Source organism: Nitratireductor arenosus (genome assembly GCF_009742725.1).
Taxonomy (GTDB): Bacteria; Pseudomonadota; Alphaproteobacteria; order Rhizobiales; family Rhizobiaceae; genus Mangrovimarina; species Mangrovimarina arenosa.
The window spans coordinates 55,169-169,492 of record NZ_WPHG01000006.1; the positions used below are offsets into that span (position 1 = coordinate 55,169).

Sequence of the window (114,324 nt, forward strand, 5' to 3'; positions counted from 1 at the left end):
TCCAGCGCCTCGCCCGGCTCGACGCCTCCGCCCGGGAATTGCCAACCTGGAACGTAGCTGTGCCGGACCAGCAGCACCGCGCGGTCCTGTTCACGAAAGACCATCGCGCGGGCGCCGAGCGTCATCGGCCGACCGAGCAGGAAAGCGACGTGCATCAGCCGGGTGCGCAGCCGCGACCAGCCTGCAGATGGCGCGCGGGAGGCGCTCACGGGCGCACCCATGCCGGCCGGGAAGCGAACACAGCCCGTTTCATTCGCGGCCGAACCGCTTTAGGTTCGGCCCCGTGTCAGCAGCCCCAGATCGAACCGCATGTTTCGCCTCGCGCATATTTCAGACATCCATCTCGGCCCCCTGCCCGATCTATCCTACCGGGAACTCGCATCCAAGCGCATCACCGGTTATGTGAACTGGAAACGCAATCGCAAGCATCTGCTGAACCCCGGCGTGACGGAGGCGCTGATGGCCGGTCTCGCCCAGGTCGACGCCGATCACATCGCGGTGACGGGTGACCTCGTCAATCTGGCGCTCGATGCCGAAATAGAGCTCGCGCGCGAATGGCTGACCGCGGTGGGTACCCCGGACGACGTCTCGGTCGTGCCGGGCAATCACGACGCCTATGTACCGGGCGCGCTCGCCAAGAGCTGCCGGGCCTGGCGCCCCTGGATCACCGGCGAGAAAACCGGGGTCGGGCTGTCCGAATACGGTTTTCCCTATTTGAGGGTGCGCGGCAACGTGGCGCTGATCGGCGTGTCGTCGGCCCGCGCCACCGGCCCCTTCATGGCGCTCGGCCATTTCGGCGCCAGTCAAGCCGCCCGCCTCGGCCATCTACTGCGCATCGCCGAACAGCGTGGCCTGTTCCGGGTCGTGATGATCCACCACCCACCCGTTCGCGGGGCCACCTCCGCCCACAAGCGACTCTACGGCATCGGCCTGTTCCAGCGCACGGTGCGCCGACACGGTGTCGAGCTCGTGCTGCACGGCCATACCCACCTGCCGACACTGCATCATATTCCCGCCCGCGACGGCCCGGCCCCGGTCGTCGGCGTCACCTCGGCCAGTCAGGGCATCGGCGGCAAGAAGCCGGCGGCCCAGTTCAACCTGTTCGAAATCGACGGTCGGCCCGGCGCATGGTCGCTCGGCCTGATGCGCAAGGGTGTCGCGGGCGCGACCCTGGCGCTGCGCGAGATCGAACGAACCGAACTGCTGGCGCCGCTTCAGCCGGCGGCGAAATAGGCTGCAAGGCGTTCCCAGTAGATCGCCGCGGCGACCGCGAAGGCGACAGCCGCGCCGGCTAGCACGACCACGAGCCCCGACAGGAACGCCTTGAGGCCTTGGCCGGCCTTGCGCGCACGCCCCGCATCGGCGGCAGCCGTCACCGAAGGTGGCGCCCCGCCGGTCCCGTCGTCACCGTCATCGCGGGCCTCCCGGCCAGAGGTTCCATCATCATCCGCTGCCTGTCGCAAGGGCTCGACCGCGCCGTCGAGCCAGCGCTGCCGCTCGATCATGCGCTCGGCGATATAGCGGGTAACCTGCTCGGCCACCGGCTTGATCTCGGTCGATTCGGCAAGCACGGTCCGTCCCAGCCGCGTATCGCGGACGAAACGATAGGTACGCCGGTCGCGTCCGAGCGCGACATGGGTAACGGCATCGATCCACAGCCTAGGCTGGACACCGGAGGAAATCGCGAAGTCGAACTGGATGTCCTCGGCCGGCACATCGGCGAAGACGGGCTCCAGTTCCTGGGCCAGTAGCTCGAGGCGCATACGCGCCGCCTCGCGCAGTTCCACGACCACGTCTTCACGGTCGGCCGAAGCCGTCCTGACCTCGCGCAGCGCCTGCGCGAGTTTGCCCTGCGACTGCTCCGTCGCGATTTTCTGTCCGTCGCTCATGACCGATACCTGCGCCGATCGTTTGGGGTTAACATTTCTTTAACACAGTGTTCGCCCCGGTCACAAAGAGTATTGGCCGGAATGCGGGACGCCTGCCGGCCTGAAATGCGTGTCTGCCTTTTGTAATCGCCGTTCGGTCGACTATGTGTGGGACAGAAGATTCGCGCGGGATGAACGACATGGCGGTTGCGGAACGGTTCGGATCGGCAGTGCGGAACCGCTCCCGGCGCAAGCCGACATCGTTCCCGGCCCTGCTCAACGAGACCTTCGACCGGCATGAGCGCGAGGGCCGCCGGCTGCAGCTGCGCGGACGCGTGGCCGCGCTGGTCGCGATCTACATCCTGGTCGCCGTCATCGCGCCATATCCGGAATCCTTCTATTATCAGTCCCTCGTCATCGTGTTCTTGCTGACAGGCTTCATCCCGGCGGCGATCGACCGGCTGGGCTGGCTCAGGAACTGGCATCTCTATGTATTCGTCACGCTCGATTTCGCACTGATGACGGTGATGATGCTTTATCCCAATCCGTTTTCGCCCACCGACTACCCGCCGCAGTTAGCGCTGCGGTTCGAGACCTTCGGCTATTTCTTCGTGCTGATCGCAGGCCTTGCCTTTTCCGACCAGCCCAGGCTCGTGCTTTGGGGCGGGTTCGTCGGCATCGTGAGCTGGGTCGTCGGCCTGACCTGGCTCGCCTCCCTGCCGGACAGTGTCATCTATTCACCGTTTGCACCGGGATCGTCGTCGCTGGACCTGTCCGAGCGGATCGCCCTGATCGCCAATCCAACCCTGATCGACCTGTCGGTCGAGGCCCAGTCGATCGTCGTGTTAGGCATCGTTGCGATGATTTTGGCGGGCGGCGTCGCGCGTTCGCGCCGGCTGGTATGGCGCCACGCGGCGATCGAGCGCCAGCGGCTCAATCTCGCGCGCTATTTTCCGCCGGCGACGGTGGACGAACTGGCGCGCGACGACGTTTCCCTCGCCGAGATCCGCGAACTCAACGCCGCCATTCTGTTTGCCGACGTGGTCGGCTTCACCCGATGGTCGGAGCGCCATTCACCGGTCGAGACCATCAGTCTTTTGCGCGAAGTGCATGGATTGCTGGAAGAGGCGATCTTCCGCCATGGCGGCACGCTCGACAAGTTCATCGGCGACGGGATCATGGCTACCTTCGGCACGCCCGAGCCGCTGCCGCAGGACCCTTTCAACGCCGTCGCCTGCGTCAACGCGATCCTTGAGGATGTCGCCGCGCTCAACGAGCGTCGTGTTGCGCGTGGCGCCGAGCCCGTCCAGATCGCCGTCGGCCTGCATTACGGCCCGGTCGTGGTCGGCAATATCGGCACCGAAAGGCGGCTGGAACTCGCCGTCATCGGCGACACAGTCAATGCGGCGAGCCGGTTGGAGGAGCTGACCCGCGTTGTGGGCCGCGCCGCCGCCGTGAGCGACGATGTGGTGGCCGATATCCGAGCCCGCGATCCCAACGCGGCCGACCGGCTGATGGCGGGTTTCGATTTTCTCGGCGACAACCATTTGGAGGGCCGCCGCCAAGGTATCGCGGTATGGGCGAGCCAGGTGTCTCTGACGGCGCATGAAAGCCGCCGCCCCAAGCGGCCGCTGCGGCCCTGAACGCGGGCCGCCGCCATCAACGGATGTTTTCGCGGATCAGATGGACAACATCCGCTGTGCACTCGTCGGCCAGCATGTGGCCGGCGCCGGAAAAGGCGTGCAGCGCCATGCGGGGCGGCAGCCCCTCGGTGTGGGAAAACGGCAGGATCGGGTCCTCGCGGCCCCACAGCACCTTGACCGGCATCGGCAGGCCGGCCCGCAGCTCGTAGGGAATCACACCCTGACGCTCGCCGCGAAACAATAACGCCGCGATCTCGACCAGCTTTTCCGTCTGGCCCGGCCGGGCGATCGCATCGGCATAGGGCGCAACCAGCGCCGGTGCGAGCGCAAAACCCGGCGCGTACATGGCACTCAGGCCGGCCGCGAGCTTTTCTTCCGTGTCGGCGGTGGCATAGCGACGAAGATGGGTCGCATCGATGGTCTCGCCAAAACCGCCCGGCGCCAGCGCGGTCAACGAGGCGACCCGTTCCGGCGCGCTGGCGGCGATCAAGGTCGCAATCGCGCCGCCCATCGAGTGGCCGACGAGGTGAAAACGGCTTACCCCGCGCGCGTCGAGATCGGAGAGCACGGCCCTGGCCGCGACCTTGGGCGGTCCCGACTCGGCAAAGGCCAGCGAACCGCCATGTCCTGGAAGGTCATAAGCGATCGTCGTCCGGGCCGCAGCGATCGCGGGCTGAATGTCGCGCCACACGAAATGACCGGCGCCGAAACCGTGCAGAAACACCACCGGCTCGCCGCCAGCGCCGACTTCATGGGCAAAAAGCCTATCCGACATACGACCTCCCCCGGTCCGGTCCTCAAAATCGGGTCACACAGCGGGACCGCGCTCATCCGCGGCAGACCGCGGATGAGTGTTGATCGAAGTCGCCTGCCGCCTCACCGCCGCAAAATGCGGTTGGCCGCCGACACCACCGCCTCGAGCGAGGCGGCGACGATGTTGGTATTGATGCCGACGCCGAACAGGCGTCCTTCTGGATATTCCACCTCGACATAGCTGATCGCCGCCGCGTTGGAGCCCCGCTGCAGGGAATGCTCGGAATAGTCGAGCACCGACAGCTCGACCCCGATATGGCGCGAGAGCGCGTCGACGAACCCGTCTATCGGCCCGGTGCCGGTGCCGCGGATCGACACTTCCTCACCCTTGTCGAGGATCACCGCCTCCACCACGCGCCGCCCCTTGGTCCCGCTGTCAGGATAGGTGTGGTGATCGACATATTTGACGCGCGCGCCCGGCTGATCGACATAAGTCTCCATGAAACTGTCGTGAATACGCTTCGACGGCAGCTCCTTGCCTTCGGCGTCGGTGATCTGCTGGACATGCCGGGAAAACTCGACCTGCAGGTTGCGCGGCAGGTTGATGCCGTAGTCGGCCTGCAAAACATAAGCGATACCGCCCTTGCCGGACTGCGAATTGATGCGGATGATCGCCTCGTAGGTGCGACCGACATCGGCCGGGTCGATCGGCAAATAAGGCACTTCCCACAATTCTTTGTTGGCCTTCTTGATCGCCTTCATGCCCTTGTTGATGGCGTCCTGATGCGAACCGGAAAAGGCGGTGTAGACCAGTTCGCCGACATAGGGATGGCGCTCCGGGATCGCCATCTGGTTCGAATATTCGAACACATCGCGCATGCGCGTGATGTCGGTGCAGTCGAGCATCGGATCGACGCCCTGCGTGTACATGTTGAGCGCCAGGGTGACGAGATCGACATTGCCGGTGCGCTCGCCATTGCCGAACAGGGTGCCCTCGACCCGGTCGGCGCCGGCCATCAGGCCGAGTTCGGTCGCCGCAATCCCGGTGCCGCGGTCGTTGTGGGGATGCAGCGAGACGATGACGCTGTCGCGCCGGTCGATATTGCGGCACATCCATTCGATCTGGTCGGCGTGGATATTGGGCGTCGACATCTCCACCGTCGCCGGCAGGTTGATGATCAACCGGTCCTGCGGCGTGGGATCGACGATCTCGATCACCGCGTTGCAGATTTCCAGCGCCACCTCGAGTTCGGTGCCGGTAAAGCTTTCCGGCGAATATTGGAAGCGGAAACCGCCACCGGCCTTGGCCGCCATGTCGGTGATCATCTTGGCCGCGTCGGTGGCGATGCGCTTGATGCCCGCGACATCCTTCTCGAACACGACCCGGCGCTGCAATTCGCTGGTCGAATTGTAAAAATGCACGATCGGCGTACGTGCGCCCTCGAGCGCCTCGAAGGTGCGGGCGATCAGCTCCGGCCGGCACTGCACCAGGACCTGCAGATCGACCGCGTCGGGCACGCCGCCTTCTTCGATCGCCCAGCGCGCGAAGTCGAAATCGGTCTGCGAGGCCGACGGAAAGCCGATCTCGATCTCCCTAAAACCCATGTCGAGCAGGAGTCGGAACATGCGCGCCTTACGTTCGTGCCCCATCGGGTCGACCAGCGCCTGGTTGCCGTCGCGCAGGTCGACGGAACACCAGATCGGCGCCCGTTCGATCCGCTTTTCGGGCCAGGTCCGGTCATGGAGGCCGACAGCCGGGTAAGGCTGGTATTTCTTCACCGCATCCGGCATGCCGGCCGGCGTGGTCTTGATGTGGGATCGTTCGTTCATCGTCATGTCTCCGGCGTCTCCACCAATCGAGCCAAGACCCGAAAAGGAGCGCAATCATCGCTATCATGGTGCTGGTTGTGCGAGGAGCAGCAGGCCCGGTCAGGCATATCGACCGCCGGGCGCTCCTTCAGCGGACCCGGCGATCGCCGATAAGACCGAGCAGAAGAAGGGTCGAGGAAAGCGCACGCAAGGTCGCCTGCGCGGTGAACGGGCGCATGGCTGAACGCATATTTGTGCGTGCTGTCGACATAAGCCGTCCTATACCGGCCTTGCCCCGCCCTGGCAAGCACCCTTCGCGCGGCGCGGCGATCTTCGAGGTCGCGCGCCGCGAATGGGCTTGCATTCGGCGCCCAAGAATCCGATTCAAGGCCAATTGATTGGTTGAAATGCGTGCAACATACTCGGTAGTATGTCGCCGAAATTGGAGAGGAGGCCGCATGACGTTCGTCCGTGCCAACGGCATCGTTCTGCACTATGAGGATCGGGGCGACCCGGCCAGGCCGGCGATGGTTTTCGCAAATTCGCTCGGCACCGATTTCCGCATCTGGGATGCGACGGTGGAGCGGTTGGGAGACGGCTTTCGCTTTATTCGCTACGACAAGCGCGGCCACGGCCTGTCCGAGGCGACGCCACCGCCCTACTGCATGGACGACCATGTCGGCGACCTCGAGGCGCTGCTTGCCCATTGCGGCGTGCAATCCTGCATCGTCGTCGGCCTGTCGGTCGGCGGCATGATTGCGCAAGCGCTCGCAACGAGGCGACCCGACCTCGTCAAAGCGCTGGTGTTGATGGACACCGCCCACAAGATCGGCACGGCCGAGATGTGGAACCAGCGCATCGAAGGCGTGACGAAAAACGGCATCGCCTCGCTCGCCGACGCGATCATGGAGCGCTGGTTCACCCCGGCCTATCGTAGCCCCGACAATCCCGACTATACCGGTTATGTCGCCATGCTCACGCGCACCCCGGCGCCGGGATACGTTGGTACCTGCGCGGCGCTGCGCGATAGCGACCTGACCACCAGCACCGCGGCGCTAACGCTGCCGACGCTGTGCGTGGTCGGCGACCAGGACGGCTCGACGCCGCCCGACCTCGTGCGTTCCACGGCAAAGTTGATCGCCGGCGCCCGCTTCGAGATCGTCAAGGATGCCGGACACCTTCCCTGTATCGAACAACCGGACGCGGTCGCCGCACTGCTTTCCGATTTCCTGAAACAGGCCCGCCTGCCATAATCACGCGATAGTGGTGCCGCGCGATCGGCGCCCGCCAAGGGAGAGACTTGATGACAGAAGCCGTGACCGTCACCCGCGACGGCGACATTGCGATCGTGACGCTCGACAACCCGCCGGTGAACGCGCTCAGCCTGCATTTGCGCAAGCCGTTGCACGAGGCGCTCATGGCGCTGCGCGACGACGAAGCCGTTCGCGGCCTGGTGCTGGCCTGCGCCGGCCGCACCTTCGTCTCCGGCGCCGACATCACCGAATTCGGCACGCCGAAGGCACTGGAGCGTCCCAGTCTTCCCGATCTGATCGCCGCGCTGGAATCCTTTTCCAAGCCGACCGTGGCCGCGATCCACGGCACCGCGCTGGGCGGCGGGCTGGAACTGGCGATGGGGTGTCACTTTCGTGTCGCCGACGCCGGCGCCAGATTCGGCCTGCCCGAGGTCAAGCTCGGCCTCCTGCCAGGAGCCGGCGGCACGCAGCGCCTGCCCCGGCTGATCGGTCCGATGCAGGCGCTGACGCTGATTGTGTCCGGCAACCCGATCGGCTCCGGGGACGCGCTCGCCGCCGGGCTGGTCGAGGCGGTCCATGACGAGGCGCTGCTGGCCAACGCCGTCGCCTTCGCACGCGCCAAGGCCGACAAGGGCGCGGCCCTGGTGCCGGTGAGCCGGCGCGAAGACAAGCTCGCGGAGGCCAAGAACGATCTCGGCGGCTTCGATGCCGCCGTGGCCGCCCTTTTGAAGAAGAAACGGGGCCTCGACGCGCCGGCGCGCTGCGCGCAATCGGTCCGCAATGGCCTGGTCATGCCATTTGAGGAAGCGCTCGCCACCGAACGTCAATATTTCGTCGAACTCGTCCAGGGCGAGCAGTCGCGCGCCCAACGACATCTGTTCTTCGCCGAGCGTGAGGCGGCCAAGGTCGACGGCGTCGGCAAGGACGTCGCCCCGCGCGCCGTCAAGCGCGTCGGCGTGATCGGGGCGGGCACGATGGGCGGCGGCATCGCCATGTCCTTCCTCAATGGCGGCGTTCCCGTCACCATTCTGGAGGTAAACCGCGAGGCGCTCGACCGCGGTATCGCCACCATCGCCAAGAATTACGACATTTCGGTCAAGCGCGGCTCGCTGACCGAAGGAGCCCGCGACAAGCGCCTGGGTCTTCTGACCGGTACCACCGATTATGCCGATCTCGCCGAATGCGACCTGATCATCGAGGCCGTCTTCGAGGAGATGGCGATCAAGAAGGAGGTGTTCGCCAAGATCGAGGCGGTCGCCCGGCCGGGCACCGTGCTCGCCTCCAACACCTCCTATCTCGACATTGACGAGATCGCCGCCTCCACCGGCCGCCCGCAGGACGTTGTCGGGCTGCATTTCTTCTCACCTGCCAACATCATGCGGCTCCTGGAGATCGTGCGCGGCGGCAAGACGGCCCCCGATGTGCTCGCCACCGCGCTGTCGCTGGCGCGCCGGATCGGCAAGGTGCCGGTCGTGGTCGGGGTCTGCCACGGCTTCGTCGGCAACCGCATGCTCGCCGCCCGTTCGGCCGAGCTCGAGGATCTGCTTCTCGAGGGCGCCGCCCCGCAACAGGTCGACAAGGTATTCACCGATTTCGGCTGGCCGATGGGACCGTTCGCGATGGGCGACCTTGCCGGCCTCGACATCGGCTGGCGCAACCGCAAGGCACTCGGCAAGACCGCCGCGATCGCCGACGCGCTGTGCGAACAGGGCCGCTTCGGCCAAAAGACCGGCAAGGGCTTTTATGTCTACGAAGCCGGATCGCGCACGCCCACGCCGGACACGGAAGTCGATACGCTGATCACTGAAAAAGCCGGTGAGCGCGGCATCGAGCGTCGAGACATCGCCGGCGACGAAATCACCGAACGCACGCTCTACCCGATGATCAACGAGGGCGCGAAGATCCTGCAGGAAGGCATCGCCGCCCGGGCCTCCGACATCGACATCGTCTGGGTCAACGGCTACGGCTTTCCGATCGGCAAAGGTGGGCCGATGTATTGGGCCGAGAGCGAGGGACTAGCCAAAATCGTCGAGCGCCTGGAATTCTGGCACGCGCGCACCGGCAAGGAGGTGTTCAAGCCTGCCGCCCTGCTGAAGGAGGCGGCGGCATCCGGCATCAGCCTGGCTGCGCTCCGCAAGGGCAAGGCCGCCTGACCATGGACCTCGCCTCCGCTCCCTGGAAGGCGATCTATCCGCCGGGCCTGTCGCCCGACACGACGCTCGAAGGCTGGCCCGTCCATGCTGTCGTCGACCGGGCCGCCAAACGGTGGCCCGGCAAGGAGGCGGTCCGCTTTCGCGATACCAGCCTCAGCTATGCGGGGCTGAAGCGCGAGGTCGACCGGACCGCCCAGGCATTCCTCGCGGCCGATGCCGGCCCGGGCGCCAAGGTGGCGCTGCTTCTACCCAACACGATCTACCACCTGCTCGCCTTTTTCGGCGCGCTCAGGGCCGGCGCCACGGTGGTGCATCTCAGCCCCCTCGACAGCCGGCGCGTTCTTTGCCACAAGCTCGCCGACTCGGGCGCGCGGCTGCTCGTGACCACCAATATCGGCGATCTGGCGACACGCACCGCCGAGCTTGTCGCAGACGGGCTGGTCGATCGCCTGATCGTCGGCGAGGACGAGAAATTCGGACCCTCCCCCCTTACCGGACCGCTGCCGGAAACCAGCGATTTCAAGACGTTCGACGCCTTTATTGAATCAGGTCGGCAAAAGGCTGACTCAAGTCGTGAAGGCGTTGAATCACTGCCTGAAGTCGGGCTCGCCGACCTGGCGCTGGTGCAGTATACCGGCGGCACGACGGGCATGCCCAAAGGCGCGCTCCTGACCCACGAAAATCTGTCGACAGCGGTGGAGAGTTACGACCTGTGGTTCGACGGCTGGGGACTGATGCGCCCAGCCCAGGAGCGGGTTCTCTTGTTCCTGCCGCTGTTCCACATCTATGCGCTGACGGCGGTGATGTTGCGCTGCGTGAAGAACGGCCACACCCTGCTCATCCATACCCGCTTCGACCCGCTGACCGCCCTCGACGAGATCGAGGCCGGCGCGACCAGCTTTCCCGGCGTGCCGACCATGTGGATCGCGATCTGCGCCACCCCCGGCTTCGAAAAGCGCGACTTCTCCTCGCTGCATTACTGCGCCTCCGGCGGCGCGCCGCTGCCCGTCGAAATCGCCAGGCGGCTGAAGGCGGCGACCGGGCACGACCTGCTCGGCGGCTGGGGCATGACCGAAACCGCACCGGCCGGCACCAATCTTCCCCTCGAGCGGCCCGACAAGATCGGCACGATCGGCGTGCCGCTGCCGGGCATCTGGATGGACGTGGTCGCGCTCGACGAGCCCGAACGCGCGCTGCCGCGCGGCGAGACCGGCGAGTTGCGCATCTTCGGGCCGAACGTGACCGCAGGCTACCTCAACCGCCCCGACGAGACGGCGGCCGCCTTCGCCGGCGGCGGCTTCCTGACCGGCGATATCGGTTTCATGGACGCGGAAGGTTTTTTCACCATCGTCGACCGCAAGAAGGACATGATCCTGTCGGGCGGCTACAATGTCTATCCGCAATTGATCGAGCAGATGATCTATGAGCACCCGGACGTCGAGGAGGTGCTGGTGATCGGCGTCGCGGACGCCTATCGCGGCGAGGCGGCCAAGGCCTTCGTCAAGCTGCGGCCCGACGCGCCCGCGCTGACGCTGGAGGAGTTGCGCGCCTTCCTCAAGAACCGGCTCGGTCCGCACGAAATGCCAAGCGCGCTCGAACTGCGCGACGCGCTGCCGCGCACGCCGGTCGGCAAGCTGTCAAAATTGGAACTCAAGCAGGAAGAGGCGGCGCGGCGCAAGGCCGCCCGCGCCTCGTAGGAACAGGTCCAAGGAGAACCGCCATGGCCGAAGCCGTCATCGTTTCCACCGCGCGCACGCCGATCGGCAAGGCCTATCGCGGCGCGCTCAACGACACGCCCGGCGCCACGCTCGGCGGCCACGCCATCGAGCACGCGCTCAAGCGCTCCGGGCTGGAGGGTGGCGAGATCGAGGACGTGGTGATGGGTTGCGCCATGCAGGAGGGCGCGACCGGCCTCAACGTTGCGCGGCGGGCGCTGTTGACGGCGGGCCTGCCGGTCACGGTCGCCGGCACCACGATCGACCGGCAATGCTCGTCCGGCCTGCAATCGATGGCGCTTCTGGCCAACGCTATCCGCAATGACGGGGTCAAAGCAGGGATCGCCGGCGGGCTCGAATCGATCAGCCTGGTGCAGAACGACCACCGCAACACGTTTCGGCTGATGGACGACAAGCTGATGGCGATCAAGCCAGAGGTCTACCTGCCGATGATCGACACCGCCGAGATCGTCGCCGAGCGATACGACATCTCGCGCGAACGCCAGGACGAATACGGCCTGCAATCGCAAAAGCGCGTCGCGGCGGCGCGCGCGGCCGGCCGCTTCGATGCCGAGATCGCGCCGATTGCCGTGCGCATGGCCGTCGTCGACAAGCAGACCAAGGAGGTCTCGCACAAACAGGTCACGCTGGAACATGACGAGGGGCCGCGCCCCGACACCTCCGCCGAGGGGCTGGCCGGGCTCAAGCCGGTGCGCGAGAACGGCGTCATCACCGCCGGCAACGCAAGCCAGCTTTCCGACGGCGCGGCGGCCTGCGTGATGATGGAAGCCAAAGAGGCCGAGCGGCGCGGACTTGCTCCGCTTGGCGTCTTCCGCGGCTTCGCGGTCGCCGGCTGCGAGCCCGACGAAATGGGCATCGGCCCAGTCTTCGCCGTGCCCCGCCTGCTCGAACGGCACGGGCTCAAGGTCGACGATATCGGCTTGTGGGAGCTGAACGAGGCGTTCGCCGTGCAGGTGATCTATTGCCGCGACAGGCTCGGCATCGATCCCGAAAAGCTCAATGTCGACGGCGGCGCGATCGCGGTCGGCCACCCCTATGGCATGTCGGGCACCCGGCTCGCCGGCCACGCCTTGATCGAGGGCAAGCGGCGTGGCGTGAAATACGCCGTTGTCACGATGTGCATCGGCGGCGGCATGGGTGCGGCGGGATTGCTGGAAATAAACTGAACAAGACCCGGCGCTCCAGCTCGCCTGGCGCGCCGCCTCTCCTGCGCGGGAAAGGCGGCTCGGGACGCGAACCGGAGCCCGGTCGGCGACCAGGGAGCTTCACATGGACCTTCGCTATACCGACGAGGAAATCGCCTTTCGCGAGGAGGTGCGCGCCTTCTTCCGCGACAAGCTGCCCGCCGACATCCGCGAAAAGATGGTCGACGCCGAACATGTCGGCAAGGACGATTTCGTGCGCTGGACCCGCGTCCTCAACGAAAAGGGTTGGGCGGTGCCGCACTGGCCGGTCGAGCACGGTGGTACCGGCTGGGGGCCGATGAAACAATATATCTATCTGGAGGAGTTGCAGAAATTCCCGGCGCCGCAGCCGCTCGCCTTCGGCGTCAACATGGTCGGCCCGGTGATCTACACCTTCGGTAACGACGATCAGAAGGACCGGTTCCTGCCGCGCATCGCCAATCTCGACGATTGGTGGTGCCAGGGTTTTTCCGAGCCGGGTTCCGGCTCCGACCTCGCCTCGCTCAAGACCCGCGCCGTGCGCGAGGCAGACCACTACATCGTCAACGGCCAGAAGACCTGGACGACGCTGGCTCAATATGCCGACTGGATTTTCTGTCTGGTGCGCACCGACCCGGCGGCGAAGAAGCAACAGGGCATCTCCTTCCTGCTGATCGACATGACGTCGCCCGGCATCGAGGTCCGCCCGATCGTCACCATCGACGGCGGCCGCGAGATCAACGAGGTGTTCCTGACCGACGTCAGGGTGCCGGTCGAAAATCTGGTCGGCGAGGAAAACAAGGGCTGGGACTACGCGAAATTCCTGCTCGGCAACGAGCGCACCAACATCGCGCGCATCGGGGTCTCCAAGCAGCGCGTGGCGCGCATCCGCGAACTGGCGGCCAAGGAGATGTCGTCGGGACGCCCGCTGATCGAGGACGAGCGCTTCCGCGAAAAGCTCGCCTCGATCGAGATCGACCTGAAGGCGCTGGAGATGACGCAACTGCGCGTGATCGCCGCCGACGCCAAACGCGGCGATACCGGTAGGCCCGACCCCGCCTCCTCGATCCTGAAAATCAAGGGGTCTGAGATCCAGCAGGCGACGACCCATTTGCTGATGGAGGTCATGGGGCCCTATGCCGCGCCCTACCTGCCCGAGGGCGACGACCGCTGGAACGAACCCTCCAACGTGCCCGACTACGCGCGGTTCGCCGCGCCGTCCTATTTCAACAACCGCAAGGTCTCGATCTATGGCGGCTCGAACGAGATCCAGAAAAACATCATCGCCAAGGCGGTGCTGGGGCTTTGAGAGCGGCCCGGATCGCACCCTGGGTGCGCGCGATTTCAGTCTCTCCCCTACCGGAGCAGCCAAAAAGTCCACTTTCGGCGGCGGTGCCAAACTGACAGGGATCAGGACAGACAATGGATTTTGACCTTTCCGAGGAACAATCGATCCTGAAGGATGCGCTCGACCGGCTTCTGGCCGACAAATACGGGTTCGAGGAGCGCAACCGCATCCTGAAATCGGACGCGGGCTGGAGCGCCGCCATATGGCGCCATTATGCCGAGATGGGCCTGATGGCCTTGCCTTTCGCCGAGGAGGACGGCGGCATCGGCGGCGGCGCCGTCGAGTCCATGATCGTGATGGAATCGCTTGGCCGGGTGCTGGCGCTGGAACCTTATTTCGCCACCGTGATCCTGGGCGGCGGCTTCCTGCGGCTCGGCGGCTCGACCGAGCAGCGCGCCGAATGGGTGCCGCAGATCGCCGAGGGAGCGCTCAAGCTCGCCTTCGCCCACACCGAGCGCGATGCCCGTTTCGACCTCAACCATGTCGAGACGACGGCCCGCAAGGACGGCGGCTCATACGTGCTGTCGGGGGCAAAGAGCGTCGTGCTGCACGGCGACTGCGCCGATCGCCTCGTGGTCACCGCCCGCACGGCCGGCGGTCCGCGCGAGGAAGGCGGCGTCGGCGTCTTCCTGGTCGACGCCAACGCCGACGGGGTCTCGCGGCGCGGCTACGCCACCCAGGACGGGCTGCGCGCGGCCGAAATCACGCTCGATGCGGTCGAGGTTCCGGCCGAGACCGTATTCGGCGACCCCGAAAACGGCCTGCCGCTGGTCCGCCATGTCGTCGACCAGGCGATCGCCGCCTTGTGCGCGGAGGCGGTCGGCGTGATGTCGGCGATGCATGCGCTCACCGTTGATTACATGAAGGTCAGAAAACAGTTCGGCGTGCCGATCGGCTCCTTCCAGGCGCTGCAGCACAAGGCCGTCGACATGTTCGTGGCGCTGGAACAGGCACGCTCGATGACCATGTTCGCCACCATGATGGCGGACGAAACCGACGCGGCCGAGCGCGCCCGCGCCATGCACGCGGCCAAGGCCGAGATCGGTCGCGGCGGACGCCTGACCGGCGAAAACGCCGTCCAGATTCATGGCGGCGTCGGCATGACGATGGAATATGCGGTCGGGCATTATTTCAAGCGCATGACCATGATCGATGTCGCCTTCGGCAATAGCGACCATCATCTGCGCCAGCTCGCGCGGGCGGGCGGGCTTTTTGCCGATACGGCGGCATAGGCACGATTCCGACGGACGGGGACCGGCATCCAGGGAAGTTCACGCCACCGCGAGAAGGTGGATCACGACGCGGCGGCAACCTCGCCGCGGGGCACGGTTTTCTGCACCGGATCGCAATAGAGGCGGTAAAGCGTCGCCAGCACTTCGGCGACCTCCGCCGACGCTACCCGGTAGTGGATTTCCCGCCCGACGCGGCGCGTGGCCACAAGGCGTTGCAGGCGCAGCTTGGCGAGTTGCTGGGAGAGCGCCGACTGGCTCATGCCGACGGCCTCGGCCAGGGGCTGCACCGCCATCTCGCCATTGAGCAGATTGCACAGAATCATGAGCCTGTTCTTGTTGGCGAGCGCCGACAGGAGCTCGGCCGCGCTTTCGGCGGATCGATCGAGCCGGTCGATATCCATGCGCATGTTTTTTCCTTGAACATATGAAGATATAGTCATATATAGCGAGAAACCAACAACCGCAACCCCAACCCATCCCTGGTGGCGTTCACATGACAGAATTCACACCCTATTTGTCCCTGTTCGGTGGCGTCCTGATTGGACTGTCCGCCATAGCGTTGATGGCCTTGCACGGCCGCGTGGCCGGCATGACCGGCATCCTGAGTGGCATCGTCCCCCCGGTTGCGGCCGACTGGGCCTGGCGGGCGGCGTTTCTGGCCGGCGCGATCATGGCCCCGATCGTCTTCATCGCGGCAGGCGGCGGCGTTGCCTTTTCGGTGCCTGTTTCGACGCTCGCGCTCGTCGTCGGTGGCTTCGTGGTCGGCATCGGCGTCACCTACGGCGCCGGCTGCACCAGCGGCCACGGCGTATGCGGAATGGCCCGGCTTTCCCCGCGCTCCATCGTCGCCACCGTGGTTTTCATGATCGCGGCCTTCGCGACCGTGTATGTTGTCCGTCATATGATCGGAGCCTGAAGATGAAGATCGTTTCCGCCTTTCTGATCGGTGGCCTGTTCGGGATCGGCATCGCCCTTTCGGGTATGGCCAACCCGGCCAAGGTTCTGAATTTCTTTGATGTCGCAGGCACTTGGGATCCCAGCCTGATCTTCGTGATGGGTGGGGCATTGATCACCACCGCGATCGGCTATCGGCTGATTTTCGGCGCGCGCCAGCGCCCGCTTTTCGACACGCGGTTCTCGCTGCCGACCGCGCGCGACATCGACATGCCGCTTGTCGGCGGCTCGGCCCTGTTCGGCATCGGCTGGGGCATTGCCGGTTTCTGTCCGGGCGGCGCGGTCCCCGCGCTCGGCCTCGGTCATCCGCAAACCCCGATCTTCCTCGCCGCAATGATCGCCGGCATCGTCGTGGCACGCTGGCTGAAGGCTCGCGCGGCCGACGCCGCAATCGCCTGAACCCACCCCTTTCGAACAAGGAGCGCAGACATGACGTCCCCCCTGCCCTTTACGCCCGACCTGTCGGTCAAGCCGGAAGTCGCGGCGTTTTTCGACGACGCCACCAACACCGTCTCCTATGTGGTCAAAGATCCGAGTTCCAAAGCCTGCGCGGTGGTCGATTCGGTGATGGATATCGACTATGCCGCCGGCCGCATCACCTATGACCATGCCGATCAGATCATCGACCATATCCGCAAGAACGGCCTGGCGGTGGAGTGGATCATCGAGACCCATGTCCATGCCGACCATCTGTCGGCCGCGCCCTATATTCAGGAAAAGCTCGGCGGCAAGCTCGGCATCGGCGACAAGATCACAGTCGTGCAGGACACGTTCGGCAAGGTCTTCAACGAAGGCACCGAGTTCCAGCGCGACGGCTCCCAGTTCGATCGGCTTTTCAGGGACGGCGACAGCTACACAATCGGCTCCATGACCGCCTATGCCATGCACACGCCCGGCCATACGCCTGCCTGCATGACGCATGTGATCGGCGACGCGGCCTTTGTCGGCGACACGCTGTTCATGCCCGATGGTGGCTCGGCGCGCGCGGACTTTCCAGGCGGCGACGCCCGCGAACTCTACCGCTCCATCAAGCGGGTGCTGGCACTACCCGGCGAGACGCGGCTGTTCATCTGCCACGATTACGGCCCGAACGGCCGCGATATCAAATGGGAAACGACGGTCGCGGAGGAACGCTCGCACAATATCCATGTCCGCGACGGCGTCTCGGAGGACGAGTTCGTCTCCATGCGCGAAGCGCGGGACGCGACGCTCGATATGCCGAAGCTGATCATTCCGTCACTGCAGGTCAATATGCGCGCCGGGCACTTGCCTCCCAAGGAGGAAGACGGCAAAACCTATCTCAAGGTGCCCGTAAACGGGCTTTGAAGCATCGACACGGCCACCTTCACCCCGCAGTTCCGCAAGAGGTTCAAGACATGGAAATCCGTCAGATCAACCAGGATTTCGCCGTGGCCGGCCAGATCGGTGCCGAGCACATTCAGGCCATCGCCGATGCGGGCTTCAAGAGCGTGGTCTGCAACCGGCCCGACACCGAGGACGGCGCCGTGCCGCATGCCGAGGTTGAGGCGGCGGTCCGCGCTGCGGGCCTGGAATTCCGCTTTATTCCGGTCGTGTCGGGCGCCGTGACCGAGGACAACGTATCGGAGATGTCGGCAGCCCTCGCCACGTTGCCCCGGCCCGTACTCGCCTATTGCCGCACCGGCGGGCGCTGCACGAACCTTTACGGTCTGGTGCAACAGACCGCGGGCTGAGGCGCACGGGCGGCGCAAGCCGCCCTCGACCCCGTAACCAAACAAGACCACGCGCCGGCGAACGCCGTCCGCGGCTGGCGGCGTGCGCGCCGAAGGAACCTGTGGCATGAACAAGACCCGCGCCGGTAAGATCGGCGCCCTGCGTCGATACCTGCCGGTCCTTGACTGGGGACGGGATTATGGCCGCGGTATGCTGACCGACGATCTGCTGGCGGCGGTGATCGTCACGATCATGCTGATCCCGCAATCACTCGCCTACGCGCTGTTGGCCGGCCTGCCGCCGGAGATGGGCCTTTACGCCTCGATCCTGCCGCTGCTCGCCTATGCCCTGTTCGGCACCAGCCGCGCCCTCGCAGTCGGCCCGGTCGCCGTCGTGTCCTTGATGACCGCGACCGCGGTCGGAAGGATCGCCGAACAGGGCAGCACCGACTATGTGACGGCGGCGATCGCGCTTGCCTTCATGTCGGGCGTTATCCTGCTGGCGATGGGCCTATTCAGGCTCGGCTTCCTCGCCAATCTGTTGTCGCACCCGATCGTGTCGGGCTTCATCACCGCGTCCGGTCTGCTGATTGCCGCCAGTCAGCTCAAACACGTGCTCGGCATCGACGCCGGCGGCCACAATCTTCCCGAAATCCTCGGATCGCTCGCGCGAAACCTTTCCGCAATCAACCCGATCACCGCCACCATCGGCGTCCTGTCGGCCGGCTTCCTGTTCTGGGTACGCAAAGGCCTGAAACCGCTTCTCATGCGGGCCGGGCTTGGCCCGCGACCGGCCGATGTCATCGCCAAGGCCGGGCCGGTCGCCGCCGTCGCCGCGACCACGGTCGCGGCCTGGGGCCTCGGGTTGAGCGAGGCCGGCGTCAAGCTCGTCGGGGCCGTGCCGCAGGGCCTGCCGCCGCTCACCATGCCCGCCCTCTCACTCGAGCTGTGGACAAGCCTGTTCGGCTCGGCGGCGCTGATCTCCATCATCGGCTTCGTGGAATCGGTCTCCGTGGCACAGACGTTGGCGGCCAAGAAACGCCAGCACATCGAGCCGGACCAGGAACTGATCGGGCTCGGCGCGGCCAATATCGCGGCAAGCGTCACCGGCGGTTATCCCGTCACCGGCGGCTTCGCCCGCTCGGTCGTCAATTTCGACGCCGGTGCCAGGACCCCGGCGGCCGGCGCCTTCGCAGCCGTCGGTTTGGCGCTCGCGACGCTGTTTTTAACGCCGCTGCTGTTCTTCCTGCCCCAAGCGACGCTCGCCGCGACCATCATCGTCGCCGTACTGTCGCTGGTCGACTTTTCGATCCTGCGCCGCGCCTGGACCTATTCCAAGGCGGATTTCGCCGCCGTCACCGTGACGATCCTCGCAACCCTGCTGGTCGGGGTCGAGGCCGGCATTTCGGCCGGCGTGGCGCTGTCGGTGCTGATCTATCTCTACAACACCTCCAAGCCGCATATGGCCGTAGTCGGCCGCGTACCCGGCACCGAGCATTTCCGCAATGTCAGTCGCCATGCGGTCGACACGCAGCCCGGCATCCTGTCATTGCGCGTCGACGAGAGCCTCTATTTCGCCAATACGCGCTACCTTGAGGACCGGGTCTACGATCTCGTCGCCCAGACGCCGGACATCCGTCACGTCATCTTGATGTGTCCGGCCGTCAACTATATCGACATGAGTGCGCTGGAATCGCTCGAGGCGATCAACGATCGCCTGGCCGACATGAACGTCACGCTGCACCTGTCGGAGGTCAAGGGGCCGGTGATGGACCGGCTCGAGTGCACCGACTTTCTCGATCATCTGACGGGAGAAGTCTTCCTGTCCCAGCACATGGCGATCGCCAAGCTGGCGCCCGCAGCGACGGCTCAGTAAAGCCAGCGCAGCAGGAACAACGAGATCGACGGGAACAGCACCAGGATCACCGTACGGGTCAGATCAGCGGCCACGAAGGGCGCGACGCCGCGATAGGTGTGGGAGATCGGCGTGTCCTTGGCCATCGAGTTGATGACGAACAGGTTCATGCCGACCGGCGGCGTGATCAGCCCCACCTCCACCACAATCAGCACCAGGATGCCGAACCAGATGGCGAACTCCTCCGCCGTCAGCCCATAATCGAGCGCCGTCACGATCGGAAAGAAGATCGGAATGGTGAGCAGGATCATCGACAGCGAATCCATCACGCAGCCGAGGATCAGATAAAGCAGCAGGATGAAGATAAGCACGATCCACGGATTGAAGCCCTGGCCCGAAATATAGGCCGCGATCTCCTGCGGCACCTGCGACAGCGCCAGAAAGCCGTTATAGATCGAGGCGCCAAACACGATGAAGAAGATCATTGCCGTGGCGGTCGCCGTCGCCAACACCGAATCGATGAAGGTCTTGCGCGTCAGCCCGCCATTGGCGAAGGCGATCAGGCCCGTGCCGGCCGCGCCGACCGCCGCGCCCTCCGTCGGCGTAAACCAGCCGAAATAGATGCCGCCGACCACGGCGAAGAACACCATCAGCACCGGCCATACGTCGAGCAGCGCGCGGAACCGTTCCTTATAAGGCGCGCGCGGACTGGCACCGGCGGAATCCGGGAACACGCGCACATAGATAGAAATCGCGATCATGTAGCCGATCGCCGCCAGGACGCCGGGCACGAAGGCCGACAAGAACAACTTGGCGATGTTCTGCTCGGCCAGGATGGCGTAGATCACCAGCACGATCGATGGCGGGATCAGGATGCCGAGCGTGCCGCCGGCGGCCAGCGTGCCGGTGGCCAGCGCACCGGAATAACCGTAGCGGCGCAGTTCCGGCAGCGCTACCTGGGCCATGGTCGCGGCCGTGGCCAGCGACGAGCCGCAGATCGCGCCGAACCCCGCGCAGGCCCCGATTGCCGCCATCGCCACCCCGCCGCGGCGATGGCCGAGCCAGGTCTCGGCCGACTTGAACAGGGCACGCGACATGCCGCCCAGGCCCGCGAACTGGCCCATCAGCAGGAACAGCGGGATGATGGACAAGGAATGGCTGGAAAAGGTCGAATAGGTTTCCAGTTTCAGCTTGCCCAGCATCGGCTTCCAGGTGCCGGTGACCAGATAGGTGCCCACGATGCCGCACAACAGCATCGACAGGCCGATCGGCAGCCGCAGGAAGATCATGAGCAGCAGGACCGGAAAGGACCAGACGCCGATTTCGAGATTGCTCAATGCCCGCCCCCATGGCGTTGCGTGAAAAGCGTCCTGCCCGTCGCCACTTCCCGCACCCGCATGGCCGTCATGTAGAGCGAGATGATCACGGCGACCACCGCCCCGACCATCGCGGCCGCAAAACCCCACCAGACCGGAAACTGCAGGATGAAGGTCGTCTCGCCATAGCGAAGCTTGTCGGCCATCCCGTAGGCCAGCCGCCAGGTCAACACGAGCAGCGTGAGCGTCATCAGAATTTCGGCGACCAGGTCGATCCATCGATTGGCGCCGGCCGAAAGATAGCTGGTGAACAAGTCCACCGTCGCATGGCCGCGGTTGAGCTGGCACCAGGGCAGGAAGGCGAAGACGGCAAACGCCGTTCCCGCCTCGACCAGTTCGAAATCGCCCGGCACAGGCGCCAGGCCGATCGGCACCAGCGAACGCCCGGTGACGCTGACGACCGTCAAGACCGTGATCGCGGCCAGCACGATGCCCCCGGCAATGGCCATCATCCGGGCCAGCGCGTAGATAATGCCGGAAATCGTTTCCATGATCCTCCCCGCTCGCAAACCCTTGGCTGCGACGGTCCCTCAATCGGCACGTTGTCTTTTTGCTATGCTCTATAACAATTAATTATGACCGACAAGCCTTGATGCCACGACATCGTTTGATGCGCAACGACCGAAGGCGCGGACGGCCGCAACACCCTGGCGCGGCAACGTATCCGTATGCCCGACATCGGCGGGAAGGGGATGCGGGGCGGACCTTTTGGCCCGCCCCGCATCCAGCGTACCGGATCACATATTGGTGTATTTGTCGATCAGCGTGCGGGCTTCGTCGATCAACGCCTGACCATCGATCCCCTTGGCCTTCATCTCCTCGACCCACTTGGCGTAGACCGGTTGGGCGGCCTCCTTCCAGCGGGCGACCTCTTCCTCGTCAAGCGTGATGATGTTGTTGCCGTGGTCGACGGCCGCCTGCTTGCTCGGCCCGTCAGCCGAAGCCTGGGTCCGTCCGGCAAAGGCGGAGAATTCGCGGCCCGAATTGTCGTCGATCACTTTCTTCAGATCGTCCGGCAGGCTTTCGTAGCGCTCCTTGTTCATCGCCAGCACGAAGGCGGTGGTGTAGAGGGCGTGGTCGCCGCCGAACTCCGTATGGTTGTTGACCAGCTCCGGCACTTTCAGCGCCGCGGTCACCTCCCAGGGAATGACCGCCCCGTCGATGACGCCTTTCGACAGCGCCTCGGTGACCGCGGGCACCGGCATGCCGACCGCTGTCGCGCCGAGTTCGCCGAGCAGGCCGGTGATGATGCGCGTCGGTGCGCGCAGCTTCAGACCCTTCATGTCGGCAAGGCCGTTGACCGGCTTGCTTGAGTGGATCATGCCCGGTCCGTGCACCCAGGTGCCGATGATGTGGACGTCCTTGAAGTCGGTGTCCTTCATCTCCTTGTCGAACAGGTCCCAATAAGCCCGCGACGTCGCGTCGGCATTGGTCATCATGAAGGGCAGTTCGAACACTTCCACACGCGGGAAGCGGCCGGGCGTATAACCGACCACGGTCCAGATCACGTCGACCGTGCCGTCGATCGCCTGGTCCATGAGCTGCGGCGGCGTTCCGCCGAGCTGCATCGACGGGTAATGCTCGACCTTGATGCGGCCGCCCGAGGCTTCCTCGACGTCCTTGGCCCACACATCGAGCACCAGCTTCGGTACATTCGCCTGCGCCGGCAGGAATTGATGCATCTTCAGCGTCACTTCCTGCGCGAAGGCGGCAACGCCTCCCGCCAGGAACGTCGATGCCATGACCGCGCCGGCGAGCGCGAGCGATTTCAAGGATTTCATTTTCATTCTGTTCCTCCCATTTGATCTTAAAGCCGGAGCCTGGCGACTATCGGCCACGACCAGCTTCCGGTCGAGGTCTATCCTTAGCCGAAAAAGTGTAACAATAAAGCGGGCAGCGGTGATTTTATCGTAACATTATTGCGTACATGCCGGAGTTTCGCCGCCTGGCGGCGACCGGCTTCACCGCACCGGCAGTCCGCCGGCCTCCTTGAGCGATTCAAGCACGATAGCCGTTTTTACATGCTGCACGGATTCGTGCGGCAGCAGCACGCCGTTGACAAATTCCGACAGCGATCGCAGGTCCGGCGTGACGACCTTGAGTATATAATCCATCTCGCCGGTCAGCGCGTGCGCTTCCTGCACTTCCGGCAACCGGGACAAAAGCTCGGCAAAGCGGCGGGCATTGTCGCGGTTGTGGGTGGCGAGCGTGACGGAAATGATGTTGACCAGCGAATAGCCGAGCTTCTCGCGGTCGAGAACCGCGCGATAGCCGCGAATATAGCCGTCCTCCTCGAGTCGTTGCCGACGCCTGGAACATTGCGACGGCGACAGATTCACCCGTTCGGCGATATCGTTGTTGGTCAGACGCGCATCTTCCTGCAAATGCGCCAGTATCTTGCGGTCGAATTGGTCAAGTTGCGCCACGTGTTCTGATACCCGTTATATCATGCACGGTTTGTGCGCAAAAAGACCATTTTGCCGCTCAGATTGCAAGCCTCGTGCGGCCCTGTCGCGCTACAATATCACAATCGCAAATACGCCCTTTTCCAGGCGAGCCGACACCGAGGAGGAGAATATGGGACCGTTCCCGCACGACGCGCCGCCCGCCGAAATCACCGAAAACAATCCGGCCGGAACCGACGGCTTCGAATTCGTCGAATTCGCCCATCCCGAACCGGAAAAACTCGCCGAACTGTTTACCCGGATGGGTTACAGTGCGGTCGCCCGGCACAAGACCAAGGCAATCACCGTCTGGCGCCAGGGCGACATCAACTACATCGTCAATGCCGAGCCGGGCTCGCACGCGATGCGCTTCGTCGACGAGCACGGCCCCTGCGCGCCCTCCATGGCCTGGCGGGTTGTCGACGCCGGCCACGCCTTCGAACACGCCGTGTCGAAAGGCGCCACGCCCTATGAGGGCGACGACAAGACACTCGACGTACCGGCGATCGTCGGCATCGGCGGGTCGCTGCTTTATTTCGTCGAAAAATACGGCGACAAGGGCTCAGTCTACGAGGCGGAATTCGATTGGGACGGAGCGCGCGACCCCAAGCCGGAAGGAGTCGGTTTTTATTACCTCGACCACCTCACCCATAATGTCTATCGCGGCAATATGGACAAATGGTGGGGTTTCTATCGCGAACTGTTCGGGTTTTCGCAGATCCATTTCTTCGACATTGACGGCCGCATCACCGGGCTGGTCAGCCGCGCCATCACCTCGCCCTGCGGCAAGATCCGCATCCCGCTGAACGAGTCCAAGGACGACACCAGCCAGATCGAGGAATATCTGAAGAAATACCGGGGTGAAGGCATCCAGCACATCGCCGTCGGCACGGACGGCATTTATGACGCCACCGACAGGCTGGCCGAAAACGGCCTGAAATTCATGCCCGCACCGCCGGAGACCTATTACGAGCGCAGCCACGAGCGCGTCAGCGGCCATGACGAACCGGTCGAGCGCATGAAGAAGCACGGCATCCTGATCGACGGCGAAGGCGTGGTGAATGGCGGCATGACCAAGATCCTTCTGCAGATCTTCTCCAAGACCGTGATCGGCCCGATCTTCTTCGAATTCATCCAGAGGAAGGGTGACGAAGGTTTTGGCGAGGGCAACTTCCGCGCCTTGTTCGAATCGATCGAGGAGGACCAGGTCCGTCGCGGCGTCATCGGCAATCAGGCCGCTGAATAGGCAACTGGCGAGGTGCGAAACGAAAAGCGGCGCTCACCCCGCCGCTTTTTTTTCGTCGCCGTTTTCCGCGTCTCCACGCCCAGCCGGCCCCGCCTATGCCGGCTGGTTGACGAGAACCCAGCCACCCATCAGCACGAAACCGACCGCGACCAGCCCTAGATAGGTGAGCATGCGCCGCCGCAGCGCCTGGGTCTCGGGATCGCGGGCAACCTTGTAATTGGTGACCGTGAACGGCATCGCCGCGTAGCGCGGCAGTCCGGTGCGGTTGCGCAAGCCCTCCGAGCGTTCCTCGATCCGGTAGCTGAAGCGGATCGCCTGGACAAACAGCGCCAGCACCGTCACGGCCCACAGGCTACTGACCATGAAAAACAGGCTACCCAATTCCCGTGCCCTCCCCGGCTAAAGCATATCTCCCGAAAGTGGGACCCGGTTCGGGATCAAGACATGCGCACAATCGAGGCCTGACGCGCACCGAGTGGCCCTGAAAGGTCGCGACACGCCTGCCGGCCGGCAAGATAACCGAAGCCGCCGACTTTACAATCTCTTGCCCGCCGCCGGGTTCAGGGCTGGTATTCCTCCACCGTCTGCTCGATCGCGCCGAAAATCGAATGACCTGCCTCGTCCTTCATCTCGATGCGCACCGTGTCGCCGAAGCGCATGAAGGGGGTTTTCGGAGCGCCGGTCTCGATCGTCTCGATCATGCGTATCTCCGCAATACAGGAATAGCCGACGCCGCCCGCCTCGACCGGCTTGCCCGGCCCGTCGTCGAGCTTGTTGGAGACAGTGCCCGAGCCGATGATCGCGCCGGCCGAAAGCGGCCTCGTCTTCGCCGCATGCGCGATCAGGGTCGGGAAGTCGAAGGTCATGTCGGTCCCGGCATCGGCGCGGCCAAACGGCTTGCCGTTGAGATCCACCCATAGCGGCAGCGAGACCTTGCCGCCGTCCCAGGCGGCGCCGAGTTCGTCCGGCGTGACCGCGACCGGCGAAAACGCCGAGGACGGCTTTGACTGGAAGAAACCGAACCCCTTGCCGAGCTCGGCCGGAATCAACCCGCGCAGCGACACGTCGTTGACGAGCATCACAAGCCGGATCGCCGCGCGCGCCTCATCCAGGCTTGCGCCCATCGCCACGTCGTCGACGATGACGGCGACCTCGCCTTCCATGTCGATGCCCCAGGCTTCGTCGGCCATCACGATCGGATCGCGCGGCGCCAGAAAAGCGTCGGAGCCGCCCTGATACATCAAGGGATCCGTCCAGAACGAGGCCGGCATCTCCGCGTTGCGCGCCTTGCGCACCAGTTCGACATGATTGACATAGGCCGAGCCGTCCGCCCACTGAAAGGCGCGCGGCAGCGGCGAAAGCGCGTCATGTTCGTGAAAGCGCTCCGCCGGCACTGACCCGTGCTCCAGGCTTTCGGCCAGCGCCTCCAAATGCGGCGCGATCCGCCTCCAGTCGTCGAGTGCGCCCTGCAATGTCGGCGCCAGGAACGAGGCGTCTGCATAGCGTGTCAGGTCGCGCGAAACGACCGCCAGCCTGCCGTCGCGGGTTCCGTCCTTCAGCGTCGCGAGTTTCAAGTCTGCCTGCTCCTTGCTGCGGGCGACACCCGGAGCGGCGGCGAACCACCGGCCGGGTTTGACCCTTTGCGGAATTTGTTGCACCCGTAACGACCCAAAGTGCAACTATCAACGATTCTTGCCATGCCCTCTTCCCGCCATGAGACCATGGATGCAGCCGCGCTGGAACTGGAAAACTTCCTGCCCTATCGCTTCAACCGGCTGGCCGACGCGGTCAGCCGCGACTTCGCCCGTATCTACAAGGACCGCCACGGCCTGACCCGGCCCGAATGGCGGCTGCTGGCCACCCTCGGCCAGTACGGAACCATGACGGCCACCGCCGTCGGACGCCATTCGGCCATGCACAAGACCAAGGTGTCGCGCGCGGTCACCGCGCTGGAAAGACGGCTCTGGCTGACCCGCCGGCCCGACGGGGAAGACCGGCGTGTGGACAATCTCGCGCTGACGAAAGCGGGCGCGCGCGTCTATCGCGAACTCGTCCCGATCGCTCGGAATTTCGAGAAAGAACTGCTCGGCAGCATCGATCCGAAAGACCGCGCCGCGCTGCTGGCGGGAATGCGCGCCCTCGAACGCAAACTGCTTTGAGCGCCGCCACGCGCCCAGCCTACCGACGGGACACACCCTACCAGTCCATCACCACCTTGCCGGCGCTGCCGTCGCGCATTGCCTCGAATCCGTCCCGGTAATCGTCGATCCCGATGCGGTGAGTGATCAACCCCGACACGTCGAGCGGCCCCTGCACCAAGGCGATCATCTTGTACCAGGTTTCGAACATTTCGCGGCCGTAGATGCCCTTCAGGGTCAGCATCTTGAAGATGACCTTGTTCCAGTCGATCTCGAAGGCCGTCGGCGCAATGCCCAAAATGGCGATCTTGCCGCCATTGTTCATCACCTCGATCATGTCGCGAAAGGCGATCGCCGAGCCCGACATTTCCAGCCCGACGTCGAAACCTTCCTTCATGTGCTCCTCGTCCATCACGTCGGCGAGCTTTTCCGCCGACGCATCGACCACGTGATGGACGCCGAGCTTGCGTGCGAGCGCGAGCCGCACCGGGTTGATGTCGGTGATGACGACCTTGCGCGCGCCGACCGCCTGGGCCACCAGCGCCCCCATAATGCCGATCGGCCCCGCCCCGGTGACCAGCACATCCTCACCCACCAGGTCGAAGGACAAGGCGGTGTGGACGGCATTGCCGAGCGGATCGAAGATCGCCGCGATCTCGTCGGGCACGTCGTCGGGGATGGCGACCACATTGTGCTGCGGCAGGCTGAGATATTCGGCGAAGCTGCCCGGCCGGTTGACGCCGACGCCGAGCGTGTTGCGGCACAGATGGCCGCGGCCGGCGCGACAGTTGCGGCAATGGCCGCACACGATATGCCCCTCGCCCGACACGCGCTGGCCGACCCGGTATTCGCTGACGGCCTGGCCGACATCGACGACCTCGCCGACGAATTCGTGCCCCGTCACCAGCGGCACCGGCACGGTTTTTTGCGCCCATTCGTCCCAAGTGTAGATATGGACGTCGGTGCCGCAGATCGCCGACTTTCTGACCTTGATCAAGACATCATTGGGGCCGATCTCGGGCACCGGCACCCGTTCCATCCAGATCCCCGGTTCGGCTTTTGCCTTCACCAGCGCGCGCATCATGTTGGACATGGCGTAATCCTCGGCAATACGGAACGGCTTTGGTCTGCAGATTGCATCACGATATCATGCCCAGTTCCCTGCCGACGGCGCCGAACGCGTCGACGGCCCGGTCGATGTCGGCCGGCGTGTGCGCCGCCGACATCTGGGTACGGATGCGCGCCTGGCCTTTGGGCACGACCGGGAAGGAAAAGCCGATCACGTAGATGCCGCGTTGCAGCAGCCTGTCGGCCATGGCGCTTGCCAGCGCGGCGTCGCCGATCATCACCGGGATGATCGGATGGTCTGCACCGGCGAGCGTAAACCCGAGCTTGCTCATTCCGGCGCGGAAGCGCGCCGCGTTGGCGTAAAGCCGCTCGCGCAGCGCGCCGCCGCCTTCGACCAGGTCGAACACTTTCAGCGACGCGCCGGCGATCGCCGGCATCAACGTGTTGGAAAACAAATAGGGTCGTGAGCGCTGACGCAACCAGTCAACCACCTCGCGCCGGCCGGCCGTATAGCCGCCAGACGCCCCTCCGAGCGCCTTGCCGAGCGTGCCGGTGATCAGGTCGACACGGCCTTCCACCCCGCAATGCTCGGGCGAACCGCGCCCGTTGGCGCCGACGAACCCGACCGCGTGGCTGTCATCGACCATCACCATGGCATCGTGTTTTTCGGCCAGGTCGCACACGCCCTCAAGATTGGCGATGATGCCGTCCATGGAAAACACGCCGTCGGTCGCGATCAGCCGGAACCGCGCGTCGGCCGCCTCCTTCAGACAGCGCTCGAGATCGGCCATATCGTTGTTGGCGTAGCGATGGCGCCTGGCCTTCGACAGTCGCACCCCGTCTATGATCGAGGCATGGTTGAGCGCGTCGGAGATGATCGCGTCTTCCTCCGACAGCAACGTCTCGAACAAGCCGGTATTGGCGTCGAAACACGAGGAATAAAGGATCGCGTCCTCCATGCCGAGGAACCCCGCGATCCGCGCTTCCAGTCGCTTGTGCTCCTCCTGGGTGCCGCAAATGAAACGCACCGATGCCATGCCGTAGCCATAGCGATCGAGCGCCCCCTTGGCGGCCCCGCGCAACGCTTCGCTGTCGGCGAGACCGAGATAATTGTTGGCGCAGAAATTGAGCACCGTCCCGCCGCCGGCAACCGCGATCTCGGCCGACTGGGTAGAGGTGATCACGCGCTCGGACTTGTAGAGCCCGGAACGCCGCAGCTCGGAGAGCTCGTTCTGCAGATGGGTAAGAAATGCCTTTGTCATCGACGACCTCCGCGGCTCTTGTCGCGCATTCGGCGGTCGCAAACAATGGTCGAGGCGATGCGCGCGGCTTTCGCCGTCGACCGCAGCGGCAAGGGGCGTCCGCTTCGCGAAAGCAAATATTAGGACTGCGACGCTAGCGTGCGAAGACCGCCGGAAGGAGGACCGTTGCCGTGATCGGAGAATTGGCCTGCAAAAACGAGCGGGACGTCATTCTGTCGATGCGGATGGACGCGATGCTGAATTCCTCGCCCGCATCGTTTCTCAGCGTTGTCGGAGCGCTGATCGCGGTCTATGTCTACTGGTCACCACCGGTCGCGATCGGCCTTGTTTTATGGCTGACCTGCATCGTGGCGGTTGCCGCCACCAACCTCCTTTCCACCATCCTCTACGCCCGCGGCCTCCCTTCGGGCTGGACGGCGCACTCCTGGGCGCGGTTCGTCTGCATCATGCATCTTTTGTCCGGCCTCGCCTGGGGCGTCGGCGGCGGCTGGATGCTCAGCTTCGCGGACGAACATCAAGCCCTTGTGACCCTGTCGATCGGCCTGGCCGCCGTCACGGTATCAATACCATCGGTTGTGTATCTGCCCGCCTACAACCTGTTCCACCTGCCGATCTTCTGGTCCTACGCGGTCGGATTGGTGATGAGCTCGTTGCAGTTCAATTGGCTGATCGCCATCGGCTTCTTCCTTCTCGGTGCCTTCGCGGTCGCGATCGGCCGGGTTCTCGGCCATCAGCTCTCGACCGCGCTGCGGCTGTCGATCGAGAACAAACGGCTGGCCCAGCATCTGGAGGAACGCAGCGCCGCGCTCGAGGTCGCCAACCGCGAACTCGAGATCGAAAGCCATACCGACCCCCTGACCGGCCTCGCCAACCGTCGCCGGCTGATCAATTTCAGCCGTGCCGTGCGTGGCCGTTGTGCCGTGATGATCGTCGATATCGATCACTTCAAATCCTACAATGACAGTTTCGGACATGTCGAAGGCGACGCCTGCCTGGTGACGGTGGCCAGAACCCTGGTACGCAGCGTCCGACCGAAGCACGACCTCGTCGCGCGTCTCGGCGGCGAGGAGTTCGCGGTCGTCCTGAGCGATGTGGGTCAGGAAGGGGCATTGGAGCGGGCCGAGGCGATCCGCGCCAACGTCCAGGCGCTGCAAAGATCGGGTCCGCAGCGCCTCCGGCGCCGAGTTACCGTCAGCATCGGCGTGTCGACGCGCGAGGCCGACCGGCCGAAATCCCTGTCCGATCTGATGGAGGAAGCCGACGCCGCCGTCTATCGCGCCAAGTCGGAGGGCCGCAACCAGGTCTGCTTCGACGACAGCCCGCAAGCCCAGGACGTGGCCTGACCGGGTTTTCCGACCAAACTCCGAGCGACCCCAACGTCGGGCAGGCATCGCGCGTGAGTCGGCAAACATGCATGCCGAACCCGGCTATCGAACAAACGCACCCAAGGATGAAACTAATCCGGCGCAGCCTCCGTGCCTACCGTGTGATCTCAACACAGGAGAATATTATGCGCCGATTTCCAACCGCCGCTCTCACCTTCGCCCTGTCGGGCTCCGCCGCGCTCGCGATGTCAAATGACGCGGTCATGGTCACCGATCAGGACGTTTCATCCGGCGTCGTGACCGCCGAAAAGATCACTGCGGAAGCCAATGGCTGGCTCGTCGTGCATCGCACCGATACGCAGATGAAACCTGGGCCTGTCATCGGCTATGCCCCGCTCAAGGCCGGGGACAACATGGATGTCAGCGCGATCCTCCAAACGGAGGTGAAATCGGGTGAAATGCTGATGCTTATGGTCCACGGCGAGGCCGGCGGCATGAAGACCGGCGTGTTTGAATACACGCTTGGCGCCAAGGAGGACGGTCCCGTCAGGGTTGACGACAAGCTCGTCATGACCGTGATTTCTGCGAAATAGACCAACCGAACCGGTCTTCGCGGCATTTGGAAAATGCGCCAAAAGGGGCGACGAACGGGCCTTCCCGCACTTCAGAGAAGGCCCGTCCCGTCAGAAAAACGCCTGTAGGCCGGTCTGGGCGCGGCCCAGGATCAGCGCGTGCACGTCGTGCGCGCCCTCATAGGTGTTGACCGTCTCCAGGTTCTGCGCGTGCCGCATGACATGGTATTCGATCTGGATACCGTTGCCGCCATGCATATCGCGAGCGAGCCGGGCGATGTCGAGCGCCTTGCCGCAATTGTTGCGCTTGACAATGGAAATCATTTCCGGCGCCATCCGACCCTCGTCCATCAGCCGGCCGACGCGCAGCGAGCCAAGCAGCCCGAGCGAAATGTCGGTTTGCATGTCGGCCAGCTTCTTCTGGTAAAGCTGCATGCCGGCGAGCGGCTTGCCGAACTGTTTGCGATCCAGCCCGTATTGCCGGGCGCGGAACCAGCAATCCTCGGCCGCTCCCATCGCACCCCAGGAAATGCCGTAGCGCGCCCGGTTGAGGCAGCCGAACGGCCCCTTCAGGCCGGATACGTTCGGCAACAGCGCGTCCTCGCCGACTTCGACGCCGTCCATGACGATTTCGCCGGTAATGGAGGCCCGCAGCGACAGCTTGCCGCCGATCTTCGGCGCCGACAGCCCCTTCATGCCCTTTTCCAGCACGAAACCGCGGATCTGGTTGTCGTGCGCGGCCGACTTGGCCCACACGACGAACACATCGGCGATCGGCGCGTTGGAGATCCACATCTTGGAGCCGGAAATCCGGTAGCCGCCGTCGATCTTGTCCGCCCGCGTCTTCATCCCGCCGGGATCGGATCCCGCATCGGGCTCGGTCAGGCCGAAGCAGCCGATATACTCGCCGGACGCCAGTTTGGGCAGGTATTTCTTGTGCTGCTCTGCCGTGCCGTAGGCGTGGATCGGATACATCACCAGCGAGGACTGCACGCTCATCATCGAGCGATAGCCCGAATCGACACGCTCGATCTCGCGCGCCACCAGCCCGTAGGTGACGTAATTGGCGCCGAGCCCGCCGAGGTCCTCGGGGATGGTGATGCCGAGCAGGCCGGCCTCGCCCATCTCGCGGAAGATCGCCGGATCGGTCTTTTCTTCCATATAGGCGTCCTGCACGCGCGGCGCGAGCTTGTCGGCGGCAAACGCGGCCGCCGCATCGCGCATCATGCGTTCGTCTTCGGTCAACTGGTCTTCAATCAGGAACGGATCGTTCCACACGAAGCTCGCCGGCTTTTGAGCGGACATATTCATAAAACCTCCCGGTGCATCCTGCTGGGTAGGGTCGCGACCCTGGATGCGGCGCGAACCCTGCAAACGAAAAAGCCGCCTTTCCAGCGGCATCGGCGCGCATTGTAGACCCTCCGGCGATTTTGCGCTAACAACTATTTCAAACCGGATGATGCGTTTTTTCGATAGATGGCGAGCATAAGATCCCGATGCGCCGCGCTTTTATCCCGACAGTTTCAGAGCTTCAGGCGTTTCGCGCCTGCGTTCGCTTCGGCACCACGATGCGCGCGGCCGATCATCTCGGATTGACGCAAAGCTCGGTCAGCCGCTCGGTCGGGCAGCTGGAAGACCGGCTCGGCGTCCATCTGTTCCACCGCGTGCGCCAGCGCCTGGTGCTGTCGGATGCCGGCCGGCGCTTCCTACGCGACGCCGACTCAATCCTCGACGAATTGCACGAGGCGGCAGTGCGCGTGATGGCCTTCGGCGGCCAGGCCGATGTGTTGAGCCTTGCAGTGCTGCCGACCTTCGCCGACCGCTGGCTGATCCCGCGTCTCGGCCGTTTCCATCGGCTCGCCCCGCACGTCACCATCGACATCGCCGTCCGCCTCGACCCGGTCGATCTGGAGGCCGAGCCCTTCGACGCGGTCATCCAGCGCGGGCCGGTCGACCAGGCGACGACCGGCATCGTGCCGCTGTTCGACGAGGAACTGATCGTGGTCGCCGCGCCCGCGCTGCTTGCCGGACGCCGGTTTCTCGACGACGCCGAACTCGCCGCCCTGCCGCTTTTGCAGCAGTCGACACGGCCGACGCTGTGGTTGGAATGGTTTCAGGCCGCCGGCATCGACCCGCGCACCACCTTGCGCGGCCACCGCTTCGAGCAGTTCTCCATGCTGATCGAGGCCGCCGCCGCCGGGCTCGGCGTGGCACTCGTACCGCGCCTGCTGGTCGGGCCGGAACTTCAAAGCGGCCGCCTGGCTCTTGCTTCGCAGAACGCGATCGCCGGCCAGCATCCCTACCGCCTCGCCTACCGGCCGGGCGGCGAGGAGCAGCCGGGCCTACGCGAGTTCCTGTCCTGGATCAAAACCGAGACGAGCTGACGCGGTTCAGATCCGCAACGCGTAGCGAATACCGTCATAGATCGCGGCATGAACATTGCGCGAGGCGACGGCGTCGCCGATCCGCGCCAGGTCGAACGGCGCCGCGGCGTCCTTGCACGGAAAGATCGCGCCGCCGCTGACAAGCCGTTCATAGTCGACAGCGCCGCGATTGCGCGACAGCGGCTTGAGCGCCAGATAAAGCTCGTCGAGCGGCGCGGTGCCGTGTTCGGCCACCACCTGGTCGACCAGCCGCTCCTCGCGCCAGTCCGGCGCGAAATCCGAGCCGAGTACGGCGGCAAGCTGGTTGCCCACGCGGCGCACGGCGAGAAGCCTGGTGTTGATCGTCACCAGCACGCCATGCCGGTGGAAGGCGCGCATATAGGGCACGTGGTTCATGCCGCCCATTTCCGGCGCGAAAAACCGTTCGGGCGAGACCAGTTCGACCGCCGCCCCCGAAGACGCGGCGATTTCGGCGGCACTCATGCCCTGGTGCCCGCCATTGTCGTCATAGACGAGCACCGAACCGGCCGGCTTGGCCGCGCCGGAAAGAATGTCCCAACTCGTCGTCACCAGCTCCGCGCCCGCCTCCAGCGGCGGCGGCTGCGGCAGGCCGCCGGTCGCAATCAGTACCATCTGCGGGCAAAGCGCCGTGACGTCGTCCTGCTCGGCCCAGCAATCGTAGCGGATGTCGACGCCAAGCCGCTCGAGTTCGGCAAGCCGCCAGTCGACGATGCCGATCAGTTCGCGCCGGCGCGGGTTCTGCGCGGCAAGCCGCACCTGTCCCCCGGCCAGCGGCGCGGCTTCGAGCACCGTTACCTTGTGGCCGCGTTCGGCCGCCACCCGCGCCGCCTCAAGCCCGGCCGGTCCGGCGCCGACCACCACGACCCGTTTCAACGGCCCGTCGCTGCGCGTAATCACATGCGGGATCGTCGCCTCGCGCCCGGTCGCCGCATTGTGGATGCACAACGCCTCCCCGCCCTCATAGATGCGGTCGAGGCAATAGGTGGCGCCGACACAGGGGCGGATACGGTCCTCCTCGCCCGCCAATATTTTCTGCACGATATGCGGATCGGCTATGTGCGGCCGGGTCATGCCGACCATATCGAGCTTGCCGGCGGCGATCGCGTGCCTGGCGGTGGCGACATCGGCGATGCGGGCGGCGTGGAAGACCGGGAATTTCGTGTCCGCCCTGACAGCGCCGGCGAAGTCGAGATGCGGTGCCGACGCCATGCCGCTGATCGGGATTACCCCGGTCAGCGCGGCATCGGTCTCGATATGGCCGCGGATGATGTTGAGGAAATCGACCTTGCCGCAGCCGGCGAGCCGGCGCGCGATCTCCATCCCCTCCTCGCGCGACAGCCCCTTTTGCCAGTCCTCGTCGGCGACCAGGCGCACGCCGACGACGAAATCCGGGCCGACGGCCGCGCGCACGGCCTCGATCACCTGAAAGGCGAAGCGCAGCCGGTTGTCGAGCGCCCCGCCGAACGCGTCCTCGCGCCGGTTCGTCGCCGGCGACCAGAACGAATCCATCAAATGGCCGTAGGCCTCGAACTCGATGCCGTCGAGCCCGGCCGCCTGCATCCTTTGCGCCGCCGCCGCGTAGTCGGCAACGATGCGTTCGATGTCCCAGTCCTCGGCCTGCTTGGGAAAGGCGCGATGGGCCGGCTCGCGCACCGGCGAAGCCGACAGGACCGGTAGCCAGTCGCCCGTGTTCCAGCCCGTGCGCCGGCCGAGATGGGTGAGCTGGATCATCACCTTGCAGTCGTGTTCGTGGCAGGCCTCGGTCAGCTCGGCCAGCCACGGCACGATCTCGTCGCGGAAGGCATGCAGATTGCCAAAGGCGGCCGGACTGTCGCGCGACACCAGCGCCGATCCGGCCGTCATGGTCAGCGCCATGCCGCCCCTCGCCTTTTCGGCATGGTAGAGCCGGTAGCGCGCCTTCGGCAGACCGTCCTCGGAATAGGCCGGCTCGTGCGCGGTCGACATGACGCGGTTTTTCAGCATCAGATGCTTGAGCCGATAAGGCTGGAGCAGCGGATCGTTGGTCATGGCATCACCGCAGGGTCAGTGTAGCGGCAGGCGGCGATAGCGGCCAGGCCTGGCCGGGTCGTCGAAATGGCTCATCGGACCGTTTTCGGAAAAATGCGCCGCCCAGCGTTTCATCGCCGCCGGGTCGAGCTCCACGCCGAGCCCCGGCCCTTCGGGAACCCGGACCGTATCGTTCTCTTGCCGGAACGGCCCGTCGCGAATGACGTCGCCGACCTGCCAGCGAAACAGCGATTGCGAGGCTTCCGTGATCCACGGCGTCGCCGCCACCACGTGCAGATAGGCCGCCGTCATGATGCCGAGATCGTTGGAATAGCACCAGAACCCCTTGCCCATCGTCTCGCAGGCGGCGATGAATTTCAGCGTCTTCGACAGCCCGCCCAGGGCGGCGAAATTGCATACGAACGTGTCGGGCGCGCCGAGCGCCACCGCGCGGCGCAAATCGGGCACGTGGGTGGAAAACGGGATGGCCGAATGCTGGCGCAGCGCCGCCATCTCCTCGAACGTCGCGACCGGATCCTCGTAATTGCGGATGTTGAACGGCTCGATCTCGCGCAGCACCCAGCGCGCCGTGGTCAGCGACCACTGCATGTTGGAATCGAGTTTGAGCTGGACGTCCTCGCCCAGCGCCTCGCGCAGCATGCGCACGGTGCGGATTTCGAGCTGCGGATCGCCGAGGATCAGCTTGCCCTCGAAGATCGAGGCGCCGTGCTCGGCCCGCATCCTGAGGCAATACTCCACGATCGCCTCGGGGCTCATCTCGCCGCCGGCCCCGTCCTGCGACGGGCGGAAGGCGAAATATTCCGAAAACGGAATGTCCTTCCTGACCGCACCGCCGAGCAGGGTGTAGAGCGGCAGGCCGAACGCCTTGCCGCGAATGTCCCATAGCGCCAGTTCGACCGCGCCGAAGGCGACCGAGGCGGCGTTCTCGCCGGTATTGGCGGTGATCTGCCAGGGCGGCACGCAGCGCGCCTCGCAATCGGCGAGGTCGAGCGGGTCGGCGCCAATCAGCGCCGGCGCGATCTCGGCCCTGATCACCTCGCCGAAATGCCACCACGGCGCCTCGCCGAGCCCGACCAACCCCTGGTCGGTTTCCACCTCGACGATCGATTTCGACGCCCCGCCATAAAGCCCTGCCGTCCACCAGAACGGGGCATCGAAGGGCACGTTGACATGGGTGACGCGGATATCGGTGATTTTCATCGGCCCGACCGTCCGCTCGCTTTCATCGCCGCATTGCCCCGCCAGTTCGCAATCTCTCGCTGAGGTAAGCACGGAAGGATCGCGTACATCGTTCCGGGGGTCGAAAACCTGGCAGTCCGCATTCTCAATACCACGCGTCTTCCATCGCCGCGTCCTTGCGCGCGATGAAGTCCCTGAGCGCCGCGTCCACCCCCGCGTCGAGGGGCGGCGCCTCGAATTCGGCAAGCCGCTTCTTCCACAGCTTGTTGGCCCTTCCCGCCGCGTCGTCGGCGCCTGCCGCCTCCCATTTCTCGAACGGGTCGTTGTCGGCCGTCTCGCTGTCCCAGAACGCCGTCTGGTAATTGGCCATGGTATGCTGGCAGCCAAAGAAATGACTGCCGGGCCCGACCTCGCGAAACGCGTCGAGGGCGAGCTGGTTGTCGTCGACCACCACCCCGCCGAGATAGGAATGCAGCGCGCCGCACAGATCCGTGTCCATGACGAATTTTTCGTAAGACATCGACAACAGCCCGTCGAGGAAGCCGGCCGAATGCAGGATGAAGTTCGCCCCGCAATGGATCGCGGCCAGCATCGACATGGTCGCTTCCGTCATCGCCTGCGCGTCGGGCAGTTTCGAGGTGGTGAAATTGCCCGAACATCTGAGCGGCAGCCCCAGCCGGCGGGCGAGTTGGCCGATCACCATCGAGCCGATCGCCGGTTCCGGCGTGCCGAAGGTCGGCGAGCCCGAGCGCAGCGACATCGACGACAGGAAATTGCCGAAGATCACCGGCGCGCCCGGCCGTTCGAGCTGGGCCAGCGCGCAGCCGGCCATCGTCTCGGCCAGCGACTGGGCGATGGCGCCGGCATTGGTGACCGGTCCCATCGCGCCACCGAGGATGAACGGCACGATCACCGTACCCTGATTGGCGCGCGCATAGGCGCGCAGCACCCTGGTCATCGTGCCGTCCCACACCAGCGGCGAGTTGACGTTGAGATTGCCGAGGATGACGCAGTTTTCCTCCACGAACGGCGCGCCGAACAGCATGCGGCACATCTCGATCGAATCCTCGGCCCGTTCCTCGGCCGTGACCGAACCCATGAACGGACGGTCGGAATAGCGTATATGGCTGTAGACCATCTCCAGGTGACGCTTGTTGACCGGCAGGTCGACCGGCTCGCAGATCGTGCCGCCGGAATGGTGCAGCCACGGCGAGGCCTGACCGAGCTTGATGAAATTGCGGAAATCCTCGATCGTGCCGTAACGACGCCCCTGGTCGAGATCCATCACGAAGGGTGAGCCGTAAGACGGCGCGAACACGACCGCGTCGCCGCCGATCAGGACGGTCTTGTCCGGGTTTCTGGCATGCTGGGTAAAGGTCGATGGCGCGGTTTTCAGCACCTCGCGCAACAGGCCGGGCTCGAAGGTGACCCGCACGCCGTCGACACGCGCTCCCGCGCGCCGCCAATGGTCGAGCGCCGCCGGATCGTCGCGAAACTCGATACCGATCTCGGCCAGGATCCGGTCGGCCGTGGTCTCGATGCGCGTGAGATTTTCTTCCGACAGGATGTCGTAGGTGGGGATGTTGCGGATGATGTAGGGCCGCCCGGGGCCCTGCCCGGCATGCGCACGCTGCTCGCGCCGCGCGTTGCGTCCGCCGCGTTCGCGGCGCGCCCCGCCGGTCGTGGCCTGATCTGCCGCCGCCTCCATGGGACCTCCCGAACACAAGCAAGCAAAAGCAGGATCGAGGCTAACGGCGTCGCGATCATTTGTGACGCTGGAAAATCTTCGGCCTTTCTATAAGCTCCGTTTATGCAGAGCTTGCGCCACCTGCTGCCGTCGGCCGGCAGCCTGATCGTCTTCGAGGCCGCGGGAAGGCTCGAAAGCTTCACCGCCGCCGGGCGCGAGCTCGGCATGAGCCAGGCTGCCGTCTCCTACGCGATCCGCGGCCTGGAAGACCGGCTCGGCCTGCCGCTGTTCGAGCGCCGCCATCGTCAGGTGCGCCTCACCGAGGCGGGCAGTCATTTCTTCGCCGACGTCTCGCTTGGCCTCTCCCACATCCGCAAATCGGCCGAGGATCTGCAACTGGCAGCCAGCGGCGGCCATGTGACGCTATCCGCCTCAACCGCGTTCGCTTCGTTCTGGATGATGCCGCGACTGCAGCTCTTTCGCGAGGAGGTGGCGGGCGTCGATCTACGCATTCAGACCGCCGAGCGCGACCTCGATATCGTCGCCGAAGGCATTCCGCTCGGCATTCGCGGCGGCAACCCGAAGGAATGGCCCCGCTACGAGGCGCTGCCGCTCGCCGAGGAAGTGATCTTTCCAGTCGCAAGCCCCGCCTATGCCGCCCGCTTCGGCCTGCCGGCAACGGTGGCCGATCTGCACGAGCACCGCCTGATCCATCTGGAAGAACCTTATCGCGAGGCGGCGAGCTGGGCCGACTGGTTCCGTTCGGCCGGCTTCACCGGCCAGGTCGCGAGCCGCAGCCTTTTGATCAACGATTACGCGCTGGTTCTGCAGGCGGTGATGGAGGGCCAGGGCATCGCGCTCGGATGGCAATATCTGGCTGAGCGGCTGCTGGGCAGCGGGCTTTTGGTGCGCGTCACCGACCATGCCATGGCGACCGGAAAGCGTTTTTTCATCGTCTGGCCACGCGACCGCGAACTCACCGACAATGCCCGCAAGGTCCGCGATTGGCTTTTGAGCCAGGCCTGATCCCGGCGAGCCCGGCACGCACGTCGCGTCGTCAACGTAACCGTTTGATAACCCACGATTGATAAAATTGACGGCTGGAGCGGTCAACGGTCCTCAGGAAACGGAGATGAACGGCTTTCCGACACAGGCACCCGCACCAATCACGACATCCGCGGAAAAACGGCGGCATCCCCGGCGGCGGATCAATTTGCTGGTCGAGATCGAACTTCCCACGCGTGGCCTGCGTGCCATGACCGACGCCAGGGCCGTGGTCTGCAACATCTCCGAGGGCGGCGTTCTTCTCGATCCGATCGACATCACCGAGATGCCGGACTGCTTCTACCTTCGTTTTCCCCACAGCCGTGAAAGGCTCGCCTGCTACGTCGTCAATCGCGGCCGCCGCTTCGTCAACGTCATGTTCGCGCGCCCAGTGCCGGCCACCTTCGTCGAGGAAATCGTCGATTTGCCAGCCTATTCGCGCCTGAGCCGCTAACCGCCGGCATCAATGCCCCCGGCCGGATCGGTTTCGTGTCCGACGCCTCCTGTCCTTGTCGGCGAATCCGGCTATAAGCGCGCCATGCCCATTCGCCAGCTTACCGACACGATGATCAACCAGATCGCCGCCGGCGAGGTCATCGAGCGTCCGGCGAGCGTGGTCAAGGAACTGGTCGAAAACGCTCTCGACGCCGGCGCCGGCCGCATCGAAGTGGCGACCGCCGGCGGCGGGCTCAATTTGATCCGCGTTATCGACGATGGCAGCGGTATCGCCGAGGACGAACTGCCGCTCGCCGTGGCGCGTCATTGCACCTCCAAGCTGTCCAACGACATCCACGACATCCGCTCGCTCGGCTTTCGCGGCGAGGCCCTGCCCTCGATCGGCGCCGTCGCCCGGCTCGTCATCCGTTCGCGCGTCAGGGGAGCGGGCAGCGGCAGCGAAATCCGCGTCGACGGCGGCAGTCTCAGCGGCCCGCAGCCGGCACCGGCCAATCCCGGCACGATGGTCGAAGTGCGCGACCTCTTCTTCGCCACCCCGGCCAGGCTGAAATTCATGAAGGGCGAGCGCGCCGAGACCAGCGCCGTCGCCGATACGGTCAAGCGCATCGCGGTCGCCTTCCCGCAGGTGCGCTTCACGCTTACCGGCGGCGAGCGCACCCGCCTCGATCTTCCCGCCGAGGCGCAAGGGCCGGACGGCATGCTGGGCCGGCTCGCCCGGGTTCTGGGGAGTGAATTCGCCGAAAACGCGCTCGCCGTCGAGGCCGAGCGCGAAGGTGTCGGGCTGTCGGCGCGGATTTCCATCCCCTCCTTCACCCGCGCCAACGCGCTGCACCAATATGCCTATGTCAACGGACGGCCGGTGCGCGACCGCCAGGTCGCAGCGGCGATCCGCGCCGCCTATGCCGATGTCCTGCCGCGCGACCGACACGCGGTCGCCGCCCTGTTTCTGACCCTCGACCCCGCGCTTGTCGACGTCAATGTCCACCCGGCCAAGGCCGATGTCCGCTTCCGCGATCCCGGCCTGGTCCGCGGCCTGATCATCGGCGCCATCCGCCAGAGCCTGGCCGAAGCCGGCATCCGCCCCGCCACCAGCGCGGCGAGCGAACTGCTCGAGGCCTTTCGCCCAGGCGCGGGCGCCGGCCGGCCGGCTGGTTCCGGACCCGGCCACGGTGCGCCCGCCTCCTGGCCGCGCCCCTTCGCCGTGCCGGGTTTCGACCCGGCGCGCTCGCCGCACCGTCCGCTCGTCGACGGCTTCGCCGAGGCGGGCCAGGCCGCCTTCTTTGCCGCCGCAGAACCAAGCGCCGACGCGCGGGCGGCCGCGCCCGACGCCCCGGCCGAATTGCTGCGCACGCCGCTGGGGGCCGCCCGCGCGCAGGTGCACGAGAACTATATCGTCGCCCAGACCACCGATTCGCTGGTGATCGTCGACCAGCACGCCGCGCATGAGCGCCTGGTCTACGAGGCGCTGAAGACCGCGATCCACGCCCGCCCCCTGCCCGCGCAACTCCTGTTGTTACCCGAGATCGTCGACATGGCCGAGGACGACGCCGACCGGCTGGCGCGCCATGCCGATACGCTGCGCCATTTCGGGCTCGGCCTGGAACGCTTCGGCCCCGGCGCGGTGGCGGTGCGCGAGACGCCGGCGATGCTCGGAGAGACCGACACCGCCGCTCTGGTGCGCGACCTTGCCGACGAGATCGCCGAGAGCGACACCGCCGACACGCTGAAGAACCGACTCGACCGCATCGCGGCGACCATGGCCTGTCACGGCTCGGTGCGTTCGGGCCGCCGCCTGAAGGCCGAGGAGATGAACGCGCTGCTGCGCCAGATGGAGGCGACCCCCGGCTCGGCGACCTGCAACCACGGCCGGCCAACCTATATCGAGCTGAGACTCGCCGACATCGAGCGCCTGTTCGGCCGCCGCTGACGCGCTTTTGAACCCGCACGCCGGGCACGCCCGCTTGACCCGGCCGCCGAAATATGGCGCTTAGGTCACGCATCGCAACCACGGAAAGCGCGACGATGAACCGGTTCGAAGGGCCAGGCGCCAAGGAAGCGCGATTGCGCTATCTCGACGGAGATTTCCAGGTCACCAGCCCGGGTTCGTTCGTGCGTTGCGCGGTGACCGGCGAGCCGATCCCCCTCGATGAGCTGCGTTACTGGAGCGTCGCGCGCCAGGAAGCCTATGTCAGCGCCACCGTCTCGCTCGGCCGCGAAATCGATCTCGACCCCGATTTGCGCCGCCGCGGCTGACCAGGCACCCCCGGTCTTAGACAATCTCCAATGACCGTGGGGTCCGGCCCGTACCGTCTGCCCGGCAGTTCACCCGTGCCGCGACACGCCGTGGCGCCGGGTCTCATAGGCCTCGACCGTTTCGGCGATGATGCGCTGCGGTGCGTCGGCCGGCTCGAAGGCGAGCCCGATCTCCAGAACCGTAACGGTTGCGGCCAGGGCACGCCCGGCCTCGGAGCCGGTGGCGAGCCGCACGGCGTCCTTTTCGGTCGTGATGAGGTCGAGATCCTGGGCCGCCGCCTCGGCGGCGAGATCGGCGATCTCATCCTCCGCGAAGACGTGATGATCGCCGAAACCGCGGCGATCGACGACAATCCCGCCCGCCGCCTCGACGGTCAGGAAGAATTTTTCCGGGTCGCCGATCCCGGCAAAGGCGAGAAACCGTCGGCCGCGCAGGGCACGGGCCTTTTTCGGTTTGACCGTCGCCGCGTAGACCGGCTTGCCGGCGCGCGAAGCGCGCCGGATGACGCCAGCCGCCTTATCGCCGTCGCCGACCGCGAGCACGGCGTCGGCGAATGCCATCTGCCGCACCACCGGCGCGCGCACCGGTCCGCCGGGAATGATATGCCCATTGCCGAGCCCGCGCCGCGCATCGATGACGATCAACGCGCAATCGATATGGATGTGGGCGCTCTGGAAGCCGTCATCCATGACCAGAAAATCGCAACCCTTGGCGATCAGCGCCCGCGCGCCCTCGGCCCGTTTCGGCGTCACGACGACCGGCGCATGGCGCGCCAGAAGCAGCGGCTCGTCGCCGACGTGGCGCGCGGCGTCGCGTTTGGCATCGACGAAATGCGTTTGCGCATTGGTTCCGCCATGGCCGCGCGACAGGATGCCGGGCTTGTAGCCGGCGCGCCGGGCCGCCCGCGCCATCGCGATCGCGGTCGGCGTCTTGCCCGCGCCGCCTACGGTCAGATTGCCGACGCAAAGTACCGGCGCGGCCACCTTTTCGCGCGGCGCATACGCCATTTGCCGGCCGGCGACGAGCCCGTAGACCCACGACAGCGGAAGAAGCGAGCGCGCGCGCCAGTCCGCTTTTTCCCACCAGAAAAGGGGGGCCTCGCTCGCCACCGTCAACGCCTCCTGGCGCTGGCGTCCTCGAGCCGGGCCTTGACGATCAGCGGCTGGATATAGGGTTCGAGAGCGCGCAAGGTGGTCGCGAGCGCACCGCGCATGTCTTCTACGGCCGCGCGCCCGGCAACGATCATCTCGCGACGCTTGCCTTCATTGTTGAGCAGGAAATTGACCGCGCCGGCCAGCATGTCGCGATCGTGGACGAGCCGCGCCCCGCCGCGTTCGATCAGTTGCTGATAGGCGTCGCGGAAATTCTGGACGTTCTTGCCCGAAAGCACGGCTGTGTCGAGCATCGCCGGCTCAAGCGGGTTTTGCCCGCCCTCGGCCAGCAGCGAGCGCCCGACAAAGGCGATTTCGGTCAGGCGCAGATACAGCCCCATCTCGCCGATCGTGTCGCCCAGAAGAATGTCGGTGTCGGGCGTTACCGGCTCGTCCCGGCTGCGGCGGGCGACCTTGAGCCCCTTTTCGGCGAACCGCGCCAGCAGGGCATCGCCACGCTCGGGATGGCGCGGCACGATGATGGTCAGGATATCGGGATGGCGCGATTTCAAAAGCGCATGGACATCGGCAGCGACCGCTTCTTCGCCTTCATGGGTCGAAACCGCCGCCCAGCTCGGGCGCGCGCCGATTTCCCCGCCGATCCGCGCCAGACACGCCTGATCGACCAGCGGCGGGTCGGTGTCGACCTTCAGATTGCCCGACACCGTCACCGGACGAGCGCCGAGCGCGGTAAAACGCTCGCCGTCGGTTTCCGACTGCGCCACGACATGGGCGAGATTTTCCAGAAGCGCTTCCGCCAGATGGTTGCGCTTCTTCCAGGCCGCGAACGAGCGGTCCGAAAGACGGCCATTGACCAGCACCTGCGGAACCCGGCGCGCGCCGAGTTCCAGAATGGTCATCGGCCAGATCTCCGATTCGGCGATGATGGCGAGGTCGGGCGACCAGTGCGATAGGAACCGGCTGACCGCCGGCTTGAGATCGAGGGGCACATATTGATGGATCACGCGGTCGCCCAACCGCTCCTTGACCACGCGCGCCGAGGTGACCGTCCCGGTGGTCATGACGACCCCGATGCCGTAACCCACGATGCGCTCGATCAGTGGAACCACGGCGTTGGTTTCGCCGACGCTGGCTGCATGCATCCAAACGATCGGCCCGCGCGGCCGCGCGATTGCGGTGAAACCGTAGCGTTCGCGCCGCCGACCGGCCTCCTCCTTGCCCCGGGTCGAGCGCCACGCCACATAACCGCCGACCAGCGGATAGGCGACCGCGCCGGCCAACCGGTAGGTCGACAGCAAAGTGCGCGCCCAGCGTTCACTCATTTCCGCGCGCTAACCAGGCGATACGCCTCGGCGGTGACAGCGTTGAGCCCCGCGGTGATCTCGCGACGCTTGCGCTCCAGTTCGGCATCGTCGGCATCCGCCGGCACATGGATCGGATCGCCGACAATCACAGCCTTGCGCCCGAAGGGCAGATTGATCGTCGTCTTGTCCCAACTGCTCTCGATCACCTTGCGGCGGCTGGTAGCAAGCGCGACCGGCACGACCGGGCGACCGGAGATGCGCCCGAGCATGGCGATCCCAAGACCGGCCTCGCGTGGCGTCCCATGTGGAATATCGGCGATCATGGCGACCGCCGTGCCACCGTCGAGTGCCTTTTTTAGGGTCAGCAGCGCCCGAATACCGCCTTTTTCGAGCGTACGCGCACGGTCGCGCCCGCCCGAGCCGCGCACGATCTCGAAACCGAAGCGTTCGGCGACCCGCGCGTTGAGTTCGGCATCCCGGCTGCGCGAGAACAGCGCCGCCATCTTCGCGCCTTTCGGCTTCATGCAGGGGGCCAGGATGTGCTGGCCGTGCCAGAAGGCGGCGATCCCCGGCGCATGCACGTCGAACGCGGCCGAGGCGTCGTGCGAGCCTTTCGCCGTCCTGTTGGCGGCATAGATGAAGCGCAGCGCCACTCCGATCGCCACCGTGATACCGTCGAGCACGAAGGCCGACTCGGCGAGCGGAGCCCGCACCTTGCGCCAAAGCCTCTTTGTCATGGCCGGTCGTTTTCCCGCGCGCGAACCCCGCGCATCGTCCAGGCGACCCAAATGCTCGTCCGTCATCGGATCCGTCCCGCTACCCGTCCGTCTCTGGATCGAGGAGACGATGCAGGTGGACAATGAAATACCGCATATGCGCGTTGTCGACGGTGGCTTGCGCCTTGGCCCGCCAAGCGGCTTCCGCGGCGTTGTAGTTCGGATAGACCCCGACGATGTCGAGCGATTCGAGATCGCGGAAATGGACGCCCTCGAGTGAATCGAGCTCACCGCCGAAGACCAGGTGCAAAAGCTGCTTCTCGCCGGTGTTCTCAGCCATTTCCCTGCCCGCCATCATGTTCGAAATTCCGAATCTGCTTAAATCATTCACGCCCGGATGGAAACACACGCTTTTCCGTTTACGTAAACCGCGTCGTGGTCCTGTTCCATTCACGCGCACCGGTCAAACGGCGCCAGGCGCGCGTTCATTCACGCGTGCTGCGTGTTTATGGTTTTCGCCAGCGCCCACAACAGGTCGCCGCTGCCGGCAACCAGCGTGCCATGGCGGACATCCGGCCGGCCATAGATCGGTGCTTGCCCGAATTCGTTCAAGATAAGGCCGCCCGCCTCCGACAGGATGAGGTCGGCGGCGGCCAGGTCCCAATCGTGCGAATTGGGGCTGACGAACGTGGCGTCGAGCCGGCCGCAGGCCAGAAGTGCGAGCCGGTAGGCGAGCGAGGGCACGTGGCCGGCGCGCTTGATGCCGGCGCTGAGCGGCTGGGCCACGGCGTCCACAAGCGCTTTCGGACCGCCAACCAGGGCGGCCTCACCGGGCTGCCTGACGGCGATGCCGCTTTCGCCCAGAAAGGCGCCATGCGCCTCCGTCGCCCAAAAGGTCTCGGACATGGCGGGACATTCGAGAACGCCGGCCAGCGGCTTGCCGTCCTCGATCACGGCGATGCTCACGCACCACGTATCGCGGCCTTCCAGAAAGCCGCGCGTCCCGTCGATCGGATCAACGACGAAGGTCCGCCGGGCCGTCAGCCGCTCCGGCGAATCCCGGGTCTCTTCGGAAAGCCAGCCATAATCCGGCCGTGCCGCGGTCAGGGTTTTGCGCAGGAAGCGGTCGACCTTGATATCGGCCTCGCTGACCGGCGAACGGCCGCCCTTGAGCCAGACTTCCGGGTCCTTGCCGAAATAACCGAGCGCGATCCGGCCCGCCTCCGCCGCCGCCTCGCGGATCAGAGCCAGATCGGCGTCGTAGGCCCGGCTTCTGGGTTCAGTCTCCCGCAAGCGTCATTCCTTCGATCAAGAGGGTCGGCGCCGCGGTGCCGAAATTGCGGTCGATGTCGTCGGCCGGGACCATGCGCATGAACATGTCCTTGAGATTGGACGCGATCGTGACTTCGGAAATCGGATGCGTCAGTTCGCCGTTTTCGATCAGAAACCCCGACGCACCACGACTATATTCGCCCGTCACCATGTTGACGCCCTGCCCGAACACTTCGGTGACGTAAAATCCGGATCTGACCGACGCGATCAGCTCCTGCGGCGACACCTCGCCGGGTTCGATCGCCAGATTGGTCGAGGCCGGTGTGACCGAGGAACCCGAGCGCACGCCGCGGCCATTGCTTCGAAGGCCGAGCTCGCGCGCGACCGAGGTCGACAAGAACCAGTGCGCAAGCACGCCCTTGTCGACCATCACCAACGCCTTGCCGGCGAGGCCTTCCCCGTCGAAGGGACGGGAGGAGGGTCCACGCACGCGTCGCGGCTCGTCCGTCACACTGATCGCGGCTCCGGCCACCGCCTTGCCCATGTGCTCGCGCAAAAAGCTGGTCTTGCGGGCGACCGCCGCGCCATTGATGGCGGCCGCCAGATGCGCGGCGATGCCCCGCGCGACGCGTGGATCGCAGACCACCGTGATCGGGCCACTCTTGGCTTTGCGCGCGCCGAGCCGGCGCACAGCGCGCTCGCCGGCCAGGCGCCCGATCTCCTCGGGTGCCTCGAGGTCGGAAAAATGCAACCGCGAGGAAAAATCGTAGTCGCGCTCCATCGCTGTGCCCTCGCCGGCGATCACGCTTGCCGCGCGCGAAAACCGGGTGGCGGCGTAATGCCCGAAAAATCCGTTCGAGGTCGCCAGGACCAGTCCGCCGAGACCGGCGCTGGCCGAGCTCCCGCCCGAATTGGTCACGCCTTTGACCGCGAGCGCCGCTTCCTCGGCCGCCAGCGCGTCGGCACGCAACTGTTCACTCGCCAGTTCCGTCGGGTCGAACAGATCGAGATCGGGCATATCGGTTGCAAGCTGCGCCGGCTCGGCGAGACCCTGAAAGGGATCTTCCGGCGAGGCCTTGGCCATGGCGACGGCGCGCTCGGCGAGTGCGGGAATATCGGCGCCGCTGCTGGCCGAAACGCTCGCCACGCGCCGGCCGACGAAAACCCGCAGCGCGACCGAATCGTTTTCCGACGAATCGGTCGATTCCACCTTGCCGAGCCGCACCGAGACGCTGGACGAGCGGCTGCGCATGACGACCGCGTCGGCCGCATCGGCCCCGGCGCGCGTGCCCGCCTCGACCAGTGCCGTGACGAGGTCGCCGAGCTTTTCAGTATTCATGCGGTCTGACATACGTTATTTCCGGTGGAAAGCCTCGCCATGCGGGCAGGAGCGGCCGCGACGCGGACAGGTTCCATCTATTGCGCCGCAGGCTCATGTGCAATGGCGCGCATCGCCGCGCTCGAACGATTACCGGGGAGGCCCATGGCTGCCGAAGGCGCGACATATTTCTCGCAAGCCCTCCTGCTTCTCGGCGGAGCCGTGATCGCGGCGCCGCTTTTCAAGCGGATCGGCCTGGCGACGGTACTCGGCTATCTCGCCGCCGGCGTGGCGATCGGCCCGGTCGCGACCCTGATCGCGGGCGGTGAGGAATTGCTGCATGTCGCAGAGCTCGGGGTGGTGTTGTTGCTGTTCGTCATCGGGCTGGAACTCAAACCCTCGCGCCTTTGGGCGATGCGCCGCGACATTTTCGGCCTCGGGCTCTGCCAGGTGGTGGTCACGGGACTGGTTCTGAGCGCGGCCACGATGGTTTTCAGCGACCTGGCCTGGCAACCCGCCACCATCGTCGGCTTCGCGCTCGCCCTGTCGTCGACCGCCTTTGCCATGCAGCTTCTGGAGGAACGCGGCGACACCAACCGCCATTACGGCCAGACGTCGTTTTCGATCCTGCTGTTTCAGGATCTGGCGATCGTGCCGCTGCTGGCGCTGGTGCCCTTGTTTGCGCCCGGCGGCGGCGAGAGCGAACGCACCGGTCTCGAGCAGTTCGCAATCGCGGTTGTGGCGGTCGTCGCCCTGCTCGCCGCCGGCCGCTATCTGCTCAACCCCTTGTTTCGCATCATCGCCAATACCGGCGCCAAGGAAGCGATGATCGCAGCCGCCCTGTTCGTCGTGCTCGGCGCTGCCGCGCTGATGCAGTTCGCCGGCCTGTCGATGGCGATGGGCGCCTTCATCGCCGGCGTGATGCTGGCCGAATCGTCCTATCGCCACGAGCTCGAGGCCGATATCGAGCCGTTTCGCGGCATTCTGATCGCACTGTTCTTCATGGCAGTGGGCCTGTCGCTGCAGCTCGACGTCATTTTGGAAAACTGGCTGACGATCATCGTTTCCGTTCCCATTCTGATGGCGGTCAAAGGTATTTGTATCTATGCGCTGTGCCGGCTGTTCGGATCGCCGCATGCCTCCTCCGTACGGGTTAGCCTGCTGCTGCCGCAGGGTGGTGAATTCGGCTTCGTTATTTTCTCGGCCGCCGCGTCGGCCTCGATCTTTCCCGAGACCACCGCTTCCCTGCTGATCTCGATCGTGACCTTGTCCATGGTGCTGACGCCGATAGCGGCCGGGCTGTCGCGTTTCCTCATTCCCGCCGAGGAGGCGGAAACCATGGAGGAGGATTTCAACGGCGCCGGCTCCGACGTTCTGATGATCGGCTTTTCGCGCTTTGGCCAGATCGCCGCGCAAATCCTGCTGTCGGGCGGCCGCGACGTCACCATCATCGACCATTCCGCCAACCGGGTCCGCGCGGTGGAGAAATTCGGCTTCCGCATCTATTTCGGCGACGGCTGCCGCAAGGATGTGCTGGAGGCCGCAGGCATTCGCCATACCAAGATCGTCGCGGTCTGCACCAGGGAGAAGGAGACAACCGACCGGATCGTCGACCTGATCCAGATGGAGTACCCGCACGCCAAACTTTATGTGCGTTCCTACGATCGCACGCATGCTCTCGAACTGCGCGCCAAGGGCGTCGACTACGAACTGCGCGAAACCTTCGAATCCGGACTTTTATTCGGTCGCCGGACCCTGGAGGCGCTGGGCTTCGACGAGGAGACCGTCGCCGGGATCGGCGAGGACGTTCGGCGGCGCGACGAGGAGCGCCTAGCAATCCAGGCAGTCGAGGGACTCTACGCCGGCAACGACATGTTGAAGACGCGGACGATGACACCCGAACCTCTGGTCAAGCCGAGCCGGGAAGCCCGGCGCATCGACAAGGACACCGAGGCGACCGGCGACACCGAGCCCAACCGATAACGCCGACTTGTTGATATTCATGCTGGAGCCCAACCGGATGATCGCATTTTCGCCCGCCCGCGCCGGATCCGGCCCGGACCGGATCGTCCCCACGCATCGGGCATATAAATCGTGACGGCCGAGACCGAAACGCAAACGACCGCCCAGGGGCAGGCCAAGTTCACCACCGGATCGACGATGCGTCACGTCGTGGTGATGACGGCGACCGGTTCGGTCGGGCTGGTGTCGATCTTCCTCGTCGACGCTCTCAACCTGTTCTACATCTCCCTGCTCGGCGTCCAGGAACTCGCCGCCGCGATCGGCTTCGCCTCGACGCTGATGTTCTTCACCGTTTCGGTAGGCATCGGACTGACGATCGCCACCTCGGCGCTGGTGTCGCGCGCCCTCGGGCGCGGCTCGCGCGGCGATGCCGCCGCCGCCGGCGGCGCCGCGCTCGTCTATATGGCCGCGACGCTTGGGCTGATGACCGCGATCGCCTGGCCATTCCTGCGCGAACTGGTCGCGCTTCTCGGCGCCGAGGGCAAGACCCTCGACATGGCGACGCGTTTTCTGCAGATCGTGCTGCCGTCGGCGCCGATCGTGGGCGTCGGCATGGCCCTGACGGGCGTCTTGCGCGGCACCGGCGACGCCCGCCGCGCCATGTACGTGACACTGACCAGCGGGTTCGCCGCCGCGATCCTCGATCCGCTGCTGATCTTCGGCTTCGGGCTCGGCCTCGACGGCGCGGCCATTTCCACGGTTTTATCGCGTATGGTGATGATCGTGGTCGGCCTGCACGGCGCCCAGGTCGTGCACGGACTGATCCGCTGGCCGGACCGCGCCCGCTTCATGGCGACCGCGCGACCGTTCTTCTCGATCGGCATTCCGGCCGTGCTCACCCAGATCGCGACACCGGTCGGCAATGCTTATGTGACCGGCGTCATTTCCCGCTTCGGCGACGAGGCGGTAGCCGGCTGGGCCATTATCGGCCGCCTGATCCCCGTCGCTTTCGGCGCGATTTTCTCGCTCTCCGGCGCGGTCGGCCCAATTCTCGGCCAGAACTACGGCGCCCGGCGTTTCGACCGGCTGTACGAGACCATGCGCAGCAGCCTGATCGTCACGGTGGTTTACGTGCTGTTCGCCTGGGCGTTGCTTGCGCTGTTACGCGAGCAGATCGCGGCTTTGTTCAACGCGCATGGCGGCGCGCGCGACCTGGTGGTGTTCTTCTGCCTGTTCGCGGCCGGCAGCTTCTTGTTCAACGGCGCCCTGTTCGTGGCCAATGCCGCCTTCAACAATCTCGGCTATCCGACCTATTCGACCGTCTTCAACTGGGGCCGCTCGACGCTTGGCGTCATCCCGTTCGTGTGGGCCGGGGCCCATTTCTACGGCGCCGAGGGCGTGATCGCCGGCTGGGGTCTGGGTGCGGTGATGTTCGGTCTGGCGGCAGTGGTCGTCTGTTTCAGGGTGGTGCGCCGGATCGCCGACGATCCGCCCGCCGAACCGCCCCTGCCTGGGCCGCCGCCGGCCGGCCAGTCGCCGTTTTCGACCGGCAAGGCCGCGACCGCCGGATAGAGCCACCTACTCAGCCGGGATCTTCTCCAGAGCCGACACCGCCGCGTCCACGGCGCGCTTGAGTTCGTCCTTGATCGACACCGTGTCGGCCATGACGGCGTCGATCTTGAGGAAATCGAGCACCCGGAACCGCGACACTGGCGGCCGCAGCAGGATCGCCGGTCGGGACGACTGCAGCTTCAGCGCGATGATCGACTGCATCATCAATTGCGTAGCACCGAACATCAGGTCGATCGAGTTGGGCATCTTGGTGGCTTCGGGCGCCGGCGCGCCGACCACGTCGATGCCGATCACGATATCGGCCAGGCCCTCGACCAGGTCGAAAGGCACCGGATTGTAGATGCCGCCATCGATCAAAATGCGCCCGTTACGCCGCACCGGCCGGAACACGGCAGGAATCGCCGCCGACGCGGCAAGCGCTGAGTTGAGTTCGCCGGTATCGAACACGGCCAGGTCGTGACGATAATAGTCTGTTGCCGTCACTTTGAGCGGTATCGACAGCTCCTCGAAGGTTGCTGGAATCGCGTCGGGCAGGAAGGATTTCAGAATGCGTTCGACATTGAACTGACTGACCCTGAAACCGCCGGACACGAACTCGGCGAAGCTGCCCGGTCGCGCCCGCCACATCCGCGTGGCGACCTCCGCGCGGCGCCCGAGGATGGAGCGCGCATAATCGTGGATGTCGCGGCCGCTCATACCTGCCGCCATGCCCGCGCCCATGATCGCGCCGATCGAGGAACCGCTGATCGCGCGCGGCCGGATGCCGAGTTCGTCGAGCGCCTCGATCACGTGGATATGGGCAAGGCCGCGTGCCCCGCCGCCACCGAAGGCGACCGCGAAAGTCGGACCGCCGCCCGCGATGCCGCGTTGGTCCCCTTCATCCCGCAATGGTCAATCCTCCTTGTCGACGCCGACCGCCGGTCCGACGATCATCACCGCCGGTTCGGCCAAGAGCAAGCGTTTGGCCGCCTTTTTTACCTCCGCCAGGCTCACCGCATCGATCAACGCCTCGCGTCGTTCGATATAGTCGATGCCGAGATCTTCCACCTGCAGATCAACCAGCGTGCGCGCGATCGCCATGGACGTGTCGAGATTGCCGATCGCATAGGCCCCTTTCACGTAGGCCTTGGCGTCGGCGAGTTCTTGTTCGGTCGGGCCGTTTTCAGCCATCTCCTCGACAACGGCACGGATGACCGCGAGCGTCTCGGCCGCGCGGTCGGCCCTGGTCGAGGTCCCGATCATCAGCGCGGAGGAATAGTCGCGGTTCACGATCCCCGACCCGATACCGTAGGCCAGGCCGCGCTTTTCGCGCACCTCGGTGAACAGCCTGGAAGAAAACGTGCCGCCACCCAGTACATGGTTCATCAAATAGGCGGCGAAGAATTCCGGATCGTCGCGCGCCATGCCGGGATAGGCAAGGCGCAACGAGGCCTGCGGCACGTCGAAGTCGAGCGCGATGCGCTGATTGAGCTTCGGCTCGACCTGCTTGACCGGCGCGAGCTGCGGCGCGGCCGGCAGCGCGCCGAACACCCGGTCGAGTTCGCCCTTGAGCGTTTCGGCATCGATCGCCCCGACCACGCCCACGACCAGATTGCCGCGCGCGAACAGCCGGCGGTGAAACACCGTCAGATCGTCGGCACTCAGGCCGGCCAGCGTTTCGGGCGTACCCTCGCTGCGACGCGCATAGGGATGCCCGCCGTATATCGCGCTCGTCCAGGCGATATCGGCGCGGGTTTCGGGATCGCGCTCGCGCGCCTTGAGCCGCGCGGTCGACTGGGCCCGGATACGCTGCAGAGGCTCGTCGTCGAAACGCGGCGTGTTGACGGCGAGCGCCAACAGCTCGAACGCCGCCGCCCGTTCCTCGGCGAGCATGCGCATCGAACCGTAAAACGCGTCGGCGCCCGAGTTGAACGACATTTCCGCGCCGCTGGCGTCGAGCCGATCCTGAAACGCCTTGCGCTCGAGATCGCCGGCACCTTCGTCGAACAGCCCGCTCATCAACTGGCCCAGACCTTCCTTTCCGGCCGGCTCCTGCGTGCTGCCGCCCTCGAAGGCGAAGCGGATCGAAATCAGCGGCACGGAATAGTCTTCCACCAGCCAGGCGGTGATGCCCTTGTCGCTGACCACTTTCTGGATTTCGACCGCCGCCCGGGCGGGCGCGACCACGGTGAAGATGCTTATCAGCAGGGCGAGACAGGCGGCAAGGGCCATGGCCGGGCGCAACCCCGTCTTCGCAAGCATCGGCTTTTCCAGCGGACAAACAATGGTCACGGGCGCGCCTCCTCGATCGGCAACAGATAGCCGGCCACCGACCGGTCGGGAACGAGATAGCGCCGCGCGACATCCCGGAGCTGTTCAGCGGTGACGGCTTCGATCCGCTCGGGCCATTTCTTGATATCCTCGATGGTGCCGCCCGTGGTCAGGGTCGCGCCATAGATATGGGCCATGCCGCGCTGGCTGTCGCGCGCAAAGATCAGCGAACGTACATAACGCTTCTTGGCGGCGGCGAGTTCGTCCTCGCTCACCCCCTCCTCGGCGATCCGCGCGATCTCGGCGTCCAGCGCCTTCTCGACCTCCGCGATCGTCGCGCCGCCGCGCGGCCGGCCGTAAATCTCGAAGCTGGTGTCGTCGAGGGCGTCCGACTGGTAATAGGCTCCCACCGAGGACGCGATACCCTGTTCGACCACGAGCGCCTCATAGGCGCGGCTGCGTACGCCGCCGCCGAGAATTTCCGACAGCAGATCGAGCGCCTCGGCCTCCCCGGAGGCGCCGGTCGCGTAGGACGGCATCACCCACGCCTTGCGGAAGGAGGGCTGCGACACGCGCGGGTCGTTCAGCGTCACCGTACGCCGGGTATTCTGCTCCGGCTCGCGCGGGCGCAGCCGCGGCGGCAGCGCCGGGCCGCGCGCCACCATGCCGTAAGTCTGTTCGGCAAGGGTACGCACGCGTTCGGCGGTCACGTCGCCTGCAACCACCAGCACCGCGTTGTTGGGCGCGTAATAGCGTTCGTAAAAGGCGATCGCGTCGGCCCGGTTCAGCGCCTCGATCTCGTGCATCCAGCCGATCACGGGAACGCCGTAGGGATGGTTCTGGTACAGCGTGGCGTTGACCTCCTCGCCGAGCAGGCCGCCCGGTTCGTTCTCCACCCGCGAGCCGCGCTCTTCCAGGATGACATCGCGTTCCGGCGCGATCACCGCCTCGGTCAGGACGAGATTGCGCATCCGGTCGGCCTCATAGGCCATCATCGTCTCAAGCGCATCGGGCGTCACCTGCTGGAAATAGGCGGTGTAATCATAGGAGGTGAAGGCGTTTTCCTGGCCGCCGATCTCCGCGACGCGGCGTGAGAATTCGCCCGGCGCGTGATTGGTCGTGCCCTTGAACATCAGATGTTCGAAGAAATGGGCGATACCGGACTTGCCCGGCGCCTCGTCGGCGCTGCCGACCTTGTACCACAACATATGCGTGACGATCGGCGCCCGGTGATCGGGTATGACGACGATCTCGAGCCCGTTGTCGAGCACGAACCGGCTGACCGTCGATTTCGCATCCGCCTCTTGACCGGGTGCGGACGGCGCGGCGACGGCGGTGGAAAACATGATCGCGCCCGACATGACGGCGATAGCCGCCATTCGAAAACGGAACCGGACGTCTGGCATGGTGAATCACCTCGGTAGTGGACATGTCCCGCGCAGCGTAACGCAACGCGGCTATGGTCTGAACGCAAGCACCGATGAACTCTTCGGCATTGCCCGCGCAAGGCGCTTATGTCGTTTGCATGAACCGAAGGATCGTGTCGCCAAAATGGCGCTCCTCGACAATCTTCAGACCGGCAGGCGGCGCAAAGGCGGCCGACGCGGCCTCTTCCAGCACGACCAGCGCATCGGGCTTGAGCCAGCCGCCGGCAAGCGCGGCCGCAATCGCGCGCTCGCCCAAGCCCTTGCCGTAGGGCGGATCGGCGAAAACCAGATCGAAGGGCATGATCGTGCCGGCGTCGCCGAGCCGCGCGGCGTCGCGACGGAAAATCTTGGTACGTCCCTGCAACCCGAAGCTTTCGACATTGGCGCGGATCAGGGCGCGCGCCGCGGCGGCCTCCTCCACGAACAGGCAAAAGCCGGCCCCCCGCGACAGCGCCTCCAGGCCGAGCGCGCCGGTGCCGGCAAAAAGATCGAGCACGCGCGCGCCTTCGAGCTGGCCGGAAAATCGGTGGGCGAGAATGTTGAACAACGCTTCACGCGCACGGTCGCTCGTCGGCCGAATAGCATCCGAGCGCGGCGCGCTCAGCACCCGGCCGCGCAATTCACCGCCCACGATCCGCATCAGCGTCCTTTCGGCTTCGCCCGGGGGCCGGCCTTGCGCGGCCCGCCGCCGGGCTTGCCGGCAAAGCCACCGGGCTTACCGCCCCTGCCGGCCGCGCCGCCCGGTTTTGCGCCGGGCCTGCCTGCCGGCTTGCCCCCGGCGCCGGCCTTACCCGCCGGACGTGGCTTACCGGTATTGCCCTTGCCAGCGAAATCCTTGCGTGGGCCAGCGGACTTGCCGTCATGGCGCACGCCTTCGGCCTCGCCGCGGCCCTCGCCCTTGTCGCGGTCGTGGCGCGCATAAGGCTTGCGCGGGGCCTCGCCCCGGCCCTCGCCCTTGTCGCGGTCGGGGCGTGCATAAGGCTTGCGCGGGGCATCGCCCCGGCCCTCGCCCTTGTCCCGGTCGGGCCGCGCATAGGGCTTGCGCGGGGCCTCGCCACGTCCTTCGCCCTTGTCGCGGTCGGGGCGTGCATAAGGCTTGCGCGGGGCATCGCCGCGGCCCTCGCCCTTGTCCCGGTCGGGGCGCGCATAAGGCTTGCGTGGGGCATCGCCGCGGCCCTCGCCCTTGTCCCGGTCAGGCCGTGCATAAGGCTTGCGCGGGGCCTCGCCGCGGCCTTCGCTTCTTTCGCGGTCGGGCCGCGCATAGGGTTTACGCGGAGCCTCGCCGCGAGCGCCCTTCCGCTCCCGCGCCGGTTCGGTCTGGTCGTCCGCCTTGGCCTTGCCGGGCGGTCGGGCGCCAGGCGCCATCCACACATTGGCCGAGCGGGCGCGACGCGGTTCGGCCGTTTTCTTGGCCCCGAAATCCTTCCGTTGCGGCTTGGTGTCGAGCCGCGACAGCGCGCCCTCCCGGCGATCCTCGCGCGACCGGCGCTTCGACTTGATCAGTCCGCCCTCGCCGGGCTCCAGCGGCTCGCGGCGCCGGCGTTCGCCTTGCGCGACCTGATCGCGCGCGGGCCGGGCCGGAGACGCGGCGACGGGACTGTTGGAAAAAGGCGTGACGACCGGCGCATCGAAATTGGCGCCGGCCTCCTCGATCAGCCGTTCGCCGAGCTGGTCGCGCAGCGTCTTGCCCTTGACCTCCAGGACCGCGCCTTCGGCGAGGTCGGCGAGCTGGAAGGGGCCGAAGGAGATGCGGATAAGCCGCGTCACCTCCAGGCCGAGCGACCCGAGCACGTTCTTGACTTCGCGATTCTTGCCCTCGCGCAGGCCGATGCTGAGCCAGGCATTGCTGCCCTGCTGGCGTTCAAGCGTGGCGTCGATGGAGCCATAGAAAACCCCGTCAACGGCGATGCCGTCGGCAAGCGACTTCAAACGCGCCTCGTCGACCGCGCCATGCACACGCACCCGGTAGCGCCGCAACCAGCCCGTCGCCGGCAGTTCCAGCGTCCGCGCGAGCCCGCCATCATTGGTCAGAAGCAGCAGCCCCTCGGTATTGATGTCGAGCCGGCCGACCGTGATCAGGCGCGGCAAATCCTTGGGCAGGGCGTCGAAAATCGTCTCGCGGCCTTCCGGATCGCGGTTGGTGGTGACCAGGCCGGCCGGCTTGTGGAACAGAAAAAGCCGCGTGCGCTCCACTGCCGGGATCGGCGTGCCGTCGAGGTCGATCCGGTCGGCCGGTCCGACATTGATCGCGGGACTGTCGAGCACCCGGCCATTGACCGCCACGCGCCCGGCCGCAATCAGCATTTCGGCCTCGCGCCGCGACGCGATGCCCGCGCGGGCGAGGCGCTTGGCGATCCGCTCGCCGGCTTCGCGTTCTACTTCCGGCGCGCCACGCCCGAACGTCTTCGCCCGCTTGGCGAATCCCGGCTTGGCACCCGCCCTGTCTCCGCCGGCAGCGGGTTTGCGGTCCTGGCCGCGCGGGCCGCGGCCCGGCTTGTCATCCTTCGACATGGTCTTGTCTTGTCTTTCTTGTTGCCTGCCCGTGGCCGGGAGCGGCCGCGGACATGGGGCCGTGTCATCGAAACGCGATCATGCCCTATCTGTCGCCGAGACGTGATCTTTTTGCGAAACGCGGCCCGTCCGTCCATTGGCTCTGGTCTCGGTCGTCTCGCGCGGCTAACTATCAGCAAGCCCGAGGGCATGCGAGAGAATTATCCGATGGAGACGTCGTGAAACGTCCCGATTTCATGGGCGAGGCGCTGGCCGAGGCACAGGCCGCCGCCGCGCGGTCTGAAGTGCCGATCGGTGCCGTCATCGTCGCCGACGGGGCCATCATCGCCCGGGCCGGAAACCGCACCCGCGAACTGAACGATCCGACCGCCCACGCAGAAATGCTAGCCATCCGCGAGGCCTGTCGCGTCGCTGGCTCGCAGCGCCTCGACCGGGCCGATCTTTATGTCACGCTGGAACCCTGCGCCATGTGCGCGGCGGCAATCTCGTTCGCCCGCATCCGTCGGCTCTATTTCGCCGCCGCCGACATCAAGGGCGGTGCGGTCGAAAACGGCGGCCGCTTCTTCGCCTCGCCCACCTGCCATCACGCGCCGGAAATCTATTCTGGCTTCGCCGAACGCGAAGCCGCCGCTCTGTTGAAGGATTTTTTCCGCGAACGCCGCGATTAGCGCCAACAAGGCCACGCGCGCCGCGGCCGAACCCGGCCCCGCGCTTCGCCTACCAGGGCACGAGATCGCGCAGGCTCCAGCTCCCCTTGGTGCTGCCCTGCTCGCGGCGCTTCTTCTTGCGCCATTCGTCCTCGCCGACATCGCCGACCGGCGCCGAGGCGGCCGGCGCACGGTAGTCGAGCGGCGGCTCGGACAGATATTTGCGCGAATTGGGGCTGCCCTGATTGTTCTCAGCCAGCCGGCGGTTGAATTCCTTGCGGCCCCGGCCGCCGCTATTCTCGAGAATCGATTTGCCGTTGATGTCGACCGGATCGCCGCGCGTGTGCCGCACGACCTGGCGCTGCCTGCCGGTCGCGGTTCCGTCGACCACTTCCGGTTCGAAATTATAGGCCTCGCTGCCGATCGAGGCCTCGGCGCGAATGCGTTCGCGGCGCTGCTCGGGCGATTCCGGCCAGGCCGGGTTAGACGCGGTCACGACATCGTCCTGCGGTACCGGCAGGCTCTCGGTCGAGGCCGGTTTGACGAGTTCGGGGCGCGGCTTGTACTGGATCGTCTTCTTGTCCTTCGGACCGAGCGACAGAACACCCGTCAGATCCTCCAGCAATTGCTGGTCGGCGGGTTTGTCGGTGCCGTAGGTCGGCGCGCCCATGCAGGCCGACAGCGAAACGGCCGCCGCGGCAAGCATCAGCACTTTCGATCCGGCGGGACCGCCTGTGCGCAAAACGCCAGTTGTTTTCACTTCAAACCGCCTCTTGGTCTTGCAAATCTGCCCGTCCGCACCGTCTTGAGCCGAAAATCCGGCAACAAATTGACGAGACATCGGCCCGCCTTTTACCTGAAGCCCGAAACAAGAGCAACGCGCCCGCCCATGGGCGACGCGCCTGCCCGATCACAATCGTCCCGCCGCCTGTAACTCGCGCAGCGCCGCCGCGTCGCGCGCCGACACGTCGGGAAAGTCCGGATCGGAGCCGACATCGTCGGTGAAGCGCCACGAGCGCGCGCATTTCGTGCCCGCCGCGCGGGCAAAAACGACGCCGACGCCATCGACCTCCTCAAGCCCAAACGCGCCGTCGGGCGCAGCACCGGCCACCAGTTCGGCGCCGCTGGTGATCGCGATCTCGGCCACGTCCACCCCGTCGAGCGCGGCCAAAAGCTCCGCGTCGGCGACATGGACGACCGGAGCCGCCTCCAGCGACGAGCCGATCGTCTTTCGGGCTCGTTCCAGCTCCAGCGCCCCGGTAACGACGCGCCGCACCTGTCTGATCTTGCGCCATTTGGCGGCCAGCGCATCGTCGCGCCAGTCGGCGGGAATGTCGGAAAACTGCTCCAGATGCACCGAAACGGCATCCTTGTGCCGCTCGAGCCAGGCTTCTTCCATGGTGAAGGGCAGCATCGGCGCCAGCCATTTCACCACCGCGTCGAACAGCCGGCGCACGACCACGATCGCCGCCTTGCGCCTGACGCTCGACGGCGCGTCGCAGTAGAGCGCGTCCTTACGGATATCGAAATAGAACGCCGACAGGTCGACGACCATGAAATCGACCAGCGCGCGGGCGATGCGCTTGAAGTCGAAATTGTCGTAGCCGGTGCGCACCAGCCCGTCGAGTTCGGCCAGCCGATGCAGCATCAGCCGTTCCAGTTCCGGCATGTCGGCCTGCGCCACCTCCGCGCCGTCGTCATGCGCGAGCGTGCCGAGCATCCAGCGGATCGTGTTGCGCAGCTTGCGATAGGCGTCGACATTGGTCTGGATGACGTTCTTGCCGAGGCGCTGGTCCTCCCAATAGTCGGTGGTCGATACCCACAGCCGCAGGATGTCGGCGCCCGACTTGGCCATCACGTCCTGCGGAAAGACCTGGTTGCCGAGCGATTTCGACATCTTGCGCCCGTCCTCGGCCATGGTGAAGCCATGGGTGATGACGGTGTCGTAAGGCGCGCGGCCGCGCGTGCCGCAGCTTTCCAGCAGCGAGGAATGGAACCAGCCGCGATGCTGGTCGGAGCCTTCCAGATAGACGTCGGCCGGCCATTTCAGGTCGGGCCGGTCCTCCAGCGTGAACGTGTGGGTGGACCCCGAATCGAACCAGACGTCCAAAATGTCGGTCACCATCGTCCACGGCTCGCCGGCGCGCGCGCCCAGGAAGCGCTCGCGCGCGCCGTCGGCGAACCAGGCGTCGGCCCCCTCGTTCTCGAACGCCTCGAGAATGCGGGCATTGACGGCCTCGTCCTTCAGCACGGTGCCGTCCTCGGCGGCGAAGACGCAGATCGGCACGCCCCAGGCGCGCTGGCGCGACAACACCCAGTCGGGGCGCTCCTCGATCATCGAGCGCAGCCGGGTCTGGCCGGCGGCCGGCACGAAACGGGAGGCGTCGATGGCGTTAAGCGCCCGCGAGCGCAGCGTGGTGGCATCGCCGAGATCCTTGTCCATATGGACGAACCATTGCGGCGTGTTGCGGAAGATCACCGGCTTCTTCGAGCGCCAGGAATGCGGGTAGGAATGTTTCAGCCGCCCGCGCGCGAACAGCATGTCCTTTTCGATCAGCGCTTCGATGACGGCCTTGTTGGCGTCGCCCTTCTTGCCGTTGTCGTCGATGACGCGCGCCGCGCCGCCTTCGCGGTCCGGCCCGAGGCCCGGCGCGTCCCTGGTGAAGAAACCGGCATCGTCGACGGTGAACGGGATCGCGGTGTCGATGCCGCGCGCGCGCAAATCCTTGCCCGCGTCCATCCAGGCGTCGAAATCCTCGCGGCCATGACCCGGCGCGGTATGCACGAACCCCGTGCCGGCGTCGTCGGTGACATGCTCGCCGGCGATCAGCGGGACGTCGAAGGCGTAGGGCGCAGGGTCTCCGCCCCCCTCCCCCTTGTGGGGAGGGGTGAGGGGTGGGGGTACGTCAGCGCCACTACCCCCACCCGCGTCGCCATCGCTACGCTCGGCCCCGCGACCTCCCCACAAAAGGGAGGTAGGCCAACCGGCCAGCGGATGCGCGAGAGTGATCGAAGCGAGTTCGTCGGCCGAAACCGCGCGCAGCCGCTTATATTCCAGCTTCGCCTTGGCAAAGGATTCTTCGGCCAGCGCATCGGCGAAGATCAGCTTTTCGCCGGCCCGCGGCCCGAAATCGTTCTCGGCGGCGGTGACCTCGTAGAGACCGTAGGCGATGCGCGGCGAAAACGAGACGGCGCGGTTGCCGGGGATGGTCCAGGGCGTGGTCGTCCAAATGACGACGAAAGCGCCATGCAGATCAGCGGGCCCTTCCGTCACCGGAAACTTCACCCACACCGTGTCGGATTCGTAGTCGTGATACTCGACCTCGGCCTCGGCGAGCGCGGTGCGTTCGACCACCGACCACATCACCGGCTTGGAGCCGCGATAGAGCTGGTCCGACATGGCGAATTTCAGCAATTCGCCGGCGATCCGCGCCTCGGCGTGGAAATTCATCGTCGTATAGGGCTGTTCGAAATCGCCCTCGATGCCGAGCCGCTTGAACTCCTCGGTCTGCACCTCGATCCAGTGCTGGGCGAAGTCGCGGCACTCCCGGCGGAACTCGTTGACCGGCACCTCGTCCTTGTTCTTGCCCTTGGCGCGGTACTGCTCTTCGATCTTCCACTCGATCGGCAGGCCGTGGCAGTCCCAGCCGGGAACGTAGTTGGAATCGTACCCACGCATCTGGAAGGAGCGCGTGATCATGTCCTTGAGGATCTTGTTGAGCGCGTGGCCGATATGGATGTTGCCGTTGGCGTAAGGCGGCCCGTCATGCAGCACGAAACGCGGCCGTCCGGCCGCCTCCGCGCGCAGCTTCTTGTAAAGCTGCATCTCCTGCCAGCGCGCGACGAGTTCCGGTTCCTTCTGCGGCAGGCCGGCGCGCATCGGAAAGTCGGTCTTCGGCAGAAAAAGGGTCTTGGAATAATCGAGCTTGTCGGACGTGTCGGTCATGGTCTCGCCGTGTCGGTGGCCGCGGGGCTGTCGCGCCCGGGCCGGGCTGAAGTGAAAGAAGGGGATGCGCGAAGCGCAGAACTACCCGGACCTTCCGGCAGCCTCAGGCCGCCCGCAGGGCCGGGCCCGTAATTCGTATCGCGATCCGGCGAGGGCGAGCGCTTTCCGTCATGGTCGCGTTCTTTACCGGAGCCGGCGACGAGAATAAAGGGCGCAATTCACCACACCGCCCGCCCGAGCCGTTCGAACACCAGCCGCCGCATCCAGCGCGTGACGGCTTGCGGACGGATACGCCCGGCCAGTGCGAACAAACGCGCATTGCGGCCCGGAACGACCAGGCGCCGGCCCGTCAACGCAGCGTCGAGGATGAGTCGGGCCGCCGTCGCCGGTTCCAAGCGCAGGTTTTCGTCCGCGCCGTCGGGCGCGTGCCGGGCCGCATGCTCGGTCCGCAGCGGCCCCGGGCAGGCGAGCGTGACCGAAACGCCGCGTCGGGCGAAGGGTTTTCGAACGCTTATGGCATAGATGGCGAGCGCGTCCTTGGAGGCCGCGTAGGCGGCCGCGCCGGGATAGCCGGTGAAATGCGACAGCGACGACACGAAGCACATCGCGCCCCGCGCCGCGCCGGCCCTCATCAGCGCGGCGGCCATCACCATCGGCGTTTCGGCGTTCACGGTCAGAAGCCGGCGATAGGCCTCAGCCGGAACTTCCTCGAACCGGCCGGTGGCGCTGACGCCGGCATTGAAGACGACGAGGTCGAACGGCCCGGTCCCGATCAGGCGCGGCAACATCCGGTCGACGGCGTCGCGATCGGCGAGGTCACATACAAAATCGGTCACGCCGTTCCGGCCTGCGGCCGCCACGCGGTCGACCGCAACCACCGCGTAGCCACGTTCGATCAGCAGCGCGACCATGGTGCGACCGAGCCCGTGCGTTGCTCCCGTGACCAGGGCGCGTTTCATCGCGGTCCCGGCGCCCGCCGCCAAGCAAAGCGCGAAAACGACAGGTTCGTCACCGGCCGGGCCGAGCCGGCAGCGCGCTCGATCAGCATCGCCATCGTGTCCGGCGGCGCGAACAGCCGGCCGAGCCGGCCGGGATCGTGGCCGGCCTTGGCGTGCATCGCGGTCGCCGTCGGACCGGGATGGACGATCCTGACCTCGACCCGGCCGCGCCACTCCTCGGCGAGTGCGCGCGCCAACCCGTGCAGGCCGGCCTTCGAGGCGGCATAGCTGGCAAAATCCGCCGCCCCGCGCCGCGCCGTCGACCCGACGAGCACCAGCCGCCCCCGGGCGGAAGCAAGACGCGGATAAAGCGCGCGGCTGATCAGCAGGGCGGCAATCAGATTGGCATCGAGCGTGGCACGCAGACGCGCGGCCGGCTCGTCTGCCGGATCTCCGACGAAACCGGTGCCGGCATTGAGCACCGCCAGATCGAGCCCGTCCCAGCCGAGCCGAGCGAGCGCGGCCTCGATGGCGGCTACCGCCGCCTCAGGCGATGTCTGATCAGCGCATGCATAGGCGGCACCGGCCGGCAGCACCGACCGCACCGCGTCCTCGGGCCTGCGCCCGGTCAAGAGCAGTCGCGCGCGTTGCGAAAGCCGGTTGGCCAGCGCAAGCCCGATGCCCGACGTGGCGCCGGTTATCAGGACGCGATCGGTCATTCCGGGCGACCGCGGCCCGATTTCGGTTTGGGCTTCGGTCCTGGCCGGCGCGCTTTTGGTCATGACCACGTGTCTTAGTCGGTTTCGCGGGCGGGTGGAATCACGCTGCCGTGAAACCCGGCCGCGGCGAGGCGGCCGATGCCTACATGGAAAAGTCGAAACGATAGGTGGCCGAGGCGCCGACCAGAACCTGATCGGCCGACCCGCCCTGGCGTACGATGCTGGAATCGGCGGCCGGGCCGAGCAGGCGCGAATATTCGGCAAACACGCTGGTGGTTATCTTATCGGTCGTCTTCCAGGTGACGGCACCGCCCACGCCGGCCGATTTCAGCCCGCCGTCCGGATCGTAGGCGGCCAGCCCGGTTGCCGCGGATTCCACCGCGTTGACGCCGTAATAGGCGTCGAAATAGCCGCCGGTGGCAAAGGAAAGTCGCGGGCCGCCCGACAGCCGCACGGCAGGCGTGATATCCACGAATGCGTCGGCGGCGAGATCGGCCACCACGCCGCTATGGGAGCGGATGCCGTGGCGTATCTCGCCGCGAATGCGCAGCCAGTCGAGCGGATAGGCTTCCGCGAACAGGCCGGCCTCACCGCCCCAGCGCACATCGCTGAGTCCGGCAATCGGCGGGTGGTCGGCCGAATCGCGCCCGAACAGGATCTTTCCGGTCGCGCCGGCACGGAAATCGCCGGTGTCGATGAAGGCCAGCGAGATATTGTCGTTGCGCGAGGAAAAACGGGTTTCACCGCCGGCTCGTCCAAGCGAAATCAGCGGCGAGGCCGAAAACAGGTAATCCTTGGCGCCTTGGTAGTCCGGAGCCGTGAACCCGGCCACGCCGACGGTCAGGTGCCAATCGCCCGACCACCAGCCCTCGGCGCTGGCGTCGGAGGCTGCGAGCACCGATCCGCCGACCAGCATCGCTGCAAGAGTTTTGCACTTCATATCGGTGTTTACCCCGTTTCGCCGTCCGGTCGGGTTATCTCAATCGCAATATGCTGAAACATCCCTTAATCGCCACTCACATACGCATGTGATCGCTGCTTGGATCGGCCGCGCGGATCAAAAGGCGATCCCGCCGTCGAGTTCCGACAGCGGGCGCACACCCGACAGCAACGCCCTGGCTTCGGCCTCGTCGCGGCGCATCTGCTCGCACAGCGTTTCGAGGTCGTCGAATTTTTCCTCGCCGCGCAGGAAACCGAACAGTGACACCCGGCAGGTCTCGCCGTAAAGGTCGCCGTCGAAATCGAAAACGAAGGTCTCAAGCAGCGGCGCGCCGTTGTCGTCCACCGTGGGACGCCGGCCGAAGCTGGCCACACCGTCGTGCAGGCTGCCGTCGGCGCGGCGCAGGCGCACTGCATAGATGCCGTGCTGTAGCGCAGTCTGCGGCGGCAGCGCCATGTTGGCGGTGGGAAAGCCGAGCGTGCGCCCGAGCTGCTTGCCGCGCACCACCTCGGCCTCGACCGTGTAGCGGTAGCCGAGCAGGCCGGCGGCCGCGGCCACCTCGCCTTCGGCCAGAAGCCCGCGGATGCGGCTTGACGAGATGACCTCGCCGCCCTCGTCGCCGAAAGCATCCACCAGCGTGACGGCGAAACCGTTGCGCTCGCCCGCGTCCTTCAGATAGGCCGGGTCGCCTTGGCGGTTACGGCCGAAGTGAAAATCGAAACCGGTAACGACATGCGCGATGCCAAGGCCGCCGACCAGTATGTCCTGAACGAACTGTTCGGCATCCTGGCCGGCGAAGGCGCGGTCGAAACGTTGTTCGACGATCGCGTCGAAACCGATCACAGCCAGAAGCTCGGCCTTGAGCGGTGCCGGCGTCAGCCGGAACACCGGCGCTTCGGGACGGAACAGCGTGCGCGGATGCGGCTCGAAAGTCAGCGCCAAAGCCAGCGTATCGCGCCGTTTCGCCTCCGCCAGCGCCCGCCCGAGAACGACCTGATGGCCGCGATGAACACCATCGAAATTGCCGATCGCGACCACGCCGCCATGCCAGCCGGACGGCAAGTCGGCGACATCGGCGAGGCGGGCGAAGCCGGTCTGTTTCATTGGCGCCATCCGTGCCCGGCGCCCGTCAGCGCAAATGGGGCATGACGGCGACCGGGTCATGGCCATGCTTGGCGAGAAAGGCCGCCAGCCTTTCCGGATCGGGCCGGCCGGGCTCGCCATAGTCGCGCGCGTGAATGCCGCCGGAAATATAAAGCGCGTCGATATCGTTCTGCGCGGCCCCCTTGATGTCGGTGAGGATGCCGTCGCCGATCGCGAGCGCCTCGTTGGCGTCGATCCGGCTTCCGGCGATCTCGGAGGCCTCGGCCAGCGCCAGTTCGTAGATCGGCCGGTGCGGCTTGCCGGCGATCAGGGTCCGCCCGCCGCGCAGGCCGTAGTCGCGCGCCAGCGCGCCGGCGCACCAGATAAGGCGGTCGCCACGCTCGACCACGATGTCGGGATTGGCGCACACCATCGGCAGATCGCGGGCGCGAAAGCGCATCAGCATTTCGGCATAATCGTCCGGACCTTCGGTTTCGTCGTCGACAAAGCCGGTGCATATCACCGTGGACGCCTCCGGCTCCTCGACGAGTTCGACATCGATCCCCTCGAAAATCGACACGTCGCGATCCGGCCCGAGATGGAACACGCGCCGCGGGCCGGAGCGGATCAGGTCGCGCGTGGCGTCTCCCGAGGTGACGAGGCGATCATAGGCGTCTGCGGGAACGCCGAGCGCGCGCAATTGCACCTCCACCTCCCGGCGCGGGCGCGGCGCGTTGGTGACCAGAACGACGATCTTGCCGGCCTGGCGCGCGCGCTGCAGCGCCGCGATGGCGCCTGCGAAAACGTGGATGCCATTGTGGACGACCCCCCAGACATCGCACAGGATCACGCGGTAGCGGCCGCTAATATCGTCGAGCCTGTCGAGCGTGATCGGTAAGTTGGGCATGAAACTCCGCCTGCGGATCTTGTTCACCCGCCCGGACGGGCGCGCTCGGCACCGGGAATTAACCGAACAGGTTCACCGTGTCATCAGGTTTCGCTTAACCTGACGCGCCGGTCATGGGAAACTGGAGCCTGTGGACGGATTGGAGGCGGGTTTGGCGGTGAAGAGCCTTTGTCGGAAAAGCTATCGCGGTCGTTGCAGCGACGACGGGGCGGCCGTCGGCCTTCTCGCCGCGGGCCTGGTGATGGTCTCGACCTCGGCCAACGCTGCCGAGGGCACGGTCTCGACCGCCGCCCTGCTCGGCGGCGGCGCGCTTTTCGCGTCCCTTCTCGCCCTGGCGTTCGCGCTCGCTGCCCATTTGCGCGCGAAGCGTGTCGCCGACCAGTTCGAGACCCTGCTGCGCTCCGTCGACCACGCCTTGAGGCAGGTGGCTTCGACCAGCAACTCCAGCGCCGGCACGATCGCGGAAATGCAAGAAACCATTCGTGGCGAAATCGAAACGCTGTCACTCCGGGTCGCGGGGCGGGACGAGCGCGATGGGAACACGCCCAATGTGGTTTCCATCGCAGCCGTCCGGCCGCCGTCGGTAGAGCCCACGGAAACCGGCCGCGACGACCGCGCCATCGAGCTGGCCCTGTCGCATGCGGTCGCGGAGGAGCGGATCGAGCTCAGTCTGCAACCGATCGTTTCGGTGGGCGCCAACGCGGCCGCCGGGTTCGACGCCTTCGTCCTCCTCCAGCTCGAAAACGGCGAAGTCGTCAATATCGGCCGGATCGCCGAAACCACCGATCTGCCGCGCGCGAGGCTGGAACGGCTCCTGATAAGCCGCGCCGCGGAAGCCGCCCGGCGCCTCTTGGGAGCCGGCGGCGAGGCGACGCCACTGCACTGTCCCATCTCCGAAAGCCTTTTTCAGGATCGCGACGAACTGCGCTTGACGGTCGAGTTCCTGGCTCTGCATCCACCGCTGGCGCGGCTTGTCGTATTGTCGGTGCCGAGCGGCATGCTGACGGATGCCGCCACGCCACTTCGCGAGGCGCTGGACGAATTGCTGGAAACCGGTGTGACGCTCGCCGCCGAAGGATGGGACGGGACGACGAAGGCGCTGCCCGCCTTGCGCGCACTGCAGGTCGGCCACCTGAAACTGGACGCGGACCGGCTGCTCGACCGGACCAAGAAGCGGCGCCGCGACCCGGCCGGGCTCGACATCATCAACGCGGCGGCCGAGTGCGGCATCCAGGTGATCGCGACCCGGGTGTCGAACGACGAGGACGCGGTCAATCTGCTCGATCTGGGCATCGATCTGATGATCGGCGATCGGTTCTCGCAGCCGCGGCGGCTGCGTTCCGGCATGGGGCGGGTTGCCTGACGGCGAAGGGTTAACGGCGGCTGAAACCGTCCACGGCAATTCGAGCCTTTGCACAAACCGGACCTTAGCGGGTTTCTGTCATCATCCTTCGGTCCATAGGGATAGCAGGGGTGCAGCGACGATGTTCCGGAAGTTTCTTCGCGATATTCGCGGCGACTACATGATCGCCACCGCGATCGCCATCGTGCCGATCATGGGCGGGTTGGCGCTGGCGATCGACTACGCCGAGATCACCCGTCAGCGCACCGCGACACTGAACGCACTCGACGCGGCCGGCATCGCCACGGCCCGCCGCATCGTGGAAGGAGCCGACGAGAAGGAGGCCAAGCAATACGCGCTCGCCTTCTTCAAGGCCAACGTGCCCGGCGCCGACACCTCCAAGACCAAATTCAACGTCATCCTGCCCACGAGCAAGCAGGGCGGAGGTCTTCTGACCATCGAGGCCGAGCATCCCTACGAACCCTATTTTCTGTCGGCTTTCGGCAGTCTGCTCGGTGCCGAGATCGGCGAAATAAACTTCGCCGCCAAAACCCAGATCAGGTTGAAGAACACGCTCGAGGTCGCACTGGTGCTCGATAATTCGGGCTCGATGGACTATAACGGCTCGGGATCCGGCAAGAAGCGAATCTCGCTGCTCAAGGACGCAGCCAAACAGCTGGTCAAGAAGCTCGCCGACGAAGCCGAGCAGATGAAGCAGGTCGACAAGCCGGTTCAGTTCGGACTGGTTCCGTTCGCCGCGTCGGTCAATGTCGGGTCGGGCAATGCCGGCGCGAGTTGGATGGATACGGAGGGCCGTTCGCCGATTCATCACGAGAATTTCGACTGGTCGACCATGCCGAACGACAAGAAGGTCGTGCCGGCGGGCGGGGTCTACGTCAAGAGCGGCGACGCCTGGAACGATACGGAAGGCGCCATCGTCACACGTTTCAGCATGCTCGACGAGATGAAGCGCATCACGGGCCAGACCTGGGAAAGCAATTGGGAATACACCTGCACGAAATATAACTGGTGGGGCAACTGCCGGAGCTATGGCTGGGTAGACCAGGGCGAGTACAAATACACCTACGGCTCCTACGCGAGTTGGCAGGGCTGCGTGGAAGCCCGCCCCTATCCGTACAATACCAACGACGCAACGCCGAACAAAAGCACCCCGGCGACGCTGTTCGTGCCCATGTTCGCGCCCGACGAGACCGACCTGACCTCGGGTGGCCGGGCCTCCAACAGCTATTGGTCGGACGGGACGTCGGGCGGTTCGGCCTACCGGCAGGGCTTCATGCCGAAATATTTCACGCCCTCTTCGACCTCCAGTTCGGCCGGCAACGGCGAGGGCCCCAATTATTCGTGCACGACCAAGCCGATCACGCCGCTGGTGGACGTCACGACGACCGTCGGCCTCAACAAGATCAACGATGCCATCGACAACATGTCGCCCAATGGCGGCACCAACGTGCCGGAGGGTCTGGCCTGGGGCTGGCGCGTGGTTTCAGGCGCGGCGCCCTTCAGCGAAGGCCGACCCGATACCGAAAACGGCAACGACAAGGTGGTGATCGTGCTGACCGACGGGGAAAACACCTATTATACTCCCGGCTCACTCGGCCATTCCGACGATGCCGACAACAAATCGATCTATTCCGCCTACGGCTACACCGCAAAGTCCCAACCCGGCGCCTCCTTCACCCGGCTGTTCATGGGCACCGACACCGGTGTCAACAAGTCCGGCTATTACAACGACAACTACACGGCGGCCATGAACGATCACATGCAACAGCTCTGCGACAACGCCAAGACCAAGGGGCTGATCCTGATGACGGTGTCGCTGGATCTGAGCGAAAGCAAGTCGAGCGAAAAGAAAGCCATCCAGGCGCTAAAGGCATGCGCGTCTGAATCGCGCTTTCGCAAGGACCCGGACAATCCCTCCAAGGCGGCGAAACTCTACTGGAACGCGACCGGCGGCAATCTTTCGGAAAAGTTCGAGGAAATCGCCGACGAACTGTCCAACCTGCGCATCGTGGGGTGAGGATGCGCAGCGGGCGGCCGGACGGTGATCGGTGCCGCCCGTGAGCGGGGCGGCAAGTGGGGGCCTCACCGCCCGCCGCCTCTTCCGCCGGGCGTGCCGCGTCGCCGTAAACGGCCACCGTGCGATTGCCCGGTTGCGCGCCGACCTTTCCGGCAATTATTCGGTCGCCTTCGCACTCGCCCTGCTGCCCATCATGGGTGGGGTGGCGATCGCCGTCGACTTCACCGAGATGAACCGGCAAAAACAGGCGATGCTCAACGCGCTCGACGCGGCCGGCATCGCAACGGCCAGGCGGATCGTCGAAGGCGCGAACGAGGCGGAGTTGCACGCCTATGCGAAAACCTTCTTCGAGGCCAATCTCGGGCCGGTCAAGCCGACCCGCACGGCGCTTACGGTAATCCTGCCCAGCAACGAGGCGGGCGGCGGGACATTGAAGCTGAGCGCCCGCCTCCACTACGAGCCTTATTTCTTCCCAGTGTTCAAGGCGCTGCTCGCCGACGGCACGTCGGCCGACGAAATCAGCTTCGCGGCGAAAACCGAACTACGCCTGAAAAACACCCTCGAGGTCGCGCTGGCGCTCGACAATTCAGGTTCGATGTCCCAGACCGGTTCGGGCTCCGGCGAAATGCGCATCGACCTTTTGAAGGCCGCCGCCAAGCAACTCGTCGACACGCTCGCCCAGCAGGCGAGCCTGATCAAGCAGGTCGAAAAACCCGTTCAGTTCTCGCTCGTTCCCTTCGCCGCCTCGGTAAATGTCGGACCGGAAAATTCTGGCGCGGCGTGGATGGACGTCGCCGGCCTGTCGCCCGTCCATCACGAGAACTTCGACTGGACCACGATGAGCAGCGGCACCAAGCGGGCCGCAAGAAGCGGCGCCATGTGGGTCAAGGCCGGGTCCGGCTGGGACGGCGAGGAAGGCGAAATCCTGTCGCGCCTTTCGCTCTACAAGGACATCAAGCGGGTCGATACGCGCGAATGGGTGGTGACGGGCCAGGAATTTGTGTGCACCAGCTATCGCCGCGACGGCAGCTGTCGGCGCGGCGACTGGCGCGAAACCGGCTATTATGACGAGACCGTCGGCGCCTATGCGAGCTGGCAGGGCTGTGTGGAGGCGCGCCCCTACCCCCACAACGTCTCCGACACGCCGCCCGCCGTGCCCACTGGCGTGGAAGGGGTCTATACCGGCGACCCGGCCACGCTTTTCGTTCCCATGTTTGCGCCGGACGAGGCCGGCGACCGCTGGGAAACCGCGCTTGACGCAGATCCGGATACTTATTCCGCCTCCAACAATTGGTGGAACGACGGCACCGAAACCAGTTCCGCCGCCGCCAGACAGCGCAACATGACCAAATATTTCGAGGTGCGCCCCTATGGCGCCGACTCCCCGAAAGGCGTGGGGCCGAACTATTCGTGCACGACCAAGCCGATCACGTCGCTAACCGACGTAACCACCGAAAGCGGGATCGCCGTCGTCAAGAGCGCGATCGACGCCATGACGCCGAACGGCGCCACCAACGTCCCTGAGGGGCTCGCTTGGGGCTGGCGCACCGTTTCGGGCGGCGAGCCTTTTACCCAGGGGCGACCGGAAACCGAAAAGGGCAACGATAAGGTGGTGATCGTTCTGACCGACGGCGCCAACACCTATTACACGCCCGGGTCGCTCGGCTATCAGGACAGCGCCGGCAACAAATCGACCTATTCCGCTTACGGCTATACCGGCGTAACCTATGCGACCGGCGGCCAGACGCGGATGTTCATGGGAACAGGCGGTGCCGTCGCCGCCTATGATTTTTCGAATTCGAACTACACCACCGCCCTGAACGAGCAGTTGCAGACCCTATGCACCAACGCCAAATCGGCCGGCATAGTAATCATGACGGTCGCGCTCGACCTGACGGCCGCCGACGCCGCCGAAAAAGCGCAGATCGACGGGCTCAGGGCCTGCGCGTCGGAATCGCGCTTCCGCAAGGATCCCGGCGATCCCTCGCGGCCGGCAAAACTATTTTGGAACGCCACCGGCGGCGACCTCGCCGAGAAATTCAAGGAAATCGGCGACGAGCTCTCCAATCTGCGCATCGTGAGCTGACCGGCAACGCCCGTTCGGTCCAACCGCCGCTCCTCTTGCGGGCCGGGACCGTTAACCCCAAATACGGGCCGTTATTGACGCGGCGCGGATCGGATGCCACCCAGCGTCCTCCGGCCCGGCCGCGAAATCGCCCCTCCCAATCCTTGACACGGCCCCGCCGACGAACTATTTCAGCGCTCGTTAGCACTCGCCTTTGGTGAGTGCTAATTCCTTCCGGTTCCACCGGAAACATATTTCCAGTCACACCGTCCGCATTGAGGATATGCACATGGCTAAGTCGAAGTTTCGCCCGCTTCATGACCGCGTGGTCGTTCGCCGGGTCGAATCCGAGGAAAAGACGAAAGGCGGCATCATCATTCCCGATACCGCCAAGGAAAAGCCCCAGGAAGGCGAGATCATCGCTGTCGGCTCCGGCGCGCGCGACGAGAGCGGCAAGCTGGTTCCGCTCGACGTCAAGGTCGGCGACCGGGTTCTGTTCGGCAAATGGTCGGGCACCGAAGTGAAGCTCAATGATGAAGATCTCCTGATCATGAAGGAATCCGACATCATGGGCGTGATCGCCTGATCCGACCCAGTTTCAAAAAACCATCCAACCGGACATTCGGGCGCAAGCCCAGGAGTTAGGATATGGCCGCTAAAGAAGTGAAATTCTCCCGAGACGCGCGCGAACGCATGCTGCGCGGCGTCGATATTCTCGCCAACGCCGTCAAGGTGACGCTCGGCCCCAAGGGCCGCAACGTCGTCATCGACAAGTCGTTCGGCGCCCCGCGCATCACCAAGGACGGCGTCACCGTCGCCAAGGAAATCGAGCTTGAAGACAAGTTCGAGAACATGGGCGCGCAGATGGTGCGCGAAGTCGCCTCCAAGACCAACGACATCGCCGGCGACGGCACCACCACCGCGACGGTTCTCGCCCAGTCGATCGTGCGCGAGGGCGCCAAGGCGGTGGCCGCCGGCATGAACCCGATGGACCTCAAGCGCGGTATCGATCTGGCCGTTGCCGAGGTCGCCGCGGACCTGGTCAAGAAGGCCAAGAAGATCAAGACCTCCGAGGAAGTCGCCCAGGTCGGCACCATCTCCGCCAATGGCGAGAAGGAAATCGGCGCGATGATCGCCGAGGCGATGCAGAAGGTCGGCAACGAGGGCGTGATCACGGTCGAGGAAGCCAAGACCGCCGAGACCGAGCTCGAAGTCGTCGAAGGCATGCAGTTCGACCGCGGCTATCTCTCGCCCTATTTCGTCACCAATCCGGACAAGATGGTGGCCGAACTCGAGGATGCCTACATCCTCCTGCACGAGAAGAAGCTGTCCAACCTGCAGGCCATGCTTCCGGTGCTGGAATCGGTGGTGCAGTCGTCCAAGCCGCTGCTGATTATTGCCGAGGACGTGGAAGGCGAGGCGCTGGCGACCCTGGTGGTCAACAAGCTGCGCGGCGGCCTGAAGGTCGCGGCCGTCAAGGCGCCGGGCTTCGGCGATCGCCGCAAGGCGATGCTTGAGGACATCGCCATCCTCACCGGCGGCCAGGTGATCTCGGAAGACCTCGGCATCAAGCTCGAGAACGTCAACCTGAACATGCTCGGCCGCGCCAAGCGCCTGCGCATCGACAAGGAAAACACCACGATCGTCGACGGCGCCGGCAAGAAGAGCGAGATCCAGGCCCGCGTCGCCCAGATCAAGCAGCAGATCGAGGAGACGTCTTCGGACTACGACCGCGAGAAGCTGCAGGAGCGCCTGGCCAAGCTCGCCGGCGGCGTTGCCGTCATCCGCGTCGGCGGTGCGACCGAGGTCGAGGTCAAGGAGAAGAAGGACCGCGTCGACGACGCCCTCAACGCGACCCGCGCGGCCGTCGAGGAAGGCATCGTTGCAGGCGGCGGCGTCGCGCTGCTGCGCGCTTCGGTCGGCATCAAGGTCAAGGGCGAGAATGCCGACCAGGACGCCGGTATCAACATCGTGCGCCGTGCGCTCCAGTCTCCGGCTCGCCAGATCGCCGAAAACTCGGGCGACGAAGCCTCGATCGTGGCCGGCAAGATCCTCGAGAACAAGTCGGCGACCTTTGGCTACAACGCCCAGACCGGCGAGTATGGCGACCTGATCGCCATGGGCATCGTCGATCCGGTCAAGGTGGTGCGCACCGCGCTTCAGGATGCGGCATCCGTTGCCGGCCTGCTGGTCACCACCGAAGCCATGATCGCCGAGAAGCCGCAGAAGGAAGCGGCTGCTCCGGCCATGCCCGGCGGTGGCATGGGTGGCATGGGCGGCATGGGCGGCATGGACTTCTAAGTCCGGCCAAACGCCGAAACCTTACGGAAAGGGCGGCAGCGATGCCGCCCTTTTTGTTGCGTCAGTCTCCACTGCCAGTCCGCAATTTGCTCAACAAATCCACCGCATCTTTGTAGTGGCGATGATTTATGCTGCGCTTTGCCGCGATAAGCGGCGTAACTGCTTCCAACTCGGAGATAGCACCTTGGATATCTGTGCGCGCACGTATCCTTGCGTTCAGCCACCGCGTACGAAGAGTGTCTGGATGCTCCAATCCGCTGACGCGCGTGCGGATGAGCAACAGCGTCCCGACTTCCTGAAGGGCAATTGCGGTCTCGCCCAAGTCATGGTGCAACGATGCACGCAAATATCGTGACGCAAGTGCGCTCGGATGTTCTGGGCCGTTGACCCGCTCTTGGATCGGCAGGAGCGCCTCCACTTCCGCAAGCGCCTTCTTTGGCTCGCCGCTATCGTTCAGCAGCGAGGCGTACAGATGGCGAGTCGCCAATGTACTGGGATGGTTCGGTCCGTTGACCCGCTCTTGGATCGGCAGGAGCGCCTCCACTTCCGCGAGCGCCTTCTTTGGCTCGCCGGCCCCTTGCAGCAGCAGCGCTCGGAGATGGCGGGTTCCCAACGTGTCGTGACGATCCTTTCCCTCGACACGTTCCGTAACCGTTAGCAGCACCACGGCTTCTGGCAGCGCCTTCTCAGTCTCGCCAATCTCACCCAGCAAAAGCGCGCGCAGGTAGCGATTGGCCAGAGTTTCAGGGTCATCAGCCCCCCGCAATCGCGTCCATGCCTCGACGTTCATATCCGTGATCTCGAGCGCTTCAAAAAAGCGCCCGAGCGAATGCAGCGCCCGCGCTCGATAATAGTCCGCAGCTGCCCGCAAAATCGTCCCGGCCTCCAGCCGATGGGACAGACTTGAGGCAAGTTCCAACGCTTGATTGGCAAGGTTTAAGACATCGAGATCCTGCAGCCACGGCCAAGTGGCGCGAAGCGCCCGTTCGTCAAGTTCACCATAAAGCTCGACCCCAGTCCGGTAGGCCCGCCTTAATATGCGCTCACCACGCCGGTAGTGACCCGCCTCGTTGGCGGCAAGTCCCTTTGCTACCAATGCTTCGAAAACCGCGGCCGCGTTTTCCGTGGATCCTGCATGCATGAACCAACGCGCATCATCCCATTTGGGATCGAGCGGATCGTATGCTCCGGCTGTTTGCGCGGCTTCGGCATCGATTTCGACAAGTTCGTGCCGGATGTCCGCGGCTTCTGCATCATCCGGCGTAAGCAGTAGTGCAATGTCCGCCAGGCGGACGGCTTCGGCGAGATGATGACTGCCAAAGTCCGGCGCAATCGACGCGTGGTGAAGAGAGAGATCAGCACACAAGCGTGTGAGGTCGGGGCGGACGGTCTCGAAGCTGTCGCGCAGCTTGGCAATCGCACGCTCCTCGTTCCCGTCGCTGCGCTCAGACTCCGCAAGCCTTCGCGCTTCGGAGAGAACTGCAAACGAAAGCTCTCGAAGTCTAGCGTCTCGTTCGGCTATCTCGGCCTTGTCCCGCTTGTTGGCAGACTCAAGCGCAAGATTTTGCGTCTTCAATCCTTCTATCTGCTCGTTTAGATCCTTCTTTGCGCTGCGTAGGAATCGCCGCGTAGTAAATCCCCATAGGACTGACACTGGGGCAAGAAGCGCCAATGCGTTGGTTACTTTCTCCACATCTGAAAGTTTCCAGAAACTGGTCCAAACGTTCGGCCAGAAGCCGACAAATTCCGAAAGAAGACTTGTCGACTCCACAAAATTTTCCTCCACACCATTCGAAACGGCGTAATGTCCTTGAACTGCTCATGACATGCTAGATCGAAACGTGCACAATCTCCAACGTAAGTTTCCCCTCGGCGCCGCCGAGCAGGAGGTTGTTGAGTCGAAAGAGGCGTTTCATACGCTCAACTACCCGACCCGCCCGGCAGTGGCAGCGGTATGCAGCGTGCAGCACATGGCACCGACCCGCACGCCACCTTACGCCTCGCGGCTTGCAATCACCTTGTCGATGCGGCGGCCGTCGAGGTCGACGACCTCGAAGCGCCAGCCCTCAAACTCCATGATCTCGCCAACCTCGGGGATGCGTTTCAGCCCGTCGAGTATGAAACCCGCCACGGTGTCGTAGCCCGGCTTTTGCGGCAGTTCGAGATAAAGCAGTTCGGCCATCTCGTCGGCCGGCATCGCCCCGCTCAGCAGCCACGAGCCGTCCGCCCGCTGCCTGGCTTCCGGCTCGCCGCTGTCGAGATCCGAGCGGAAGGCGCCCGCGATCGCGTCGAGAATATCGGCCGGTGTGACGACGCCCTCGAAATGGCCGAACTCGTCATGCACCAGCGCCATCGGCACGTCGGCGTCGCGCAGGACGCGCAAGACCCCGAGCGCGCCGATCGTATCGGGGATGATCGGCGCGGCGAGCGTATGTTTTTTCAGATCGAACTTGCGCTTGGAACCGATCGGTCCGACCAGATCGCGCAGCCGCACCACACCGAGAGGCTGATCGGCGTCGCCTTCGTGGACGGGCATGATCGAATGGGTCGCGGCCGAGGCCACCGCCTTGCGCAGCGCCGCCTCGCTCATGGCCGCATTCAGCATTTCGACCTCGGTGCGCGGCGTCATCAGGGCGCGCACATTGCGGTCGCCAAGCCGCATCACCCCGGCAATCATCGCCTGTTCCGCGCTGTCGATGACGCCGGCGCTCTCGGCCTCGGCGACCAGGGTCTGGATTTCCTCGTCGGTGATGGCGTTCTGGGCTTCCGCCGACATGCCGAGCACGAACAACACCCCCTTGGTGCATTTGTCGAGCAGCCACACCAGCGGCGCGGCGACCTTCGACAAAAGCTCCATCGCCGGCGCCATCGTGCAGGCGAAGGCCTCGGCATTCTTGAGCGCGAGATGTTTGGGAACGAGTTCGCCGATCAGCAGCGAAAAGAAGGTGATGGCGGCAATCACAATCGCGTAGCCGGCCAGCCCCGCGCTACTGGCCGGAAAACCCGCCTCCACCAGGATCACGCTCAGCCGGCTGCCGAGTGCCGCGCCGGAAAAGGCGCCAGCCAGGATGCCGACCAGGGTGATGCCGATCTGCACCGTCGACAAGAACTTGCCCGGATCCTGCGAAAGCCTGAGCGCTGCCCTGGCGCCGCGCCGCCGCCGCGCGGCCAGGAGTTGCAGCCGTGGCCGGCGCGCCGACACCACGGCCAGTTCCGACAGGGCGAAAACCCCGTTGAGGACGATCAGGACGGCGGCAACGGCAAGCTCGAACATGCGATCCCGACTAGCCCGGCATCGCCGCACGGTCAACGTAAATGCCGCCCCGGGGTACGACGCGCCATTGACAGCAAGATGGCGAGCGGCTAGGTGCGCATCCGGTCGAGGCACCTGCCGCCCGCCGGCGAAACGCCACGGTGAAGCCTCCTCGGACAATTCGTCGATTTCCGACGCGCCGCTGACATGGCAATGCGGGCCCCATTCGTCGTCCTCCGGCGCCAGGAGACCGACACATGACCGCGACCCGATCTTCCCAACACAATACGTTTCTGGGCGGCGCTCTGCCCACCCTGTTCGTCCGCACCACCGCGCCGATCGTGCTCATCATGGCGATGAACGGCCTCCAGACAGTGATCGACGCCTACTTCCTGGGTGAGTTCGTCGGCGCCGCCGCGCTTTCGGCCGTCACGCTGATGTTCCCCGTCTACATGCTGCTCGTCGCGCTGGCCACGCTTGTCGCCGGCGGCATGGCAAGCGTTCTGGCCCGCCGCCTCGGCGCGGCCGATTTCGACGGCGCGCGCGCCGCCTTCGTCGGCGCACACACGCTCGCCCTTTTGCTGTGCCTCGGGCTGGTCGCCGGGTTTGCGCTTGGCGGCGCGGCCCTTGCCGGCTGGCTCGCCAACGGATCGGCCGGACTGGCGCGCGACGGCTATCGCTACATCTCCATCCTGATCTGGTTCTCGCCGGTGATGTTCGTGCTGTCGATCAACGCGGACGCACTGCGCTGCGAGGGTCGCATGGGCCTGATGGCGGCGGTCAGCCTGGTGACCTCAAGCGCCAATATCGTCTTCAACTATCTGCTGATCGTCGTTTTCGATTTCGGTGTCGCCGGCTCCGCCGCCGGCACGGTCGCGGCCATGGTCATGTCATTCGCCGCCGTCCTGGTCTTCCGGTTGCGTGCCAGCACGCCGCTGAAGTTCGCCCTTCTGCCCGCCGATGCCTGGCGCCATGGCTGGCGCGAATTCCTGGCGCTGGGCGCGCCGCAGAGCCTGACCTTTCTCGGCATCTCGCTCGGCTCGGGCGCGACAATCGCCATGATCCAGGTCTGGGGCGGCGACGGATATACCGAAACGGTTGCCGCCTACGGCATCGCCACCCGCGTGCTCACCTTCACCTATCTGCCGCTGCTCGGGCTGAGCATGGCGCTGCAGACGATCGCCGGAAACAATTTCGGCGCCGGGCTGTGGCATCGTTCGGACGCGAGTCTGCGACTGGCGGTTCTCGTTGCCTTGGCCTATTGCGCGAGCGTCCAGGTGAGCCTTTTGCTGGCGCGGCGGACGATCGGAGCCGTCTTCGTCGATGATCCGGCAACCGTTGCGGAACTCGCCCGTATCCTGCCGGTCGTCACCGCGGCCTATGTCGTCGTCGGCCCGCTGATGATGCTGGCCGGTTATTTCCAGGCGATCGGCGACGCGACCAGGACCGCCGTGCTCAATCTGTCGCGCACCTATCTGTTTGCGATCCCGCTCACCGTGGCTTTGCCGCCACTGATCGGCGAACAGGGCATCTGGCTCGCCTCGCCGTTGGCGGAGATGCTGGCCCTGTGCCTTGCCGTCATGGTGCTCGCGCATCGTCAGGCCAAAACAGGCCGGCGTTGGGGTGTCTTCCACCAGAGCGCGTAGTCGACGGGTGCAGAACCGCGCGGGACGGGAGCGCAGGGCTGCCGGCCTCGGCCGCCCGGGCGCGTTTTGTCCCGCGCGGCATGAATCCCCGCGCGAAGTAGCGGAATCGATCTGTCAACGCACAGGCGCAACGCCCTGTTGCATTTGGCTTTTCAAAGCCGCGCGACGGGGCATGGGCGGGAGGGGATTGCTGGGCGCTGACGGGACTACGAGCCGCGCTTGAACGTGCTGAACTGGAATTTCTGCACCGCCCCCCACGGCGTCTTGTGCTCGTGACGACGGCTGTCGACGAGGATATAGCCGGGGCCGAGCAGGCGCGAAAGACTGTCGGCATTATGCCGGACGACCGGCAGGCCGCTGCACTTTTCCGGGCCGTCGGGCGCGAAGGTGCCGATGATGACATGTCCCCCGTCCTTGAGCCCGCGATTCAACCGCTCGATATAGGCCCGCTGATCATCCGCCCCGGTGAGGAAGTGAAAAGCCGCGCGGTCGTGCCAGATATCGTATGCCTCCGGTGGCTGCCAGCGTCGGGCATCGGCCGTAATCCATTTGGCAGCGTCGGACCGTGCGCCGAGACGAACCTGAGCGGCCGCGAGCGCGGCGGCCGAAAGGTCGAGAACGCTGACATGGGCAAACCCCTTGTCCAGCAGGCAGTCGACCAGCCGCGAAGCGCCGCCACCGACATCCACGATAGTGTCGTCGGGGCTCGCGCCGACAAGGGCAAGCAGGGTCAACGAGATGTCCGGCTCGTCCTGGAACCAGCTCACCTCGCCTTCGGTCTTGCTGCCATAGACATTGTCCCAATGGGCCTGATCATTACCGTTCACGCTCGCCTCCGCGGATAGGGGAACTTTGAGCCCCATATCGGATGGCGCGCGTGCGGCTGCAAGACGTCGCAAACACCACCATCGCGATCCCCGATGCCTCAGCGCGCCGGGCGCTCGCCGCGAGCGCAGGCTTGCGCCCGTTCGGTGAGCAGTGCCTTTTCGCGCGCATTGCGCGTCAGCGTCGACGCCTGCTCGAACTCGGCCCGCGCCTCAGCGAAGCGACCGAGCTTGGCGAGGAAATCGCCCCGTACGCTCGGCAGCAGATGATAGGCCTTGAGCGCGTTTCCCGTGACCAAGCGGTCGACGATCTCCAATCCCGCCGCCGGGCCACGCGCCATCGACACCGCCACGGCGCGGTTGAGCTCGACCACCGGCGACGGCGTCAGCCGGGCCAATTCGGCGTAGAGGTCGGCGATGCGCGCCCAATCCGTCTCGCCAGCGGTCACGGCGCGCGCATGACAGGCCGCGATAGCCGCCTGCAGCACGTATGAGCCGCGCCCGCCCAGCGTCTCGGCACGGGCGAGCCCGGCAAGCCCGCGCCTGATCAGCAGCCGATTCCAGCGTCCCCGGTCCTGGTCGAGCAGGAGAACGGGTTCGCCCTTCTCGTCGGTGCGCGCACCGATGCGCGAGGCCTGGATTTCCATCAGCGCGACCAGCCCATGGACTTCCGGCTCGTCCGGCGCCAATTCGGCCAGGATGCGCCCGAGCCGCATCGCCTCCTCGCAAAGCTGCGGCCGGGTCCAGTCATTGCCGGCGGTCGCCGAATAACCCTCGTTGAAGATCAGATAGATCACCGCCAGTACCGAGCCCAGCCGTTCCGCCATCTGCGTCCCGCGCGGCACCTCGAAGGCAACATTGGCCTCGGCCAGAGCCTTCTTGGCGCGCACGATGCGCTGCGCGACCGTCGGTTCGGGAACGAGAAAGGCGCGCGCGATCTCGCCGGTGGTCAGTCCGCCCACCAGTCGCAGCGTGAGCGCGGCGCGCGCCTCGGCCGACAACACCGGGTGACATGCGGTGAAGATCAGGCTCAAGAGGTCGTCGCCGACGGGGTCGTCCATCGCCGCCTCGATATCGGCCACCGGATCCAGCTCGGCTTCCATGTCGCGACCGATCTCGGCATGCTTGCGCTCGATCAGCTTGTTGTGGCGGAAATGATCGATGGCGCGGCGCTTGGCGGTGGCCATCAGCCAGGCTCCGGGCCTGTCGGGAACGCCGGTCCGCGGCCAGCTTTTGAGCGCAGCAACGAGCGCTTCCTGCGCGAACTCCTCGGCCAGGCCGACATCGCGCACCTGCCTCGTAAGGCTGGCGATCAGCTTCGCCTGTTCGATACGCCAGACCGCCTCGATGGCGCGATGAGTGTCGGTGCCCGTCACGCGCCCCGAATAGAACGGGGATCGCGACGACGCAAGTCACGCTTTGCACCCATGCTGACTGGTTTCCCGCCGATTGGTGAACGAACCGCGATCCAATATCTTGGCGTTAATCGCTGCCGTGACGAACGCGGGCTCAGCGGTTCTGCATGTCGGCGAAGTCGGAGAGCGAACCCTGCATGTCTTCGGGAAAATCGCCCGTTTCCATCACCTGTCTGACCTCGATCATCTCGTTGGGCGCACCCGGACAGCGCCGGGCCCATTCGATCGCCGCAGCGCGCGAGGCAACGTCGATCACCCAGTAACCGCCCAGCACCTCCTTGGCCTCCGTGAAAGGCCCATCCGTGACCACCGGACGTCCGGTGTCGAAGCGCACCCGCGCGCCCATCGAGGGCGGATGAAGACCGTCGCATGCGACCAGCACGCCGGCCTGCTGCATCGCGCGATTATAGTCCATCATCGCGTCGAGCTGGTCCTTGTCGTCGGGCATGGTTCCCGGCGCGGCACTCTCGTAGCCGGCCGGGATCATCAGCATCATGAATCTCATCTGGTTCTCCTCAGGCGGTCAAGGCGCACAAGTCGCTTTCGCCGTAAAATCAATCCCGGCCCTCGGTCTGGGCGCGCAGGCGTTGCTCACGTTCGCGGACTTCCGGCGTGGCGGCGTCGCCGAAATCCTCCAGCTCGAAGATCGGCCTGATCTCGACCTGGCCGTCCTGAAAGGGCGAACGCTTCAGCCACTCTATCGCCTCGTCCATCGATTTGACCTGCAGGATCCAGAAACCGGCAACCAGTTCCTTGGTTTCGGCGAAGGGTCCGTCCACGACCATGCGTTCGGTGCCCGAAAAATCGATCCGCGCCGCTTTCCTGGATGGATGCAACCCCTCGCCGGCAAGCAGCACGCCCGATTTCACCAGTTCCTCGTTGAACCGGCCCATCTCGTTCAAAAGCTCCGTGCTCGGCATCACGCCGGCTTCGGAATCGGCTGTTGCCTTGACCAATACCATCACACGCATCTTGCTCTCCTTCACCTCGTATCCCTTACCGGCCCATCGCGGGACGGTTTCGTCAACACGACGCACGGGCGCTCGCGAAATCGACATCGGACGGCATTTTTTTGTAACGGGAATTTCCTCCCGGTGGCGAGGCGGCACGCGCGCGCCTATCTTGGCGGACACACACTATGCAGGATGGATGCCATGACGCACACGCGCACCGAAACCGACACGTTCGGCCCGATCGATGTTCCGGCAGACCGTTATTGGGGTGCGCAGGCGCAGCGTTCGCTGGAGAATTTCAGCATCGGCTGGGAAAAACAGCCGCTATCGATCGTGCGCGCGCTCGGCATCGTCAAGCGCGCCGCCGCCGAGACCAATCAAGCGCTCGGTCGCCTCGACACCGAACGCGCCGACGCGATCGCGGCCGCGGCCCAGGAGGTGAGCGACGGCCGCCTCGACAAGCATTTTCCGCTTTCCGTGTGGCAGACCGGATCCGGCACCCAGTCCAACATGAACGCCAACGAGGTGATCGCAAACCGGGCGATCGAGATACTCGGCGGCACCGTCGGATCGAAGGACCCGGTCCATCCCAACGATCACGTCAATATGAGCCAGTCGTCCAACGACACCTTCCCGACCGCCATGCATATCGCCTGCGCGGAGCGCATCGTGCACGACCTTTTGCCCGCGCTCTCCCACCTGCACGATGCACTCGACGCCAAGGCGAAAGCGTTCGCGGACATCGTCAAGATCGGCCGCACCCACACCCAGGACGCCACGCCCCTGACGCTCGGCCAGGAATTTTCCGGCTACGCCGCGCAGGTCGCCTCCGCGATCGCCCGCATCGAAACCACCCTGCCCGGCCTGATGGAACTTGCCCAGGGCGGCACCGCGGTCGGCACCGGGCTCAACGCGCCGGTCGGCTTCGCCGAAAAGATTGCCGAACGGATCGCAGCCATAACCGGCCTGCCCTTTACCACCGCGCCCAACAAGTTCGAGGCGCTCGCCGCGCACGATGCGATGGTGTTCGCGCACGGCGCGATCAACGCCGCCGCCGCCGCGCTCTACAAGATCGCCAACGACATCCGCTTTCTCGGCTCCGGGCCGCGTTCGGGGCTCGGCGAACTCGCCCTGCCGGAAAATGAGCCCGGATCCTCGATCATGCCGGGCAAGGTCAACCCGACCCAGTGCGAGGCGCTGACCCAGGTCTGCGTCCAGGTCTTCGGCAACAATGCCGCACTGACCTTCGCCGGCAGCCAGGGCCATTTCGAGCTCAATGTCTACAACCCGGTGATGGCCTATAATTTCCTGCAATCGGTACAGTTGATGGCCGACGCAGCGCGCTCCTTCACCGACCGGTGCGTCGCCGGCATCGAAGCGCGCGAAGACAATATCCAGGCGGCACTCGAACGTTCGCTGATGCTGGTCACCGCGCTCGCACCCACCATCGGCTACGACAACGCGGCGAAAATCGCCAAGAACGCGCATAAGAACGGCACCACCCTGCGCGAGGAGGCGCTGGCGACGGGGCTGGTCGACGCGCAGGACTACGACCGTCTCGTGCGGCCGCGGGAGATGACGAAGCCGGGATAAGATGGAGCCGTCGCCATTCTCCGTTCAACAATCGTGAACGAACAGTCCCCTGACAGACACTTTTTGCCACAGACGCATGACCTTATCTTCACGCCACTGAAAAAACCTCCGGAGAACACTCTTATGTCAACCAGCGTCATCCTGCTCATCGCGCGCATTCTGCTCTCGGTGATGTTCATCATGGCCGGCCTGCAAAAATTCGGCACAATCGACGGCACCGCCGGCTACATCACCTCGGTCGGCCTGCCGGCCGGCACGCTTCTGGCCTGGCTCGCGGCGATTTTCGAAACGCTTGCCGGCATCGCCCTTTTGGTCGGCTTCCAGACCGGACTGACCGCGTTGGCGCTCGCCGCCTTCTGCGTTTTCACCGGTTTCGTCTTCCACTACGCGCCGGCCGACCAGATGCAGATGATCCTGTTCATGAAGAACATCACCATCGCCGGCGGCCTGCTCGCCCTGTTCGTGGCCGGCCCCGGTTCGCTGTCGGTCGACGCCCGCACCGGCAAGACGGTCGCCGCGTAACCCATACAGTCGAAATACCGACGGTCCGGGAGGTTTCCGGGCCGTCGCGATGCCAAAACCCGCCTATGCTGTCTCGTCGACCGCCAGGCCGAGCTCCTCGATCATGGTCTCGCGCATGATGAATTTCTGCGGCTTGCCGGTAACCGTCATCGGCAGCACGTCCTTGACCCGTACATGGCGCGGGATCTTGAAATGGGCGATCTGTCCCTGGCAGAAGGCGCGGATTTCGTCCTCGGTCGGCGCCTCGCCCGCCGCGACCACCCAGGCGCAGATCTCCTCGCCGTAGCGCGGGTCCGGCACGCCGAACACCTGAACCTCGCGCACCTTGGGATGACGGTATAAAAACTCCTCGATCTCGCGCGGATAGACGTTCTCTCCGCCGCGGATGATCATGTCCTTCACCCGCCCAACAATGTTGCAATACCCTTGCGCGTCGATCGTGGCGAGATCGCCGGTATGCATCCAACCGTCTGCGTCGATCGCTTCGGCGGTTCGTTCCGGCTCGTCCCAATAGCCTTTCATCACCGAATAGCCGCGCGTGCACAACTCGCCCGAGACCCCCACCGGCACCGTCGCGCCATCCGCGACGACGATCTTGACCTCGACATGCGGATGAACCCGTCCCACCGTCGAGACGCGCTTTTCCAGCGGATCGTCGACATGGCTTTGGAAGGAGACCGGGCTGGTCTCCGTCATGCCGTAGGCAATGGTCACTTCGCTCATGTTCATGTCGCGCTGCACCCGCTTCATCACCTCGACCGGACAGGGCGCGCCGGCCATGATGCCGGTTCGCAGGCTGGAAAGGTCGAAACCGGTGAAACCGGGGTGGTCGAGCATGGCCACGAACATGGTCGGCACTCCGTAGAGACCGGTGCAGCGCTCGCCGGCCACCGCCGCCAGCGTCGCCTCGGGGTCGAAACCCTCGCCGGGAAAGATCATCGCCGCGCCCTTGCTCACGCAGCCCAGCGTGCCCATGACCATGCCGAAGCAATGATAAAGCGGCACCGGGATCGCCAACCGGTCGGCCTCGGTGAAATTCATCGTCTGGGTGACGAAATGGGCGTTGTTGAGAATGTTGCGATGGCTGAGCGTCGCGCCTTTGGGCGCACCGGTGGTACCACTGGTGAACTGGATGTTGATCGCGTCGTCCGGATCGAGACCGGCGCTGACCGCATCGAGCCGCGCATGCTCCTCGGCCCCGCCGAGTTCCATCACCTCCTGGAAGCCGAACATGCCGGGCGAACGCCCCTCGCCCATGCGGATGACGGTGGTCAGCGCCGGCAGGCGCGCCGCCTTCAGGCCACCCGGCACGGCCTCGTCCAGTTCCGGCGCGAGCTCGCGGATCATGCCGAGATAATCGGACGATTTGAACGCGGCCGCGGTGATCAGCGCCCGGCAGCCCACCTTGTTGAGCGCGTAGTCCAGTTCGTAGAGCCGGTAGGACGGGTTGATGTTGACCAGCACGACGCCGATACGTGCGGTGGCGAACTGCGTCAGCAGCCATTCGCGCCGGTTGGGCGACCAGATGCCGACCCGGTCGCCGCGGCCGATGCCAAGCGCCAGCAGCCCCGCGGCAAGCCGGTCGACCTCGTCGGCAAATTCCCGCCAGGTCAGCCGGGTCCCCTCGGCGCAAAACACGGCGGCCTCGCGCTCGCCGAAGCGCGCCACGGTCGCGGCAAGCCGGGCGGGGATGGTTTCTTCCAGCAGGGGCCGCGTCCGATCCCCCACGACATGCGAAAGCCCGTCGACCGGCGTCAACGCTGGTTCCCGGGCCGGCTGATTGGTCATGCCTGTCCTCTCTGACGCCGCCGTCGACCTGCCGCGGCCGGCTTTCGGAGGAGTTTAGCACCCGGCATCGCCGCCGCAATGCGCCGGCCGCGCTTCGGGACGGCGCCTACAGCGCCCGGGCCACCCTGTCGCCGATCTCGGCAACCAGCGCCGCGTCGGCCGTCTCGCGCGCCTTCAGCGCCGTCACCAGGCACGCCTGCGATTTCAGGATGATGCCGTCGTCGAGCACGCGCAGATGATTGGCCTTCAGCGTCGAGCCGGTGGAGGTGATGTCGACGATCACGTCGGCCTGGCCGGCAGCCGGCGCGCCTTCGGTGGCGCCGAGGCTTTCCACGATCCGGTAGACCTGGATGCCGTGCATCTGGGAAAAGAACTGCTGCGTGAGGCGCCAGTACTTGGTCGCGATCCTGAGCCGGCGGCCATGGCGCTGGCGAAAATCCGCCGCCACGTCGTCGAGATCGGCCATGGTGGCCACGTCGAGCCAGATATCGGGCACCGCGACCACCACGTCGGCCCGGCCGAAGCCCAGCCGCGCGGCGATGGCGACCCGGGCCTGCCAGTCGGCCAGGCTCTCGCGCACCAGATCCTCGCCGGTTACGCCGAGGTCGACGGCACCGCGGCCGAGCTCGCTGGCAATCTCCGATGCCGACAGGAAGGCGACCTCGATGTCGTCGCGGCCATCGATACGGGCGCGGTAGCGGCGCGTATCTTGCGGCGCCACGACCGGCAGCCCGGCGCGCGCGAACACCGCCATCGCCTCCTCGCGCAGACGGCCCTTGGACGGCAGGGCGAGCGTGACGGTCATGGCGCGGCCTCCCGCAGGGCCTCGATCCGGTCGAGCCAGACCGAAAAGCCGACGCCGGGTATCGGGTTTTGCGCCCCCAGAAGCGTCAGCAGCCGGTCGTAACGGCCGCCGCCGGCAAGCGGCCGCTCGCCGCCTGCGGCCGAGATCTCGAAGACGAGCCCGGTATAATAGTCGAGCGGCCGGCCGAAGGCGGCGTCGTAATGGACGCCATTGCCCGCCAGGTTGTAAGCCGCGATCGCGTCGGCGCGGGCGGCGAAACCGTCGAGCGCGGCTCCCAGCGAAATGCCGGCATCGCCCGCGAAGGCCTCGAGCGCGGCGGCCGCGTCGCCGAGCGGCGCGTGGATCGCCAGAAAGCGCTTCAGCGCCGCGAACGCCTCGGCCGACAGCCTGACGCTTCTCAGCTCGGCCTTTTCGATCAGCCGGCGGGCGATCTCGGCCGGCGTGCGCCCGAGCGCCGCCGACAGGTCGGCCTCCTCCATGCCTGCCGCGATATGCGCCGTCAGCCCGCCATGATCGCCATCGGCGACGAAGGCGGCGACCGGCGCCGGCAGGGCGACGTTTTTGGGCGGATCGGCGAGGTCGGCAAGCGCCGCCTCGAGCTGGTCCGGCGCGCCGAAGGCGCGGGCAAGTCGCATACGCCAGCCGCGCGGCAGGCCGAGCGCGGCAAGCACGGCCTCGAAAATCGTCTGGTCGCCGAGCGTGACCGAAAGCGTCCGTCCGGGCAGCGTCCGCTCAAGCAGCGCATGCGCATCGGCCAGCGAACGGGCGTCGGCGGTCGCGATGTCGGTCTCGCCCAGATCCTCGATGCCGGCCTGGAAGAACTCGCTGCCGCCCTCGCGGCGCTGGCGAAAAACCTCGCCGAGATAGGCATAGCGGCGCGGCGTACCGGCGCGGCTTTCGATATGGTCGAGACAGACGGGAATGGTGAATTCGGGCCTGAGGCACAGCGTCTCGCCGGTTTCGCTCTCCGTCAGGTAGATACGCCGGCGCAGATCCTCGCCGGCCATGTCCAGAAACGGCTCGGCCGGCTGCAACATCGCCACCTCGACCATCGCCGCGCCGCGCTCGGCGAACACGGCCGCAATATCCTCGGCAAAGGGCGGACGCGCCGTCATGACCGCCCGCTGCCGGCCGCGCGCACGAAGCCCGCGCGCGAAGAGACAGAAGCCCGCATCACCGGCCGTCCCGCTCCCTGGCCTGTGCCTTCAATATGCGCTCGACCGTGGCGACAAGCTCGGCTTCGGGCACCGAGACCTGCGCCACGCGCGCCTCGCGCCATTCCTCGTTGCTGTCGATTTCGGCCGAAAGCCGGGCGCCCTCGAGCAGGTCCTTGACCTGCACCTCGCCCCGGTCGCGCTCGTCCGCGCCCTGGATGACGGCGACCGGGCAACCGCGCCGGTCGGCATATTTGAGCTGGTTGCCGAATTTCTTCCAATTGCCCTGATACATCTCCGCGCGGATGCCGGCGGCGCGCAGCGCCTGGGTGAATTGCTGGTATTTCGCCATCGCCGCCGTGTCGCCGTCCATGACGGTGACCAGAACCGGCGGCCGCACCGGGTCCTGGCCGAGCTTGCCGAGATTCTTCAGCGCGGTGGCGAGCCGCGACACGCCGATCGAAAACCCGGTCGCCGGCACCGGCTGGCCGCGAAACCGCGACACCAGCCCGTCATAACGCCCGCCGCCGCCGACCGAGCCGAAGCGTACGATCTCGCCCTTTTCATTGGGGATCTCGGCGGTGAGCTCGGCCTCGTAGACGGGACCGGTGTAATATTCGAGCCCGCGCACGACCGAGGGGTCGATGCGGATGCGATCCGGGCCGTAGCCGGCGGCTTCCACAAGAGATGCTATCTGCTCCAGTTCGGAAGCACCCTCGCGCGTCATCGCTTGCAGCGCTTCGAAATTGACCGGCGTGCGATCGGGGTTTTCGCTTCTCAACGGGCTGCGATAGCGGCCTTCTCTGACTTCCTGGAGAAAGCCCTCCTTCCCGACGAAATCGATGATGATCGCGGCCTGCGTCTCATCCAGCCCCGCGCCGTTGGTGAAATCGCCCTCGCCCTCGCGCCCGCCGTCCCAGCGGCCGGGACCGAGCAGCAGCTTGACGCCTTCCGGCCCGAACTTGTCGAGCTTGTCGATCGCCCGCAGCACGGTCAGCCGGCGGCCGGCATTCTCGGCGCCGCTAAGCCCGATCGCCTCCATCACCCCGTCGAGCACCTTGCGGTTGTTGACGCGGATGACGTAGTCGCCGCGGGCGATGCCGAGCGCCTCCATCACGTCGGCCATCATCATCGCCATTTCGGCGTCCGCCGCCACCGAGGGCGCGCCGACCGTGTCGGCGTCGAACTGCATGAACTGGCGGAAGCGGCCCGGGCCCGGCTTTTCGTTGCGGAACACCCAGCCGGCGCGATAGGTGCGGTAGGGAAGCTGGATGTCGTTGAAATTCTCAGCGACGTGGCGCGCCAGCGGCGCGGTCAGGTCGTAGCGCAGCGACAGCCACTGCTCGTCGTCGTCCTGAAACGAAAACACGCCCTCGTTCGGCCGGTCCTGGTCGGGCAGGAACTTGCCGAGCGCGTCGGTATATTCGATCAGCGGCGTTTCCACCGGCTCAAAGCCGTAAAGCTCGTAGACTTCGCGGATCCTGCCGCACATCTCCTCCACGGCGCGGATATCGGCCGGCGAACGGTCGACGAGGCCGCGCGGCAGCCGCGCTTTCATTTTCTGGGGTTTGCCGCTCATGTCGTGCTGCGTCCAGGCGATGGAGTGAACCGTGTGGCGTGAAACGTTTCTAAAACAAAAGAAACGACAGCCGGCGTGTAACCGATGCGGCAGGGAGCGGCAAGGGTCGGGCCGGTCAGCCCGGCCGGGCGAATTGCTCGCGTTCGAGCTCCACCACCTTCCGGCACACGCAGCCTTCGATATGGTCGTTGACCAGCCCCATCGCCTGCATGAACGCATAGACCGTGGTCGGGCCGACAAACGACCAGCCGCGCCGCTTCAGCTCCTTGGAGATGCGCGTCGAGGTCGCCGTCTTCGGATTGGCGATAAGCGTGGCGTAGTCCACCACGGCCGGCCGCTCCTCCGCACCCGGCTCGAACGACCAGAACCAGGCCGCGAGCGAGCCGGCCTCGTCGGCCAGTTCGCGCGCCCGGCGGGCATTGTTGATGGCGGATTCGATCTTGCCGCGGTGGCGCACAATGCCGGCATTGGTCAACAGCCGCTCCACGTCGCGCTCGGTATAGAGCGCCAGCCGGTCGATGTGGAAATTCTCGAAAGCCTCGCGGAAATTCTCCCGTTTTCTCAGGATGGTGATCCAGGAAAGCCCGGCCTGGAATCCCTCCAGGCAGATTTTTTCGAACAGGCGCCGGTCGTCGGCGACCGGACGGCCCCATTCATGGTCGTGATAGTGCTGATAGAACGGGTCGTTGCCGTGCCAGAAACAGCGCAGCGCCCCGTCCTCACCCGCGATCAATCCGCTTTTCTGCTCGTCCATGCACTCGAAATCCGTTCGTTAACGCGCCCGGGGCCGGCTTTAAGCGCGCCTTTACCAGATTCCTGAACCGGCCGGTAACCACACCGGACTCTTTCCTGACAGTTCGGCATTTTAACGAACCGGATTCACCATTCCGACTCTTCGCATCGCGACAATCGTCGTTGTTTCCGGGCGTCCCCTCGTCATTCGCGCCCGGTCATCAGACGAAATGTGGAGAGTACGTCCGATGCGAATCCTGTCCTTGTTTGCCGGCGCTGCCGCCGCCTTCGCCCTGCTGGTTTCGGGTGCGACGGCCGGCGAGCGTTACGGAAAACGCCCGCCGCTGACGGTCAGCCCCGACCTGAGTGCACCCTGGGTCATGCAGTTAAAGAGAAAGCCGACCATCGACCGGTCCAACACAGCGCGCCGCATCGGCAATGCCGAGGCCATCGCGCGCGCCCGCCGGACGATGGATCAGCCGCGACCGGCTTATGTGCGGCGCGGCGGCGTCGTTTACGAGCGCGGCGCGCAGGTCCGTTTCGCCGAGCCGCGCGCGACACGCACCCATCGCAACCGGCCATTGGAAACGGCTGCCGTCGCCCGGCCGGCGCAGAAGCCGGCCCGGCCGCAGATGAACCCGATCTATCTGCCGCAGACGATCGACTATGACGGGCCGGAAAAACCCGGCACCATCGTCATCGACACCACCCAGAACTTCCTCTATCTCGTCCAGCCGAACGGCAAGGCACGGCGCTACGGCGTCGGCACCGGCAAGCCCGGTTTTGAATGGGCCGGCACGCACAAGGTTACCCAGAAGCGCGAATGGCCGGACTGGCGCCCGCCGGCCGAGATGATCGCCCGCGAGCGCAAGAAGGGCCGCATCCTGCCAGTCCACATGAAGGGCGGCCCCGCCAACCCGCTCGGCGCCCGCGCGCTTTATCTGGGCTCGACGCTCTATCGCATCCACGGCACCAACCAGCCCTGGACGATCGGCCAGGCGGTCTCTTCAGGCTGCATCCGCATGCGCAACGAGGACGTGATCGAGCTTTACGAACGCGTCGGCGTCGGCACCAGGGTCAAGGTGATCTGACATCGACATAACGAGGCCCGGTTTTCGCGGCGGGGGCAGCCGGTTGCAGCGCGATCGGCCACGACGCGGCGAAGGGGCGGCGTGCCGAGGGGGCGCGCCGCCCTTCTTTCGTTCCACGCTCCGGCCGAACCCTGGTCGCACAATCTTAAATATTAGCGTTCTCTCATTCAGGAATCTGGTGTAGGCAGGTCGAGGGAGAGAAACGGCGACGATTCGCCGGCCGGCGCATGGCCGCGGCCACGCGCCGGATTGTGGAACAGGCACGCGACGCGCCATTTCCTGACGGGCGGCGCGTGCCGCAGGGAGGGAACCTATGGACATCATCCTGTCCGTCTTCTTGCCGCTGGCGCTCGCCATCATCATGTTTTCGCTCGGGCTCGGCCTCACGCTCGCCGATTTCGCGCGTGTGGCGCGCGAGCCGAAAGCGTTTGCCATTGGCGCCGTCGCGCAGCTTGTGCTGTTGCCGCTGATCGCCTACCTGACCGTGATCGGCTTCGGGATTTCGGGCGAGCTGGCGGTCGGCCTGATGATCCTGTCCTTCTGCCCGGGCGGCGTGACCTCCAACATCCTGACCCGTTTCGCCAAAGGCGACCTCGCCCTGTCGATCTCGCTGACCGGCGTCATCAGCCTGGTCTCGGTGGTCACGGTACCGGTGCTCGTCGGCCTGGCGGCCGGCCATTTCCTGGGTGTCGACGCCCCGCCGGTCGACGTCACCGCGCTCGGCGTCGCCATGTTCGCCATCACCGCCGTGCCGGTGGCGATCGGCATGCTGGTCCGGCGCTTCGCCGCCCGCTTCGCCGACGCCGTCGAAACGCCGGTCTCCCACCTGGCCACGGCGCTGTTTTGCATCGTCGTCGCCGGCGCGCTGGCGTCCAACTGGACGGTATTCGTCGCCAATCTGCCGGTGCTCGGCCCCGCCGTTGTCGCCCTCAACGTGGTCATGCTTGCCATCGGCATGGCGCTGGCGCGAAGCGGCGGGCTCAATCGCGGCCGGTCGTCGGCGATCGCCATCGAGACCGGCATCCAGAACGCCACGCTCGGCATCACCGTCGGCTCGCTGATCAGCGAGCAGGCGACCGGCCTTCCACCCTTTTCGCTGCCATCCGGTGTTTACGGCATCACCATGTATCTGGTGTCGGTCCCGTTCGTGCTGTGGCGGCGACGGCTCACGCCCGCCTGAACGTTCAACCGGCCGGCACGCCGTCGGGTTTCGGCCCGCCATAGGCCCAGTCGAGCAATTCGACCGTGTGCACCACCGGCAGGTCGGACCCGGTCGCGATCTGGGTCATGCAGCCAATATTGCCGGTCGCCACCAGCGCCGCGCCCGTCGCCTCGATGTTTTTCACCTTACGCGCACCCAGCCGGGCGGCGATCTCGGGCTGGAGGATGTTGTAGGTGCCGGCCGAACCGCAGCACAGATGCCCCTCGCGCGGCTCCTTCACGGCAAAGCCGGCCCGGCTCAGGAGCGCCTTCGGCTCCCGGACGATCTTCTGGCCGTGCTGCATCGAGCAGGCCGAATGATAGGCGACCGTCAGGCCGGACGGGGTTGCGGGTTCGGGCAGGTCGAGGCCCGTCAGATATTCGGTGATATCCTTGGCAAGCGCCGACACGCGCGCCGCCTTATCCGCATAGGCCGGGTCCAGCCGCAGCATGAAACCGTAATCCTTGATCGTCGTGCCGCAGCCCGACGCGGTGATGATGACGGCGTCGAGGCCGCCTTTGTCGAGTTCGGCCGTCCAGGCGTCGACATTACGCCGGGCCGCGTCCAGCGCGTCCGCCTCGCGGCCCATATGATGCACCAGCGCGCCGCAACACCCCTCGCCTGCGGCGACCACCACCTCGATGCCGAGCCGCGTCAGAAGCCGGATCGCCGCATCGTTGATGCCGGGATCGAGCACCGGCTGCGCGCAGCCCGAAAGCAGCGCCACCCGCCCCTTGCGCTCGCCTTGCGCGCCGCGCACGCCCGGCAACGCCGAGGCGGATTTTTTCGGCACGCGCGCCGGAGCGAGCGCCAGCATGGCGCCCAGCGGCTTCAACGGCCCGATCCGCCGGAAAAGACCGGCGAACGGCCGGCCGAGTCCGGCCAGAGACAGCGCGGCGCGAAACCGCGCCGGATAGGGCAGCACCATGGCGAGCAGACGCCGCGTCAGGCGGTCGATCAACGGCCGGCGATAGGTCTTTTCGATATGGGCGCGGGCGTGATCGACAAGGTGCATGTAATTGACGCCGGACGGACAGGTCGTCATGCAGGCCAGGCACGACAGGCAGCGATCGACATGGGTGACGATCTCCGTGTCGGCCGGACGGCCGTTTTCCAGCATGTCCTTGATCAGGTAGATGCGCCCGCGCGGACTGTCGAGTTCGTTGCCGAGCGTCACATAGGTCGGGCATGTCGCCGTGCAGAAGCCGCAATGCACGCATTTGCGCAAAATCGCCTCCGATTCGGCGATATGAGGATCGGCGAGCTGTTCGGGAGTGAAAGCGGTCTGCACGTCAAATCCTGGATCGGGGAAGAAAAATAGCGGTGGTGGGCACGGCGACGTCCGTCTCGCCCGGCGGCGGCCACACCGCCGATGCGGGCAGGTCCGCGCCCCTTCCCCTGACGGCCGTCAAATCAGCCAGCTTTCCGGATTGTCGATCGGCTCGTCGCGTGAGGATTTCTGCAGGCCGATGACGATGCGCACGATCGCCCACACCGCGACCGCGATCATCAGCAGGAAGCCGATGCCGATCACCGCCAGGACGACGCAGATCACGCCGTAAAGCACGCCGATCCAGAAGGTGCGGATCGCCCAGGTATAGTGCGTCTCCACCCAGCCGCCCGCCTTGCCGCGGTTCATGTGCGCGAGCACGATACCGATCAGCGCGGTCACGCCGATGGCCAGGCTGACCAGGTAAAGCACGTAGATGATCTGGATGTTGGTCTTGCCGGCCTCGAGCCAGCGATCCGTCTGGCGCGGCTCGTTCGGACCGGAATTCATGTCGCTCATCACTCGTCTCCTCAATCTTGCGTTTCGAGGCTAGCAGAACTGCCGGCGGGATACATCCGCCCCGGATTGAGAACGTTTTGCGGATCGAATTGGTTCTTCAGCCGCGCCGAAAGCGCGGCCAGCGGCATGGGTTGCGGCTGAAACACCGGAACGGACGACCGCCAGGCCGGCGCCGCCCGCACCAGGGTGGCGTGGCCGCCGCCATGCGCGGCGACAAGCGCGCGGACGATATCGGCCTCGGGTTCGCTTTCCATGCGCAGCCACACCAGCCCACCCTGCCAGTCGTAGAAAGCGTCGGCTGCCGCCTGCATCCTGAGCGCCATCACCAGCGCGTGGCCGCGCGTCGGCGGCACGGAGACCCGCCAGACCGGACGCTCGGTGGCATCGCAAAACGGCGCCACGTCGCGGATTTCGCGCCAGAGCACGCGCGAGGCCTGATCCTCGAGCGTCTCGATCTCGCCGCCCTTGAACAGGCTCGTCAGCATGTCGCGGCGATAGGCGACCGACGGGCCGAACCCTTCCAGGCGCAGCAGCGTCGACGCCTCACCCGCAAGCGCACCGGCGATCACGGATCCGGTCACACTTTCGGGCAGATGCGCGGCGCCGGACACCTCGCCGGCCGATCCCATGGCCGCCGCCATCGCCGTCGCCGCGTCGGCATCGCTCAGCCCGCGCAGGACAAGCGTGGTCTCGGTCTCGGCCGCCGGCAGCACCTTGAAGGTGGTATCGGTGACAACGGCGAGCGTGCCCCACGATCCGGCCATCGCCTTGGACAAATCGTAGCCGGTGACGTTCTTGACGACGCGCCCGCCCGACTTGAAGGCCTCGCCGCGGCCCGACACGGCATGGATGCCGAGCACGTGGTCGCGCGCCGCCCCGGCCTTGAGGCGGCGCGGGCCGGCGAGATTGCCGGCGAGCACGCCGCCGATCGTGCCGCGCCCGGCCGGCGCGCCGAACAGCGGCCCGTAGTCGAGCGGCTCGAAGGCGAGTTGCTGGCGCTTTTCGGCCAGCAAGGCCTCGATCTCGGCAACCGGCGTCCCGGCCCTGGCCGACAGGACCAGTTCCTCCGGCTCGTAGAGGGTGACGCCTGACAGGCCGGAGAGGTCGAGCGTATGCTCGGTCTGCACCGGACGGCCGATGCCGCGCTTCGAGCCGTGGCCGAGGATTTCCAGCGGCGCGTCCTCGCCGACGGCCCATTGCACGGCGGCAAGCACGTCCTCGGCGCGCGATGGGGTGAAAACGGTCATCCGCGGCGATCCGGGTCCAAGCCAGCGAACAGGAGAACAACAAGCATCGTCGACAACGGCTTCTCCCTCAAAACCTCGGAATGTCGGGAAACGGGATTTGGCCGCGATGGATGTGCATGCGGCCGAGTTCGGCGCAGCGCCGCAATTGCGGAAACACCTTTCCCGGATTGAGCAGATGTTGCGGGTCGAAGGCGCATTTGACACGCATCTGCTGGTCGAGATCGGTATCAGAAAACATCTCGCCCATCAGGTCGCGTTTTTCCACGCCGACGCCGTGCTCGCCGGTCAAGACGCCGCCGACCTTCACGCAGAGCCGTAAAATGTCGGCGCCGAACTCCTCCGCCTTTTCCAGTTCGCCCGGATTGTTGGCGTCGTAGAGGATCAGCGGATGCAGATTGCCGTCGCCGGCGTGAAACACGTTGGCGACGCCGAGCCCGTATTTTTGTGAAAGCTGGCGCATGCCGGCCAGCACCGTCGGCAGCGCCTTGCGCGGAATCGTGCCGTCCATGCAATAATAGTCCGGCGATATCCGCCCGACCGCCGGAAACGCCGCCTTGCGCCCGGCCCAGAACGACAGCCGCTCCTCCTCCGAGGTCGAGATGCGGCTCGTCACGGCGCCGTTTTTGGCCGCGATCGCCTCCACCTCACCGATCAGATGGTCGATTTCGGGTCCCGGCCCGTCGAGCTCGACGATCAGCAGCGCCTCGACGTCGAGCGGATAACCGGCCTGGACGAAATCCTCCGCCGCGCGGATCGCCGGCCCGTCCATCATCTCCATGCCGCCCGGCACGATGCCGGCGCCGATAATGTCGGCAACGCACTGCCCGGCCGCCTCGCTGGAGGAAAAGCCGACCAGCATGGCGCGCGCCGCTTCCGGCTTTTTCAGGATGCGCACGGTGATCTCGGTGACGACGCCGAGCAATCCCTCCGAACCCGTCATCAGGCCGAGCAGGTCGTAGCCTTCCGCGTCGAGATGGCTGCCGCCGAGCCGCACCACCTCGCCCGACATCAGCACCATTTCGACGCCGAGCACATTGTTGGCCGTCAGGCCGTATTTCAGGCAGTGGACGCCGCCGGCATTCTCCGCGACATTGCCGCCGATAGAGCAGGCGATCTGCGAGGACGGGTCGGGCGCGTAATAAAATCCGTCCTGTTCGACGGCGTGGGTGATGGCGAGATTGGTCACCCCCGGTTGCGCGATCACCGCGCGGTTGGCGTAGTCGATGTCGAGGACACGGTTGAAGCGGCTCATCACCAAAAGCACCGCGTCTTCCAGCGGCAGGGCCCCGCCCGACAGCGAGGTGCCGGAACCGCGCGGCACCACGCGAACGTTGCGTTCGTTGCAATATTTGAGAATACGCGCCACCTGCGCCGTCGTCTCCGGCAGGACCACGACGAGGGGAAGCTGGCGATAGGCCGTCAGTCCGTCGGTCTCGAAAGCGCGCATTTCGTTGACCGTCTCGACGACGCCTTCGCCGGGAACAATGATACGCATATCGGCGACGATTTCGGCGCGCCGCGCCATCGTCGCGGCGTCCGCTTCGGGCATCACAAGGCCGGACAAGGTCTCACCTCCAACTGGTCAAAAGTGTTTACCAGTTTTGCGAAGCGACGCAAACCATCTGTCCGAATCATGTCTGGAAATGAGTTTGTTCACAGACCGTTCATGTCCGGGCAGCTCTTGATGGTGATCCGCGATCGTTCGCACTCACGCATTCCGACCAACGGACGGACGGGACGAGTCGCGGGGAACTGAAAATTTCCAAACACGGGAACGTGAACCAATCGACGATTTCGCCGTATTAGAATTCAGACAGACAAACCATGATGTTCCATGACAAATATTGCCGATCTTGAGATTTTTTCACGTGTGGTTTCTGCTGGAAGCCTTTCGGGGGCGGGACGTGAACTGGGCTTGTCGCCCGCCGTCGTTTCCAAAAGGCTGCGCAAGCTGGAAGATCGGCTCGGCACCCGCCTGCTGCAACGTACCACGCGACAGGTCGCGCTGACCGAGGCCGGACAGGGATTTTACGAACGCGTCGTCGCCATCATTGCCGGCATCGAGGAAGCAGAAGCTTTCGTCACGCGACGATCGACCCAGCCACGCGGCACGCTGAAGATCTCGGCTCCAACGTCCTTCGCGCGCATGCACATCGCCCCGCATCTCGGCGCCTTCATGCGCGAAAATCCCGACCTGTCGATCAACCTCGTCTTGTCGGACGATTTCGTCGACATTGTCGGCGACGGGTTCGATCTTGCCATCCGTATCGCCGAACTGTCGGATTCCAGCCTCGTGGCGCGCCGGCTCGCGCCGGTCGAGCGCGTTCTGGTCGCGGCGCCCTCCTACTTGTCGGAGCGCGGATTGCCACAATCGATCGAAGACCTGGAACGGCATATTTGCCTGCCCCAGCACAACAACGAGCCGTGGCGGCTCGAAGGTCCGCACGGCTCGATCGTCTACCGAGCCGAAGGACCGCTGCAGACCAATTCGAGCGAAGTCCTGCGCGAAGCGGTGATTGCCGGGCTCGGCCTCGCCCTGCGTTCGACCTGGGATGTCGGGGCCGAGATCGCCTCGGGCCGGCTGGTGCGCGTGATGCCGGAATTCGCCGCCTCCAAGAGCGTCGCCATCCACGCCGTCTACCCCTCGCGGCGCTTCCTGCCGGCCAAGGTGCGGCTGTTCATCGATTATCTGGCCAACCTCTACGGCCCAGTGCCCTACTGGGAAACGGTGCCCGCCAGCGCCGTATCAGCTCCGACCGTCGGCGACGCGGTTCCGCCCGAGCCGAAGCCGAACGGCAGGGCGGGCCCACCAGCCGGCACGCGGCCTTAGAGTATCCCTTCCTTGACCAAAACGGATACTCTAAGGGTCGGTGGATTCAGGGCTGCCGCGCCCCACCCGGATCGACATGATGGCGACGGATGCGCCGCACCAGCCACCAGACCGCAAGCACCACCGGCACGACGGCGAGCGCGGTCGCCTGCTCGGGCTTGAATGGCAAGCCGATATCCGCCGCGCCCTTGGCCAGATAGCCGGCAAGCCCGACGACATAATAAGACACCGCCGCGACCGAGAGCCCCTCCACGGTCTGCTGCAGCCTGAGCTGCAGCTTGGCGCGCCGGTTCATCGAGCCGAGAAGGTCTCGGTTCTGGCGCTCCACCTCGACGTCGACCCAGGTCCTGAGCAACGTCGCCGCGCGCGCCAGCTTGCGCGACAGATTGGCCTGTCGCTCCTCGATCGAGCGGCAGGTGCGCATGGCCGGCGCCACCCGCCTTTGCAGAAAACCCGACCAGGTGTCGTAGCCGGGCACGGCCTCCTCACCGAGCGCGGCCAGCCGTTCCTCCACGATACCGTGATAGGCGCGGCTGGCGCCGAACCGATAGAGGCTTGCCGCCGCGTCGGCCTCCAGTTCGGCGGCAAGCTCGGTCAGTTCGCTCAAAAGCCCCTCGCTGTCGCGGCGCTCGCCCGAGCGCATCTCGCCGGTGAGTTGCGCCAGCCTGTCTTCGATGCGGCGAATGCGTGGTGAAAGCGATTGCGCCAGCGGCAGGCCAAGCATGGCCAGCGTTCGGTAGGTCTCGATGTCGACCAGCCGCTGCGCCAGCGCTCCCACCCGCGCCGAGGTCAGCCCGCCGTCGAGAAGCAGGATGCGGGTCAATCCGTCGCCATCCTGGCGGAAATCGGTGGCGACCGCCGCCTTGCCGCCCTCGACCAGGGAATAACACAGGCTTGCCGGGTCGAAGCTCTCGATCAGCCGCTCGGCGCCATCATCCCACGTGCGAATGTCGATCCGCACGCCCGAAATAACCGTTCCCGGTGCCGAAAATCCGTGTCCGAACGGCCCGGCCTCCCCTTGGTCGCCCGACCCACCCGGCGGGCCTTCCCAGAAATAGGTGGAAAATTCGGTATGCCGCTCCCAGCGCAGCGTGCCGCGGCCCCATTTCATCGCGTGGTGGCGCGCCTGGCGATCCGGCGGCGCCACGCCGAGCCCCCGCGACAACTCGGCGAGAACGGCGTGGTCGACGGTGCTGCCGCCTTCGGTCATGAAGGCGAGCTGGACGAGCCTGCGCGGCGTCTCGATCGGCGGATGCGGACGCGCATGGACCTCGCCGAGAGCGGCGGCCCGGCCATCGTAGGCCGGCAACCCCATCACACTGCCGGAAAGCACGGTGTCGGGTCGGATTCCGGTGTGTTCCTCGCTCATATGTATTTCCGCCTCCCCGACGGCTCCGCTACCTTAGTCTAACGAAACAGCCCGTCCATGCGGCATGGCGTCTTCGAAGCATGCCGTCACTCGCAAAGTGGATAAAAAAATTGACCACTGAGGCTGGTGTTTCTAAGACTGGGGCGATTGCCCTTCGCCGGAAGATGCCCTTGAACGAGGTCTACGCCCGCATCCAGCATGCCCGCACCGCCGACGAGGTCGTGGGCCGTATCGAGGATCTTATCCTCGAGGGTGTCCTGCGACCGGGTGATCGGTTGCCGGGCGAACGCGACCTGTCGAGCCGGCTCGACGTCTCGCGCCCGATCCTGCGCGACGCGCTCAAGCAACTCGAGACGCGCGGGCTGGTCGTCTCGCGCCATGGCGACGGCACCCGGATCGCTGATCTCATCGGCGAGGTGTTCACGCCGCCGGTGATGGAGCTGGTCGCCACGCACGGCAAGGCGATCGCCGACTATCTGGAATACCGACGCGAGATCGAGGGCGTCGCCGCCGGTTTCGCCGCTGCCCGCGCCACCGATGACGACCGCGCCCTGGTGTCGGACATTCTCGCGCGCATGCGCCAGGCGCACCGCCACGCCGATTTCGAGCGGGAAGCCGCTCTCGACGTCGAGTTCCACAACACCGTCGGCGAATGCGCCCACAACATCATTCTCCTGCACACGCTGCGCTCGTGCTACCGGCTTTTGGCCGACGGGGTCTTTTTTAACCGAGGGCTGATCTATGCGCTGCCCGACGCGCGCGATACGCTGCTTCAACAGCATGTCGCCATTGGCGAGGCGGTCCTGGCGGGCGATCCGCACAAGGCCGCGCGGGCCGCGCGCGACCATATCGATTTCGTGGAGAGGGCGATGAACGAAGCCGAACGCACCCAGAATTGGCAGAAAATCTCACGTCTGCGCTCGTTGCAGCGCGCGGCCGGGCGGAAGCCCGCGCAAGGAGGCGAGCGTTGAGCGGCACAGTCCAAGCACGGCCGACGGTCGGCCTGTTCGTCACCTGTCTGGTCGATCTCTTCAGGCCCCAGGTCGGCTTCGCCGCCGTCAAGCTCATCGAGGAAGCCGGCTGCGATGTCGATGTGCCGATGGCCCAGACCTGCTGCGGCCAGCCGGCCTATAATTCCGGCGACAACGCGGACGCGCGCGAGATCGCGCAAAACACCATTCGCGCCTTCGAGGGGTTCGACTACGTGGTGGCGCCGTCGGGTTCCTGCGCCGGCATGCTGAAAAAGCACTATCCGCGGCTCTTTGCCGACGACCCTGACTGGCGCGAGCGCGCCGAGGCGTTTTCGGCCCGAGTGCACGAGCTCGTCAGCTTCCTCACCGACACTATGGGCATGGCGGCGGTCGCCGCGAACCATCCCGCCACCGTCACCTATCACGATTCCTGCTCGGGCTTGCGCGAGCTCGGCATCGCCGCCCAGCCGCGCGCGCTACTTGCCTCGGTCGAGGGGCTGACACTGAAGGAAATGCAAGATCCCGACGTGTGCTGCGGCTTCGGCGGCACCTTCTGTGTCAAATATTCCGACATCTCGAACGCCATCGTGGAGAAGAAGACGCAAACCATCGAGGCGAGCGGGGCCGACCTGCTTCTGGCCGGCGACCTCGGTTGCCTGATGAACATGGCCGGCAAGCTGAAACGACAGGGCTCGGCGATCGAGGCGCGCCATGTCGCCGAAGTCCTCGCCGGCATGACAGACACCGCGCCGATCGGCGGCAAGGGTTAATCCATCCACGGGGCCGAACGCAATGGAAGTCACTTCACCGACATTCAAACAGAACGCGGTCAACGCGCTCCACGACGCCCAGCTTCAAAAGGCGCTCGGCAATGTGCGCGCCGGCTTCATCGACAAGCGCCGCAAGGCGGCCGACGCGCTGCCCGAATTCGACGCGCTGCGCGACGCCGCCCGAGACATCAAGGACCATACGCTCGCCCATCTCGACCTCTATCTGGAGGCTTATGAAAAAAAGGTGACGGAATCCGGCGGCCACGTGCACTGGGCCGAGACGGCGGAGGATGCGCGCCGCGTCGTGCTCGACATCTGCCGCATGCAAAACGCCCGCACCGTCACCAAGGGCAAGTCGATGATCACCGAGGAGATCGCCCTCAACGACTTCCTCCAGCTCGCCGGCATCAAGGCCGTGGAAACCGATCTCGGCGAATACATCATTCAGCTGCGCAACGAGCATCCGAGCCACATCATCGCGCCGGCCGTGCATGTGAACAAGGATCAGGTCGAGGCCGACTTCCGTCGCGCCCACGACTATCTGCCGGCAGACCGCGACCTGACCGAGCCCGAGACGCTGCTCGACGAGGCGCGACGCGTGCTGCGCGCGCAGTATTTCGAAGCCGAAATCGGCATAACCGGAGCCAATTTTCTCGTCGCCGAAACCGGCAGTTCGGTCATCGTCACCAACGAGGGCAATGGTGATCTGACCCAACTCCTGCCACGTGTGCACATCGTGGTCGCCTCGATCGAGAAGATCGTGCCGACGCTCAACGATGTCAGCCAGATCCTGCGGGTTCTGGCGCGCTCGGCGACCGGTCAGGACATGAGCGTCTACACCACATTGTCGACCGGGCCACGCCGCAAGGGCGATCCGGACGGGCCGGAACAGTACCATGTCATCCTGCTCGACAATGGCCGCACGTCGATGCTCGGCACCGAGTTCCAGGACATGCTGCGCTGCATACGTTGCGGCGCCTGCATGAACCATTGCCCGGTTTACCACGCCGTCGGCGGCCATGCCTATGGCTGGGTCTACCCCGGTCCGATGGGCGCCGTGCTCACCCCCTCCCTGATCGGCGTCGACCAGGGCGGACACCTGCCCAACGCCTCGACGTTCTGCGGTCGCTGCGAAAGCGTGTGCCCGATGCGCATCCCCCTGCCGAAGATGATGCGGCACTGGCGCGAACGCGAATTCGAGCGCGGCCTCAACCCGGCCACGCAGCGCTACGGCATGAAAATCTGGGCCGCCTTCGCCAAGCGTCCGCGGCTCTATAATTTCGCCACCTCGATGGCGATCCCGGTGCTTGCCTTGTTCGGCGGACGCAGGAAACGGTTTTCCGCCCTCCCCCTCGCCGGCGGTTGGACAAAGCATCGCGATCTGCCCGCACCCGAGCGCCGGACCTTTATGCAGCAATGGCGCGAACGCGAAAGTCGCAAGCAAGGGGCCTCGGCATGAGCGGGCGCGACGCGATCCTCGGCAAGCTGCGCCAGACGCTGGGCGCCGACACCAACGACGCCACGCGGCGCGAGGCGGTCGAAAGGCGGTTGGCGAAACCGCCCAGGGGCATCGTGCCCGAGCGCGGCCAGGGCAGCGATGCCCAAAAGGTCAAGCTGTTCTGTCAGATGGCCGAGGCGGTGTCGGCGAGCGTGACGCGCGTGCGCTCGCCCGAGCGCGTGCCGCGGGTTGTGTCGGACTATCTGCGCGCCAAAAACCTGCCCGCCTCGGTCCGGATGGGGACAGACCGTCGGCTGAAGGCGATGCCATGGGACAAGCTGAAAGCACTGGACGTGAAATCAGGGCCATCGGACGGTTTTGACGAGGTCGGTGTCAGCCACGCCTTCGCCGGCATCGCGGAAACCGGAACGGTCGCTCTCCTGTCGGGCAAGGACAATCCCTCGACCGTGAATTTCCTGCCCGAGCACCATATCGTGGTGGTCGACGTCAAGGATATCGCCGGCGACCTGGAAACGGTGCTCACCGGCCTGCGACGCAAATTCGGCAAGGGTCGCATGCCGCGCACCCTCAATCTCGTCACCGGCCCATCGCGGTCCGGCGACATCGAGCAGAAAATCATCTTAGGCGCTCACGGCCCGCGTGCCCTGCATCTGATCGTCGTCGGCTGAGGCAATTGTCGTGACCGGCGTGCATTTCCTCGACGCCGCCGCACCCGATGGCATGCGGCTCTACGCGATCGGCGACGTGCACGGTCGGCTCGACCTGCTGCGCGCCATGCACGGCCAGATCCGCGCCGAATTGGTGCGCGACGAACCGGCTGACTGGCGCATCATCCATCTCGGCGACTATGTCGACAGGGGACCGAACTCCAAAGGGGTGATCGCCTTTCTCGTCGACCGCGTCACGGAGGATCCGCGCGTCGTCGCGCTCGCCGGCAATCACGACGTGAATTTCCGCGCCTTTCTCGACGATGGTGACACGACCGGGCTGTTTTGCCGCTTTGGCGGTATCGACACGGCACGCTCCTACGGCGTGGAGGTCGATTTTTCGAACTCGGCCGCCGCCGACAAAAGCCGGGCCGCATTGGCGGCCGTGGTTCCTTCAGCCCACAAGACCTTCATCGAGGGCCTGCCGCGCTCGATCGTCTTCGGCGATTTTTTCTTCTGCCATGCCGGCATCCGGCCTGAAGTGCCGCTCGACGACCAGGACCCGCAGGACCTGATCTGGATCCGCGACCCGTTCCTGCATTATCCCGGCCTGCATGAAAAAGTGGTGGTGCACGGCCATACGCCCCATGACGAAGCCGAAATCATGGCGAACCGCGTCAATCTCGACACGCTTGCCTATGCCAGCGGCCGCCTGACGGCCTTTGTCGTGGAGGGGCGCGAAAAGCGGCTTCTGGAAGCCGGCGCGGATTAGGAGATCAGTTCCGGCCAGCGCCGACGCCGTAACCGTCGGTGACCAGATGGCCCGAATGCGCGTCGGCCGAATAAATGCCGATCCCCCAGATCGCGATTCCGGAGAGCATGAGAAAGGAAAGGAGCGCAGCTTTCACGGGCGTCATCGTCTCTGTTGTCTTTCTACGTAATGAAAATGATTGTGGTTACGATTCAGTTGCGGCAAACCAGAAAAATGTAACAAGCCCTTATCCGTACGCTCGCAATCTCGCCTTTCGGCGCCGCCGCCGCTGCGGGAGCCATGGCATAGTGTGCTAGCGCTTTCGGTGCTAGTCTTCTGTGAAGCGTTCCACATGCAGTGAAGGAGGCGTATCAAAAATGCCACGCTTCGCGCCTGTCCGCCTCGCCGCCTTGCTTACATTCTTGCTTGCGGCCGCCGGCCCTGCCCATACCGACGCGTTGTTGCCCGAACCCGAGCTTGGCGACAACGGCCTCCATGTCCAGGACTGGTTCCTGCAATCTTTCCTTGATATCGGCGACGACTTCGCCACCGCGCAGGACGCGGGCAAGGGTCTCGTGATCGTCTTCGAACAGTCTGGCTGCCCCTATTGCCGCGAAATGCACCGGGTCAATCTGCGCGATCCGGAAATCGTGCGGCATATAAGCGACAATTTCGACGTGCTGCAGCTCGACCTGCGCGGCAGCCGCGCCGTCACCGACACCGACGGCGAGGAGCTGCCGGAACGCGACCTAGCGCGTAAATGGGGCGTGGTTTTCACCCCGACGCTGATCTTCGTGCCCAGGGAAGCCGATCCGAACGGCAAGCCCGCCAAGCAGGCCGCGGCCGCCGTAATGCCCGGCTATTTCAAGCCGTTCCATTTCGCCTCTATGTTCGCCTATGTGGCGAGCGGCGCCTACAGGGATCATCATTTCCAGGACTTCATCACCGCCCGCGCCGACGCGCTGCGCAAGGACGGCAAGGAGGTCACGATTTGGGACTGAGCCCGGCGGAAACCGGCGCAGGGTCAGACCAGGGCCACCCAGGCGCGTGCCAGCGCAAATCCCGCCGCATCCGCTTCCGGCCCATGGCGCGCCGCCTCGCTCTCGAAGCGGGCCGGCCAGTCTGGCTGGCTTTCAGCGAGATGGTCCCGAAAATCTGCGTTCCAGCGCCGCACCAGCGCACGATCGGCCTCGAAATGAAACTGGATGCCGTAGCCGGCGCGACCGACCCGGAACGCCTGGTTTTCGGCTGCGCCGTTTCTGGCCAGTCTGAGCGCACCCGGCGGCAGGGTGAACGTGTCGTCGTGCCATTCGAAGATCGGGAACCGCGGCGGCACGACGCGCAGCACGGGATCGCTCTCGCCGTGCCGCGTCCGTTCCACCTGCCGCCAGCCGAACTCCGTCGCCGAACCGATCAGATTGCGCCCTCCCATCGCCCGGGCCAGCACTTGCGCGCCGAGACAGATGCCGAGCACGGCGCGATCGCCGATGACGAACTCCCGCATCAGTCGCGTAAGCCGCGGCAGATAGGGATGGTTTTCGTCATCGACAGCGCTCTGGGCGCCGCCCAGCACGACGAGCCCGTCATGCCCGCTTTCGCCATCGGGCAGCGGGTCGCCGGCGAATGTGCGACAGCAATCGACCTTTGCCCCGGCCTCGTCGAGGGCGCGCCCAACAAGTCCGAGGCCGGTTTGATCGAAATTCTGGACGACGAGAACGCGCATTTAGACCTCAGCGATCGCAGGCATTCGTCTAATGCAACAGCCGTCTCGGCCACGCAATGTTGCTTGGAAGACTGGAAAGGAACAGATGGACGTTGAATCGGTATGCTATCGTCGCGAACAAGATTTTTCCGCCGAAGATTTCCGCCGTGTCCTCGAGGAGTCCGGGCTGGGCGCGACGCGGCCGGTCGACGATCTGGACAGGCTGGCGCGGATGCTGGCCGGCGCCGACCTAATCGTCACCGCCCGGCTGGCCGACGGAACGCCAGTGGGCGTGGCGCGCTGTATCACGGATTTCTCCTGGTCAGCCTATCTTCCGGAACTCGCCATCAGCCGAGCCGCGCAAGGACTGGGAGTCGGCAAGAAGCTGATCGCGGAAACGCGGCGCCTGCTGGGCGATGAGGTGAGCCTGACGCTCGCGTCCATGCCCGACGTCGTTCGGTTCTACGAGAAGATCGGCATGGAAAGTATCGTCAACGCATTCTGGTTCCGGCGCGCGCGCTGATGCCGCTGCAAAACCGCGTCGATCCCTTCGGCGACATCCACGCCGTCGCTGCGCGCGGAATGTTCACAGGCAATCGCGGCGTCATCCATGAACCGACGACGAAGACACTGCTCAAGCGCCGTTGGACCACAAAAGCCTGGATCGTGTGCGCGTGCGATTTTCGTGGCCGCCGGCGCACGGTGATGGGCCGCAATGCGCCGTCCGGCAATGCCGGCTGGACCGAACTGTTTTTCCTCGACGAGGCGACCGCGTTTGCCGCCGGCCACCGGCCCTGCTTCTACTGCCGGCGCGAGGCGGCCACAACATTCGCCGCCTGCTTTGCCGCCGGCAACGGCCTGGATGGGGCACGGGCGCCGGCGATCGACGCCATTCTCCACCGCGAGCGCCTGACGCCGCTCCAACAGCGCGGACTTGTCCGGATCGATGCCGTTTCCGCTCTGCCCGACGGCGCCATGGTGGCTTTTGAAAGCCAGGCCTTGCTGGTTGTCGGCGGCGCATTGCGGCGCTGGACCTTCAGCGGATATGGCCCTGCGCCGGCTTTTTCGAGCCGTCCGGATACACGGCTGCGCCTGGTGACGCCGCCGGCCACGCTCGCCGCGCTCAAGGCCGGCTACAACCCGGTCCTCCACGAAACCGCCCGCGCATCGTCTTCGGCAGCACGCACCGCTTAACGGCCGCGAAACCATGCCGCGTAACGTCACGGTAGGGCGGACTGCGTAAGTCTGCTGCACCCGGGCAAACAGATACACACTTTACGGAGAACACGGTGGCGCTGGACAGTTTTACGCTTTTCGCCGCCAACGCCGTCGTGCTCGCCTTGATGGCTCTCGCTTTCCATTTCGCCGGGCGCCGCAATCCCGACCAGGCCTACTGGCGTTCCTGGTGCGCCGCAAATCTGCTCCTGGCGGCCGCGCTGGTGTTTTTCATGTTTCCCGCGCGGCTGCCCGAAACTCTGTCGATGATCGTGCCCAACGGGCTGCTGCTTGCCGGATTCGGCCTGCGCTGGCGTGCCGCGCGCGAGTTCAGCGGACGCGGCAGCACCGTGCACAGCATCTGGGCGCCAACCATTCTGTTCCTGGTGCTGTGCGCCATTCCGCCGGTCGCCGGTTCCTATGCGATCATCTACAGCGTCGTGAACATCCTTCTCGCCACACTCGCCGGAGCGGTCGCCTGGGAGTTCCGACGCGATCGCGACGACCAGCTGCCGTCGCGCTACGGGCTCATCGCCGCCTACGCGCTTTTGAGCCTGTCTTTCGCCGCACGGGTGGTTCAGGGTTTCTTCGTCGGCGATGCGTTCGACGCCTATCTTCCCTACGACGCCATGCTTACCGTTCATCTGGTAATCGCCTTGCTGCACACGCCGGCAAGCGGCGCCTTCGCGCTGTCGATCGCCTATGAGCGGACCACGGCGAAGCTGCGCCATGCGGCCGCGCATGACTCGCTGACGGAACTGCTCAATCGAGGTGCCTTCGAACGAATGGTCGCCGCCCGGATGAGCCGCGACAACGCCGCCGCCCAGGCTGTGTTGCTGCTCGACATCGACCGCTTCAAACGCATCAACGACCGTCACGGCCATGCCGCCGGCGACGCGATCCTGCGCGCCTGCGCCCGTATCGTCGAGGACGAGGCGGGTCGCAATACGCTGGTGGCCCGCATCGGCGGCGAGGAATTCGCGGTCCATATCCACAACGCCACCGCGCCCGAGGCGGAACGGACGGCCGAACGCATTCGCGCCGCCGTCCAGTCGGCCCGCATCACCGCCGGCGACAACACACTGGCGATGACCGTCAGCGTCGGCTGGTTCTGGAACGAGGGCGCCGGCCTCGATCTGGAGGACATGCTGCGCCGGGCCGACGTCGCGCTCTATCGCGCCAAGGAAACCGGCCGCAACCGCGTCGAGCGCCTCGCTGCGTAGCACCGACCCGCCAGCGCCCTGCGACACAGCCGGCGCGAACCACCCTTGACCGCCGCCGCCCGCACGCGCATTGCTCGCCGATGCGTGCCAATTACACGATGCAGCGACTGTTCGTCGACGCCGACCTGACGCCTGGGACGGTGGTCGAGGCGGCCCCGAACCAGGCCCATTACCTGCTCAATGTCCTGCGCATGCGGCAGGACTCGGAACTGCTGGTGTTCAACGGGCGCGACGGCGAATGGCGGGCCCGGCTCGCCGCGAGCGGAAAAAAATCCGCCAGCCTGACGCTGATCGAGCAAACGCGTCCGCAACCTGTCCTTCCCGATCTCCACTATTGTTTCGCGCCGCTGAAGAAGGGCCGGCTCGATTATCTGGTGCAAAAAGCGGTGGAAATGGGCGCCAGCGCGCTGACGCCCGTGATCACGCAGCACTGCCAGATGCACAAACCGGGCATCGAGCGGCTCAGGGCAAACGCGCTCGAAGCGGCCGAGCAATGCGGCATCCTCGCCGTTCCCCCCGTCCACGCCCCCGTCAAGTTCGACCGGCTTATTGCCGACTGGGACCCCGGCCGGCGATTGATCTTTTGCGATGAAAGTGCCGAGACCCACAATCCGCTGACCATGCTGCAAGCGCTCGAAACCGACCGGCTTGGCCTGATCGTGGGACCCGAAGGCGGTTTTTCCGACGCCGAGCGCCGCGCCCTGCACGCCCTGCCCTTCGTCACCGCGATCCCGCTCGGTCCGCGCATCCTGCGCGCCGACACCGCCGCCGTGGCGGCGCTCGCGGTCATTCAGGCGACGATCGGCGACTGGCGGTAGGCAAGGTTAGATTTCTTTCCAGTACGCTTGCCAACCGCCTGGCGCCTGTGCGACCAGAGCGCCCTCCCCTCGGCGGCGCGCATCGTGTCCATCGCTTCGTTTCAGCCTTACCGCAGACAGGAAGGACGCCGGCCATGGCACGCGCGCTCGGGCTCGATTTCGGCACGACCAACACCGTTCTCGCGATCACCGACCCGGCCGGCACCGCCACGCACTCGCTGCCTTTCCGATCCAGCGCCGGCACGACCGACGCCATGCGCACCGCGCTTGCCTTCATGAAGGAGGGGCGCAGCACGCAATCGTTGCGCGTCGAGGCCGGCGAAGCCGCGATCGGGCTGTTTGTCGAGCACCCGGGCGACTGCCGCTTTCTGCAGTCGATCAAGACATTCGCGGCCAGCACCGTCTTTCAGGCCACCACCATCTTCGCCAAGCGCCATTCCTTCGAGGATCTGATGGAGGCTTTCCTGCGCCGGCTGCAAGCCTATGCGGGCGACGCCTGGCCCACCGGCATTGAGCGGCTGATGGTCGGCCGGCCGGTGCGGTTTGCCGGCGCCAACCCGGACGAGCGCCTGGCGCTCGAGCGCTATCGGGCCGCACTCGCCCGGTTCGGTTTTCCCGAGATCCACTATATCTACGAGCCGGTCGCCGCCGCCTACTGGTTCGCCCAGCAACTGACGCGCGACGCCACCGTGCTGGTTGCCGATTTCGGCGGCGGCACGACCGACTATTCGCTGATCCGCTTCGAACATCATGCCGGCACCGTGCGCGCCGTGCCGCTCGGCCATGCCGGGGTCGGCGTTGCGGGCGACCATTTCGACTACCGGCTGATCGACAGGCTGGTCGCCCCGGAAATCGGCAAAGGCAGCCAGTTTCGCAGTTTCGGCAAGCTACTCGACCTGCCGGCCAGCTATTTCGCCAATTTCGGGCGCTGGAACCAGCTTTCGATCTTCAAGACCACGCGCGAGTTTACCGAGTTGAAGTCGCTGCTGCGCCACGCGACCGAACCGGAAAAGCTTCAGCTCTTCGTCGACCTGATCGATTATGACGAAGGCTATCCACTCTACCAGGCGATCGCGGCAACCAAGATGGCGCTGTCGGAGGCGACGGAGGCGGAGTTCCACTTCGCGCCGCTGGGCGCGGCCGGCCGCAAGACCGTCAGACGCGCCGACTTCGAGACCTGGATCGCCGGCGATCTTGCGCGCATGGAGGCAGCGCTCGACGAGGTATTGACCTGCACCGACACGCAGGCCGGCGCGGTCGACAAGGTCTTTCTCACCGGCGGCAGTTCCTTTGTCCCGGCCGTGCGCGGCATCTTTTCGCGCCGCTTCGACGCCTCGCGCATCGAAAGCGGCGGCGAATTGCTGTCGATCGCCCACGGCTTGGCGCTGATCGGCGAAAGCAACGACATCGGGCAGTGGACGCGCTGAGCGCCCCGGCGATCAAGCGCCTTTGAACCATCGGTCAGGTTTTTTTGCTTGATTGCGCCTGCCGCCTCGGCCATCACTCGCCCGCCGGCGCGAATTCGGCCACATCCTTGCCTGGGAAGCTTTCATGGCGCGTGACACGACCGATTTTCGCCCGATCGAAACCGTCGACGAGCTCGTCGATTACCTCGCCCAGGGCAACAAGCCCCGCGCCGACTGGCGCATCGGCACCGAGCACGAGAAATTCCCCTTCTACGCCGACGGCAACAGCCCGGTGCCTTATGGCGGCGAGAACGGCATCAAGGCGCTTCTGGAAGGCATGCAGCGCGTGCTCGGCTGGGAACCGATCATCGACGCCGGCAATATTATCGGCCTGGTGGAGCCGACCGGCAGCGGCGCGATCTCGCTCGAGCCCGGCGGCCAGTTCGAGCTCTCCGGCGCGCCACTGGAAACGCTGCACCAGACCTGCCGCGAAGGAAACGCCCATCTGGCGCAGTTGCGCCAGATCGCCGAGCCGCTCGGCATCCGCTTCCTCGGCCTCGGCGGCAGCCCGAAATGGACGCTGGCCGAAACGCCGAAAATGCCGAAATCGCGCTATGACATCATGACGGCCTATATGCCCAAGGTCGGCAGCCAGGGCCTCGACATGATGTACCGGACCTGCACCATCCAGGTGAATCTCGATTTTTCCAGCGAAACCGACATGCGCCGCAAGATGCAGGTGTCGCTGAAGCTGCAGCCGCTTTCGACCGCGCTTTTCGCCAACTCGCCCTTCACCGATGGCAGGCCGAACGGGCTCAAATCCTGGCGCGGCGAGATCTGGCGCGACACCGACAACCGGCGCTCCGGCCTGCTGCCATTCTGCTTTTCGCCCGATTTCGGCTTTGCCGACTATGTCGAATGGGCGCTCGACGTACCGATGTATTTCGTCATCCGCGACGACCGCTACCACGACTGCACCCACGTCACCTTCCGCCAGTTCATGGACGGCGCGCTCAGGAATTCTGTTCCCGACGGCGTACCCACCATGGGCGATTGGGCCAACCATTTGTCGACCCTTTTTCCCGACGTGCGACTGAAGCGCTTTCTGGAGATGCGCGGCGCCGACGGCGGCCCGTGGCGGCGCATCTGCGCGCTGCCGGCCTTCTGGGTCGGCCTGCTCTACGACGAAGCGGCGCTGGACGCGGCCGAAGCGCTCACCGCGAACTGGTCGTTCGAGGAGGTCGGCGCGATGCGCGACGCCGTCCCACGCGAGGGGATCGACGCCGTCTTCCGCGGCCACGGTCTGCGCGAGATGGCGCGCGAGGTGCTTTCGATCGCCCAAATGGGATTGAAGAACCGCAACTTACGCAACCAGGACGGTTATGACGAAACCAGTTTCCTGTCGCCGCTCGACGAGGTGGTGGCACGCGGCACCACCTCGGCCGACGAGATGATCGGCGCCTTCCACACCCGTTGGGGCGGCTCGATCGAACCGGTCTTCCTCGAATACGCTTACTGAGCGTCCGGCGGGCTGCATCGCCAATTCGCCGCCGCATCGCCGATGCCGTTTGCGCAGCACCGGTATTGGGATAGGCTTCACGGTGGTAAGAACGCTCCCGGAGACCACCATGCTGCCGCTCTACGACATGATCGCGAACGCCCAGAACGGGCAGGCCGTGGACCTGCTGGCCAGACAGTTCAACCTGAGCCAGCAGCAGACGCAGCTTGCGCTCGAGGCGCTGCTGCCGGCCTTCAGCCAGGGCCTGAAGCGCAACGCCGCTGATCCTTACGGCGTCGGCGCCTTTCTGTCCGCGCTCTCCACCGGCCGCCACGCGCAATATTTCGACGATGCCGCCAACGCCTTCTCCTCACAAGGGGTCGCCGAAGGAAACGGGATTCTCGGCCATTTGTTCGGCTCCAAGGAGCTCTCGCGCGCAGTGGCCGCCCAGGCCGCCCAGGCGACCGGCCTCGGCCAGGACATTCTCCGGCAAATGCTTCCCGTAATCGCCGCCATGGTGATGGGCGGCCTGTTCAAACAATCTACCGGTCAGTTGGACGGCGGCGCCCGCGCCCAGTCGGTGCAGCCCAATTTCGGCGCCGCCGGTTTCGGCGGATCCGGCAATCCGCTCGGCGAGATCATCGCCGAAATGATGCGTCAGGGCGCCGGCCCCGCCTCCCGGCCGCAGCCGCAGTCGCAGGCAGCGCCCTCGCCTTTCGACAATCCGTTCGGAAAGATCCTGCAGGACATGTTCGGCGGCGCCATGCAGCAACAGCCCCAACACCGACCGCAAGCGCGCGAGGACGGACAGGATCAGCAGGCAGACAATCCTCTCGGGCGCATCTTCGAGGAGATGATGCGCGGCGCACAGCCGCGCAAGACCGCCGCGCCCGAGCCGGAACCGGCCGCGCAGCGCCCGCGCGCCAGCCCGGGCGGCCGGCCGCGCACGCCCTATGACGATCTTTTCGGCGACATGTTCGAAACCGGCCGCCAGACCCGTGACGAATATCAAAAAAACGTCGAATCGGTGTTCGATCAGTTCCTGCGCGGCATGGACCGTCATCGCTGAGGCCCGCAGCCGAACAGGCGGCGGGCACGATGCGATATGCGCACCGGCGGCAAAAAGCCCGGCCTCCGCGGGGTGGGAGGCCGGGCAGTGAGCAGGCGAGAGCCGGGGGGAAAGCCGGCGGGAGTGTCTGGCCTGCGGGAAACGGTTCGAGCCGGTCAGTGGACCAGCCGCACGCCTTCTTCGATCTGGCGGCGGCGCGCCTGCGCCATGGTGCCGAGAACCGAGGTCGGGTCGACGCCGCCTGGCGCGTGATAGGCCACGTGAAGATCGCCGCGCACCAAACCGATATCGGCAAGCTGGGCATCCGTCATCTCGCCGAGACGGTAGATTTCGCGTCGGTTTCTCCAGGCGCGGAACCACAATGCCACGTGATCGGCGAACCGCAGAAGCGTAGCGGCCACGACGCGCGGCCGGGTGGTGGCGGGGGCAAGGGACATCGTCTCGTCGTCGATCCTGGTCATGGCGGTCTCCTTCGCGCTGTGCGGGCGCAACCGCTCGCGCGGTGACCATTCACCGCCGCTTGGAGAGCGTTGCACCCTTCAACGGGACGCCGGATTTCTCGCACGCAACGATTGATCAGTCGAACGAATGTTTCTAATCTTTAGGATCAAAACCACTGATGGGTAATGCCATGGCCTCCCCACTCGACCTGGACCAGCTCCAGACCTTCATCGCCATTGCCGACAGCGGCA

At 65.6% G+C, this 114,324-nt stretch carries 104 protein-coding genes (2 of these 104 only partly in view); 50 read left to right on the forward strand and 54 right to left on the reverse strand.

The window, feature by feature from the left end; genetic code table 11:
• A protein-coding gene (locus GN330_RS19895; protein WP_156714785.1) for an NUDIX domain-containing protein crosses the window boundary here: on the reverse strand, nucleotides 1–221 show its beginning. Its footprint begins 280 nt before the window's first position; only the first 221 of its 501 coding nucleotides appear in the window; the start codon lies at nucleotides 219–221; its stop codon lies beyond the left edge, outside the window.
• A gap of 88 nt (nucleotides 222–309) precedes the next feature.
• Here GN330_RS19895 and GN330_RS19900 point away from each other — a divergent pair, with 88 nt between their 5' ends.
• On the forward strand, nucleotides 310–1,233 hold the full coding sequence (locus GN330_RS19900; RefSeq protein ID WP_156714787.1) for a metallophosphoesterase family protein: 924 nt from the start codon (nucleotides 310–312) through the stop codon (nucleotides 1,231–1,233).
• Here GN330_RS19900 and GN330_RS19905 read toward each other — a convergent pair.
• The gene (locus GN330_RS19905) at nucleotides 1,215–1,889 is read right to left on the reverse strand and encodes a hypothetical protein (RefSeq protein ID WP_156714789.1); all 675 of its coding nucleotides are present in this window, start codon (nucleotides 1,887–1,889) and stop codon (nucleotides 1,215–1,217) included. The two genes, GN330_RS19900 and GN330_RS19905, sit on opposite strands and share 19 nt — an antisense overlap.
• A 170-nt stretch (nucleotides 1,890–2,059) precedes the next feature.
• Here GN330_RS19905 and GN330_RS19910 point away from each other — a divergent pair, with 170 nt between their 5' ends.
• A complete protein-coding gene (locus tag GN330_RS19910) occupies nucleotides 2,060–3,511 on the forward strand; it encodes an adenylate/guanylate cyclase domain-containing protein (RefSeq protein WP_210252326.1) in 1,452 nt (483 codons plus the stop codon).
• 16 nt (nucleotides 3,512–3,527) lie between these two features.
• Here the strand turns inward: GN330_RS19910 and GN330_RS19915 are convergent, their stop codons facing one another.
• Together GN330_RS19915 and leuA are read right to left on the reverse strand one after the other, a co-directional pair.
• Complete coding sequence (locus GN330_RS19915) at nucleotides 3,528–4,286, reverse strand: alpha/beta fold hydrolase (protein WP_156714793.1); 759 nt, start codon at nucleotides 4,284–4,286, stop codon at nucleotides 3,528–3,530.
• A 101-nt stretch (nucleotides 4,287–4,387) separates the two neighbouring features.
• Nucleotides 4,388–6,055 (reverse strand): 2-isopropylmalate synthase, encoded by a 1,668-nt coding sequence (gene leuA / locus GN330_RS19920; protein ID WP_197435256.1) that lies wholly within the window; start codon nucleotides 6,053–6,055, stop codon nucleotides 4,388–4,390.
• Nucleotides 6,056–6,531: 476 nt separating this feature from the next.
• Here leuA and pcaD point away from each other — a divergent pair, with 476 nt between their 5' ends.
• The 6 genes from pcaD (at nucleotide 6,532) to GN330_RS19955 (ending at nucleotide 14,958) form a co-directional block, all read left to right on the forward strand.
• Nucleotides 6,532–7,326: a 3-oxoadipate enol-lactonase gene (pcaD, locus tag GN330_RS19930; RefSeq protein ID WP_156714797.1), complete on the forward strand. Its 795-nt coding sequence runs from the start codon at nucleotides 6,532–6,534 to the stop codon at nucleotides 7,324–7,326.
• A 50-nt stretch (nucleotides 7,327–7,376) separates the two neighbouring features.
• Complete coding sequence (locus tag GN330_RS19935) at nucleotides 7,377–9,479, forward strand: 3-hydroxyacyl-CoA dehydrogenase NAD-binding domain-containing protein (protein ID WP_156714799.1); 2,103 nt, start codon at nucleotides 7,377–7,379, stop codon at nucleotides 9,477–9,479.
• A 2-nt stretch (nucleotides 9,480–9,481) separates the two neighbouring features.
• Nucleotides 9,482–11,176: an AMP-binding protein gene (locus GN330_RS19940; protein ID WP_156714801.1), complete on the forward strand. Its 1,695-nt coding sequence runs from the start codon at nucleotides 9,482–9,484 to the stop codon at nucleotides 11,174–11,176.
• Nucleotides 11,177–11,199: 23 nt separating this feature from the next.
• Nucleotides 11,200–12,381, forward strand: coding sequence for an acetyl-CoA C-acyltransferase (locus GN330_RS19945; protein WP_156714803.1), 1,182 nt, complete (start codon nucleotides 11,200–11,202; stop codon nucleotides 12,379–12,381).
• 103 nt (nucleotides 12,382–12,484) lie between these two features.
• Entirely contained in the window at nucleotides 12,485–13,687 is a 1,203-nt protein-coding gene (pimC, locus tag GN330_RS19950; protein ID WP_156714805.1) for a pimeloyl-CoA dehydrogenase large subunit, read from the forward strand.
• A gap of 113 nt (nucleotides 13,688–13,800) precedes the next feature.
• Nucleotides 13,801–14,958 (forward strand): acyl-CoA dehydrogenase family protein, encoded by a 1,158-nt coding sequence (locus tag GN330_RS19955; protein WP_156714807.1) that lies wholly within the window; start codon nucleotides 13,801–13,803, stop codon nucleotides 14,956–14,958.
• Nucleotides 14,959–15,020: 62 nt separating this feature from the next.
• Here GN330_RS19955 and GN330_RS19960 read toward each other — a convergent pair whose 3' ends face one another.
• On the reverse strand, nucleotides 15,021–15,365 hold the full coding sequence (locus GN330_RS19960; RefSeq protein WP_156714810.1) for an ArsR/SmtB family transcription factor: 345 nt from the start codon (nucleotides 15,363–15,365) through the stop codon (nucleotides 15,021–15,023).
• Between the two features lie 86 nt (nucleotides 15,366–15,451).
• Here GN330_RS19960 and GN330_RS19965 point away from each other — a divergent pair, with 86 nt between their 5' ends.
• The 5 genes from GN330_RS19965 to GN330_RS19985 all read left to right on the forward strand — a co-directional run bounded on the left by GN330_RS19965 (nucleotide 15,452) and on the right by GN330_RS19985 (nucleotide 19,479).
• Entirely contained in the window at nucleotides 15,452–15,874 is a 423-nt protein-coding gene (locus GN330_RS19965; protein WP_156714812.1) for a YeeE/YedE family protein, read from the forward strand.
• Between the two features lie 2 nt (nucleotides 15,875–15,876).
• Nucleotides 15,877–16,311, forward strand: coding sequence for a DUF6691 family protein (locus GN330_RS19970; RefSeq protein ID WP_156714814.1), 435 nt, complete (start codon nucleotides 15,877–15,879; stop codon nucleotides 16,309–16,311).
• A 30-nt stretch (nucleotides 16,312–16,341) separates the two neighbouring features.
• Nucleotides 16,342–17,238, forward strand: a complete 897-nt coding sequence (locus tag GN330_RS19975; RefSeq protein ID WP_156714816.1) for an MBL fold metallo-hydrolase — start codon at nucleotides 16,342–16,344, stop codon at nucleotides 17,236–17,238.
• A gap of 50 nt (nucleotides 17,239–17,288) precedes the next feature.
• Nucleotides 17,289–17,624 (forward strand): protein tyrosine phosphatase family protein, encoded by a 336-nt coding sequence (locus GN330_RS19980; RefSeq protein ID WP_156714818.1) that lies wholly within the window; start codon nucleotides 17,289–17,291, stop codon nucleotides 17,622–17,624.
• A gap of 106 nt (nucleotides 17,625–17,730) precedes the next feature.
• Entirely contained in the window at nucleotides 17,731–19,479 is a 1,749-nt protein-coding gene (locus GN330_RS19985; protein WP_156714821.1) for a SulP family inorganic anion transporter, read from the forward strand.
• On the opposite strand, the gene GN330_RS19990 is transcribed toward GN330_RS19985, so the two are convergent.
• From GN330_RS19990 to GN330_RS20005, 4 genes are all read right to left on the reverse strand, one after another.
• On the reverse strand, nucleotides 19,473–20,795 hold the full coding sequence (locus GN330_RS19990; protein ID WP_156714823.1) for a TRAP transporter large permease: 1,323 nt from the start codon (nucleotides 20,793–20,795) through the stop codon (nucleotides 19,473–19,475). The two genes, GN330_RS19985 and GN330_RS19990, sit on opposite strands and share 7 nt — an antisense overlap.
• Nucleotides 20,792–21,325, reverse strand: a complete 534-nt coding sequence (locus GN330_RS19995; protein WP_156714825.1) for a TRAP transporter small permease — start codon at nucleotides 21,323–21,325, stop codon at nucleotides 20,792–20,794. The genes GN330_RS19990 and GN330_RS19995 overlap by 4 nt, the downstream gene beginning before the upstream one ends.
• 246 nt (nucleotides 21,326–21,571) lie before the next feature.
• Nucleotides 21,572–22,621: a TRAP transporter substrate-binding protein gene (locus tag GN330_RS20000; protein WP_156714827.1), complete on the reverse strand. Its 1,050-nt coding sequence runs from the start codon at nucleotides 22,619–22,621 to the stop codon at nucleotides 21,572–21,574.
• A gap of 174 nt (nucleotides 22,622–22,795) precedes the next feature.
• The gene (locus GN330_RS20005; protein ID WP_343040969.1) at nucleotides 22,796–23,260 is read right to left on the reverse strand and encodes an Lrp/AsnC family transcriptional regulator; all 465 of its coding nucleotides are present in this window, start codon (nucleotides 23,258–23,260) and stop codon (nucleotides 22,796–22,798) included.
• 151 nt (nucleotides 23,261–23,411) lie between these two features.
• On the opposite strand from GN330_RS20005, the gene hppD reads away from it, so the two are divergent.
• Nucleotides 23,412–24,524 (forward strand): 4-hydroxyphenylpyruvate dioxygenase, encoded by a 1,113-nt coding sequence (hppD, locus tag GN330_RS20010; protein WP_156714829.1) that lies wholly within the window; start codon nucleotides 23,412–23,414, stop codon nucleotides 24,522–24,524.
• Between the two features lie 93 nt (nucleotides 24,525–24,617).
• Here the strand turns inward: hppD and GN330_RS20015 are convergent, their stop codons facing one another.
• A complete protein-coding gene (locus GN330_RS20015) occupies nucleotides 24,618–24,905 on the reverse strand; it encodes a hypothetical protein (protein WP_246188775.1) in 288 nt (95 codons plus the stop codon).
• A 179-nt stretch (nucleotides 24,906–25,084) separates the two neighbouring features.
• A complete protein-coding gene (locus tag GN330_RS20020; RefSeq protein WP_156714831.1) occupies nucleotides 25,085–26,098 on the reverse strand; it encodes a fumarylacetoacetate hydrolase family protein in 1,014 nt (337 codons plus the stop codon).
• A 123-nt stretch (nucleotides 26,099–26,221) separates the two neighbouring features.
• Between GN330_RS20020 and GN330_RS20025 the strand changes: the two genes are divergently transcribed.
• Complete coding sequence (locus tag GN330_RS20025) at nucleotides 26,222–26,683, forward strand: MarR family winged helix-turn-helix transcriptional regulator (RefSeq protein ID WP_246188776.1); 462 nt, start codon at nucleotides 26,222–26,224, stop codon at nucleotides 26,681–26,683.
• A 37-nt stretch (nucleotides 26,684–26,720) separates the two neighbouring features.
• On the opposite strand, the gene tdh is transcribed toward GN330_RS20025, so the two are convergent.
• Nucleotides 26,721–27,755, reverse strand: coding sequence for an L-threonine 3-dehydrogenase (gene tdh, locus GN330_RS20030; protein WP_156714833.1), 1,035 nt, complete (start codon nucleotides 27,753–27,755; stop codon nucleotides 26,721–26,723).
• Between the two features lie 46 nt (nucleotides 27,756–27,801).
• On the reverse strand, nucleotides 27,802–28,992 hold the full coding sequence (locus GN330_RS20035) for a glycine C-acetyltransferase (protein WP_156714835.1): 1,191 nt from the start codon (nucleotides 28,990–28,992) through the stop codon (nucleotides 27,802–27,804).
• 170 nt (nucleotides 28,993–29,162) lie between these two features.
• On the opposite strand from GN330_RS20035, the gene GN330_RS24150 reads away from it, so the two are divergent.
• On the forward strand, nucleotides 29,163–30,335 hold the full coding sequence (locus tag GN330_RS24150) for a diguanylate cyclase (protein ID WP_156714836.1): 1,173 nt from the start codon (nucleotides 29,163–29,165) through the stop codon (nucleotides 30,333–30,335).
• Between the two features lie 71 nt (nucleotides 30,336–30,406).
• On the forward strand, nucleotides 30,407–30,910 hold the full coding sequence (locus GN330_RS20045) for a DUF7282 domain-containing protein (RefSeq protein ID WP_246188777.1): 504 nt from the start codon (nucleotides 30,407–30,409) through the stop codon (nucleotides 30,908–30,910).
• Nucleotides 30,911–31,000: 90 nt separating this feature from the next.
• Here GN330_RS20045 and GN330_RS20050 read toward each other — a convergent pair whose 3' ends face one another.
• A complete protein-coding gene (locus GN330_RS20050) occupies nucleotides 31,001–32,194 on the reverse strand; it encodes an acyl-CoA dehydrogenase (protein ID WP_156715007.1) in 1,194 nt (397 codons plus the stop codon).
• Between the two features lie 191 nt (nucleotides 32,195–32,385).
• Here GN330_RS20050 and GN330_RS20055 point away from each other — a divergent pair, with 191 nt between their 5' ends.
• Nucleotides 32,386–33,273, forward strand: coding sequence for a LysR substrate-binding domain-containing protein (locus tag GN330_RS20055; RefSeq protein WP_156714838.1), 888 nt, complete (start codon nucleotides 32,386–32,388; stop codon nucleotides 33,271–33,273).
• Between the two features lie 6 nt (nucleotides 33,274–33,279).
• Here GN330_RS20055 and GN330_RS20060 read toward each other — a convergent pair whose 3' ends face one another.
• The 3 genes from GN330_RS20060 to GN330_RS20070 all read right to left on the reverse strand — a co-directional run bounded on the left by GN330_RS20060 (nucleotide 33,280) and on the right by GN330_RS20070 (nucleotide 38,209).
• A complete protein-coding gene (locus tag GN330_RS20060) occupies nucleotides 33,280–35,322 on the reverse strand; it encodes an NADH:flavin oxidoreductase (protein ID WP_156714840.1) in 2,043 nt (680 codons plus the stop codon).
• A 15-nt stretch (nucleotides 35,323–35,337) separates the two neighbouring features.
• Nucleotides 35,338–36,522, reverse strand: coding sequence for a mandelate racemase/muconate lactonizing enzyme family protein (locus GN330_RS20065; RefSeq protein WP_156714842.1), 1,185 nt, complete (start codon nucleotides 36,520–36,522; stop codon nucleotides 35,338–35,340).
• A 124-nt stretch (nucleotides 36,523–36,646) separates the two neighbouring features.
• Nucleotides 36,647–38,209 (reverse strand): trimethylamine methyltransferase family protein, encoded by a 1,563-nt coding sequence (locus GN330_RS20070; RefSeq protein ID WP_156714844.1) that lies wholly within the window; start codon nucleotides 38,207–38,209, stop codon nucleotides 36,647–36,649.
• Nucleotides 38,210–38,311: 102 nt separating this feature from the next.
• On the opposite strand from GN330_RS20070, the gene GN330_RS20075 reads away from it, so the two are divergent.
• From GN330_RS20075 to GN330_RS20090, 4 genes are all read left to right on the forward strand, one after another.
• Entirely contained in the window at nucleotides 38,312–39,214 is a 903-nt protein-coding gene (locus GN330_RS20075; RefSeq protein ID WP_156714846.1) for a LysR substrate-binding domain-containing protein, read from the forward strand.
• Nucleotides 39,215–39,320: 106 nt separating this feature from the next.
• Nucleotides 39,321–39,686 (forward strand): hypothetical protein, encoded by a 366-nt coding sequence (locus GN330_RS20080; protein ID WP_156714848.1) that lies wholly within the window; start codon nucleotides 39,321–39,323, stop codon nucleotides 39,684–39,686.
• 84 nt (nucleotides 39,687–39,770) lie between these two features.
• Nucleotides 39,771–41,615, forward strand: coding sequence for a DNA mismatch repair endonuclease MutL (gene mutL, locus GN330_RS20085; protein WP_156714850.1), 1,845 nt, complete (start codon nucleotides 39,771–39,773; stop codon nucleotides 41,613–41,615).
• A 95-nt stretch (nucleotides 41,616–41,710) separates the two neighbouring features.
• Nucleotides 41,711–41,941 carry a DUF2093 domain-containing protein gene (locus GN330_RS20090; RefSeq protein WP_156714852.1) on the forward strand — a complete coding sequence of 77 codons (231 nt, stop codon included), beginning with the start codon at nucleotides 41,711–41,713 and terminating at the stop codon, nucleotides 41,939–41,941.
• A gap of 69 nt (nucleotides 41,942–42,010) precedes the next feature.
• Here GN330_RS20090 and lpxK read toward each other — a convergent pair whose 3' ends face one another.
• The 6 genes from lpxK to GN330_RS20120 all read right to left on the reverse strand — a co-directional run bounded on the left by lpxK (nucleotide 42,011) and on the right by GN330_RS20120 (nucleotide 47,697).
• On the reverse strand, nucleotides 42,011–43,051 hold the full coding sequence (gene lpxK / locus GN330_RS20095; protein WP_343040972.1) for a tetraacyldisaccharide 4'-kinase: 1,041 nt from the start codon (nucleotides 43,049–43,051) through the stop codon (nucleotides 42,011–42,013).
• Nucleotides 43,052–43,053: 2 nt separating this feature from the next.
• A complete protein-coding gene (waaA, locus tag GN330_RS20100; protein WP_156714856.1) occupies nucleotides 43,054–44,376 on the reverse strand; it encodes a lipid IV(A) 3-deoxy-D-manno-octulosonic acid transferase in 1,323 nt (440 codons plus the stop codon).
• Complete coding sequence (locus GN330_RS20105; protein ID WP_246188778.1) at nucleotides 44,373–45,095, reverse strand: lysophospholipid acyltransferase family protein; 723 nt, start codon at nucleotides 45,093–45,095, stop codon at nucleotides 44,373–44,375. Before GN330_RS20105 ends, waaA begins: the two co-directional genes overlap by 4 nt.
• 79 nt (nucleotides 45,096–45,174) lie before the next feature.
• Nucleotides 45,175–45,414, reverse strand: coding sequence for a DUF4170 domain-containing protein (locus tag GN330_RS20110; protein ID WP_156714861.1), 240 nt, complete (start codon nucleotides 45,412–45,414; stop codon nucleotides 45,175–45,177).
• A gap of 149 nt (nucleotides 45,415–45,563) precedes the next feature.
• On the reverse strand, nucleotides 45,564–46,367 hold the full coding sequence (locus GN330_RS20115; RefSeq protein ID WP_156714863.1) for a 3'(2'),5'-bisphosphate nucleotidase CysQ: 804 nt from the start codon (nucleotides 46,365–46,367) through the stop codon (nucleotides 45,564–45,566).
• Nucleotides 46,354–47,697, reverse strand: coding sequence for a TldD/PmbA family protein (locus GN330_RS20120; protein WP_156714865.1), 1,344 nt, complete (start codon nucleotides 47,695–47,697; stop codon nucleotides 46,354–46,356). The genes GN330_RS20115 and GN330_RS20120 overlap by 14 nt, the downstream gene beginning before the upstream one ends.
• Nucleotides 47,698–47,829: 132 nt before the next feature.
• Here GN330_RS20120 and GN330_RS20125 point away from each other — a divergent pair, with 132 nt between their 5' ends.
• On the forward strand, nucleotides 47,830–49,647 hold the full coding sequence (locus tag GN330_RS20125) for a monovalent cation:proton antiporter-2 (CPA2) family protein (RefSeq protein ID WP_156714868.1): 1,818 nt from the start codon (nucleotides 47,830–47,832) through the stop codon (nucleotides 49,645–49,647).
• A gap of 177 nt (nucleotides 49,648–49,824) precedes the next feature.
• Complete coding sequence (locus GN330_RS20130; protein ID WP_156715009.1) at nucleotides 49,825–51,198, forward strand: MATE family efflux transporter; 1,374 nt, start codon at nucleotides 49,825–49,827, stop codon at nucleotides 51,196–51,198.
• Between the two features lie 6 nt (nucleotides 51,199–51,204).
• Here the strand turns inward: GN330_RS20130 and GN330_RS20135 are convergent, their stop codons facing one another.
• The 5 genes from GN330_RS20135 to GN330_RS20155 form a co-directional block, all read right to left on the reverse strand.
• Nucleotides 51,205–52,086, reverse strand: coding sequence for a patatin-like phospholipase family protein (locus tag GN330_RS20135; protein WP_156714870.1), 882 nt, complete (start codon nucleotides 52,084–52,086; stop codon nucleotides 51,205–51,207).
• Between the two features lie 3 nt (nucleotides 52,087–52,089).
• Entirely contained in the window at nucleotides 52,090–53,469 is a 1,380-nt protein-coding gene (locus GN330_RS20140) for a M16 family metallopeptidase (RefSeq protein WP_343040975.1), read from the reverse strand.
• Nucleotides 53,466–54,827: a M16 family metallopeptidase gene (locus GN330_RS20145; protein WP_156715014.1), complete on the reverse strand. Its 1,362-nt coding sequence runs from the start codon at nucleotides 54,825–54,827 to the stop codon at nucleotides 53,466–53,468. Before GN330_RS20145 ends, GN330_RS20140 begins: the two co-directional genes overlap by 4 nt.
• 133 nt (nucleotides 54,828–54,960) lie before the next feature.
• A complete protein-coding gene (gene rsmD, locus GN330_RS20150; RefSeq protein WP_156714872.1) occupies nucleotides 54,961–55,515 on the reverse strand; it encodes a 16S rRNA (guanine(966)-N(2))-methyltransferase RsmD in 555 nt (184 codons plus the stop codon).
• Nucleotides 55,515–57,386 (reverse strand): pseudouridine synthase, encoded by a 1,872-nt coding sequence (locus GN330_RS20155; protein WP_156714874.1) that lies wholly within the window; start codon nucleotides 57,384–57,386, stop codon nucleotides 55,515–55,517. Before GN330_RS20155 ends, rsmD begins: the two co-directional genes overlap by 1 nt.
• A gap of 218 nt (nucleotides 57,387–57,604) precedes the next feature.
• On the opposite strand from GN330_RS20155, the gene GN330_RS20160 reads away from it, so the two are divergent.
• Entirely contained in the window at nucleotides 57,605–58,054 is a 450-nt protein-coding gene (locus tag GN330_RS20160; protein WP_343040976.1) for a nucleoside deaminase, read from the forward strand.
• Between the two features lie 49 nt (nucleotides 58,055–58,103).
• Here the strand turns inward: GN330_RS20160 and GN330_RS20165 are convergent, their stop codons facing one another.
• From GN330_RS20165 to GN330_RS20195, 7 genes are all read right to left on the reverse strand, one after another.
• Entirely contained in the window at nucleotides 58,104–58,739 is a 636-nt protein-coding gene (locus GN330_RS20165) for a hypothetical protein (RefSeq protein WP_156715018.1), read from the reverse strand.
• A gap of 204 nt (nucleotides 58,740–58,943) precedes the next feature.
• Nucleotides 58,944–61,979 carry an isoleucine--tRNA ligase gene (ileS, locus tag GN330_RS20170; RefSeq protein ID WP_156714876.1) on the reverse strand — a complete coding sequence of 1,012 codons (3,036 nt, stop codon included), beginning with the start codon at nucleotides 61,977–61,979 and terminating at the stop codon, nucleotides 58,944–58,946.
• Nucleotides 61,980–62,197: 218 nt separating this feature from the next.
• Nucleotides 62,198–62,938, reverse strand: a complete 741-nt coding sequence (locus tag GN330_RS20175) for an SDR family NAD(P)-dependent oxidoreductase (RefSeq protein ID WP_156714878.1) — start codon at nucleotides 62,936–62,938, stop codon at nucleotides 62,198–62,200.
• The gene (locus GN330_RS20180; protein ID WP_156714880.1) at nucleotides 62,935–63,636 is read right to left on the reverse strand and encodes an SDR family NAD(P)-dependent oxidoreductase; all 702 of its coding nucleotides are present in this window, start codon (nucleotides 63,634–63,636) and stop codon (nucleotides 62,935–62,937) included. The genes GN330_RS20175 and GN330_RS20180 overlap by 4 nt, the downstream gene beginning before the upstream one ends.
• 142 nt (nucleotides 63,637–63,778) lie before the next feature.
• Nucleotides 63,779–64,576, reverse strand: coding sequence for a MipA/OmpV family protein (locus GN330_RS20185; protein ID WP_156714882.1), 798 nt, complete (start codon nucleotides 64,574–64,576; stop codon nucleotides 63,779–63,781).
• Nucleotides 64,577–64,693: 117 nt separating this feature from the next.
• Complete coding sequence (locus GN330_RS20190) at nucleotides 64,694–65,680, reverse strand: bifunctional riboflavin kinase/FAD synthetase (RefSeq protein ID WP_246188780.1); 987 nt, start codon at nucleotides 65,678–65,680, stop codon at nucleotides 64,694–64,696.
• 25 nt (nucleotides 65,681–65,705) lie between these two features.
• On the reverse strand, nucleotides 65,706–66,566 hold the full coding sequence (locus GN330_RS20195; RefSeq protein ID WP_156714886.1) for a TIGR01459 family HAD-type hydrolase: 861 nt from the start codon (nucleotides 66,564–66,566) through the stop codon (nucleotides 65,706–65,708).
• A 157-nt stretch (nucleotides 66,567–66,723) separates the two neighbouring features.
• Between GN330_RS20195 and GN330_RS20200 the strand changes: the two genes are divergently transcribed.
• From GN330_RS20200 to groL, 5 genes are all read left to right on the forward strand, one after another.
• The gene (locus GN330_RS20200) at nucleotides 66,724–67,929 is read left to right on the forward strand and encodes an EAL domain-containing protein (protein WP_156714889.1); all 1,206 of its coding nucleotides are present in this window, start codon (nucleotides 66,724–66,726) and stop codon (nucleotides 67,927–67,929) included.
• Between the two features lie 121 nt (nucleotides 67,930–68,050).
• Nucleotides 68,051–69,946 (forward strand): TadE/TadG family type IV pilus assembly protein, encoded by a 1,896-nt coding sequence (locus tag GN330_RS20205; RefSeq protein ID WP_156714891.1) that lies wholly within the window; start codon nucleotides 68,051–68,053, stop codon nucleotides 69,944–69,946.
• Between the two features lie 133 nt (nucleotides 69,947–70,079).
• Nucleotides 70,080–72,032, forward strand: a complete 1,953-nt coding sequence (locus GN330_RS20210) for a pilus assembly protein (protein WP_281349462.1) — start codon at nucleotides 70,080–70,082, stop codon at nucleotides 72,030–72,032.
• Between the two features lie 268 nt (nucleotides 72,033–72,300).
• Complete coding sequence (gene groES, locus GN330_RS20215) at nucleotides 72,301–72,597, forward strand: co-chaperone GroES (RefSeq protein ID WP_156714893.1); 297 nt, start codon at nucleotides 72,301–72,303, stop codon at nucleotides 72,595–72,597.
• 62 nt (nucleotides 72,598–72,659) lie between these two features.
• On the forward strand, nucleotides 72,660–74,312 hold the full coding sequence (groL, locus tag GN330_RS20220) for a chaperonin GroEL (protein ID WP_156714895.1): 1,653 nt from the start codon (nucleotides 72,660–72,662) through the stop codon (nucleotides 74,310–74,312).
• A 61-nt stretch (nucleotides 74,313–74,373) separates the two neighbouring features.
• Here the strand turns inward: groL and GN330_RS24155 are convergent, their stop codons facing one another.
• Together GN330_RS24155 and GN330_RS20230 are read right to left on the reverse strand one after the other, a co-directional pair.
• Nucleotides 74,374–76,083 carry a tetratricopeptide repeat protein gene (locus tag GN330_RS24155; RefSeq protein WP_156714898.1) on the reverse strand — a complete coding sequence of 570 codons (1,710 nt, stop codon included), beginning with the start codon at nucleotides 76,081–76,083 and terminating at the stop codon, nucleotides 74,374–74,376.
• A 222-nt stretch (nucleotides 76,084–76,305) separates the two neighbouring features.
• Nucleotides 76,306–77,586: a hemolysin family protein gene (locus GN330_RS20230; RefSeq protein WP_156714901.1), complete on the reverse strand. Its 1,281-nt coding sequence runs from the start codon at nucleotides 77,584–77,586 to the stop codon at nucleotides 76,306–76,308.
• Nucleotides 77,587–77,822: 236 nt separating this feature from the next.
• Here GN330_RS20230 and GN330_RS20235 point away from each other — a divergent pair, with 236 nt between their 5' ends.
• Nucleotides 77,823–79,211: an MATE family efflux transporter gene (locus GN330_RS20235; protein WP_156714903.1), complete on the forward strand. Its 1,389-nt coding sequence runs from the start codon at nucleotides 77,823–77,825 to the stop codon at nucleotides 79,209–79,211.
• A gap of 206 nt (nucleotides 79,212–79,417) precedes the next feature.
• On the opposite strand, the gene GN330_RS20240 is transcribed toward GN330_RS20235, so the two are convergent.
• From GN330_RS20240 to GN330_RS20255, 4 genes are all read right to left on the reverse strand, one after another.
• On the reverse strand, nucleotides 79,418–80,074 hold the full coding sequence (locus GN330_RS20240) for a class I SAM-dependent methyltransferase (RefSeq protein WP_156714905.1): 657 nt from the start codon (nucleotides 80,072–80,074) through the stop codon (nucleotides 79,418–79,420).
• Nucleotides 80,075–80,136: 62 nt separating this feature from the next.
• Nucleotides 80,137–81,411, reverse strand: coding sequence for an RNA polymerase sigma factor (locus tag GN330_RS20245; protein WP_343040981.1), 1,275 nt, complete (start codon nucleotides 81,409–81,411; stop codon nucleotides 80,137–80,139).
• Nucleotides 81,412–81,544: 133 nt separating this feature from the next.
• Nucleotides 81,545–81,955, reverse strand: a complete 411-nt coding sequence (locus tag GN330_RS20250; RefSeq protein ID WP_156714908.1) for a YciI family protein — start codon at nucleotides 81,953–81,955, stop codon at nucleotides 81,545–81,547.
• Between the two features lie 49 nt (nucleotides 81,956–82,004).
• Nucleotides 82,005–82,421, reverse strand: coding sequence for a YciI family protein (locus GN330_RS20255; protein WP_156714910.1), 417 nt, complete (start codon nucleotides 82,419–82,421; stop codon nucleotides 82,005–82,007).
• Between the two features lie 183 nt (nucleotides 82,422–82,604).
• Between GN330_RS20255 and fumC the strand changes: the two genes are divergently transcribed.
• Complete coding sequence (fumC, locus tag GN330_RS20260) at nucleotides 82,605–83,996, forward strand: class II fumarate hydratase (protein ID WP_156714912.1); 1,392 nt, start codon at nucleotides 82,605–82,607, stop codon at nucleotides 83,994–83,996.
• A gap of 123 nt (nucleotides 83,997–84,119) precedes the next feature.
• Entirely contained in the window at nucleotides 84,120–84,518 is a 399-nt protein-coding gene (locus GN330_RS20265) for a DoxX family protein (protein WP_156714914.1), read from the forward strand.
• Nucleotides 84,519–84,581: 63 nt separating this feature from the next.
• Here GN330_RS20265 and GN330_RS20270 read toward each other — a convergent pair whose 3' ends face one another.
• From GN330_RS20270 to GN330_RS20290, 5 genes are all read right to left on the reverse strand, one after another.
• Nucleotides 84,582–86,306, reverse strand: coding sequence for an AMP-binding protein (locus GN330_RS20270; RefSeq protein WP_156714916.1), 1,725 nt, complete (start codon nucleotides 86,304–86,306; stop codon nucleotides 84,582–84,584).
• 106 nt (nucleotides 86,307–86,412) lie between these two features.
• A complete protein-coding gene (gene hisG / locus GN330_RS20275) occupies nucleotides 86,413–87,111 on the reverse strand; it encodes an ATP phosphoribosyltransferase (RefSeq protein ID WP_156714918.1) in 699 nt (232 codons plus the stop codon).
• On the reverse strand, nucleotides 87,108–88,226 hold the full coding sequence (locus GN330_RS20280) for an ATP phosphoribosyltransferase regulatory subunit (RefSeq protein ID WP_156714921.1): 1,119 nt from the start codon (nucleotides 88,224–88,226) through the stop codon (nucleotides 87,108–87,110). Before GN330_RS20280 ends, hisG begins: the two co-directional genes overlap by 4 nt.
• 58 nt (nucleotides 88,227–88,284) lie before the next feature.
• A complete protein-coding gene (gene hisS, locus GN330_RS20285; RefSeq protein ID WP_156714923.1) occupies nucleotides 88,285–89,844 on the reverse strand; it encodes a histidine--tRNA ligase in 1,560 nt (519 codons plus the stop codon).
• Nucleotides 89,845–89,959: 115 nt separating this feature from the next.
• The gene (locus tag GN330_RS20290; protein WP_156714925.1) at nucleotides 89,960–90,598 is read right to left on the reverse strand and encodes a DNA-3-methyladenine glycosylase I; all 639 of its coding nucleotides are present in this window, start codon (nucleotides 90,596–90,598) and stop codon (nucleotides 89,960–89,962) included.
• Nucleotides 90,599–90,824: 226 nt separating this feature from the next.
• On the opposite strand from GN330_RS20290, the gene GN330_RS20295 reads away from it, so the two are divergent.
• Nucleotides 90,825–91,667, forward strand: coding sequence for a L,D-transpeptidase (locus GN330_RS20295; RefSeq protein WP_156714927.1), 843 nt, complete (start codon nucleotides 90,825–90,827; stop codon nucleotides 91,665–91,667).
• 313 nt (nucleotides 91,668–91,980) lie between these two features.
• Nucleotides 91,981–92,847, forward strand: a complete 867-nt coding sequence (locus GN330_RS20300; RefSeq protein ID WP_156714929.1) for a bile acid:sodium symporter family protein — start codon at nucleotides 91,981–91,983, stop codon at nucleotides 92,845–92,847.
• A 4-nt stretch (nucleotides 92,848–92,851) separates the two neighbouring features.
• On the opposite strand, the gene glcF is transcribed toward GN330_RS20300, so the two are convergent.
• The 4 genes from glcF to GN330_RS20320 all read right to left on the reverse strand — a co-directional run bounded on the left by glcF (nucleotide 92,852) and on the right by GN330_RS20320 (nucleotide 97,468).
• On the reverse strand, nucleotides 92,852–94,159 hold the full coding sequence (gene glcF, locus GN330_RS20305; protein ID WP_343040985.1) for a glycolate oxidase subunit GlcF: 1,308 nt from the start codon (nucleotides 94,157–94,159) through the stop codon (nucleotides 92,852–92,854).
• 117 nt (nucleotides 94,160–94,276) lie between these two features.
• On the reverse strand, nucleotides 94,277–94,657 hold the full coding sequence (locus GN330_RS20310; protein ID WP_156714931.1) for a DUF4870 family protein: 381 nt from the start codon (nucleotides 94,655–94,657) through the stop codon (nucleotides 94,277–94,279).
• Between the two features lie 11 nt (nucleotides 94,658–94,668).
• Nucleotides 94,669–95,904, reverse strand: coding sequence for a glycolate oxidase subunit GlcE (glcE, locus tag GN330_RS20315; RefSeq protein WP_156714933.1), 1,236 nt, complete (start codon nucleotides 95,902–95,904; stop codon nucleotides 94,669–94,671).
• Between the two features lie 67 nt (nucleotides 95,905–95,971).
• A complete protein-coding gene (locus tag GN330_RS20320; RefSeq protein ID WP_156714935.1) occupies nucleotides 95,972–97,468 on the reverse strand; it encodes an FAD-linked oxidase C-terminal domain-containing protein in 1,497 nt (498 codons plus the stop codon).
• Between the two features lie 270 nt (nucleotides 97,469–97,738).
• Here GN330_RS20320 and GN330_RS20325 point away from each other — a divergent pair, with 270 nt between their 5' ends.
• Nucleotides 97,739–98,734, forward strand: coding sequence for a LysR family transcriptional regulator (locus GN330_RS20325; protein ID WP_156714937.1), 996 nt, complete (start codon nucleotides 97,739–97,741; stop codon nucleotides 98,732–98,734).
• Between the two features lie 46 nt (nucleotides 98,735–98,780).
• Here GN330_RS20325 and GN330_RS20330 read toward each other — a convergent pair whose 3' ends face one another.
• The gene (locus GN330_RS20330) at nucleotides 98,781–100,103 is read right to left on the reverse strand and encodes a DUF3422 family protein (RefSeq protein ID WP_156714939.1); all 1,323 of its coding nucleotides are present in this window, start codon (nucleotides 100,101–100,103) and stop codon (nucleotides 98,781–98,783) included.
• 164 nt (nucleotides 100,104–100,267) lie between these two features.
• Between GN330_RS20330 and GN330_RS20335 the strand changes: the two genes are divergently transcribed.
• From GN330_RS20335 to GN330_RS20355, 5 genes are read left to right on the forward strand one after another with little or no spacing between them, the layout of a single operon-like run.
• Entirely contained in the window at nucleotides 100,268–101,074 is an 807-nt protein-coding gene (locus GN330_RS20335; RefSeq protein ID WP_425487188.1) for a FadR/GntR family transcriptional regulator, read from the forward strand.
• Nucleotides 101,071–101,844: a (Fe-S)-binding protein gene (locus GN330_RS20340; protein WP_156714943.1), complete on the forward strand. Its 774-nt coding sequence runs from the start codon at nucleotides 101,071–101,073 to the stop codon at nucleotides 101,842–101,844. The genes GN330_RS20335 and GN330_RS20340 overlap by 4 nt, the downstream gene beginning before the upstream one ends.
• A gap of 22 nt (nucleotides 101,845–101,866) precedes the next feature.
• The gene (locus GN330_RS20345) at nucleotides 101,867–103,303 is read left to right on the forward strand and encodes a LutB/LldF family L-lactate oxidation iron-sulfur protein (protein ID WP_156714945.1); all 1,437 of its coding nucleotides are present in this window, start codon (nucleotides 101,867–101,869) and stop codon (nucleotides 103,301–103,303) included.
• Nucleotides 103,300–103,971: a LutC/YkgG family protein gene (locus GN330_RS20350; RefSeq protein ID WP_156714947.1), complete on the forward strand. Its 672-nt coding sequence runs from the start codon at nucleotides 103,300–103,302 to the stop codon at nucleotides 103,969–103,971. The genes GN330_RS20345 and GN330_RS20350 overlap by 4 nt, the downstream gene beginning before the upstream one ends.
• A 4-nt stretch (nucleotides 103,972–103,975) precedes the next feature.
• A complete protein-coding gene (locus GN330_RS20355) occupies nucleotides 103,976–104,722 on the forward strand; it encodes a metallophosphoesterase (RefSeq protein WP_343040989.1) in 747 nt (248 codons plus the stop codon).
• A 4-nt stretch (nucleotides 104,723–104,726) separates the two neighbouring features.
• Here GN330_RS20355 and GN330_RS24040 read toward each other — a convergent pair whose 3' ends face one another.
• Nucleotides 104,727–104,858, reverse strand: a complete 132-nt coding sequence (locus tag GN330_RS24040) for a hypothetical protein (protein WP_275069011.1) — start codon at nucleotides 104,856–104,858, stop codon at nucleotides 104,727–104,729.
• Nucleotides 104,859–105,078: 220 nt separating this feature from the next.
• Here GN330_RS24040 and GN330_RS20360 point away from each other — a divergent pair, with 220 nt between their 5' ends.
• Nucleotides 105,079–105,702, forward strand: coding sequence for a thioredoxin family protein (locus GN330_RS20360; RefSeq protein ID WP_156714950.1), 624 nt, complete (start codon nucleotides 105,079–105,081; stop codon nucleotides 105,700–105,702).
• A 23-nt stretch (nucleotides 105,703–105,725) separates the two neighbouring features.
• Here GN330_RS20360 and GN330_RS20365 read toward each other — a convergent pair whose 3' ends face one another.
• Nucleotides 105,726–106,424 carry a type 1 glutamine amidotransferase gene (locus GN330_RS20365; protein WP_156714952.1) on the reverse strand — a complete coding sequence of 233 codons (699 nt, stop codon included), beginning with the start codon at nucleotides 106,422–106,424 and terminating at the stop codon, nucleotides 105,726–105,728.
• Nucleotides 106,425–106,509: 85 nt separating this feature from the next.
• On the opposite strand from GN330_RS20365, the gene GN330_RS20370 reads away from it, so the two are divergent.
• From GN330_RS20370 to GN330_RS20400, 7 genes are all read left to right on the forward strand, one after another.
• Nucleotides 106,510–106,926: a GNAT family N-acetyltransferase gene (locus GN330_RS20370; RefSeq protein WP_156714954.1), complete on the forward strand. Its 417-nt coding sequence runs from the start codon at nucleotides 106,510–106,512 to the stop codon at nucleotides 106,924–106,926.
• Nucleotides 106,926–107,597 (forward strand): hypothetical protein, encoded by a 672-nt coding sequence (locus GN330_RS20375; RefSeq protein ID WP_156714956.1) that lies wholly within the window; start codon nucleotides 106,926–106,928, stop codon nucleotides 107,595–107,597. The genes GN330_RS20370 and GN330_RS20375 overlap by 1 nt, the downstream gene beginning before the upstream one ends.
• 95 nt (nucleotides 107,598–107,692) lie before the next feature.
• Nucleotides 107,693–108,841, forward strand: coding sequence for a diguanylate cyclase (locus GN330_RS20380; protein ID WP_156714958.1), 1,149 nt, complete (start codon nucleotides 107,693–107,695; stop codon nucleotides 108,839–108,841).
• Between the two features lie 80 nt (nucleotides 108,842–108,921).
• Entirely contained in the window at nucleotides 108,922–109,659 is a 738-nt protein-coding gene (locus tag GN330_RS20385; RefSeq protein ID WP_156714960.1) for a 16S rRNA (uracil(1498)-N(3))-methyltransferase, read from the forward strand.
• A 134-nt stretch (nucleotides 109,660–109,793) separates the two neighbouring features.
• A complete protein-coding gene (locus tag GN330_RS20390) occupies nucleotides 109,794–111,086 on the forward strand; it encodes an Hsp70 family protein (RefSeq protein ID WP_156714962.1) in 1,293 nt (430 codons plus the stop codon).
• Between the two features lie 124 nt (nucleotides 111,087–111,210).
• Complete coding sequence (locus tag GN330_RS20395) at nucleotides 111,211–112,584, forward strand: glutamate--cysteine ligase (protein WP_156714964.1); 1,374 nt, start codon at nucleotides 111,211–111,213, stop codon at nucleotides 112,582–112,584.
• Nucleotides 112,585–112,693: 109 nt separating this feature from the next.
• Nucleotides 112,694–113,632, forward strand: coding sequence for a DUF937 domain-containing protein (locus GN330_RS20400; RefSeq protein ID WP_156715028.1), 939 nt, complete (start codon nucleotides 112,694–112,696; stop codon nucleotides 113,630–113,632).
• Nucleotides 113,633–113,787: 155 nt separating this feature from the next.
• On the opposite strand, the gene GN330_RS20405 is transcribed toward GN330_RS20400, so the two are convergent.
• A complete protein-coding gene (locus GN330_RS20405) occupies nucleotides 113,788–114,093 on the reverse strand; it encodes a DUF1127 domain-containing protein (protein ID WP_156714967.1) in 306 nt (101 codons plus the stop codon).
• A 170-nt stretch (nucleotides 114,094–114,263) separates the two neighbouring features.
• On the opposite strand from GN330_RS20405, the gene GN330_RS20410 reads away from it, so the two are divergent.
• A protein-coding gene (locus GN330_RS20410) for a LysR substrate-binding domain-containing protein (protein WP_156715030.1) crosses the window boundary here: on the forward strand, nucleotides 114,264–114,324 show its beginning. The gene runs 893 nt beyond the window's last position; only the first 61 of its 954 coding nucleotides appear in the window; the start codon lies at nucleotides 114,264–114,266; its stop codon lies off the right edge, out of view.

Bases quoted from the DNA above. Each gene is read 5' to 3' on its own strand.
- GN330_RS19900 (WP_156714787.1), top strand. From the start codon at position 310: ATGTTTCGCCTCGCGCATATTTCAGACATCCATCTCGGCCCCCTGCCC.
- GN330_RS19905 (WP_156714789.1), bottom strand. From the start codon at position 1,889: ATGAGCGACGGACAGAAAATCGCGACGGAGCAGTCGCAGGGCAAACTC.
- GN330_RS19910 (WP_210252326.1), top strand. From the start codon at position 2,060: ATGAACGACATGGCGGTTGCGGAACGGTTCGGATCGGCAGTGCGGAAC.
- GN330_RS19915 (WP_156714793.1), bottom strand. From the start codon at position 4,286: ATGTCGGATAGGCTTTTTGCCCATGAAGTCGGCGCTGGCGGCGAGCCG.
- leuA (WP_197435256.1), bottom strand. From the start codon at position 6,055: ATGCCGGATGCGGTGAAGAAATACCAGCCTTACCCGGCTGTCGGCCTC.
- pcaD (WP_156714797.1), top strand. From the start codon at position 6,532: ATGACGTTCGTCCGTGCCAACGGCATCGTTCTGCACTATGAGGATCGG.
- GN330_RS19935 (WP_156714799.1), top strand. From the start codon at position 7,377: ATGACAGAAGCCGTGACCGTCACCCGCGACGGCGACATTGCGATCGTG.
- GN330_RS19940 (WP_156714801.1), top strand. From the start codon at position 9,482: ATGGACCTCGCCTCCGCTCCCTGGAAGGCGATCTATCCGCCGGGCCTG.
- GN330_RS19945 (WP_156714803.1), top strand. From the start codon at position 11,200: ATGGCCGAAGCCGTCATCGTTTCCACCGCGCGCACGCCGATCGGCAAG.
- pimC (WP_156714805.1), top strand. From the start codon at position 12,485: ATGGACCTTCGCTATACCGACGAGGAAATCGCCTTTCGCGAGGAGGTG.
- GN330_RS19955 (WP_156714807.1), top strand. From the start codon at position 13,801: ATGGATTTTGACCTTTCCGAGGAACAATCGATCCTGAAGGATGCGCTC.
- GN330_RS19960 (WP_156714810.1), bottom strand. From the start codon at position 15,365: ATGCGCATGGATATCGACCGGCTCGATCGATCCGCCGAAAGCGCGGCC.
- GN330_RS19965 (WP_156714812.1), top strand. From the start codon at position 15,452: ATGACAGAATTCACACCCTATTTGTCCCTGTTCGGTGGCGTCCTGATT.
- GN330_RS19970 (WP_156714814.1), top strand. From the start codon at position 15,877: ATGAAGATCGTTTCCGCCTTTCTGATCGGTGGCCTGTTCGGGATCGGC.
- GN330_RS19975 (WP_156714816.1), top strand. From the start codon at position 16,342: ATGACGTCCCCCCTGCCCTTTACGCCCGACCTGTCGGTCAAGCCGGAA.
- GN330_RS19980 (WP_156714818.1), top strand. From the start codon at position 17,289: ATGGAAATCCGTCAGATCAACCAGGATTTCGCCGTGGCCGGCCAGATC.
- GN330_RS19985 (WP_156714821.1), top strand. From the start codon at position 17,731: ATGAACAAGACCCGCGCCGGTAAGATCGGCGCCCTGCGTCGATACCTG.
- GN330_RS19995 (WP_156714825.1), bottom strand. From the start codon at position 21,325: ATGGAAACGATTTCCGGCATTATCTACGCGCTGGCCCGGATGATGGCC.
- GN330_RS20000 (WP_156714827.1), bottom strand. From the start codon at position 22,621: ATGAAAATGAAATCCTTGAAATCGCTCGCGCTCGCCGGCGCGGTCATG.
- hppD (WP_156714829.1), top strand. From the start codon at position 23,412: ATGGGACCGTTCCCGCACGACGCGCCGCCCGCCGAAATCACCGAAAAC.
- GN330_RS20025 (WP_246188776.1), top strand. From the start codon at position 26,222: ATGCCCTCTTCCCGCCATGAGACCATGGATGCAGCCGCGCTGGAACTG.
- tdh (WP_156714833.1), bottom strand. From the start codon at position 27,755: ATGTCCAACATGATGCGCGCGCTGGTGAAGGCAAAAGCCGAACCGGGG.
- GN330_RS20035 (WP_156714835.1), bottom strand. From the start codon at position 28,992: ATGACAAAGGCATTTCTTACCCATCTGCAGAACGAGCTCTCCGAGCTG.
- GN330_RS20045 (WP_246188777.1), top strand. From the start codon at position 30,407: ATGCCGAACCCGGCTATCGAACAAACGCACCCAAGGATGAAACTAATC.
- GN330_RS20050 (WP_156715007.1), bottom strand. From the start codon at position 32,194: ATGTCCGCTCAAAAGCCGGCGAGCTTCGTGTGGAACGATCCGTTCCTG.
- GN330_RS20055 (WP_156714838.1), top strand. From the start codon at position 32,386: ATGCGCCGCGCTTTTATCCCGACAGTTTCAGAGCTTCAGGCGTTTCGC.
- GN330_RS20060 (WP_156714840.1), bottom strand. From the start codon at position 35,322: ATGACCAACGATCCGCTGCTCCAGCCTTATCGGCTCAAGCATCTGATG.
- GN330_RS20065 (WP_156714842.1), bottom strand. From the start codon at position 36,522: ATGAAAATCACCGATATCCGCGTCACCCATGTCAACGTGCCCTTCGAT.
- GN330_RS20070 (WP_156714844.1), bottom strand. From the start codon at position 38,209: ATGGAGGCGGCGGCAGATCAGGCCACGACCGGCGGGGCGCGCCGCGAA.
- GN330_RS20075 (WP_156714846.1), top strand. From the start codon at position 38,312: ATGCAGAGCTTGCGCCACCTGCTGCCGTCGGCCGGCAGCCTGATCGTC.
- GN330_RS20080 (WP_156714848.1), top strand. From the start codon at position 39,321: ATGAACGGCTTTCCGACACAGGCACCCGCACCAATCACGACATCCGCG.
- mutL (WP_156714850.1), top strand. From the start codon at position 39,771: ATGCCCATTCGCCAGCTTACCGACACGATGATCAACCAGATCGCCGCC.
- GN330_RS20090 (WP_156714852.1), top strand. From the start codon at position 41,711: ATGAACCGGTTCGAAGGGCCAGGCGCCAAGGAAGCGCGATTGCGCTAT.
- waaA (WP_156714856.1), bottom strand. From the start codon at position 44,376: ATGAGTGAACGCTGGGCGCGCACTTTGCTGTCGACCTACCGGTTGGCC.
- GN330_RS20105 (WP_246188778.1), bottom strand. From the start codon at position 45,095: ATGACAAAGAGGCTTTGGCGCAAGGTGCGGGCTCCGCTCGCCGAGTCG.
- GN330_RS20110 (WP_156714861.1), bottom strand. From the start codon at position 45,414: ATGGCTGAGAACACCGGCGAGAAGCAGCTTTTGCACCTGGTCTTCGGC.
- GN330_RS20120 (WP_156714865.1), bottom strand. From the start codon at position 47,697: ATGTCAGACCGCATGAATACTGAAAAGCTCGGCGACCTCGTCACGGCA.
- GN330_RS20125 (WP_156714868.1), top strand. From the start codon at position 47,830: ATGGCTGCCGAAGGCGCGACATATTTCTCGCAAGCCCTCCTGCTTCTC.
- GN330_RS20130 (WP_156715009.1), top strand. From the start codon at position 49,825: ATGCGTCACGTCGTGGTGATGACGGCGACCGGTTCGGTCGGGCTGGTG.
- GN330_RS20145 (WP_156715014.1), bottom strand. From the start codon at position 54,827: ATGGCGGCTATCGCCGTCATGTCGGGCGCGATCATGTTTTCCACCGCC.
- rsmD (WP_156714872.1), bottom strand. From the start codon at position 55,515: ATGCGGATCGTGGGCGGTGAATTGCGCGGCCGGGTGCTGAGCGCGCCG.
- GN330_RS20155 (WP_156714874.1), bottom strand. From the start codon at position 57,386: ATGTCGAAGGATGACAAGCCGGGCCGCGGCCCGCGCGGCCAGGACCGC.
- GN330_RS20165 (WP_156715018.1), bottom strand. From the start codon at position 58,739: ATGCTTGCCGCGGCGGCCGTTTCGCTGTCGGCCTGCATGGGCGCGCCG.
- ileS (WP_156714876.1), bottom strand. From the start codon at position 61,979: ATGACCGACACGTCCGACAAGCTCGATTATTCCAAGACCCTTTTTCTG.
- GN330_RS20175 (WP_156714878.1), bottom strand. From the start codon at position 62,938: ATGAAACGCGCCCTGGTCACGGGAGCAACGCACGGGCTCGGTCGCACC.
- GN330_RS20180 (WP_156714880.1), bottom strand. From the start codon at position 63,636: ATGACCGATCGCGTCCTGATAACCGGCGCCACGTCGGGCATCGGGCTT.
- GN330_RS20185 (WP_156714882.1), bottom strand. From the start codon at position 64,576: ATGAAGTGCAAAACTCTTGCAGCGATGCTGGTCGGCGGATCGGTGCTC.
- GN330_RS20190 (WP_246188780.1), bottom strand. From the start codon at position 65,680: ATGAAACAGACCGGCTTCGCCCGCCTCGCCGATGTCGCCGACTTGCCG.
- GN330_RS20195 (WP_156714886.1), bottom strand. From the start codon at position 66,566: ATGCCCAACTTACCGATCACGCTCGACAGGCTCGACGATATTAGCGGC.
- GN330_RS20205 (WP_156714891.1), top strand. From the start codon at position 68,051: ATGTTCCGGAAGTTTCTTCGCGATATTCGCGGCGACTACATGATCGCC.
- groES (WP_156714893.1), top strand. From the start codon at position 72,301: ATGGCTAAGTCGAAGTTTCGCCCGCTTCATGACCGCGTGGTCGTTCGC.
- groL (WP_156714895.1), top strand. From the start codon at position 72,660: ATGGCCGCTAAAGAAGTGAAATTCTCCCGAGACGCGCGCGAACGCATG.
- GN330_RS20230 (WP_156714901.1), bottom strand. From the start codon at position 77,586: ATGTTCGAGCTTGCCGTTGCCGCCGTCCTGATCGTCCTCAACGGGGTT.
- GN330_RS20235 (WP_156714903.1), top strand. From the start codon at position 77,823: ATGACCGCGACCCGATCTTCCCAACACAATACGTTTCTGGGCGGCGCT.
- GN330_RS20240 (WP_156714905.1), bottom strand. From the start codon at position 80,074: ATGGGGCTCAAAGTTCCCCTATCCGCGGAGGCGAGCGTGAACGGTAAT.
- GN330_RS20250 (WP_156714908.1), bottom strand. From the start codon at position 81,955: ATGAGATTCATGATGCTGATGATCCCGGCCGGCTACGAGAGTGCCGCG.
- GN330_RS20255 (WP_156714910.1), bottom strand. From the start codon at position 82,421: ATGCGTGTGATGGTATTGGTCAAGGCAACAGCCGATTCCGAAGCCGGC.
- fumC (WP_156714912.1), top strand. From the start codon at position 82,605: ATGACGCACACGCGCACCGAAACCGACACGTTCGGCCCGATCGATGTT.
- GN330_RS20265 (WP_156714914.1), top strand. From the start codon at position 84,120: ATGTCAACCAGCGTCATCCTGCTCATCGCGCGCATTCTGCTCTCGGTG.
- GN330_RS20270 (WP_156714916.1), bottom strand. From the start codon at position 86,306: ATGACCAATCAGCCGGCCCGGGAACCAGCGTTGACGCCGGTCGACGGG.
- hisG (WP_156714918.1), bottom strand. From the start codon at position 87,111: ATGACCGTCACGCTCGCCCTGCCGTCCAAGGGCCGTCTGCGCGAGGAG.
- GN330_RS20280 (WP_156714921.1), bottom strand. From the start codon at position 88,226: ATGACGGCGCGTCCGCCCTTTGCCGAGGATATTGCGGCCGTGTTCGCC.
- hisS (WP_156714923.1), bottom strand. From the start codon at position 89,844: ATGAGCGGCAAACCCCAGAAAATGAAAGCGCGGCTGCCGCGCGGCCTC.
- GN330_RS20290 (WP_156714925.1), bottom strand. From the start codon at position 90,598: ATGGACGAGCAGAAAAGCGGATTGATCGCGGGTGAGGACGGGGCGCTG.
- GN330_RS20295 (WP_156714927.1), top strand. From the start codon at position 90,825: ATGCGAATCCTGTCCTTGTTTGCCGGCGCTGCCGCCGCCTTCGCCCTG.
- GN330_RS20300 (WP_156714929.1), top strand. From the start codon at position 91,981: ATGGACATCATCCTGTCCGTCTTCTTGCCGCTGGCGCTCGCCATCATC.
- GN330_RS20310 (WP_156714931.1), bottom strand. From the start codon at position 94,657: ATGAGCGACATGAATTCCGGTCCGAACGAGCCGCGCCAGACGGATCGC.
- glcE (WP_156714933.1), bottom strand. From the start codon at position 95,904: ATGACCGTTTTCACCCCATCGCGCGCCGAGGACGTGCTTGCCGCCGTG.
- GN330_RS20325 (WP_156714937.1), top strand. From the start codon at position 97,739: ATGACAAATATTGCCGATCTTGAGATTTTTTCACGTGTGGTTTCTGCT.
- GN330_RS20330 (WP_156714939.1), bottom strand. From the start codon at position 100,103: ATGAGCGAGGAACACACCGGAATCCGACCCGACACCGTGCTTTCCGGC.
- GN330_RS20335 (WP_425487188.1), top strand. From the start codon at position 100,268: ATGCCCTTGAACGAGGTCTACGCCCGCATCCAGCATGCCCGCACCGCC.
- GN330_RS20345 (WP_156714945.1), top strand. From the start codon at position 101,867: ATGGAAGTCACTTCACCGACATTCAAACAGAACGCGGTCAACGCGCTC.
- GN330_RS20350 (WP_156714947.1), top strand. From the start codon at position 103,300: ATGAGCGGGCGCGACGCGATCCTCGGCAAGCTGCGCCAGACGCTGGGC.
- GN330_RS20360 (WP_156714950.1), top strand. From the start codon at position 105,079: ATGCCACGCTTCGCGCCTGTCCGCCTCGCCGCCTTGCTTACATTCTTG.
- GN330_RS20365 (WP_156714952.1), bottom strand. From the start codon at position 106,424: ATGCGCGTTCTCGTCGTCCAGAATTTCGATCAAACCGGCCTCGGACTT.
- GN330_RS20370 (WP_156714954.1), top strand. From the start codon at position 106,510: ATGGACGTTGAATCGGTATGCTATCGTCGCGAACAAGATTTTTCCGCC.
- GN330_RS20375 (WP_156714956.1), top strand. From the start codon at position 106,926: ATGCCGCTGCAAAACCGCGTCGATCCCTTCGGCGACATCCACGCCGTC.
- GN330_RS20385 (WP_156714960.1), top strand. From the start codon at position 108,922: ATGCGTGCCAATTACACGATGCAGCGACTGTTCGTCGACGCCGACCTG.
- GN330_RS20390 (WP_156714962.1), top strand. From the start codon at position 109,794: ATGGCACGCGCGCTCGGGCTCGATTTCGGCACGACCAACACCGTTCTC.
- GN330_RS20395 (WP_156714964.1), top strand. From the start codon at position 111,211: ATGGCGCGTGACACGACCGATTTTCGCCCGATCGAAACCGTCGACGAG.
- GN330_RS20400 (WP_156715028.1), top strand. From the start codon at position 112,694: ATGCTGCCGCTCTACGACATGATCGCGAACGCCCAGAACGGGCAGGCC.
- GN330_RS20405 (WP_156714967.1), bottom strand. From the start codon at position 114,093: ATGACCAGGATCGACGACGAGACGATGTCCCTTGCCCCCGCCACCACC.